Origin of the sequence: Streptomyces sp. NPDC029674, from assembly GCF_044903205.1 — a bacterium.
Taxonomy (GTDB): Bacteria; Actinomycetota; Actinomycetes; order Streptomycetales; family Streptomycetaceae; genus Streptomyces.
The window spans coordinates 112,817-225,649 of the sequence record NZ_JBJDPY010000010.1; the positions used below are offsets into that span (position 1 = coordinate 112,817).

Here is a 112,833-nt window from a genome sequence, read left to right on the forward strand (position 1 = left end):
ATTTATATTTATTATAAAACAACACAAAACCCCCTCTCGTCCTTCTGAGTCTTCTCTTTAAAATAAAGGTCGGCGGGGGGGCGGCGCGCGCCCCCCCCCCCCCCCCCCCCCCCCCGCTTCTTGTTCACTACTTGGGCCAAGCCTTACAAGGCCACGCCGAGAAGCGCGTCGACCGCACGGGACACGACGCCGGGGGCGCCCTCGTCCGTACCGCCTTCGGCGCCCTGGCGGGCGGCCCACCGGTCGACCGCCGCGAGGGCGGACGGCGCGTCCAGGTCGTTCGCGAGGGCGTCCCGCATCTCCTCGACGAGCGCCTCGGCGGAAGGACCGTCGGGACGGGACACAGCCGCGCGCCAGCGGCCGAGCCGCTCGACGGCCTCTTCGAGGACGCCGTCCGTCCACTCCCAGTCCGCGCGGTAGTGGTGCGCGAGGAGGGCGAGGCGGATCGCGGCGGGGTCGACGCCGTCGCGGCGCAGCTGCGACACGAAGACGAGGTTGCCCTTGGACTTGGACATCTTCGCGCCGTCCAGGGCGACCATGCCGGCGTGGACGTACGCCTTGGCGAAGGGGTGCTCGCCGGTCAGGGCCTGCGCGTGGGAGGCGCCCATCTCGTGGTGCGGGAAGGCGAGGTCCGAGCCGCCGCCCTGTACGTCGAAGCCCATCCCCAGGTGGTCCAGGGCGATGGCCACGCACTCGATGTGCCAGCCGGGCCGGCCGCGGCCCAGCGAGCCGCCGTCCCAGCTCGGTTCTCCGTCGCGGGCCGCCATCCAGAGCATCGGGTCGAGCGGGTTCTTCTTGCCCGGCCGCTCCGGGTCGCCGCCGCGCTCGGCGGAGAGCAGTTTCATGGCGGCGGCGTCGAGCCCGGACACCTCCCCGAAGTGGGGGTCCGACTCGACGGAGAAGTAGACGTCGCCCTCCAGGTCGTAGGCGGCACCCATGTCCCGGAGACGTTCGACGAGCGGCACGATGCCGGGTATCGCCTCGACGGCTCCGATGTAGTGCTTCGGCGGCAGGAGGCGCAGCGCGGTCATGTCCTCGCGGAACAGGGCGGTCTCGCCCTCGGCGAGTTCGACCCAGTCCTTGCCGTCGCGGTTGGCGCGTTCCAGGAGCGGGTCGTCCACGTCGGTCACGTTCTGGACGTAGTGAACCTGCCGCTTGGTGTCGAGCCACACGCGCTGCACGAGGTCGAACGCGTTGTAGGTCGCCGCGTGACCCATGTGGGTGGCGTCGTACGGAGTGATGCCGCAGACGTAGATACGGGCGACGGGACCGGGGTCGAGGGTGACGAGTCCACCGGTCGCGGTGTCGTGGATCCGGAGGTCGCGGCCCTTGCCAGGAAGGGCGGGGACCTCAGAAGCGGGCCAGGCATGCATGCCCTGAGCCTAACCGGACGGGGCGTCCGTATACGAGTGGGGATCATCGGAACGGTGGCTGATCCTGCGCTCTTGCGCGATCGGCCGGTGTGTGCGGGGGTGCGGTGCGGGTGGTGCTCGTGGTGCGGATCAGACCGGTGGCCAGGGAATCGCCGGCCACTCGCCCGACGGTTCCGGGTGGCGTCCGGACTCCAGCAGGGCCGCGACCCGCGCGCGCAGCGCCTCGGTCTCCGCGGCGGTGATCAGCGCGCCGAGGCGCTCGGCGAGCGCGGCGCCCTCCTTGAGGCCGTCCCGCAGGGTCTGGAGGGCCTCGACCGCCTCATCGGTCAGGGGCTCCCCCGCCCACCCCCACAGCAGCGTCCGCAGCTTGTTCTCGGCGTGGAAGGTGACGCCGTGGTCGATGCCGTAGAGGCGGCCGTCGGCGGGCAGCAGGTGACCGCCCTTGCGGTCGCTGTTGTTGATCACCGCGTCGAGGACGGCGAGGCGGCGCAGGCGTACGTCGTCGGCGTGCACGAGGAGGGCCGTCCGCTCCTCGTCGACCTGTGCGAAGCCGACCGCTTTCCAGCCCTCGCCCGGTTCGTCGCCGTCGACCAGGGCGAGCAGTTCCGCGTCGCCCGAGGCCTCGATCCACAGCTGGCACATGCCCTCGCCGTGCGGTCCCGTGCGCAGGACCGTCGGCGGGACCAGGTCCCAGCCGGTGGCCCGCGACACCTCGTAGGCGGCCACCTCGCGCTGTGCGAGCGTGCCGTCGGGGAAGTCCCACAGGGGGCGCTCCCCGGCGACCGGCTTGTAGACGCAGGCGGCCTCGTGGCCCTCGTACGCGACCGTGCAGTAGAGCACCGCGTTCGAGGCCTCGCGGATCCGGCCGCGCACGGTCAGCTCGCCGTGGGTGAGGAGCGTGACGGGGTCGACGCTCACGCTCCCCGCCGGTATCCGTTCTGGCGCGGGCATACGTGTCCTTCCGGGTCGAGCGGGAGGCTGCACAGCGGGCACGGCGGGCGTCCGGCGTTCACGACTTCGAGGGCTCTCTTGGCGAAGGCGCGGGCCTGTGCGCCGGTGAGCCGGACGCGCAGCATCGGCGGGCCGTTCTCCTCGTCCTGCAGAAGCCTTTCCTCCGCGGCGGCGAGGTCGTCGTCGGAATCGGCGTCCAGCTCGACGAGCGCCTGCGCCTCGACGACCATGCGCTCCTCCTCGCCGTCCCAGGCGAGGGCCATCGTGCCGACCCGGAACTCCTCCTCCACGGGGGAGTCGAGCGGCGCGCTGTCGGCGACCTCGGTGGGTGCCACGGCGGGCACCGGGGCGTTGCCCCCGCTGCGGCGCACGACCTCGTCGAGGAGCTCCTCCATACGCTCGGCGAGCGCGGCGACCTGAGTCTTCTCCAGGGCGACGCTGGTCACCCTGACCCCGGCGGAGGCCTGGAGGAAGAAGGTACGCCGTCCGGGCAGCCCGACCGTTCCCGCGACGAAACGCTCCGGGGGGTCGTAGAGGAACACCTGACGGGACACGACCTGTCTCCATTGGATCGACTGCAAGAGGGCTGCTGGCTGCTTCAAGAGGGCTGTTTCAACCGCACGAGGGCTGCTTCAACCGCTTCACCCTACTGCGGGCGACGATCACGGTGCGCCCGCACCGCCCCCGACTGTCGCGTCGCCGCCCGGCGGCTCCTCGCGCGGCGCCAGCGAGGCGAAGTCACCGGTGTCCCCGAGGCGTACGAGGAAGGGGCGCAGCCGGGTGTAGCGGATGACGGTGACGGAACAGGGCTCTACGGAGATGCGCTGGAAGAGGTCGAGGTGGAGCCCGAGGGCTTCGGCGACGAGGGACTTGATGATGTCGCCGTGCGAGCACATCAGGTACACGGCGTCCTCGCCGTGTTCGCGCTCCACGCGCGCGTTCCACTCGCGGACCGCCTCGGCCGCCCGCGTCTGCATGGCCCGCATGGACTCTCCGCCGGGGAACGCGGCCGCGGAGGGATGCTGCTGGACGACCTCCATCAGCGGCTCGTCGGTGAGCTCGGCGAGCTTGCGGCCCGACCAGTCGCCGTAGTCGCACTCCCCGATGCGGTCCTCCGTGTGTGCCCGGAGGCCCGGCCGGGCGGCGAGGAGCGGCGCCACGGTCTCCTGGCAGCGCTGCAAAGGGCTGGTGACGATCTCGGCCAGCGGCAGGGCCGCGAGCCGCCCGGGCAGCGCGGCGGCCTGTGCGGCGCCCCGCTCGTCGAGGGCCACGCCGGGGGTCCACCCGGCGAGCAGACCGGCGGTGTTGGCGGTGGAGCGTCCGTGCCGGACGAGGATCAGCGTGGGCATGCGGTTCAGCCTATGCGTCGCCGGAGGTGCAACGGGTGGGGAGGCTGGGAACAATGCGCAGTGTGATTGTCGACTGCGCCATCTACCGCGAGGGCCGCCGGAGCGAAGGCCCCCAGGACTTCTCCGAGGCCCTGGGCGAGGCGCGGGCGACGGGTGACGCGTTCGTGTGGATCGGTCTTCACGAGCCGACGGCGAAGGAGTTCGACGAGGTCAGTCAGGAGTTCGGGCTGCATCCGCTGGCCGTGGAGGACGCCCTCAAGGCCCACCAGCGGCCCAAGCTCGAGGTCTACGACGACTCGCTGTTCATGGTCCTCAAGCCGGTCGTGTACGAGCCGGACAGCGACCGGGTCTCCTCCGGCGAGGTCATGATCTTCGTGGGCGACTCGTTCGTGGTGACCGTCCGGCACGGTGAGGGCGCGCCCCTGGGCGCCGTGCGGCACCGCCTGGAGGCCGACCCGGACGTGCTCAAGCACGGTCCGACGTCTGTCCTGTACTCGATCGCCGACGCCTCCGTGGACCACTATCTGGAGGTCGCCGACGAGCTGCAGGCCGATCTGGAGGTCCTGGAGGCGGAGGTCTTCTCTCCGGAGGGCGGCCGTTCGCGCCCCACCGCGTCGCGGATCTACACCTTCAAGCGGCAGATCCTGGAATTCCGCCGGGCCACCGGGCCCTTGGCGCTGCCCGTGGCGCGCCTCTCCGGAGCGGGCCCCTTCAGCCCCTCGGTGCCCTTCGTGGACGAGACGGCGCGGCCGTTCTTCCGTGACGTCAACGACCACCTGACGCGCGTCAATGAGTCCGTGGAGGGTCTGGACCGGCTGGTGTCGGACATCCTGTCCGCACATCTGGCGCAGATGAGCGTGCGGCAGAACGACGACATGCGCAAGATCTCGGCCTGGGCGGCCATGGCGGCGGTCCCCACGATGATCGCGGGCGTCTACGGCATGAACTTCGACCACATGCCGGAGCTGCACTGGTGGTGGACCTATCCGGCCGTGCTCCTGCTGATGGTGGTCCTGGAGGTCGTCCTGTACCGGATGTTCAAGCACCGCGGCTGGATGTAGCTCCCGGCGCCGGCGTCGGACGCAACCGGCGTGTGGCGCACCCGGCCTGTGGCACACCCGGCGCGCGGCGTACCCGCGTCAGGCGAACTCGGTGGCCGACGTCGCGGGCCCGCCCAGCGCGTCCCGCCGCCGGGGCGGCCGCAGGGAGACCATCCGCCGCCAGCCGCCCGCCCGCTCGTAGCCGTGCGCGGCGTGGATGCCCGCGGCGAGCAGCTGCCGCTTGGCAGGGGCCCAGCCGAGGATCCGCCCCATGCGCTCCATCACCGCGAGGCTCACGTCGCGGTGGATGCGGATCTCGGCGTGCGCGCACTCCCGCAGGGTGCGCTGGATGTCGCGGCCGTGCCCGGCGCGCGCGAACCGCAGCAACTCCTCGTGGCAGTACGCCAGGTGGTTGTCCTCGTCGCCGGAGATCATCCGCACCGCGCGGCCGATGTCCGGGTCGTCGGCGAAGTACCTGAGCAGCAGGCGCATCTGCTCGGACGCACGCTGCTCGGTGACCTTGCTGTGCGCGAGATACGTGACGATGTCCCGCACGGTGAGGGGCTCGTCGGCCTTCAGCCGGCTGTGCGCGAGGCCGATGCCGTGCTTCTCCAGGAGCATCGTGTAGTCGGTCTCGTGCGGGACGTCGACCGGCTGGAGGCCGCGCTTCTTCAGCAGGGCGTGGAAGATCCGGCCGTGCTTGTCCTCGTCGGCGCCGTGCCGGGCGATCTTGGGGGCGAGCGCGCGCTCGGTCTCCGGGACGAGTGCGGCGATGCGGCCGTTCTCCCAGCCGCCCTGGGCCTCGCCGCTGGCGGCGATGGAGCAGAAGAGCCGGAACGACTCGTCGTCGTCGAGGATCTCTCTGAAGACACTCCTGGCCGACAACATCACTGGCACCTCCATGCCCTGGGCGCGGACCTCCGCAAAGAAAGAGTCAAGTGCGAGGTTCCGCAAGGGGCAACAGCTGTACAGGTCGGCTCCGCCGAACGGAGGACGCCGGGGCCGCCACCAGGCCGTAACCACGGGCTCTGTGGCGCGTTGTTCCCCGTGACGGCCGTGGCGGGGAAGACCCCCCGAGCCCCCACCACGGCCGTGGACTTTCCCCCTCCCCTACGCGAGACCGGCGCGCTCCAGGGCCTCCGTGCCCGCCCGCAGCGCCGTGATCCGCTCCTCCAGGGTGAAGCCCGCGGGGGCCAGCGTCAGCGTGGTGACACCGGCGGCGGCGTAGGCCCGCATCCGGTCGGCGATCCGGTCCACGGAACCGAGCAGGGTCGTCGAGTCGATCAGCTCCTTCGGCACCGCGGCGGCCGCGCCGTCCTTGTCGCCCGCCAGGTACTTGTCCTGGATCTCGGCGGCCTCCTTCTCGTACCCCATGCGCTGCGCGAGCTGGTTGTAGAAGTTCTGCTTCCGGCTGCCCATGCCGCCGACGTACAGGGCGGTGTACGGCCGGAACATGTCGGCGAGGGTGTCGATCCGGGAGTCCTCGCCGACGGCGAGCGGCAGCATCGGGACGACGTCGAAGCCGTCCATCGTCCTGCCCGCCTTCTCGCGCCCGGCGCGCAGGTGCTTGATCGCCGTCTCCTCCAGGTGCTCGGCGGCCGTGAAGATCAGCAGCGCGCCGTCGGCGATCTCGCCGGTCTGCTCCAGGTTCTTGGGGCCGATCGCGGCGACGTACAGCGGGATGTGCTCGCGCTGCGGGTGCACGGTCAGCTTGATGGGCTTGCCGGGGCCGCCGGGCAGCGGCAGGGTCCAGTGCTCGCCCTCGTAGGAGAGGCGCTCGCGGGTCATGGCCTTGCGGACGATCTCGACGTACTCGCGCGTGCGGGCCAGCGGCTTGTCGAACTTCACGCCGTACCAGCCCTCGGAGACCTGCGGGCCCGAGACGCCGAGGCCGAGGCGGAAGCGGCCGCCGGAGAGCGAGTCGAGGGTCGCCGCCGTCATCGCGGTCATCGCCGGCTGCCGGGCGGGGATCTGGAAGATGGCGGACCCGATGTCGATGCGCTCGGTCTGCGCGGCCACCCAGGACAGCACCGTCGCGGCGTCCGAGCCGTACGCCTCCGCGGCCCAGCAGACCGCGTAGCCCAGCTTGTCGGCCTCCTTGGCGACGGCGAGGTTGTCCGCGTCCATCCCCGCGCCCCAGTAGCCGAGGTTGATCCCGAGCTGCATGACAGATCCCCTTACCGCAGTACTCGTGAGTAACGTCCCTGTGCCGGGGACTGTAAAGGGTGACCGGGTTCTCCACAATCATCGGCTTGTCCACAGGCCCGCCCGCCGCTGGGGCCCGGCCAGTAATCTCAGCGCCCATGGAGCAGAGGCATCTCGGCCGGACCGGCCTGCGCGTGTCCCGCATCGGACTCGGCACCCTCACCTGGGGTCACACCGAGGAGAACGACGCCGCCGAGCTGTTGAAGGTGTTCTGGGAAGCGGGCGGCACGCTCATCGACACGGCGGACGTGTACGGCGACGGGGCTGCCGAGTATCTGCTCGGTCGCCTGATCGAGCGGCTCGTGCCCCGGCGCGACCTGATCATCGCCACCAAGGCGGGCAGCGTGCCGGACCCCGAGCGGCGTTTCGACGGCTCGCGGGGCCACCTGCTCGCCGCGCTCGACGCCTCCCTCACCCGCCTCGGCACGGACTACGTGGACCTGTGGCAGGTGCACGCCTTCGACCCGGCGACCCCTCTGGAGGAGACGCTGCAGGCCCTCGACATAGCGGTCAGCAGCGGCCGGGTCCGCTATGCGGGGGTCTCCAACTTCTGCGGCTGGCAGCTCGCCAAGGCCGCCACGTGGCAGCTCGCGCCGCCCGGCACCCGCACCCGCCTGGCCAGTACGCAGATGGAGTACTCCCTGCTGCAGCGCGGCGTCGAGCGGGAGGTGCTGCCCGCGGCCGTCGACCTGGGAGTCGGCCTGCTGCCGTCCTCACCGCTCGGCCGGGGCGTGCTCACCGGGAAGTACCGGCACGCCACCCCTGCCGACTCGCGCGGCGGTTCCGACCAGATGGCGCCCTTCGTCGCGCCGTACCTCGACGACACGGCGGGCCGCATCGTCGACGCGGTCGCGACGGCCGCCGACGGGCTCGCGGCGACCCCGCTCCAGGTCGCCCTCGCGTGGGTGCGGGACCGCCCGGGAGTGACGGCCCCGATCGTCGGCGCGCGCAACGCGCAGCAGCTCACGGCCGCGTTGTCAGTGGAGACCCTTAGTCTTCCTGACGAGATCTGCCGGGCGCTCGACGACGTGTCGGCGCCGGTGCACCGCTATCCCGATCACGACTGGAGCACGCTGTGAGTACGGAACCCGCTGCCGCGGAGGACCCCGAGGCCGCTGCCGCGGAGCAGGCGGAGTCGCCCGGCGCGGACGCCGAGGCCGTGCCCGCCACCGAGGGCGACGCCGAGACCAAGAGCGCCGAGCTCTCCGAGGCGGAGGCCGAGATCGCCGCGCAGCGGGAGCTGCGGGAGCGGATCGAGCAGCGGAAGGCGTCGAAGCAGGGGCCGATCGGGGCCGGGGCGAAGCTGAGCGGGACCGCCGCCGACCTGCTGGCCGCCGTGCGGGCCGTGGAGAGCGGCGAGAAGCCCGTCGCGAGCGCCTTCCGCGACCCGGAGCCCGCACCGCGCAGGCCCGCGCCGTCCGGCACGCCCGAGCCCGTGCGCCCGCAGCGGCCGGAGCCGTCGCGGGCGCCCGCGACGGAGACCGTCGAGGCCGTCGCCGCCGTGCTCGCCGAGGGAGGCGCGCCGGCCGCCCTCGGCGCGCCGACGGCCGCCGCGCTCGGTGAGGGAGCCGAGGAACAGCTGCGCGCGGACCCCTGGCAGTTGCTGCGGGTCACCGGCGTGCGGCCCGAGCAGGCCGACGGGTTCGCCAGGGCGCTGCTCGGCCCGGAGTGCGGGCCGGACGACGAGCGCAGGGGCCGCGCGATCACCGTATGGCTCCTGGAGCAGGCCGCCGTCGCCGGGCACACGGCGCTCGACGCGGCGGCGCTGACCGCCGCGCTCGGGCAGCGCGCGGTGCCGGATCCGGACGCGGCCGTGCAGAGTGCGCTCGCCGAGGGCGACGCCCTGGTCTTCCAGGACGCGCTCGAAGGGACCGAGGTGCCGGTCCAGCGCTCGGACGACGCGGGAGCGCGGGACGGCGAAGGGGACGAGGAGGACGAGGAAGGCGCGGCCGAGGAGCCGGCGCGCCCGGTCCGCGTCCTGATCGGTCTGGAGCGGTACGCACTCGCGGAGGAGAGCCTCGCCGACGGTCTCGCCCGAGTGATCAACTCCCTGCCCAAGGAGGACGGCGCGGGCCCCGGCGACACCGACTGGGAGGCCGCCGCCGCACAGGCGTCGGGATCCGCCGCCGAGCTGATCCGGGCCGTCGCCGGGCACGGCCTCGTGCTGCACTCCGGCGGCGAGGAGGCCCGCTCCGAGCCCGCCGCGCTGGTCGCCGCCGCCACCGCTCTCGGCCTCCGGGTGTGCGCCGCAGCTCACAGCGCCGACGGACGCCGCCGCTTCGCGCGGGCGACCGGCTCGGAGGAGACCGCGGTGACCGTGGCGGGGCTGCTCTCCGGGGACCAGGGACCCGGGCGCGACGCGGACGGCGCGCTCGCGCTCGACCTCCTGGTCCTCCTGGACGCACCGCAGCTGGACGTGGAGAGCGCGGCGATGCTCGTCGAGTCGCTGCCGGACGGCGCCCGCCTGGTGCTCAGCGGCGACCCCGGAGTCCTGTGGTCGGCGGGCCCGGGACGGGTCTTCGCCGACCTCCTCGCCGCGCGCTGCTGCCCGCAGGTCGTCTCCCGCACCCCCGACCCGGGGCCCATCGGGGAGCTGACGTCCGGCATCGGCATCGGCGAGCTGAACCAGGTCGAGGCGCCCGGCAAGGAGGTCGTCCTCGTCCCGGTGCGCGACGCCGCCGAGGCGATCCACCGCACCGTGCAGCTCGTCGCGGACTCGGTGCCGAGGGCGATCGGGGTGCCCGCGGAGCAGACGCAGGTCATCACGCCGGGACACGGCGGCGCGGCGGGCACCCGCGTGCTCAACGCGGCGCTGAAGGAACGGCTGAATCCGGGCCCCGGCCGGTTCGGCGGCTTCGACCCCGACGACCGGGTGGCGCACGTCCCCGCGGCGGGCCGCACGACGCTCGGCCGGGTGGTGCGGGCCGACGCAGAAGGGCTGCACCTGGAGTGCGACGGCGCCCCCGTCGTCGTACCCAAGGAGCGGGTGGAGCGTGAGGTGCGGCACGCGTGGGCGCTCACCGCGCACCAGGCGACGGGGCAGCGCTGGCCCGCGGTGGTCGTGGTGCTGCCGGGCGACGCGGCGCAGGTGCTGACCCGCCCCTGGGTCTACACCGCGTTCAGCCGCGGTGAGCGGCATCTGTCGGTCGTGCAGGGCGTGGAGCAGGCGCTGCCGCGCGCGGTGGCGGAGCGCCTCTGGAAGGACCGTACGACGCGCCTGCAGACGCTGCTGCGTCCGCAGGTGCCCGCGGCGACGGCCTGAGCCTGCCGCTCGCGCGACACGTGCGCTCGCCGCCCGGGGGGGGGAGCGGCGAGCGCAGGAGCGATTCGTCACACGGTCACGTCAGCGACCGGCCCTTTCGTCGACATCCCCCTCGACGTCGCCCTCGACCTCGTCATCCGCGTCGTCCGCGTCGTCTACGTCGTCGATCTCGTCCACGTCGTCGATGGGCGTCGGCACATCGGGGTCGATGTCGACGTCCGCGTCGTCCAGTTCGTCGTCGAAGACCACGCTGACGTCGAAGCGGCACACCACCCGGTGCGGGTCGGCGTGGTCGAAGGGTGCGTCGAGCCACTCCCCCGGCTCGGCGGCGGTGTCCACCGCGGTGACCCAGAGCGTCGAGTCGCCCTCTTCCAGGCCGAACTCCTTGTGCCGGGAGGAGATCTCGTCCGGTTCGAACTCCCCGAAGAGGACGCCGAGGGCGCTGTGCACGGTGTCGGCGGATCCGGCGCCGCCCGCGCCCCCCGCGTCGAGATCGGCGACCCGCTGGGCCTGGGCCAGCAGCCGCTGCGGCTCCGCCACGGTGTAGTCACGGCGGATCAGCACGCTCAGCGCGTTCGCCTCCTCCGGTCCCTGGTAGGGCGGCAGCGCGTCGTCCGTGCCGGGGATCTCGAAGGGCGTGACCTCGTCGTAGCGGTCGTAGAGGAGTTCGTCGTACTCCTCCGCCGCCGCGGCGAGTTCGTTGAACGCTTCGTAGACGGCCGGATCGTCCTCGCCCGACCTGCGTTCGACCGCGGCCAGGTGGCGGTCGAGCGCGGTCTTGACCGCCTCGGCGGCGGCACGTACCTCGGCAGCGGTGGGCTGCGCAGCATCAGACATAGTGCAGACGCTATCCGTACCGGGCCGGTGCCCGCACAATAGATGCGATGCCGGAATACGAATTTGTCGACGTGTACGTACCGCGCGGGGTCACCCGCAAGGAAGCCACACGTCTGCTGACTGACCATGCAGAGTACGGACACTGGGAGTTGGACCGCCTGAGTCTGCACCCCGACGGGAGCCGCAGAGTGCGGCTGAAGCGGCGGATCATCCGCCAGGTGCGGGCCACCTGGTGACAGCCGCGCGCCCGGGGACACCGGCCCGCTGGACCGGGAAACGGAGCGGGCCCCGCGACGGCGGGGCCCGCTCCGTTCGGTGTGCTCGGACAGCGGGGTGGCTCAGGCGGACGCCCGGGCCCGCCGGTAGAGCACCGTGCCCGCGAGCAGCGCGCCCGCACCGATCGGCAGCGCGAGGCCGAGCGGCAGCTCACTGCCGGTCGAGGCGAGCCGCGAGATCCCCTCGGGCGGCGTGACGAGCTGCGCGTCCGGGTCGTTCGGGATGGCGTGGCCGTCGATCGGGTTGCCCGGGTCGTGCGGGGACTGGGAGCCGCCCGGGGCACCGGGATCGCCCGGCTTACCGGGGTCTCCGGGCTTGCCGGGGTCTCCGGGCTTACCCGGCTCACCGGGCTCCCCCGGGTTGCCGGGCTCACCCGGCTGTCCCGGTTCACCCGGCTGTCCCGGCTCGCCCGGCTGTCCCGGCTCTCCGGGCTCGGTCGGGGGCTTCCCGCCGCCCGGCGGGGTCACCGCGCCGCCGGACTGGTTGGCGCATTCGTTGCCCATGGCCGCGTTGCCGAGGCCGCCGATGGTGACGCTGTTCCCGCAGACGTTCACCGGAGCGTTGATGGGCAACTGCACGTTGTTGCCGGAGCCGACGCCGGGCGAGCCGCCCGCGTGACCGTCGGCCTTGGCGCCGCCGGACGGCTTGTGCGAACCGCCGCCCTTGCCGGAGGTGTTGGCGCAGCTGTTTCCTGCCGCCGGATTGAGAACGCCGATCACGTTGACGGTGTTTCCGCACACGTTGACCGGAGCGTCGACGGGCAGCTGGACGTTGTTGCCCGCCAGCACGCCGGGCGAACCCGAGCTGCTCCCGTTCGCGCCCGAGTCCGCGTGTGCGTAATTGCCGCCGGCGGCGAGCACGCCGGTCGCGGCCGCCACGGTGATCAGGCCTTTGCGCGTGACCTGTCGCATACCTGTTCCCTGCCTTTTGCCTTACGGAGTACGTCAGGACCCGCTGGCCCTGACGTGGAATACCGGTCGGCCCCGGAGCGCATGGCACGCACTCCGGGGCCGACGAGCTCAGACCCTCAAGGGGTGAGGCACAGCAGCGTCACTTGTTGACACAGACGTTGCCGAAGGTGGGGTTCAGCAGCCCGATCACGGAGACCGTGTTGCCGCAGGCGTTCACCGGCACGTGCACGGGCACCTGGATAACGTTGCCCGACGCCACACCGGGGGAGTTGACAGCGGCGCCCTGGGCACCGGCGTCGGCGGTGGCGATACCCGCGCCGGCGAGCACGAGACCACCAGTGGCAGCCACAGCAGCGACGATCTTCTTGATCATTATTCCTCCTTGTTGGCAATGCAGTCCCAGCCGCGGACTGCATCACCTGTAACGAGGAGGCCCCGCCATGGCTACGAGCCTATGGTCCCATTCACTCTTTTCAGTCAAGTACGCACGCGCTGACGATTGTTGATCGGATCGGTCAGGAAGCCTCGATGAAGCGGTCGAGCACCCGTACGCCGAACTTCAGGCCGTCGACCGGCACTCGCTCGTCGACGCCGTGGAACATGCCCGCGAAGTCCAGCTCCGGCGGCAGCTTCAGCGGCGCGAAGCCGAAGCCGCGGATGCCGAGGTCGTCGAAGGACTTCGCGTCCGTGCCGGCCGAGAGCATGTACGGCACGGCGCGGGCGATCGGGTCCTCGGCCCGCAGGGCGGTCTGCATGGCGTCGACGAGAGCGCCGTCGAAGGTGGTCTCCAGAGCCTTGTCGGCGTGGACGTCCTGGCGCTTGACGTTCGGCCCGAGGATCCGGTCCAGATCGGCGAGGAACTCCTCCTCGTACCCCGGCAGGTAGCGCCCGTCGACGTGCGCGGTGGCCTGCCCCGGGATGACGTTCACCTTGTAGCCGGCGCCGAGCTGCGTCGGGTTGGCGGTGTTCTGCAGGGAGGCGCCGATGAGCTTGGCGATGCCGCCGAGCTTGGCGAGCGTCTCGTCCATGTTCTCCGGGTCGAGCTCGGTGCCGAGGGCGTCGCCGAGCTCGTCGAGGAAGTGCCGCAGGGTCTTGGTGACCCGGACCGGGAACTTGTGCCGGCCGAGGCGCCCGACGGCCTCGGAGAGCTCGGTGATCGCGTTGTCCTTGTGGATCATCGAACCGTGACCGGCGGTGCCGTCCACGGTCAGCTTCATCCAGTGCATGCCCTTCTGGGCCGTCTCGACGAGGTAGAGCCGCAGGTTCTCGTTGACGGTGAAGGAGAAGCCACCGACCTCGCTGATCGCCTCCGTGCACCCCTCGAACAGGTCCGGATGGTTGTCGACGAGGTGCCGCGCGCCGTACGTGCCGCCCGCCTCCTCGTCCGCGAGGAACGCCAGGACGATGTCGCGCGGGGGCTTGCGGCCCGTGCGCATCCGCTCGCGTACGACCGCGAGGGTCATCGCGTCCATGTCCTTCATGTCGACCGCGCCCCGGCCCCACACGCAGCCGTCCGCGATCTCCCCGGAGAAGGGGTGGTGCGTCCAGTCCGCGGCGTTGGCCGGCACGACGTCCGTGTGGCCGTGGATGAGGAGCGCGGGCCGCGACGGGTCCTCGCCCTCGATCCTGGCGACCGTGGAGGCCCTGCCGGGGTGGGACTCGAAGATCTTCGGTTCGAGACCGACCTCGGCGAGCTTCTCCGCGACGTACTCCGCGGCCTTGCGCTCCCCCGGGCCCGAGTGGTCGCCGTAGTTGCTCGTATCGATCTGGATCAGTTCGCGACAGAGGTCGACGACCTCGTCCTCACCGGTGACGGCCTTGTCCGTGCTGGACCCGCTCACGCTGGCTCCTCCCGCATTCGCTGCTGGTGGTCCCCCTCATCCTCCCTCTCCGGGGCTCCGCGCCCAAGGCCGGGCGGGTGTCGTCACGCGCCGTTCACGGCGGGCCAGGGGGTGATCGAGGACCCCTGGAGGCCTGGTAATGTTCTCTCTGTCGCCGCGGGGAACACCCCGCGAAGACAACACCCGGTCCGGGTGGCGGAATGGCAGACGCGCTAGCTTGAGGTGCTAGTGCCCTTTATCGGGCGTGGGGGTTCAAGTCCCCCCTCGGACACCAGCGAAAACCCCAGTTGATCTGGGGTTTTTCTGTTTTTGCAGGATCTTGGTCCGTCGGATCTTGCTCTGTAGGATCTCGGAATGAGTGACGAGCCGCTTCACCTCACGGTCCTGGGCTGCTCGACGCCCTATCCGAGTGCGGACAACCCGTGCTCCGGCTATCTCGTGTCGAGCGGGGACACCCATATATGGGTGGACGCGGGCAGTGGGACGCTCGGCCCGCTCCAGCGGCACGTGCGGCTGGACGAGCTCGACGCGATCTGGATCTCGCATCTGCACGCCGATCACAGCGCGGACCTGCTGACCGCGTACTACGGCGCCCTGTACGCGGACATTCGCCTCCCCGCGCCGATCCCTCTCTACGGCCCGCCCGGGATCGCCGACCGGCTGGCCCACTTCCTCACCAACACCGCGGCCCGCAGCCCGGTCGAATCGGCCTTCGCCATCACCGAGCTGCACGACGGGCACCGGGCGGACATCGGCCCGCTCCGGCTGACCACCCGGGCGGTGTCGCACGGGATCCCCGCCTTCGCCGTACGCATCGAGGCGGCGGGCAGCTCCCTGGCGTACTCCGGGGACACGGCACCGTGCCCGAGCCTCACGGAACTGGCCCGGGGATGCGACGTGCTGTTGTGCGAAGCGGACAGCGCACAGGCGCCGGCCGAGGGCGACCGGGTGCACCACACGCCCGAGGACGCGGGTGACACAGCCCGCACGGCCGGGGCCGGCCGGCTGATCGTCACACACGTCGGCCGCTCGCTCACGCCTCAGCAGGCGGTGGGGCGTGCCTCGACGCGGTTCGACGGTCCCGTGGACTACGCCAGGCCTGGCGCCACCTTCACGGTTTGAGACGTCCCAGCACCTCAAGGCCGCCCCCGCTGCTCGTGGACGAGGCGGCCCACCAAGGCTCCGCCGTAGACGACGAAGCCCACTCCCACCAGCCAGGACTGCAGGATCAGTACGGTGCCGAAGGGGCCGTACGTCACCGCGCTCGACGCGATCAGTGGGGAGAAGACGAACTGGGAGAAGACGCGGAGGCCCAGCAGTCCCAAGGCGGTCGCGGCGGCTCCGGGGGCCAGGGCCCGCCAGCGGATGCGGCCGCAGAGGAGGAGTCGTTGCGACCACCAGAAGAAGAGGAACACGCCTGTGGTGTCGCCCACCGTGACCAGGGCTGTTTCGAGGGCGGACGATTCCGCCGGCGAGGGTGTGGTGACGAAGAGCAGCAGGACGGCGACGAGCACGGCCAGCCAGACGACGTGTCGCCACATGGTGTGCCAGCGCGCCGGGGGCAGGGCCCACACGCGTTCGTAGCCGGTCTGTACGGCTGATCCGAACGTCACGCCGAACGCGGCCAGTGCGGCGAGACCGAGTGCCGTGGTCCGCTGCAGCGCCCGCCCCGGTACGCCGAATAGTTGTTCGATCTCGCCCTCCGGTACCTCGGACACCCCGAGGCCCTGCACCAGCCATCGGGCGAAGCCCTCTCCGCTGCCGAGGTCGGCCGCCGCGACGACGACGAGGAGGGGCACGAGGGTGAGGAAGCTGAGCGCCGCGAAGCCCATGGCGCGGTGCATCAGCTCCATCTCGCGCCCGCGGTTCCAGGCGAGTCCGATGAGGGAGGTCGGCAAGCGGTGCGGCGGGCGCAGGGGCCGGCGTCCGGGGCGCGCGGGACCGCCGTCGTCCGGCGTATCGGGTGCTGGGGGCATGTCGGCTCGCATACCCGTAATCGCTGCGGTGCCAGTCAGGCGTACCGCCGAACGGGCAACGGGTCGGGGTGTCCTCCTGCGGACCCCCGCCAGCGCCGGGAAGACGTGCGCGCCGTGGCTCATGCCGAGTCGGCCGCGTCCCGCCAGTAGGCGTGGTTGCGGCGGGCGGTCCGCGTGTCGTCGTGTCGTTCGCCCAGTGTGGAGCCGTAGCTCTCGGCGAGCTCCGCGAAAGCGGCTGCCGCGCGCTGTGGGTGGCCGCTTGTGCCGAGCCAGTGTGCGTGCTGCCAGCGGCAGCTGAGTGAGCGCGTGTCTGCGGGGCCCAGCGCCCCCGAGGCGTCTACGGACAACTCGGCGAACAGGGCGGCGGCGGATGCGGCGTCGCCGCCGATGCCGGTCCAGCGGGCTTGTTCGTGGCGTGCCTGGAGCGTGTCCGGGTGGGTCGGCCCGCGCTCGACGGCCAGCCGCTCGACGAGCCGCGCGTACCCCTGGGCGGCTTCGGCCGCGTGGCCGCTCTCGCCCTCGGCGTGCGCCAGGGCCTGGAGCGCGAGGAGGGTGAACGCGTGGTGTCCGCCGAGTACGTGGTCGCACTGCCGGGCCAGTCCTTGCAGGGCGGTCAGAGCGCCCACGAGGTCGCCGGCCTCGCCCAACTCCACGGCTCGGCGCAGGTGTTCGGGCACCTCTGCGGCGGTCAGCCGGCGGAACGCGGCGTTCGCGGCCAGGGCCAGCTGGTCGCTCGTGCCCGTGCCGCACCGCTGGGGCCTCGGCTCGCCCTTCGCGCCGAGGACGCGGGAGGTGTGCCGGTAGAGCGCCTCCAGCGTGAGCAGTTCGCGTTCCGCGGCGGAGCCGTCGCGGAGGAACTTGATCAGTTCGCCCGTGAACATCGTGTGCCGGTCGCCCAGCGGGGCGCGGGCCGGGGCGTTCGCGGGGGCCGAGGCGAGGACGAAGGTGCCGGCGATCTCCAGCTGGCCGAAGTAGAGCGACGCGGTGTCCCCCATGGCTTCGATGGCCCGGCCGGAGAAGCAGCAGTCGAGCAGCAGCACCCGGTTTCTGGCCGGCGCTGACGCCATCGTGTCGCGGATCAGGTCGAACCTCAGGCTCGACCAGCGCAGCAGTTCGGTCTTGCTGCCGGTGAGCAGGAGGTGGAGCAGGCCGCGGTCGTCGAGTGCGCCGTGCCCCGCGAAGTAGACGAGGAACATGTCCTCCACCTCGCTCGCCGCGCGGTTGAGCGCCTCGCCCACCAGCTGGGGGTCTCTGACGTCCCGCAGAACCGTGCAACGCGCGGTGGGCAGCGCGCAGTTGGCGGAGTTGGTGAGCAGGGCCCTGAGGTCGTCGAGGTTGTTCCGCACCGCGGGGAGCGGGGGCAGTTCGGCGTCGTCGTAGCTGCCGCATCCGATGAGTACCGCATGCGAGTTGGAGCCGCTGGCCAGCCGCACGTCGTCTCCCTCTTGCCGTACCGCACCGCTGCCCAAATGATAGCGACGCAACTCATTTGAGGAGTGGCGCTCTTACCGCTGTCCGAGGTTTCGGGCATGCTGGCCAATCCGAAGTCGGCTGCGACGGGTGGGGGTTGGCATGGGACGCTCGGACACGATGGACAACGCTGACGAGTTAGGGCGCGAGGGGGGCTCCCGCCAGGCTTCCGCCGTCTGTACGGCGTTCCAGAACCTGGTGGCCGACGCCGCCCTCGCAGTGGCGCCGGACGACTTCGCCTCGGCGGTCCGGCTGCTCGACTCGGTCAGAACCAGCGGCAACTGTCTCTACGCGATCGGCAACGGCGGGAGCGCGGCCACGGCGAGCCACCTGGCGTGCGATCTCGCCATGACGTCAGGCCCGCACGCCGCGGGGCTGCGGACGAACGCGCTCACCGGCAACACACCGCTGCTCACCGCCCTTGCCAACGACATCGGGTACGACCGGGTCTTCTCCGAGCAGCTCGCACGGCTGCTCACGCCCGGCGACGTCGTGGTGGCCATCAGCGTCAGCGGCAACTCCCCCAACATCCTCGAGGGCCTCAAGACGGCGCGGGCGCGCGGCGTGCGCACGGTGGGGCTGCTCGGCGGTTCCGGGGGCAGCGCCGCCGCGCTGGTCGACGTGCCGCTGCTGGTCGACAGCGAGGTGTACGGGGTGGTGGAGACGGTGCATCTGGGTCTTGCGCATTCGCTGGCGCTCGCCCTGGGCACGGGGCGGGGCCATCCGCGGGACATCCTGGATCCGTCGCTCGACGGAATCCAGGGCTGACGGTGGTCCGTGGGCCCGCGCGGGCGCCCCGGGAGCGGCCGGCCGATGTGGTCCTCGTGTCCGACCGGGGTCCCGTGACGTTCCGGTCGACGCCGTCCGGGCCCGTACCGGAGCGGCGGGCGGGCAGCGTGACGTCGCTGCTCGACAGGGCGGCGCGGGCCCTGCGCGAGGAGGTCTGCTGGCTGGCTCCGTCGACGAGCGACGAGGACCGGCGGGCGGTGCGGGAGGGCCGGTTCGGCGTCGCCGAGCTCGGGCTGGGTTACGGGTTCCAGCCGGTGCCCTGCCGGGCCGCGGACTACCGGCGGTACTACGAGGACGCGGGCGTGCGGGGGCTCTGGTACGCGTTGCACGATCTGTGGGAGGACCTTCCGCACGATCCCGGTCTTGCCGCCGTCGGGCCCGGGGTGTTCCGTGACGGCGCGGCCCTGCGGTCGTACCAGAAGGTGAACCGGGCCGTCGCCGCGGCGGCCGCGGCCCGCTGCCATCCCCGTACCCTCGTCTGCTTCCAGGACTACCAGTTCGTCACCGCGCCCGGTTTCCTCCGTGCGCGGCTGCCCACGCAGCCGGTGGGTTTCTTCATGCACGCGGCGTTCGCGGCCCCGGCCGCTCTCGCGGTGCTGCCCCGGGTGGTCCGGGGGCTGCTCCTGCGCGGCATGCTCGCGGCGGACGTCCTCGGCTTCCAGAGCGAGCGGTGGGCGGATTCGTTCCTCCGCCTCAGCGAGGAGTCCGGTTACGAGGTCGACCGCCCGGCCGGGATCGTCCGGCACGCCGGCCGCCGGACGCTGGTCCGCCGCTATCCGGCGCCGCCCGACCAGGAGTACCTGTCCGGCGTGTTCGGCTCGCGGGACGCCGACCGGTGGTCCGCCACCTTCCGCCGGCTGCGGCAGGGGGTGCGGCTGCTGGTGCGCGTGGACCGGCTGGATCCGGCGAAGAACGTCCTGCGGGGCTTCGAGGCGTTCGCGCTCCTCCTCGCCGGGCATCCGGAGCTGCGGGAGCGGGTCAGGTTCGTGGCCTGCCTGACGCCGTCGCGGCCCGGGGTGCCCGAGTACGCGTGGTACGCGGCCCGGGTCCGGGACACCGTCGCCGGCATCCAGCGGGCCCACCCCGGGGTCCTGACCGTCTACTGGGACGAGGACCGGGTGCGGGCCATGGCGGCACTGCGGGAGTACGACGTCCTGCTCGTCAACTCCGTGCACGACGGGATGAACCTGGTCGCCCAGGAAGGGGTCCTGGTGAACCGCCGGGACGGCGCGCTCATCCTGTCGGCCAGAACCGGCAGCGCGGAGCGGCTCGCCGCCGGGGCCCTCCTCATCCACGACCCCCGCGACGTCCGCGAGACCACCGCCGCCCTGCGCCAGGCCCTCACCATGCCCCCCACCGAGCGAACGACGAGAACACGCCGCATGCGCACCCCGCTCCTGACGACCTCGCCGGAGGCGTGGCTGCGGTCCCAGCTCACGGACCTCGCGGCGGTGCGCGAGGGACGGGAGCGGTAGTGGCGGGGGGGGAGAGTGCGGTGGCTCTGGGCTGCCGGTCGCGGGCGGCTTACGTCGTCGTTCGGTCGACCAGGTTGCGGAGGGCCTCGTTGACCGTCTCCGTGCGGGGGTCGCCCAGGCGTTCCAGGTCCTCCAGGGCGAGGGTGTAGTAGACGGCGGCTTCCTTGAGGCGGCCCAGCGTGGCCATGGTCGCGCCCAGGTTGAGTGCGGTCGTCGCGGCTCCCGGCTCGTCGCCGAAGGACTGTCTGATGCGCAGTGCCTCGTCGAAGGCCGCGATGGCCTCGTCGTCGCGGCCGGTCGTGCGGTAGGCCTCGCCGAGGTGGTTGAGCGATGTGCCCTGGCCGAAGAGGTCCTTGATCTCGCGCTGGATGCCCAGAGCGCGGAGCCAGCAGCTGATCGCCTCCTCGATGTGGCCGAGGTCGCGGTGGGCGGTGCCGAGGCTGTTGAGGTCGATGCCTTCGTTCCAGCGGTCCTTGATCTCCCGGTGGATGGCCAGCGCCTCGGTGGAGCAGCGGATCGAGTCCTCTATGCGGTTCATGCGCCGCAGGGCGCCCGCGAGGTTGTTGAGGGAGGTGCCCTCGCCATACTTGTCGCCGATCCGGCGGCGGATGGAGAGGGCCTGCTGCCAGACCTCGACGGCCTTCTCGAACTCCTGCGTGCCGCGGTAGGCGTTGCCGAGGCTGTTCAGCGTCCAGGCCTCTCCCCTGCGGCAGCCGGAGCGCCGCGCCCCGCGCAGGCCCAGCTCGTGGGTGACGATCCAGTCGCTCAGGAGCTTGCGGACGTTGAAGAAGCTCCACAGGACGACGGGCAGCTGCCAGGCGATCGCGTCCTGCTCGCACTGCACCGCCTGCCTGACCAGCGCGATCAGATGCGTGCGCTCGGTGTCGCACCACGCCAGCGCCTCCGCGCCGTCGGCGAAGCGGAGCGGTTCGCACCGGTCGGGCCGTTCGTCGAGCTCGATCCGGCGCCGATGCGGCATCAGCTGCCGGTTCGCCGCGTCCGCCGTGTGCAGGTACCAGAGCAGGCAGCGCCTGATGGACTCCCGCCGGGACTCCGCGGACTCCTCCTCGTACGCCCGCTCGGCCGCGTAGTCGTGGATGAGGTCGTGGAAGCGGAACCGGTCGGGCGCGACCTGTTCGAGCAGGTGGCAGTCGATCAGGCCGCGCAGGTAGAGGTTGGTGCGCATCCTGGAGTCGCCGGTCGCGGCCGCGGCGGCGAGCAGGCTGAACTCGCCCGTGGGGTGCAGTCCGAGGATCCGGAAGCAGCGCGCGCTGCCCGCGCCAAGCGCGCGGTACGACCAGGAGAAGGCCACCCGCACCTCGCGCTGTTCGTCGCCGGTGTCCTCGACGGGCGCGGCGAAGGTGTCGAGCCGGTGGCGCTCGTCGCCGAGGCCCTCCAGGAGGTCGGCGATGGGCCACTGCGGATACGCCGCGACGCGTTCGCCGACGATGCTGAGGGCCAGCGGCAGATGCCCGCAGCCGGCCGCGAGTTCCTCGACCGCTCCGCGCTCCTGGAGCACGCGGTCGCCGCCGACGATCCCGGTAAGGAGTTCGACGGACTCCCGCTCGCTCAGGGTGTCGAGGCGGATGCTGCGCGCGCCGTAGCTCCCGACCAGCCCCTGGAGGCGGTTGCGGCTGGTCACGATGACCACGCAGGTGGAGCTGCCCGGCAGCAGGGGGAACACCTGTGCCGTGTTGCGGGCGTTGTCCAGGAGGACCAGCATCCGCCGCTCGTGCAGCAGCGTGCGGAACATGGCGGCGCGCGGTTCGAGTTCCTGCGGCACCTTGGGCGAGGGCACGTCGAGCGCGTGCAGGAAGTCGGCCAGGACCTCCGCGGGTTCGAGCGGGTTGCCCGGGCCGTGGCCCCGGAGGTTGACGTACAGCTGGCCGTCCGGGAACGCGCCGCGCGAGCGGTGCGCCCAGTGCACCATCAGCGCGGTCTTCCCCACGCCGGGTGCTCCCCCGACGGAGGAGATCACAGCGGTGTCCGGCCCCTCCTTCTGGGGTTCCGCGACGAGCAGGTCCAGCTCGGCGAGTTCGCTCTCGCGGCCGACGAACCCCGGCCGGTCCAGCGGCAGTTGGTGCGGGATCGGGAGCGGTGGCCGGTCCGCCGTGCCCGCCGCGGACGACTGGAACCGCAGCAGGCGCTCGATGATCCTGCGGCCCAGCTCCGGGTCGTCCGTGACGGCCCGGGACAGCTCGTCTACCGAACCCACCGAGCCGACCGAACCGACCGAACCGGCCGAACCGGCCGTGGGAAGCGGGGAAAGCGAACCGGCCGACGGGCGGTTCCGGCCCCGCAGCGCGTCGATCCGTTCGTCCAGCAGCCTCCGGAGCCCCTCCCAGCTGGTCTGCGACCCGGTCGCGGGAGCGTCGCGCGTGGGCGCGCCCGCGGCTGGTCCATGGATTCCCCCTGCTGACACGGATCCACCCCCGTGGGTCAAGGCAAGTTGGGCGGATTATACGTCTTGCACACGGATGCGAGACGTGTCCCGGACGGTCGGCTTGGGTATTCTCGCGGCGTCCGGTTCTCCTTGAGGAGGGTGCGTGACGAACGCATCAGCAGATGCTCTGGTCCTTTTCGGCGCGACCGGAGATCTGGCGCGCCGGAAATTGTGGCCCGCTCTCTACCGCTTGTCGCTGTCGGAACAGTGCGTGCCCTTGGTCGTCGCTGTCGGACTGCCCGGGCTCGGCCGGGCCGGTTTCGATAAATTCGTGTCCACTGCCGTGCACGACATGTGCGGCCCGCCGGACGACACGGTCATGCGCAGGCTGCTCGCCAGGGCGTGCTTCGTCGAGGGGGACGCGACGCGGCACGGCACGCTGGAGGAGGTGGTCCGGGCGCTGCGCGCCACGGCCCGTCCCGTCTACTTCCTCGGCGTGCCGCCGCCGCGGACCACCGCGACGATCGCGGCGATGGGAGCCGTACGCCTCCCGCCGGGCGCCGTACTCGTGGAGAAGCCCTTCGGCCGTGATCTCGATTCCGCCCGGCTGCTCAACGCGTCGCTGCTCAAGGTGTTCCCCGCCGATTCCGTGCTGAGAATCGATCACTATCTCGGCAAGGAAGCGGTCGAGAATCTGCTGGCTTTTCGTTTCTGCAATCCCTTCCTCGAATCGGTCTGGGACCGGAGAAGCATTTCCCGGGTGCAGATCACGCACTGCGAGGTCAGGGGTGTGGACAGCCGCGGATCGCTGTACGAGGAGATCGGGGCGGTCCGCGACGTGGTGCAGAGCCATCTGCTCCAACTCGTCGGAATAGTGGCGATGGAGCGCCCGGCCGACGGCACCGCGGAGGCCTTCCGCGAGCGGATCGCGGACGCGCTCGCCCGGGTGCGTCCGGTGGCCGCCGGGCACCTCGTGCGGGGGCAGTACGCGGGCTACCGGGCGGAGCCGGGGGTGGCCGCCGACTCGACGGTGGAGACGTTCGCGGCGCTGCGGCTCGACCTCGACGCCGAGCGCTGGCGGGGCGTGCCGTTCCTGCTGCGCTCCGGCAAGGGGCTCGCCGCCACGGCGATCGAGGTGGTCGTCGACTTCGTACCGTCCGAGCACCGTCTCTGGTTCGCCCGGCAGGAGTCGCGGCCGGCCCGCGTCCGCTTCCGGCTCGGCGCCCACGGCGGGGCGGTGCTGACCCTCAACGCCCGCGGCCCGGGGGCGGATCCCGGCCCGGTGCCGGTCGATCTCGGCCTCGACCTGCGGGACGTGCCGGCCCCGCACGCCTCCGGCGACTCGTGGGAGGCGTACACGCATCTGCTCTCGGACGCTCTTCAGGGCAGGACGGGGCGGTTCGTGTCCATGCGCACCGTGGAGGAGTCGTGGCGCGTGGTGGCGCCGGCCCTGGATCTGCGGGACGCCCCGCTGAGTTACCCGCGGGGCTCGTGGGGGCCACGGGAGTCGGCCGCGCTCCTCGGGGAGGGGGGCTGGTGCGAGCCCATCCCGTGACCGCCCGCGTCCCGGACCGCCAAGCGGTAAGCACCTCGTACACCCACCAGCGGGTCGAGGGCGAGCCGCACCGGGATCTCCGCCAGCAGGTCGTGGTGGCAGGCGCCCGGACTGACGAAGCGGTCCAGGAACTCCGTCCCGGAGCACAGGAGTTCCGCCACCCCGGGCGCCTGAAGCACCCCGCTCGTCAGGGTGACGACACCGCCGGCGGGCAGGCACACCAGGACCACGCCGCGCAGGTACTGGCCGAAGACGGCGGCGAACAGCCTGACGACCTCGACGCCGCAGGGGTCACCGGCGAGCGCCGCCGAGGTGAGCACCGGCGCGACGGCCGCCCCGGTACGGCGCGCCCCCGACACCCGCTCGTCGAGCGCGGGACCGGGCGGCGTGACGCGGGATACGTAGTCGTACATCCGGTCGAAGCCGCGGAGCCCGCCGATGGATTCCTCGACGGTGACGACCCCGCCCAACTCCTGCTGGAGGCAGGACAGGTACCCCGCCTCGAACTCGTTCACCGGCTGCCAGGTGACGTGTCCCGACTCGGACGTGTGAACCACGCCGTGCTCGTCCAGCAGGGCGCTGCCGACGCCGCTGCCCACGGAGACGGCGAGGAGTTCACCGGCGCGGGCGGCCGGATCGTGGCGGGTGAGCGGCCGCACCTCGTCGGGTCCGAGGTCGGCCATGCCGTGCGCGGTGGCCGTCATGTCGTTCACGACGCGCACCCGGACACCGTGCCGGTCCGCGAAGTCCGCGCTGTCGAACGGCGGCCAGTCGGGGAGGTTCGTCAGCTGCACGGTGCCGTGCGCCGGGACGCGGCCCGCGACCGCGAGGACCAGGTGCGCCGGCCGCAGCTCCGCCTGGCGCAGACAGGCGAGCAGCAGCTCCTCCAGCGACGGGTGGTCGGCGGTCCGCACCTTCAGCTCCACGTGTTCCGGATCTTCGGTCCATCCGCCGCGCAGCCGGGAATGGGTGCCCCCCACGTCGAACGCGGCCACCGCTGTACGCACTGCATCACCACTTCGGGTCGGGCCGGGCCAATTGACGTACGGCCAGACCGGGTTGTCGTGGGGCACAGTATGACGAGACGTCCATGCGCGGGCGCGGACGCGGGAACGGATTTCGGTGATGCGGTGATGCGGTGATGCGGTGATGTCGGTACAGATCGAGGTGACGGGCGGCCCTGCGGGATCCGGTACGACGCTGATCCGGGACCTGCACGCCTGGCTGCAGCGGGAGGACGGGCTACGGGGACGGGTCCGGCTGCGGAGCGAGCCTCCCGGGCCCGGGCAGATGGGCGCCATGACGGAGCTGATCCTCACCACGGTCAGCAGCGGCACGGTCGCCGCGCTGGTCGCGTCCGCGCAGCTCTGGGTCAAGCAGCGCCGCGCCGACCTCTCCATCGTCGTCCGGCACCCCGACGGCAGGGAGGTGGAGATCGACGCGCAGCAGATCTCGGGGGCCGAGGAATTCATCCGAACGGTACTGCGCGACTCGGAGCCGGGCGCGGATTCGGGGCCGGGCCCAGGTCCGGACTCGGACCCGGGCCCCTGACCCTCAGGACGATCCGGTCAGCCCGTCAGCCCGTCAGCCCCTTCAAGGCGACGTTCAGCTTCAGGACGTTGACGCGCGGCTCGCCGATGAAGCCGAGGGTCCGCCCGTCGGTGTGTTCGTCGACCAGTTTCCGGACCTGCCCGACGGCCAGGTGGTTCCTCGCCGCCACGCGGTGGACCTGGAGGTCGGCGTAGGCCGGGGAGATGTGCGGGTCGAGGCCGGAGCCGGAGGAGGTGACGGCCTCGGCCGGGACGTCCTCGGGCTTCACCTTGTGGTCGGCGGTGGAGTTGTCCTTGATGACGGCCGCCTTGGCGTCCTTCACCTGCCGGATCAGCTCCTTGTTGTCGCCGGAGAGGTTGGTGGCGCCGGACAGGAGCAGCTTGTACTGGGTGTTGACGGTGTTCTCGCCCAGGCCGTTGGAGGGGCGCGGCTGGAACCACTTGAGGTCCGGCGACGCCGTCTCCTGGCCCTTCTTCAGCGGCAGGTCGTAGCGCTGGCCGATGAGTTCGGAGCCGACGACCTTGCCGTCCGCCTCGATCTCGGAGCCGTTGGCCTTGTCGTGGAAGAGGACCTGGGCGACGCCGGTCACCGCGAGCGGGTAGAGGACGCCGCAGATCACGGTGAGGACGAGCAGGGCGCGCAGTCCCGCGCCGAGCAGCCGGGCGGTGTTTCCTACGGAGTTGTTCATGGCCGAGTCACCCAATGCCGGGGATGAGGGAGATGAGTACGTCGATGATCTTGATGCCGATGAACGGGGCGATAAGTCCGCCCAGGCCGTAGACGCCGAGGTTGCGGCGCAGCATCCGGTCCGCGCTCATCGGCCGGTACCGCACGCCCTTCAGGGCCAGCGGCACCAGCGCGACGATGATCAGCGCGTTGAAGACGACCGCGGAGAGGATCGCGGACTCCGGCGACGACAGGTTCATGATGTTGAGCTTGTCGAGGCTCGGGTAGGCCACCGCGAACATGGCCGGGATGATCGCGAAGTACTTCGCGACGTCGTTGGCGATCGAGAAGGTCGTCAACGCGCCCCGGGTGATGAGGAGTTGCTTGCCGATCTCGACGATCTCGATGAGCTTGGTCGGGTTGGAGTCCAGGTCCACCATGTTCCCGGCCTCCTTGGCGGCCGAGGTGCCGGTGTTCATGGCCACGCCGACATCGGCCTGGGCGAGGGCGGGCGCGTCGTTCGTACCGTCGCCCGTCATCGCGACCAGCTTGCCGCCGGCCTGCTCGCGCTTGATCAGCGCCATCTTGTCCTCGGGCGTGGCTTCGGCGAGGAAGTCGTCCACGCCCGCCTCGTCCGCGATGGCCTTGGCGGTCAGCGGGTTGTCGCCGGTGATCATGACGGTCTTGATGCCCATGCGGCGCAGTTCGTCGAAGCGCTCGCGCATGCCCTCCTTGACGACGTCCTTGAGGTGGATCACCCCGAGGACCCGGGCGCCGTCAGCGTCTTCCAGAGCCACCAGCAGCGGCGTGCCACCAGCCTGTGAAATGCGGTCGTTGAGTTCCTGTGCATCCTCGGTGACCTCGCCACCACGTTCCTTCACCCAGGCGATGACCGACCCGGTCGCGCCCTTGCGGACCTTGCGCCCGTCGACGTCCACGCCCGACATGCGGGTCTGCGCGGTGAACGGCACCCACTCGGCGCCGGTCAGCTCGCCCTGGTGCCGCTCGCGCAGGCCGTACTTCTCCTTGGCGAGTACGACGATGGAGCGGCCCTCGGGCGTCTCGTCGGCCAGCGAGGAGAGCTGGGCGGCGTCGGCGACCTCGGCCTCGGTGGTGCCGCGCACCGGCACGAACTCGGCGGCCTGCCGGTTGCCGAGGGTGATGGTGCCGGTCTTGTCGAGCAGCAGCGTCGAGACGTCACCGGCGGCCTCGACCGCCCGGCCCGACATGGCGAGGACGTTGCGCTGGACCAGGCGGTCCATGCCCGCGATGCCGATCGCGGAGAGCAGCGCGCCGATGGTCGTCGGGATGAGGCAGACGAGGAGTGCCGTCAGGACGATCATCGAGGTCTGGTCGTCGGCCCCCGCGTAGATCGCGAAGGGCTTGAGCGAGACGACGGCCAGCAGGAAGACGATGGTGAGGGACGCCAGGAGGATGTTCAGGGCGATCTCGTTGGGCGTCTTCTGGCGGGCCGCGCCCTCGACGAGGTTGATCATGCGGTCGATGAACGTCTCGCCGGGCTTCGTCGTGATCTTGATGACGACGCGGTCGGAGAGGACCTTCGTACCGCCCGTGACGGCGGACCTGTCACCGCCGGACTCGCGGATGACGGGGGCCGACTCGCCGGTGATCGCGGACTCGTCGACGGAGGCCACGCCCTCGACGACGTCACCGTCGCCGGGGATGATGTCGCCCGCCTCGCAGACGACGAGGTCGCCGATGCGCAGGTCGGTCCCGGGCACCGGCTCCTCGACGTCGCCGGTCAGGCGGCGCGCCACGGTGTCGGTCTTGGCCTTGCGCAGGGTGTCGGCCTGCGCCTTGCCGCGGCCCTCGGCGACGGCCTCCGCGAGGTTGGCGAAGACCGTGGTCAGCCAGAGCCAGGCGGTGATCGCCCAGCCGAACCAGTCCCCCGGGTCCTTGACCGCGAGCGCGGTGGTGACCACCGAGCCGATCAGGACCACGAACATGACGGGCGACTTGACCATGACGCGCGGGTGCAGTTTGCGGAAGGCGTCCGGCAGCGACTTGAGCAGCTGGGCCGGGTCGAAGAGGCCCGCGCCGACCTTGCCGGTGTCGGCGGCGTCGGCGGGCTTGTGGCCGGTGGGGACGTCGTGGTGGGGGGCGCGTTCCGCGGTGGCGACCGGCCCCGCGTCCCGGTCGTCCCTGTCGTGCTGTGTGGTGTGAGTGTTCATGACGCCAGCCCCTCGGCAAGCGGTCCCAGCGCGAGCGCGGGGAAGAAGGTGAGACCGGTGATGATCATGATGGTGCCGACAAGGAGGCCGGTGAAGAGCGGCTTCTCGGTACGCAGGGTGCCCGCGGTCGCCGGGACCGGCTGCTGCTGGGCGAGCGAACCCGCGAGCGCGAGGACGAACACCATCGGCAGGAAACGGCCGAGCAGCATCGCGATGCCGATCGTCGAGTTGAACCACTGCGTGTCGGCGCCCAGGCCCGCGAAGGCGGAGCCGTTGTTGTTGGCCCCGGACGTGTAGGCGTACAGGACCTCGGAGAAGCCGTGCGCACCGGAGTTCGTCATCGAGTCGGCCGGGGTGGGCAGGGCCATCGCGACGGCCGTGAAGCCGAGGACGAGGGCCGGGGTGACGAGGATGTAGCAGGCCGCCAGCTTGATCTCGCGGGTGCCGATCTTCTTGCCCAGGTACTCCGGGGTGCGTCCGACCATCAGGCCCGCGATGAAGACGGCGATCATCGCCATGATGAGCATGCCGTAGAGGCCCGATCCGGTGCCGCCCGGCGCGATCTCGCCGAGCTGCATGCCGAGCATCTGGATGCCGCCGCCGAAGCCGGTGAAGGAGGAGTGGAAGGAGTTCACGGCGCCGGTGGAGGTGAGCGTGGTGGCCACCGAGAAGATCGACGAGCCGGCGATCCCGAACCGGGTCTCCTTGCCCTCCATCGCCCCGCCGGCCAGGTCGTAGGCCGGGGCGCCGTGGTGGAACTCGGTCCACATCATCAGCGCGGTGAAGCCGATCCAGATGGTCGCCATCGTGGCGAGGATCGCGTAGCCCTGCCGGACCGAGCCGGCCATGCGGCCGAAGGTCCGGGTCAGCGAGAAGGGGATGACGAGGATCAGGAAGATCTCGAAGAGGTTGGACAGCCCGTTGGGGTTCTCGAAGGGGTGCGCGGAGTTGCCGTTGAAGTAGCCGCCGCCGTTCGTGCCCAGCTCCTTGATGACCTCCTGGGAGGCGACGGCGCCGCCGTTCCACTCCTGCTTTCCGCCCAGGAACTGGCCGACCTCGTGGATGCCGGAGAAGTTCTGGAGGGCGCCGCAGGCGACCAGGACGAGCGCGCCGATCACCGAGATCGGCAGCAGGATGCGGACGGTGCCGCGCACCAGGTCGGCCCAGAAGTTGCCGAGCTCACCGGTGCGGGAGCGCGCGAAGCCACGGACGAGTGCGACCGCGACCGCGATCCCCACCGCCGCCGAGACGAAGTTCTGCACCGCCAGGCCGCCGGTCTGCACGACGTGGCCCATGGCCTGTTCGCCGGAGTACGACTGCCAGTTGGTGTTCGCCACGAACGAGGCCGCGGTGTTGAACGCCTGGTCCGGGTCGATGGACTTGAAGCCGAGCGAGCCGGGCAGCGAGCCCTGGAGCCGCTGCAGCAGGTAGAGGAAGAGGACACCGGCCGCGGAGAAGGCGAGGACGCCGCGCAGGTACGCGGGCCAGCGCATCTCCGTGTCGGGATCGGCACCGATGGCCTTGTAGATCCACTTCTCGGCACGGAGGTGCTTCTTCGAGCCGTAGACGCGGGCCATGTAGTCACCGAGCGGGCGGTGTACCAGCGCGAGCGCCGCCATCAGCGCGAGCAGCTGGAGCACACCGGAAAGGACGGGGCTCATATCCGTACTCAGAACCTCTCCGGAAAGACGAGGGCGAGGACGAGATAGCCCAGGAGGGCGACGGCCACGACGAGGCCGACGATGTTCTCGGCGGTCACAGCTTGGTCACCCCCTTGGCGACGAGGGCCACCAGCGCGAAGACCGCGATCGTGGTGACGACGAAGGCCAGGTCGGCCATCGTGAGCTCCTGAAGGACGTGGACGGTGCAATTACCTGCTCGGACGGTTAGAGGTAACCGCCCATTCCGCCGTCCACGGCCTTCGTTGACACCCTCCATACGGCGGTTTCAGCCGTCTTGACGGCTCTCATACGCGTGGCCCGTCGTCGCGTCCACGTGATCCGGGACCTCGTCGTGCCGGTCGCCGACCGTCAGGGTGCCGGTGGGCTCGAAGAGGAGGATGCGGGCGCCCCCGGGAGCGTACGGACGGTGTTCGGTGCCGCGCGGGACCGTGAAGACGGAGCCCTGCGGGAGCGTGACGCGGCGCTCCCCCGCCGGTTCGCGCAGGTCGATGTGGAGCTCGCCGCCGAGCACCAGGAAGAACTCGTCGGTGTGGTCGTGGACGTGCCAGACGTGCTCGCCCTCGACCTTGGCGACGCGTACGTCGTAGTCGTTGACGGAGGTGACGATGCGGGGGCTCCACAGGGCGTCGAAGGAGGCGAAGGCCTGGTCGAGGGCGATGGGTTCGGTGTTCGCAGCGGTGGGTTCGGTGTTCATGAGGTGATCTTGCGCCGTGGCATGCCACCGCCACGAGTGCTAGAAATCGCACATGCCGCAAGAATCCTCGCAGCCGGGTGCCGGACGGCCGCCGCACCGTGTCGTGGTCGTCGTCGACGAGGGCACCAACCCGTTCGAAGTGGGCGTCGCCACGGAGGTCTTCGGGCTGCCACGGCCCGAACTCGGCCTGGAAGGCGCCCTGTACGAGCTCGTGCTGTGCACCCCGAGGCCGGACGTCCGCATGAACCACGGGTTCTTCACCCTCAGCGGGGTGCCCGGACTCGACGCCGCGGAGACCGCGGACACGCTGATCATGCCGGGCCGGCCCGACACCACCGTGCCTCGCGCCCCGGACGTGCTCGCCGCGATCCGGCGGGCCCACGCGCGCGGCGCCCGGATCGTGAGCTTCTGCACCGGCGCCTTCGCGCTCGCCGAGTCCGGTGTCCTCGACGGCCGCCGGGCCTCCACCCACTGGCAGTGGGCCGGCTCCTTCCGTGAGCGGTTTCCGGCCGTCCAGCTCGAACCGGACGTGCTGTTCGTGGACGACGGCGACATCCTCACCGCGGCGGGCAGCGCGGCCGCCGTCGACCTGGCGCTGCACCTGGTGCGCAAGGACTTCGGCGCCGAGGTCGCCAACTCCGTGAGCAGGCGACTCGTCTTCGCGGCGCACCGGGACGGCGGGCAGCGGCAGTTCGTGGAACGGCCCGTTCCCGAGGTGCCCGACGAGTCCCTCGCGCCGGTGCTCGCCTGGGCTCAGGAGCGGCTCGGCGAACCCCTCACCGTGGCGGGTCTCGCGGCCCGCGCCGGAGTCAGCACCGCGACCCTGCACCGGCGCTTCCGGGCCCAGCTCGGCACCACTCCGCTGGCCTGGCTGACCGGCGAGCGCGTGGCGCTGGCCTGCCGACTCATCGAGCGGGGCGAGGAGCGCCTGGACGTGGTGGCGCACCGCAGCGGTCTGGGCACCCTGGCCAATCTGCGGGCCCGGATGCGCCGCGAGACAGGGCTCGGCCCGTCCGACTACCGGCGCAGGTTCGGGCCCGGCACACCCGCGGCGGCTGGCCGGATCCCGGCTGCCGCCACGGCCCGCACCCCGTGAAGACTGGCCTGTCCCACCCTCGCCACCCAGCAGAGGCGGACCGCCATGCCGAACGGAGCGCAGATCCTGATCAACGGCCTTGTGGACGCGGGTGTCCGCGCCTGCTTCGCCAACCCCGGCACCTCCGAGATGCACTTCGTGGCCGCGCTCGACGAGACGCCCGACCTGCGGCCCGTGCTGTGCCTCTTCGAGGGGGTGGCCACGGGCGCCGCCGACGGGTACGGGCGGATGACGGGCCGCCCCGCGTGCACGCTGCTGCACCTCGGGCCCGGCCTCGCGGGCGGCCTGCCCAACCTGCACAACGCGCGGCGGGCCGCGACACCCGTCGTCAACGTCGTCGGCGACCACGCCCTGCACCACAAGCGGCTCGACGCGCCCCTGGAGTCCGACATCGGGGCGCTGGCCCGCACCGTGTCGGCCTGGACGCGGCGCACGTACTACGCCACCGAGCTCGCCGGTGACGTCGCGGCCGCCGTCGCCGCGGCGACCGGGCCGCCCGGCGCCGTCGCGACGCTGGTCGTGCCCGCCGACGTGTCGTGGTCCGAGGCGGGCGAGCCGCCCGTCTCCGTGCCGCCCGTGCAGGCGCGGCACGGTCTCGTGTCCGTGGACGCCGTGACGGGCGCCGCCGAGGCGCTGCGGTCCGGTGACGGCGTCGCCCTGCTGCTCGGCGGGGCGGCCGTGCGCGGGGCCGGGCTGGCGGCCGCGGGGCGGATCGCCGCGGCGACGGGGGCGAAGCTGCTGTGCGAGACGTTCCCCGCCCGGCTGGAGCGGGGCGCGGGGCGGCCCGCCGTCGAGCGGCTCGCCTACTTCGCGTCGGGCGCGCAGGGGCAACTGGCGGGCGTACGGCACCTGGTGCTCGCCGGTGCCGCCTCGCCGGTGGCCTTCTTCGCCTATCCGGGGCAGAGCGGGGCGCTGGTGCCCGAGGGGTGCGCCGTGCACCGGCTCACGGCCGGCGCGGAGGACGTGACGGCGGCCCTCGAGGGGCTCGCCGAAGTGGTCGGGCCTGGCGCGCGCCGCGTACGGGAGGAGGCGGCCAGGCCGGCGCTGCCCAGCGGTGAGCTGACCGCCGAGTCGGCGGCCGCGGTGATCGGGGCGCTGCTGCCGGAGGGCGCCGTCGTGGTCGACGAGGCCAACACCTCGGGGCTCTGGCTGCCCGGCGCGACGGCCGGTGCCCCGCCGCACGACTGGCTGACGCTGACCGGCGGCGCGATGGGGCAGGGGCTGCCGCTCGCGGTGGGTGCGGGGGTGGCCTGTCCCGACCGGCCCGTGCTGGCGCTGGTCGGGGACGGCGCGTCGATGTACACGGTGCAGGCGCTGTGGACGCAGGCTCGGGAGGAGCAGAACGTCACGACGGTCGTCTTCGACAACCGGTCGTACGCGATCCTCAATCTGGAGCTGGGTGCGGTGGGAGCGGGCGCGGGCGGGGCGCGGGCCCGCCGGCTCCTCGACCTCTCCGGCCCGTCCCTGGACTTCACCGCGCTGGCGCGCGGGATGGGGGTCCCGGCGGGACGGGCCACGACGGCCGAGGAGTTCGCGGCGCTGCTCAAGCGGGGCCTGGCGGAGCCGGGGCCGTTCCTTATCGACTGTGTGGTGCCGCCGCTGGGCTGAAGCGCCTCAGTCGTCCCACAGTCCCTCATGGCTGCGGTGTGCGTCCGTGAGGCCGTCGGCGAAGAACTTGTCGTAGTACTCCGTCTCCACGTGGTGGACCTGGAGCCACACCCCCGGGACGTGGATCGCGTCCGTGTGCGCGGGGAAGCGGCGGTGGGTGCGCAGGATGTACTCGCAGATGTCCCGGGTGCAGTCGATCACTCGTTCCTCGTACTCACTGGCCTCGGCCAGGTACCGCTGCCCGTACTCCTCCTTGTAGATGCGGGCGAAGACCTCCTTGTCGCCGTAGGTGCCGCCGGGGCCGAACTTGGCGCGGATCACCGCGTCGACCGCCTCCGTCATCGTGCGGTGCGCGGGCGGGCACGCCGCCTCGATCAGGGGCTCGCCGTCGGGTGACGTGAGGCCGACCGGCTGGGAGCGGAGGCTGGCGTACTTGGGGAGCGGGACGTGCCAGCGCCACAGGTCGGGCAGGCGCCAGCGCGGGGTGACGAAGGTGAAGCCGAGCATTCTGCCGTAGGCGCGGGAGAACTTCGGGTCGCCGAGAGCGATTTGGGGGTTGATGGAGGCGTGGATCCAGGCGCCGAGGCCCATCGCCTCGGCGCTCAGCATCAGGTTCTGCAGGAGCAGGTCGGCCTCGATCTGGGTGCGCAGCGGGCCGAGCGCGCCGAGCGGCAGCTTGATGTCGCCGTTGAGGAAGCCGTTCTTGACCCACTTCTTGACGCCCGCCGGCTGGTAGAAGTTGCGGTCGTCGACCAGCGTGGGGCGGACGTCGTCCGGCTGCGTGAGCAGGTACATGAGGGCGTTGATGTACTGGTGGGAGAGGTCCACCACCGGGAACAGGACGGTCGTGCCCGGCAGGTTGGACAGGAAGCGGTTCGAGTCCAGGTAGGCCGGGAAGTCGCGGCGGTCCTCGGCGACGTCCAGGCGGTGGTCGAGGACGCGGACCTTCGCCTGCCGGGCCCGCGCCACCAGGCTCGTCGCGTCGAGGGGGGTGCTGGGGGCGGGCGGCAGTCTGCGCAGGAAGTACGTTCCCGAGTCGTTGATCAGGAAGAAGTGCGTGCCCTGCGCGTTGTCGGGGCTGCCCGCGGTGCGGCCCGCCATGGTCATGTTGGGCTTGGCCATGATGGGCTTGCCGTCGCGCGGGTCGTCGAAGGGGCGGTCCGGCATGGTGAGGCCGGTGCAGCCGGTCAGCGCGATGAGCACCGCCTCCTCCAGCTCGGAGAGGGGCCGCGGCTCGTGCGGCGACCGGTAGCTCATCGAGCCCGCGGGGACGGCGGCGCCGCGGCTCACCCGGTGGGTGCGGCGGCGCCAGACCGTCTCCAGGAAAGGCCGGGCGAACAGGTCCGCGAGGCCCGCGTGGCCGGGGTCGCCGCCCTCGGCCGCCCCGCCCTCAGCCGTCCGCACGCTCGCCCCTGTCGCTCATCGGCTGCACCTGCCGCCACGGCGCGAACGCGCTGGCCCCGCGCGGCAGCAGGCCCGCGAGCTCCGGGCAGTGCCGCAGCAGGACGGAGTTCATGCCGCCCTTCTGGACCCAGTCGATGCCGAGCGGCGTGTAGATCTCGGGGCGGAAGTCGACGGTCAGGAAGCGGTCGCTCTGCAGCCGCCGGGTGGCCATCAGGATGAAGATGCGGAACGCCGTGTCGCTGAAGCCGAAGCCGTGCGGCGGGTTCTCGGCGAACAGGCCGACCACGGTGTCGATCTCGTCGACGGAGTGGTAGACGTCCTTGAGGCGGGCGACGGTCTCGGGGTCCTGCGACAGGTCCTCGAAGCGGCGGATGCGCTGCTTGTGCAGGCCCTCGCGGAAGTCGTTGTAGCGGGGCACGCCGCGCCTGCGGGTGCGGACGAGGTCGACGACGGACAGGTCGATGATCTCGCCGTCGCGCTCGAAGTGCTGGAGCGCGCGCGGGAAGTTGTGCAGGGTGATGGCGCCCGGGTGGGAGATGCCGAAGGAGTACAGGGTGTCGGCGAGGCCCGTCTTGCGGATGGCGGCCTCGGCTGCGCCGCCCTGGATGTCGTGGAAGCTCAGGGTCTCCAGGCGCTGCCCGAAGTGGTGCTCGCGCATCTCGAAGTCGTCGGGGATCAGCGGGTGCATGCGGTAGACGGTGACGAAGTCCTCCGTCAGCGAGTACGGCGTTCCGTGGTGGTCCGGCAGCGTCTTGGGTATGCCCGTCAGCGAGTGCGACTCGAACAGCCACAGGCCGAGCTTGTTGAGCCAACTGCTCGGCGGACCCTCCCAGTTGGTGCGCAGGCCGATGTCGATGGCCTCGGTGGCGAGGATCGCCGGGGTCCACTCCACCGTGTGGATCTTGGCGATGAGGGCGGAGACGACGAGGCGCGCGGTGTGGTAGACGCTCTCCTGGCTCATCGACGGGTAGGCGTGCCGCAGCGCGTCGCAGACCGCGTTGTGCTCGCGGGCGAAGAGGGTGTGCATGGCGCTGAGCCCCATCCACCAGCTCTCGGCGAAGCCGGTCAGCGGCACACCGTTCGGGCCGAGGGGCAGGTGGCCCTCCTCCAGGCGGAGTTTGGCGCCGCCGTCGGGCTCGCGCAGGAACCTGGCGGTGTGTTCGTTCTCGCCGTACACCTCGGAGCCGTCCCACCAGTGCGAGGCGGTGTTGGCGAAGAGGATCGGCGGCCGGTCGCCGGGGAGCTCGATGGCTTCGTTGTCGGCGAAGCGCATCACGCGTTCGGCGGGCCCGCCCGGGGTGTTGTACCAGGTGGTGCCGGGCGGCAGCGGCACCTCGACGGACTTGCCGCCGGGCTTGTGGCGGCGGTGGTTGACCCAGTCGTGGACCTGGAACTGGATCCAGGCGGCGGCGAGGACGTTCAGCGAGGTCGCGGGCAGGAACGTGTCGCGGTGCAGCAGCTCACGGCTGACGGTGACCGGGTTCGGCACGTCGAAGAGATCGGGCCGGTAGACGGGCTCGAGGTTCCGGCCGAAGGCGGCGCCCACGGCTCCCATGCCGGGCTTGGAGAGGTCGTTGTACGTCCCGTCGTAGGAACGGGTGGTGCGCAGCCGCTCGTCGACCGGGGCGGGCACGGGCATCACCTTCGGCGGCGCCTCGTGCACGTCGGTGTCGATGAGGTTGAGGCGGCGCAGCGCCTTGCGGAGGAAGACGAGGTTGAGCAGGCTCACCTGCACCGGCAGCCTGTGCCACGGCACGGAGCGGTTCAGGAGCCGGAGGGCCGCGCCGACGGGCGCGCCGAGCACCTGGTTGCGCAGCGGTTCGCCGGTGACGAAACGCAGGCCGTGCCGGTGGGCGGCGCTCGCCTCGTACGCCGCCTTGCGGGCCCGGTTGAGGTTGCCGAGCGGGCGGAACTCCTCGGTGGTGAACCACGGGTTGAAGCCCATCACCTCCACACGGCCGCCCGCGGCGCGCGCCTCCGCGGTGTCGAGGTCCTGGCTCGGGATGGTGAGGGTGGCCACGGGCACGGCGGGGGCGACGGACTCGAGCCACTCCACCGAGCCGTCCTCGACGGGGGTGCGGCGTTCGTCGACGTACCGCTGCAGGCACAGTTCGAAGGTGATGTCCTGCCGGGCGAGCCGGGTCTCCAGCTCGCGGCGCAGGTACTGCGGGTCGCGGCGCCCGGGGTCGGACTTGGCGGCGCCGGCGGCGCCCGTGGGGCGCAGCAGGTAGCGGACCGGTCCTGCCTCGCCCCACAGGATGGCGCTGCGGCTCCAGTACGTCTCGCCGGCGAGGCTGTGCACGGTGTGCCGGGTGGCGGCCTGCACGTTGCGGCGCATCCGGGTGGCGGTGGCGAGGCCGACGGTGAGCGGGAGCTTGACGAAGAGCGCGGCGGCCTTCCGCAGCCGGGTCGTCGCGCCCGCCATGGCCTTGGCGAAGGCGACGAACTCGCGGGCGTCGCGGGCGTGCGAGACCGGGTGGTTGGTGGCGAGCAGGTCGTGGTGCTCCTCGGCGGAGACGGCCACGCGCACGGCGGCGCCCCGCAGGTCGGGGGCGCCGTCGGCCTGCCGGATGCCGCCCGCGTTGGAGAGCCGTACGGTTGCCGCGTACTCGGCGCCGGGCTGCGCGAAGCCGCTGCGCAGCGCGTCGGGCAGGTCGTCGTGGAAGCGCAGGCGGGCGTTCTCCACGCCGAGGGCGGCCTTCTCGTGCTGGACGCGTCCGATGTCCGCGGCCTTGGCCGCGCGCCGGTTCTTCTCCTGGACCTTCATCAGTTCCTTGGCCAGTCGCTCGAAGAGCCGTCGCTCCGCTTCCGGGCTGCCGCCCATGTAGCGCTCGTGACTCTGCTGGTGCTGTCCGGTGTCGGCCATCGGGCGCCTCTTCCTTCGCACGTTCCTTCGCACGGGGCAGGCAGACGCTACTGGCGGCACCGGTCGGCCGCAGCGAGGGTTCCCGCCTATGTGCGCGGTGGCCCGTGCGTGTCGAACTGGCGGGCGGGCCAGGGCGTTTGGGCCCGTGGGCGGGGTGCTTCCGGGTGCGGCGGGCGACGGTGGGTGTTCCGTTCACACCCCGTGTGCGTCTCCGTTCCCACCAGTCCCACGCGCGGACCGCACGCGATGGCCAAGTCCCGTCGGGTGCCGATCGCCGCGGCGCCGCCGAGTTGACGGTGTGCCGGGCCGGTGGTGTGCTCGCAACTCCGGTGCAGCTGCCGCTCGTTGTGGGGGAACGCCATGCGGGACGACTTCGCCAGAGGGCCGAGCTTCGCGGAGCTGCGCCCGTTCAAGGAGCCCACGGAGGGCGCGCCGGGGCACCCGGCCTTCCCCGTGCACCGGGACCTGGTGGACCTGCTGGCCGCGGACAAGGGACTGCCGGAGACCGAGGGGCCCGTCCCGCACACGATGGCGACGTGCGCCGCGTACGCGTACGCAGGTGCCGGGCGGGTCGGCGACCCGCGTACCGTCGCCATGATCATGTCCAGGCTCGGCCTGGAGGAGAACCGCTGCCGCGTCTTCGAGCAGCGGGTGGACGCCATGTACATCGCGTCGGCCGCGTATCTGATCCAGGACAAGGACCGGCGGGTGGTGATCCTCTGCTACCGCGGCACCCAGCCCGAGGACATCATCAGCATCCTCACCGACGCCGACGTGCGCCCCGAGACGCTCTCCGTCGACCTCGCGGGCGACCGCCACCAGGTCCACGCGGGCTTCTACCGCAACATGCGCGCCACCCGCCACCTGATCATGCAGGCCCTCGACCGGGCGGCGCGCGGCGAGTCCGTCGACCCGGAGGAGAAGGGCGTACGCGGCGACGGCATGGAGGCGCTGTACATCACCGGGCACAGCCTCGGCGGGGCGATGGCCGCGCTGATGGGCGTCGTCCTGGCCCACGAGCCGCGCTACCACACCATCGCCGAACGGCTGCGGGCCGTCTACACCTTCGGCCAGCCGCTGCTCGGCGGCCCCGAGTTCGCCGACGCCTGCACGCGGGCCACCGACCACCGGGGCGAGTACGTGCTGCGGGACCGGCTGCTGCGCTACATCTTCGACCGCGACGTGGTGCCCGCGCTGCCGCCGCGGCCCGTCGGACCGTACGCCCCCTTCGGCCGCGAGCTGCACTACCGCAGGCCGCGCGGGGTGGCGGAGGGGACGCTCGCCTTCGCGGCGGAGACGGCGATCGACGCGGTCTCGCTCCCCGGCGACCTGCTGCGCGGGCAGCTGCGCCGGATGGCGGGCCGCAGGGCGCGGGCCGCCGGGCGTTCACTGTCCGAGCTGGCGCGGGGGCCGCGGGCCGGCGGCTGGGCCGAGGTGAGCGACCCCGGCCTGCACTACCCGCAGATGGACAGTCTCGCGGGGCTCGCCGTGGTGGCGCCGCTGGCGTTCTTCGCGGCCCGCCTCGCGCTGACCCGGACGATCCCGTTCACGTATTCGTTCGAGGATCATGGGCCGGGGCATTACGTCAACGCGCTGACGCCACCGGGGGTGTTGAGCGAGTTCGGGGACGTGCTGTGAGGGGCGCCGCTCGGTGATGACAGTACGGCCTAGTCGATGAAGGTGCCGTCGACGTACACCCACGCCCCGTCGACGCGCTCGAACCGGCTCTTCTCGTGCAGGGAGTCCGGGCGGCCGCTGTCGGTGTAGCGGGCCCGGAAGGTGACCGTGCCGGTGCTGTGGAACGCCGTGCCCTCCGTGGTCTCCTCGATGTCCAGGCCCACCCAGCGCAGCGCCGGGTCGAACTCGACGCGCGGGGGCCTGGTGCGGGGGTGCCAGGTGCGGAGCAGGTAGCCCTCGTCCCGTACGGCGAAGGCGCTGTAGCGGGAGCGCATCAGCTCCTCGGGGGTGGCCGCGGCGGTCTCGCCGCGGTGCAGCCTGCCGCAGCACTTCTCGTACGGCAGCGGGTGCCCGCAGGGGCAGGGCGTGGCGGCGGGGCGCGGGGCGGCACGTCGGGACATGGTGCCCATTGTCGCCGACCGCCACCGGGACCGGCTCTCAGGGCGCGAGGATGTCCAGCTCCTCCAGGGCGCCGAGGGCGATCTCCCGCGTCAGGGCCTCCGCGCGGACCGCGTCGCCCTCCCTGACCGCCTCGGCGACCTGGACGTGCAGGGTGACGGCGGGCGGGTCGGGGTCCTCGAACATCACCTGGTGTGCGGTACGTCCCGTCAGGACCTCGGCGACGACGTCGCCGAGCCGGGCGAACATCTCGTTGCCGGACGCGTTGAGGATCACCCGGTGGAAGGCGACATCATGCTTGAGGTAGCCCTCCAGCTGGTGTCCGCGCGAGTGGGCGACCATCCCGAGGGCGCACTCGGTGAGCTCCGCGCACTGGGCGGCCGTGGCGTACCGCGCGGCGAGCCCCGCGGCGACCGGCTCGACCGCCGACCGCAGGACGGTCAGCGAGCGCAGCTGCCGGGGCCGGTCGGCACCGGCCAGACGCCACCGGATGACCTGCGGGTCGTAGACGTTCCACTGCTCGGTGGGCAGTACGGTCACGCCGACGCGGCGGCGGGACTCGACGAGGTGCATGGACTCCAGGACCCGGACCGCCTCCCGCATCACGGAGCGTGACACCTCGAAGCGCTGCCCCAGCTCGTCTGTGCGCAACACGCTGCCCGGCGGGTACTCGCCGGCGGTGATGGCGGGCCCGAGGCTTTCCAGTACGCGGGAGTGCAGCCCTCGGGCGTGTGCGGTCATGACGGAAGCCTACGAGGGCCGGCGCGTGAACAATAAGTCAGACTTTTATGTCACAGACTCTTGAATTCGTCTGACCTAATGAGTTTCAGTGACGTGAACAACCGACCGATGTCGATGAAGACAGCGAGGCAGTACGCGATGCAGGAACGGCGCACCCCCCACGTCGTCGTAGTCATGGGCGTGGCAGGGACCGGCAAGACCACGATCGGCCCCCTGCTCGCGGACCGGCTCGGCGTTCCCTACGCCGAGGGCGACGACTTCCACCCGGCGGAGAACATCTCGAAGATGTCCTCCGGCACGCCGCTCACCGACGACGACCGGTGGCCCTGGCTCGACGCCATCGGCGCCTGGGCGCACGGGCGGGCCGGCCTCGGCGGGGTCGTCAGCAGCTCGGCGCTGAAGCGGAGCTATCGGGACCGGCTCCGGGCGGCCGCTCCCGACGTCGTCTTCGTGCACCTCACCGGTGACCGGGCCCTCATCGAGGACCGGATGTCGCATCGGCAGGGGCACTTCATGCCTACGGCGTTGCTGGATTCGCAGTTCGCCACGTTGCAGCCTCTCGGGGCGGACGAGGCGGGTGTCGCCGTCGACGTCGCCGGAAGCCCTGAGGAGATCGCCGACCGGGCCTTCGAAGCCTTGCGAGGCCTCGACTAAGCACTTTGTCTGCGGGCCGCCCGTGGCTGGTCGCGCAGTTCCCCGCGCCCCTTACGGGGCACGTTCCCATCACGTCCAAGGAAGCCACCGTGACCCATCTCAGCGTCGAGATGTTGGCAGCGGAGTCCGTCGAGCCGATCACCTCGGCGGGCCATGCCCAGCTGGGGATCGCCGTCCTCGCGGGCATCGCCGTCATCGTCCTGCTCATCACCAAGTTCAAGCTGCACGCGTTCCTCGCGCTGACCGTCGGGTCGCTCGCGCTCGGCGCGTTCGCGGGCGCCCCGCTCGACAAGGCCATCACCAGCTTCACCGGCGGGCTCGGCTCGACCGTCGCGGGCGTCGGTGTGCTCATCGCGCTCGGCGCGATCCTCGGCAAGCTGCTCGCCGACTCCGGCGGCGCCGACCAGATCGTCGACACGATCCTCGCCAAGGCGGGCGGGCGCGCGATGCCCTGGGCGATGGTCCTCATCGCCTCGGTGATCGGTCTGCCGCTCTTCTTCGAGGTCGGCATCGTGCTGCTGATCCCGGTCGTCCTGATGGTCGCCAAGCGCGGCAACTACTCGCTGATGCGGATCGGCATCCCGGCGCTCGCCGGACTCTCCGTGATGCACGGACTCATCCCGCCGCACCCCGGCCCGCTCGTCGCGATCGACGCGGTCAAGGCCAACCTCGGCGTGACGCTCGCGCTCGGCGTCCTCGTCGCCATCCCGACGGTGATCATCGCGGGCCCGCTGTTCTCGAAGGTCGCGGCCCGCTGGGTGGACGTACCCGCCCCCGAGAAGATGATCCCGCAGCGTCCGTCGGAGGACCTGGACAAGCGTCCCGGCTTCGGCGTGACGGTGGCGACCGTGCTGCTGCCCGTCGTGCTGATGCTGGCCAAGGCGCTGGTGGACATCGTGGTCGACGACCCCGAGACCACCGTGCAGCGGGTCTTCGACGTCATCGGGTCGCCGCTGATCGCGCTGCTCGCGGCGGTCATCGTCGGCATGTTCACGCTGGGCCGGGCGGCCGGGTTCACCAAGGACCGGCTCTCCACGACCGTCGAGAAGTCGCTCGCCCCCATCGCGGGTGTGCTGATGATCGTGGGCGCGGGCGGCGGCTTCAAGCAGACGCTCATCGACGTCGGCGTGGGCCAGATGATCCTGGACTTCTCCAAGGACTGGTCGATCCCGGCGCTGCTCCTGGCCTGGCTGATCGCGGTGGCCATCCGCCTCGCGACGGGTTCCGCGACGGTCGCGACGATCTCCGCGGCGGGTCTGGTGGCGCCGCTCGCCGCCGACATGTCGACCTCGCACACGGCGCTGCTCGTGCTCGCGATCGGTGCGGGTTCGCTCTTCTTCTCGCACGTCAACGACGCGGGGTTCTGGCTGGTCAAGGAGTACTTCGGCCTGGACGTCGGCCAGACGATCAAGACGTGGTCCGTCATGGAGACGATCATCTCCGTGGTGGCGGGGGGCCTGGTGCTGCTCCTGTCGTTGATCATCTAGCGCGCCGTCTCCTGGGGCTCCGCCCCAGACCCCGCTCCTCAAACGCCGGAGGGGCTGACTCTGTCAGCCCCTCCGGCGTTTCTCACAGTTCCGTGCCCTCAGATGCTTTTTCAAGCTGGAACGCCTCGTTCCCGAGGCCGATCCGCGCATGCGCCCCCGGGTTCCGGGAGCGCAGAATCAGGCCGTAGAGCACGCCGATCACCGCCGCGGCGAAGATGATGCCGGGCAGCACCCAGCTGAGCGCGGAGCCCTCGCCCGCGCCGACGAGGACGTCGAAGTCCTTGACGGTGTAGCCGGCGATGACGAGCAGTCCGACCGTGGCGAGCGCGGACGCGGCGATGCGCCAGGCCTGGGCGCGTGCGGCGCCGCGGCGGGCGAAGAAGACGATGACGGCGACGGACGCCGTGGCCATCAGCAGGATCACGCCGAGCGCCCCGATGTTGCCGCCCCAGGTGAACAGGTGCAGTACGGGCGCCGTCGGGTCGCCCGCCTTGCCGTCGTCGGCGACGGCGAAGCCGATCACGACCACGACGGAGATCACGGTCTGGAGCAGCGAGCCGGTGCCGGGCGCGCCGGTGGCGGTGTTGGTGCGGCCGAACGCGGCGGGCAGCAGCCCCTCGCGGCCCATCGCGAACGCGTACCGCGCGACGACGTTGTGGAAGCTGAGGATCGCGGCGAACATGCCGGTCACGAAGAGGACGTGGAGCACGTCGGTGAAGGTGCCGCCGAGCCGGGACTCGGTGAGGCCGAAGAGCAGTCCGGCGCTCTGTTCCTGTGCCGCGGGGACGATGCCGGAGGGGCCGGCGGCGACGGTGAGCGCCCAGGAGCTCAGCGCGAAGAAGACGGCGACGAAGCCCACCGCGAAGAACATCACGCGGGCGACGACGACGTGCGGGCGGCTGGTCTCCTCGGCGTACACGGGGGCCTGCTCGAAGCCGGTGAAGGCCGCGATGCAGAAGCAGAGCGAGGTGGCGACGCCCGCGCCGGTGAGCGTGTCCGGGTTGAAGGCGTGCAGCGACAGGCCCTCCTTGGCCGGGTCGACGACGGCGGCGATGTCGAAGATGACGACGAGCGCCACCTCGATGAGGAGCAGGACGCCGAGCACGCGCGCGTTGAGGTCGATCTTCAGCCAGGCGAGGACGCCGACGAGAGCGACGGTGATCAGCGCGGGGATCCACCAGGCGACCTCGACGTCGAAGTACGTCTGGAGGAGCCCGGACACCTCGAAGCCGAGCAGTCCGTACAGGCCGGCCTGGAGGGCGCTGTAGGCGACGAGCGCGACCAGTGCGGCGCCCGCGCCGGCGGTGCCGCCGAGGCCGCGGGATATGTACGCGTAGAACGCGCCGGCGTTGTGGACGTGCCGGCTCATCTCGGCGTATCCGAGGCTGAAGAGGGCGAGGACGACGCCGAGGATGAGGAAGAGCAGCGGCTGTCCGACGATGCCCATCACGCCGTACGTGGTGGGCATGACGCCGGCGACGACCATCAGGGGGCCGGTCGCGGCGAGCACGGAGAGCAGCAGTCCTGCCGTGCCGAGCCGGCCCGCGCGCAGCGCCTGCTCCTGTCCCTTGTACGTGCTGATCCCGGTGTCACCCGTCGGTTCACTGGGGGATCTGGTGCCGCTCGGGCTTGAACTTCCCGTCGCCATGGCGCGGTTGTCCTTTCGGGGGTACTGATCGGGGGCGTGCTTTCAGCGGGCGTACTTCCGGAGGGTGTGCTGTCAGGCCGCGCCGAACGCGGCGGCCCGCGCGGCGGTGAACGCCGCGTACGGGTCGCGGTCCGGGTACGACCAGGGGGCCGGCGTCGCGTACCGTCCGATGCGGTGGAAGAGCGCGGCGGCTTCGGCCGCCCTGCCCTCGCAGGACTTCGCGTGGGCAAGGAAGTTGAGGTCGATGTGGTGGCGCGGGTGGCCCGGCTCGTCGGGCGTCTCCCACTCCAGCCACCAGTCGAAGGCGGCCTTCATGACGCCGCGGGCGCGCCGGCCGACCCAGTGGCCTGACGCGGCGGGGTCGGGCGGTTCCAGGCCTGCGGCGGCGAGGACGCGGTAGCGCTCGGCGTGGGCGACGACGGGCAGCACGGCCAGCGGTGAGTCGGCGGGCGCCTGTTCGGCGGCCCAGGCCGCGAAGTCGTACACCTCGTGCATCGGGTCCTGGCCCGCGCCGGGGCGCCGCTCGGCGAGCCGGGCGACCATCAGGTGGTGGGCGTGGTGGTGTTCGGGGTGGCGGTGCCGGATCTCGTCGAAGAGGCGTACGACGTCCTCCTCGTGGCCCAGTGAGCGTTCGAGGATGAGGAGCGCGAGGACGGGCGTCGGGTCGGCGGGGACGCGTGCGGCGGCGTCGCGGCAGCGGGCCCGCACCTTGTCCGAACGCTCCTTGCCGCGCAGCGCCTTGTGCACGGCGGCGAAGGCGAGGAGCACCTCGGCGTCGTGGCTCTCGGGCTCGGCGAGCTGCCAGTCGCGTGCCCACGCGGCGGTGGTCGGCTCCTGGCTGAGCACGTCGAAGCGGTGTCCCCTGCGGTCCCAGTCGTCGCCGGTGGCGGCGAGCAGCGCGCGGACCTCGGTCCAGCGGCCCTGCGCCAGTGCCGCACGGGCGGTGACGAGAGCGGCGTCGTCGAGTGCGGCGTCGAAGGCGTGCCCCGCGGTCTTCTTGCGGGAGCGGCCCAGTGGGGGTGGGGGTGGTGACACCGCGGGACGTCCTCCCCGGCGCGGCTTGCGAGCGGATGATCACGCACAGCAAAGCGGTAGGCACCGCTCCACGTCAAGGCCCGGTGGTGACCGGCTCTTCACCAACTCATTTCAAAATCCGCAGACTTCGCCCGCCACCAGTCAGTTCACCGCGCGGGCGGCGGCGCGGCCCGCCGTGCGGCCCGAGAAGAGGCAGCCGCCGAGGAAGGTGCCTTCGAGGGAGCGGTAGCCGTGCACTCCCCCGCCGCCGAATCCGGCGGCCTCCCCGGCCGCGTAGACGCCCGGCAGGGGCTCGCCGCCCTCGGTCAGGACGCGGGAGGAGAGGTCGGTCTCCAGGCCGCCGAGGGTCTTGCGGGTGAGGATGTTGAGGCGGACGGCGACGAGGGGTCCGGCCTTGGGGTCGAGGATGCGGTGCGGGGCGGCGGCGCGGATGAGGCGGTCGCCGAGGAACTTGCGGGCGCCGCGGATGGCCGTGATCTGGAGGTCCTTGGTGAAGGGGTTGGCGATCTCGCGGTCGCGGGCGGCGATGGTGCGGTGCAGGTCGTCCTCGTCGATGAGCGGCTCCTTGGTGAGCGCGTTCATGCCGCGCACGAGGGCGCCGAGGTCCTTCTCGACGACGAAGTCGACGCCGTGGTCCATGAACGCCTTGACGGGGCCCGGCACTTCGGACCGGGCCCGGTCGACGACGCCGCGCACCGACTTGCCGGTCAGGTCGGGGTTCTGCTCCGAGCCGCTAAGGGTGAACTCCTTGCCGATGACGCGCTGGTTGAGCACGAACCACGTGTAGTCGTAACCGGTCTTCATGATGTGGTCGAGGGTGCCGAGCGTGTCGAAGCCGGGGAAGAGCGGCACGGGAAGGCGCCGGCCGCGCGCGTCCAGCCACAGCGACGAGGGGCCCGGCAGGATGCGGATGCCGTGCCGCTCCCAGATGGGGTTCCAGTTCTCGATGCCCTCGGTGTAGTGCCACATGCGGTCGCGGTTGATGAGGCGCGCCCCGGCGTCCTCCGCGATGCCGAGCATCTTGCCGTCCACGTGCGCGGGGACGCCGGAGATCATCTTCTGGGGCGGGGTGCCGAGCCGCTCGGGCCAGTTGGCGCGTACGAGGTCGTGGTTGCCGCCGATGCCGCCGGAGGTGACGATCACCGCCTGGGCGCGGAGTTCGAAGCTCCCGGTCACCACCCGGCTGCTGGCCCTGCCCCGCTCGACGGCCGACGGCTCCAGGACCTCGCCGCTGACCGTGTCGACGCTGCCCGCGCTGCGCGAGAGCCCGGTGACGCGGTGCCGGCACTTGAGCTCGACGAGGCCGCGCGCCACCCCGTCGCGCACCCGCCGTACGAAGGGCGCGAGCAGTCCCGGGCCCGTGCCCCAGGTGATGTGGAAGCGCGGCACGGAATTTCCGTGGCCCTGTGCGTCGTAACCGCCGCGCTCGGCCCAGCCGACGACGGGGAAGAACCTGACGCCCTGCGCGTGCAGCCAGGGCCGCTTCTCACCGGCGGCGAAGTCGACGTACGCCTCGGCCCACTTGCGCGGCCAGTGGTCCTCCGGCCGGTCGAAGGCCGCCGTCCCCAGCCAGTCCTGGAGGGCGAGCGCGTGCGAGTCCTTGATCCGCATCCGCCGCTGCTCGGGCGAGTTCACGAAGAAGAGGCCGCCGAAGGACCAGTGCGCCTGGCCGCCGAGCGACCGCTCGGGTTCCTGGTCCAGGAGGATGACCCGGCGGCCCGCGTCGACGAGCTCCGCGGTCGCCGCCAGTCCGGCGAGCCCTGCCCCGATCACGATCACATCTGCGTCGTACGCCATAGAGGTCGTCCTCCTCGACAAGGTCCCGCGACGTTACTGGTGGGTCATGTCCCGCCCAGGTCGAATCCTCGGCAGCGGCGTGACGCCCGTCAACCGGGAGCGGACGGGAAACGCCGCTCGCTTTTAATAATGGCCAGCATTAACATGCGCTCATGGCAAGGACATCGGGCCCGGAGACCCGGGAGAAGCTCATCCGCGCCGGCGAGGAGGTCTTCGCCGCCCAGGGCGTGGACGGCGCCCAGCTGCGGGACATCGTCCGGCTCGCGGGCCAGAGCAACCCCTCCGCGGTGCAGTACCACTTCGGTTCCCGCGGCGGTCTCCTCGACGCCGTGATGGCCGCGCGCCAGCAGCGCACCGAACGGGTCCTCGCCGCCGAGCTGGAGCGCGCCGGGAGCGCCGCGGCGGACCTGCGCGGACTGCTGACCGCCCTGGTGAACACCGAGGCCGGCGAGTTGCGCACCGAGCGCGGACGGCGCTGTCTGCGCATCTCCGCCCAGCTCAGCCACGAGAGCGGGGTGCGCACCCGCACCCCGCACCCCACCATCGACGGCACCGTCTACTGGACGCTGATCGGGCGGCTGGAGGAGCACCTCGCCCCCGTCCTGCCGGAGCCGGTGCGCCTGGAGCGGATCGACCTCGCGCTCACCCTGATCGGCGCCGCCCTCGGCGACCGCGCCCGTCAGTACCTGGCCGGCACCACCCCCCTGACCGGCGAGGACGTCTTCCTCGCCGACCTCGTCGAGACCACCGCGGCGCTGCTGCGGGCGCCCCGACCCACCCTTGGAGAGAGCTCATGACCACGTACGACCTCACCGGCAGGACCGTTCTCATCACCGGCGCCGCCCGCGGGCTCGGCGCCGAGGCCGCCCGCCAGGCCGTCGCCGCCGGAGCCAACGTCGTCCTGACCGACGTGCTCGACGAGGAGGGCGAAGCCACCGCCGCCGAGCTCGGCGAGCGGGCCCGCTTCGCGCACCACGACGTGACGTCCGAGGAGGACTGGCAGCGCGTCACCGACCTCGCGGTCACCGAGTTCGGCGCGCTCCACGGCCTGGTGAACAACGCCGGCATATCCACCGGCCAGTTCCTGGAGTCCGAGTCCGTCGAGCACTTCCGCAAGGTCCTCGACATCAACCTCACCGGCGTGTTCATCGGCATGAAGACCGTCGTGCCCGCCATGAAGGAGGCCGGGGGCGGCTCCATTGTCAACATCTCCTCCGCGGCGGGCCTGATGGGCCTCGCCCTCACCGCCGGATACGGCGCGTCGAAGTGGGGCGTGCGCGGCCTCACCAAGATCGGCGCGGTGGAGCTCGGCACGGCCCGGATCCGCGTCAACTCCGTCCACCCCGGCATGACGTACACCCCGATGACCGCCCAGGTCGGCATCGAACAGGGCGAGGGCAAGTACCCCAACACCCCGATGGGCCGGGTCGGTGAGGCGCACGAGATCGCGGGCGCGATGGTCTTCCTGCTCTCCGACGCGGCGTCCTACGTGACCGGCGCCGAGCTGGCCGTCGACGGCGGCTGGACGGCCGGCCCCACCGTGAAGTACGTCATGGGGCAGTGAATACGCCGCCCGGTCTCCGGAACGGTGTGGGGTTGGATGGTGCCATGACGGAGAACAGCGCACCCGTGCCCGACCCCCGCGAAGAGATGATCACTATCGTCGACGAGAACGACGACGTGGTCGGTGCGGCCCCGCGCGGTGAGGCGTACGCGCGCGGCCTGCGCCACCGTTGCGCCTTCATCCTGGCGCGGGACGCGGAGGGCCACGTCTTCGTGCACCGCCGCACCCCCACCAAACTGGTCTTCCCCTCGCTGTACGACATGTTCGTGGGCGGCGTGGTCGGGGCGGGCGAGTCGTGCGACGACGCGGCGCTGCGCGAGGCGGAGGAGGAGCTCGGCGTCCAGGGGCTCCCGCGCCCCGCCCCGCTGTTCAAGTTCCTGTACGACGACGGCACCGGGAAGTCCTGGTGGTCGTACGTCTATGAAGTCCGCTGCGACCTGCCGGTGGACCCCCAGGCCGAAGAGGTCGCCTGGCACGCCTTCATCGCCGAGGACGAGCTGGAGCGGCGGCTCGACGCATGGGAGTGGGTGCCGGACGGGCTCGCCGCCTACCACCGCCTGCGGGCCTTTCGCGCGAGCTGATCACCGCGGCTTAGGGTGCGGCCGTGAGCAACTTCGTACAGAATCTGCGCCTGTGGTTCGCCCCGGAGCGCATCCGCGAGGAGGGCGACACCCCCGACTACCGCTTCTCGCTCGCCAACGAACGCACCTTCCTGGCCTGGCTGCGCACCGCGCTCGCGCTCATCGGGGGCGGCTTCGCCGTCGACCAGTTCCTGCCGGACCTACGGTGGGGCTGGCGGATCGGACTCGCGCTCGCGCTGCTCGCCGCGGGTGTCCTGTGCTCACTGCGCGCGGTGAACCACTGGGTGCGCTGCGAACGCGCCATGCGGCGCGGCGAGGACCTGCCGACCGGCCGCTTCCCGACCGTGCTGAGCCTGGCGGTCGCGGTGGTCGCGCTCGCCATGGTGGTGGTCGTCCTCTTCGGGTGGGAGGGGTGACGGCGCCCGGTGACGCTCAGCTCCGTGACCCCGGCCTGCAGCCGGAGCGCACCCGGCTCGCCTGGCGGCGCACCACCCTGTCGTGCACCGTCGCCGCGGTGCTCGCCGCCCGCGCGGTGCTGCACGAGGGGACCACGGCGGTGGGCGTGCTGGCCTGCGCGGTCTGTCTGCTGCTCTGGCTCGGTTTCCTCGTCGTGGCGCACCGCAGGATGGTCGCCCTGGCGTCGCACCAGCCACGGACGCTGGCGTTCCGGTCGGCGTGGGCGGCGGCCCTGTGCACGTTCGCGCTCGCGGTGTGCGCGGCGCTGATGCTCGTCTGAGGATCAGCCGAAGAGGGCCCTCAGTCCTCCCCGTCCACCGTCACCACGATCTTGCCGCGGGTGCGCCCCTCGGCGCTGCGCCGGTGCGCGTCGGCCGCCCGTTCCAGCGGGAACGTCTCGTCCACGTGGACGGTCACGACGTCCTGTTCCGCGAGCTCGGACAGGCGCTGGAGGTCGGCGGCGACGGGCCGTACGAAGCAGTAGTGGCCGCCCAGGCCGATCACCTCGCCGTCCGCGATGGACGCCAGCCGGCCGCCGGGCGCGAGGAGTTCCGCGGACGCCCTGAGCGTGTCGCCGCCGATCGTGTCGAAGGCCGCGTCGACCCCCTCCTCGGCGAGCGCGCGGACCCGTTCGACGAGCCCTTCCCCGTACGTGACCGGCTCGGCGCCGAGCTCCCGCAGGTAGTCGTGGTTGCGCTCGCTCGCGGTGCCGATGACGCGGGCGCCCGCGTGCCGGGCGAGCTGCACCGCGATCGAGCCGACGCCGCCGGCCGCCGCGTGCACGAGGACCACGTCCCCCTCGGTCACCGCCAGCGCCTGGTCGATGACCTGGTAGGCGGTGAGGCCCGCCAGCGGCAGGCCCGCGGCCTCCTCGAAGGTGAGATTGCGCGGCTTGCGGGCGAGGGTGCGGACGGGGGCCGCGACGTACTCGGCGAAGGTGCCGCGGGAGAGGAAGTCCTCGCGCACATAGCCGATGACCTCGTCGCCGACGGCGAACTCCGGTGCGGAGGCGCCGGGTTGGACGACGACACCGGAGACGTCCCAGCCCGGGATCACGGGGAAGACCGGTTCCAGGAGGCCGTCGAGGTGGCCCTCGCGGCACTTCCAGTCGACGGGGTTCACGGCGGCGGCACGCACCTTCACCAGGACGGAGTCGGGGCCGACCTTGGGGTCGCGCACCTCTCCGTACTCGAGGACTTCGGGCCCGCCGTAGCTGCGGTAGCTGATCGCCTTCATGGGGTCGCCTTTAGGGGTCGCCTTCGCGGAGGTCAGGGAAACATCGACAAGCCTGGCATAACGGCATTAATGGGGCATCAGAGGCTAGCCTGAGAGGGTCAACAGAGGGCGATCCCTCCCCCGGAAGTCACAGAAGGTGCGCGTCATGACCACGCTCCACCACGAACACCCCGTGCACGACCACATCCACGGTCCGGCCTGCGGCCACCCCGAGGTGCCGCACGGCGACCACGTCGACTACGCGCACGACGGCCATCTGCACCGGCGGCACACCGACCACTACGACGAGTGCGAGCCGGTGGGCCACGTGGCCCACCAGGGGCATGAGCACCGGCACGGGGACGGCTGCGGGCATGACTCCGTCCTGCACGGGGACCACGTGGACTATCTCCATGACGGTCATCGGCATGCCGAGCACGAGGGACACTGGGACGATCACTGAGTAGTCCGCCGGGGCCTGCGGGGCGCCTGCGGGCCGCAGGGGGCTGGTCGCGCAGTTCCCCGCGCCACTTATGGGGCGCGGTGACCTCTGGACGGCATACCGACTGGTCGGCATCATGGGGTGGCACGCCACCGCCACGCCGATCAGGAGCGAAGCATGAGCTCAGTCCATCCGCCGGGCCTCGACCTCGACCAGTTGCGCGGACACCTCGACCGCGAGCGGCCCGGCCTGGTCGGCGGGCCGCTCACCGCGCGGCTGATCGAGGGCGGCCGCTCCAACCTCACCTACGCCGTCACCGACGGCGCCTCCCGCTGGGTGGTCCGCCGGCCTCCGCTGGGCCACGTCCTCGCCACCGCGCACGACATGAAGCGCGAGTTCCGGGTGATCGAGGCGCTGCACCCCACGGATGTGCCGGTGCCCGCCCCCGTGCTGCTCTGCGAGGACGACACCGTCATCGGGTCGTCCTTCTACGTGATGGAGTTCGTCGACGGGACGCCGTACCGCACCGCAGAGGAGCTCGCGCCGCTCGGGCCCGAGCGCACCCGCGACGCGGTGCTCGGCCTCGTCGACACCCTCGTCGACCTGCACGCCGTGGACCCGGCGGCGGTCGGGCTCGCTGACTTCGGGCGGCCCGAAGGGTTCCTGGACCGGCAGCTGCGCCGCTGGGGCAAGCAGCTCGACGCCTCCCGCAACCGCGAGCTCGCCGGCATCGACGAGCTGCACGCCGCGCTCGGCCGCTCGCTGCCCGACTCCCCCGCGCCGGCCGTCATCCACGGCGACTACCGCCTGGACAACGTCCTGATCGGCGACGACGACCGGATCAGGGCCATCCTCGACTGGGAGATGTCGACGCTCGGGGACCCGCTCACCGACCTGGGCCTGCTCGCGATGTACAGCGCGAGACTGGAGGTGCCCGACTCCCCCGTCAGCACCACGGCGGGCGCGCCGGGCCACCCCGACCCGGCCGAGCTGATCGAGCGGTACGCCGCGCGCTCGGGGCGCGACGTGTCGGCCGTCTCCTGGTACACGGCGTTCGCGTGGTTCAAGCTCGCCGTGATCCTGGAGGGCATCCACTACCGCTACACGCTGGGCCAGACGGTCGGTGCGGGCTTCGACCGGATCGGCGAGCTGGTGCCCGTGTTCATCGAGCACGGCCTGACCACCCTCCAGGAAGGCTGACCCCCGTGGACTTCGCATTCGACGCCCGCACCGAAGAGCTGCGCGCCAGGCTGCTCGCCTTCATGGACGAGCACGTGTACCCGGCCGAGGCGGTCGCGGACGAGCAGCGCGCGGCGCTGGCCTCGCCCTGGGACACGCCCGCCGTGGTCGAGGAGCTGAAGGCGGCGGCCCGCAGGCAGGGCCTGTGGAACCTCTTCTTGCCCGACGCGGAACACGGCGCGGGCCTCACCAACCTCCAGTACGCGCCGCTCGCCGAGATCACCGGGCGCTCCCCGCAGTTGGCGCCCACCGCCCTGAACTGCGCGGCCCCGGACACCGGCAACATGGAGGTGCTCGCCCAGTTCGGCAGCGAGGAGCAGAAGAAGCGGTGGCTGGAGCCGCTGCTCGCCGGTGAGATCCGCTCGGCGTTCGCGATGACCGAGCCGGAGGTGGCCTCCTCGGACGCCACGAACATCACCACGCGCATCGAGCGCTCCGCCGACGGCTCCGAGTACGTCATCACCGGTCGCAAGTGGTACATATCCGGGGCGATGAACCCGGACTGCGAGATCTTCATCGTGATGGGCAAGACGGATCCTGACGGCGCCGACATCCGCCGCCAGCAGTCAATGGTGCTCGTCCCGCGCGACACGCCGGGCCTCGAAGTCCGGCGCGCCATGCGGGTGTACGGGTACGAGGACCACTACCACGGCGGCCACGCCGAGGTCGTCTTCGACCACGTCCGGGTCCCCGCGGCGAACCTGATCGGCGAGGAGGGCGGCGGCTTCGCCATCGCGCAGGCGCGGCTCGGGCCCGGCCGCATCCACCACTGCATGCGCCTGATCGGCATGGCCGAGCGGGCCATCGAGCTGATGTGCCGGCGGGCGGTGGCGCGCACGGCGTTCGGGAAGCCGCTCGCCCAGCAGGGCGTCGTACAGGAGTGGATCGCGGACGCGCGGGTCGCCGTGGAGCAGCTGCGGCTCCTCGTCCTCAAGACGGCCTGGCTGATGGACACCGTCGGCAACAAGGGCGCGCACACGGAGATCCAGTCCATCAAGATCGCGACCCCGCGCGCGGTGGTCGACATCCTGGACCGGGCGGTGCAGCTGCACGGCGCGGGCGGCGTCAGCCAGGACTTCCCGCTGGCCGAGCTGTGGGCGGCGGCGCGCACGCTGCGGCTGGCCGACGGGCCCGACGAGGTGCATCAGCGGTCGCTGGCGCGGCGTGAGTTGAAGAAATACCTCTGAGGCTCCGTACGCCCCGTACGCCCCGCGCGTACTCCCGCACAACCCCTCTGACGTCCCCCTCCCGGCGTACCATCGCATACGCCGGGAGGGCGACATGACCGATTCAGCACACGAGGCGCTCCAGCGCTTCGTCGTGGGGCAGTCCCGGGCGGTCACGGCGCTGAGCCGCCTCATCGACATGCACTTCTCGTGGTTCGACATGCCGGATCCTCAGCACCGGCCGCCGAACGCCCTCGTCATCGGCCCGACCGGCACGGGCAAGACGCACGCCATCAAGGTGGCCGCCGACGCCCTGCGGATTCCCTGCCTGGTGGTCGACTCCACGCGCCTGGTGAGCACGGGCAGTTCGACGACGCTCACCCTCGAGGACATCCTGCAGTCGCTCGTGAAGCGGGCCCGCCCGGTGTCCGGGGGCAGCGCCCCGGAGGACGTCGCGGCGCGCGGGATCGTCTTCCTCGACGAGTTCGACAAGCTGCGCTACACCAAGGCCACCGACGACACGGCGGCGGTGCAGCGGCGGCTGCTGCAGTTCATCGAGGGCGACAGCCTCGACCTGGCGCCCGGCGAGTACGACACCCCGCGCGATCTGGACACGCAGGGAATCCTGTTCATCGCGGCCGGCGCGTTCAGCAACATCCAGAGCGTCAAGCACAAGCGCGGGGGAACCGTCTGGGGGGATCTCATCAGACCCGAGGACGTGCACCGGTACGGCTTCCTGGAGGAGCTCGCCGCCCGCCTGCCGATCATCATCCGGTTCGACGAGCTCGCCACGGAGGACCTGCGCGAGATCCTCGGGCGGGACGAGGTGTCGCCGCTGACGTTCTACCGCGAGTACTTCGGCCGGCACGGGTTCCGGCTGGACATCGCGCCCGAGGCGCAGACCGAGATCGCCAAGGCCGCCGCCGAGTCGAGGCTCGGCGCGCGCGGCCTGCACCAGGAGCTGTTCCCCGTCCTCAACGACCTGGCGAACCAGCTGATCCCCGCGGGATCCCCCGCGCGCGGCGCCCCACCGCACACGCGCTTCGAGGTGACGTCGACGATCCACCGCCAGTTGAAGAGCGGCAGCTTCGAGCTGCGGCCCGAGCACCTCACCCCCATCGACCGGCCTGTGACGGAGCCCGATCTGTGAACGACGAACTCGAACGCGCCCTGCGTGACCGCAACTACGCGGGCGTCCATCTCAACCAGGTGACGTGGGACGACTTCTGCACGGAGTTCACCGAGTTCGTGGGGAACATCCGGGGGTTCACCTTCGAGGCCGTCCTCTCCGGGGTGGGCCGGTGGGCGAACCTCATCGACGCGAGCCGCGTGGCGCTGCGGCTGCACGGCGCCATCGAGGAGGCGCTCATCGAGGCGCGGTTCGCCAACATCCCGAACCTGGAGACGAACATCAGCGACGAGCGGCTGAACTTCCAGTTCCGGGACCCCGACTACGCCTTCGACCTGGACCTGCACGGTGACGGACGGATCCAGATCAGCCGCCCCGGGTCGACCCTGCGCACCTTCCACCGCTGGTACACGCACTTCATGCCCACCGTGCCCGGCATCCTCATCAAGGCCATCGCCGCCTTCGACGCGGAGCTCCACCGGACCCTGGAGGGCAACGACGGCGGGACGGTGTCGGTGGACGAGATCGAGCCGCGCGTGAAGCTGCTCACCGCCTCCTTCGCCTTCGACGTGGTCTGCCACAACTTCCGCCCGCACCGCGAGCGGCAGCGGCAGGTCCGCAATCTCGACGTCATGCTGAAGAACATCGCGATCCGGCTGCCGGGCGCCGACGGCCGGATCGACCGGGGCGCCGACGGTGCCCCGCACCACCGCGACTTCGGCAGCTACGGCCGCATGGACTACCGGGTGAGCCGCACGCACCCGTTCCACGAGGGCATCATCCAGCAGCTGCAGGTCATGGCGCCCTCGGCGTCGGACTGGAGCGGACTGTTCTTCCAACTCGCGTACAGCGGCGCGGATTTCGGGTCCAACGCGCACGGGGAGCGGGTCCGCATCGACACGCAGCACTTCCTCCAGCCCGCCGCCGGAGCCGACGCCTACATCTCCTTCTTCCGCGACATCGGGCTCAGGGGGTTCGTCCACTCCGTCACCGAGGGGTACGACTTCGACACCACGTCCGGGAGCCTCGCTTGACGGACATCCTGCGCACGGCCCGGGACGCGGAGCATCCGCACCGCGTCGCGATGGGCCTCGCCGACGGCGCCGTCCAGCGCTGCGAGGTCCTCCAGCCGCTCATCGTCTTCGGCCCGCAGCGCAGCGGCAAGACCACGAGCGTCGTCATCCCCGCGGTCCTGGAGTGGGCCGGGCCGTGCCTCGTCACCTCGGTGCGGTTCGACGTGGTCGCCGCCACCCTCGAACACCGCAGCGCGCTCGGCGAGGTGTTCATCTTCGACCCGGCCGGGCTCACCGAGTCCATCGGGCAGCGGTTCGCGGCGCACTGCGTGGGGTGGAGCCCGCTGGACTCGATCGTGGTCTGGGACGACGCGGTGCGCCAGGCGGAGGCGCTCTCCACCGGCACCGACTTCAAGGACGTCACCAGCGGTGACTTCTGGTCCAGCCAGGCGCGGCTGCTGCTCACCCCGCTGCTGTTCGCCGCGGCGCGCACCGGCGGCACCATGGGCGACGTACTGGAATGGCTGGGTCTCAGCGCCGCGGAACTGGTCGACGTCCTGGTGGAGCGGCGGCGGCCGCTGAAGAGCGAACCGGAGTCCAGCGGCTGGCGGCGCTGTCTCGGCCGGCTGATCAACTACGAGAACTTCGACAGCACCACCTACAGCTCCATCTGCGCCACGGCCGCCACGACCCTGGAGGCCTTCGCCTTCGAGGGTGTCGACCGGCGCTGCGCCCAGACCAGGCGGCTGTCGCTGCAGACGCTGCTCGACGGGGGCCGCCACACGCTGTTCCTGTGCGCACCGCCGCACCAGCAGCGGCAGTTCATGCCGTTGTTCACCGCCCTGGCCCGGCAGGTCGTCAGCGAGACCATCGACCGCAACGGCGTGCCGGACGCGGAGGACGGCCAGGGCGTCGTCGAGATCCCGCTCATGCTCTGCCTCGACGAGGCGGGGAACATCGCCCGGCTCGACGACCTGGACACGTTCGCGACGACGGCGGCCGGCAGCGGCATCCAGCTGATCTCCGTCTTCCACGACATGAGCCAGCTGTACGCGGCCTACGGCGAGAACCGCGGCGCCCTCATCGTCAACAACCACCGTGGCAAGCTGTTCCTGCCCGGCAACAGCGACACCCGCACCGGCGTCTTCCTCCACGAGCAGCTGGCGACGTCGGACGTGCGCCGCCACAAGCGCCGCGGCTGGGACCGCTCCGACCTGCGCGAGATGCCGGCCAAGTCCGCGCTCTGCCTGTACGGCGGGCTCCAGCCCGAGCTGCTCGAACTGCGGCGCTGGAAGGACGATCCGGCGCTGCGCGGCCTCGTCGACGCGGCACGCGCCGCCTACCGCATGCCCGCGGCGGCAGCGCCGCCCCCGCCGCCGCCCGCGCGGCCGCCCGAGCCGGAGTCCGCCGCCAGCCGTGCGGAGCTGCTGCAGCTGCGGGACTTCGTCATCGACATCATCGAGCGGCACGACCTGGACAGCTCGGTCATCCCGTGCTGGTACGCGCACCGCGGCGTCATCGACGAGCTGCTGGCCCTCAAGAGGGCCAAGGAGACCATCCCGGGTGTCGAGTGGTACTCCTGGCTGGACGCTTCGGCGCAGCGCATCGCGCTCCTGTTGCGCCGCTGCCGGGCGGGCCATGTGCCGGCGGCCGCGCACCGGGCCCGCGAGGAGCGGCGCGGCGAGATCGACCGGGTGATCGCGGCGCTGCCCGCGCCCGTACCGCCACCGCCACCGCCACCGCCGGCTCAGGCGCCCGGGGCCGCCGTCAGCCCCGGGTAGTCCCGGCGGCGCTTGGCGACGGAGCCACGGACGACGTCCAGTTCGCGCAGGGTCAGCCGGGAGGCCTCCCCGACGTCGAAGACGGTGATCTCACGCGTCCAGGTGTGGGTGTCCAGGACGTCGCCGCCGAGGTCCTCGGCGAGGACCTCGACGGTGTGCCGCCAGCGCCCCCGCTCCGACTGCCAGTCGCCCACCGCGCGCTCGTGCTCGTGGTGGAAGACGTGCTCGGCGGAGGGCGATACCCGCACGTCCTCGGTGCCGGAGGTGCCGGACGGCGTGCGCGGGTAGCGCACCACGACGGGTTCCGTCCCCCAGTTCCTGACGACCCAGCGGGTCGCCAGGCGGACGGCCAGGCCGGGCGGTCCTTCCGGGACGGACGTGCCGGGCCGGATCGCGGTGGCACGGCCGTTGCTGACCAGGCACGCCGTCCAGGTGTCGAAGGTGACGCTCACGCGGGGCGCGGACTGGTCGAGGCGGGCGCGGACCGCCTCGCGGTAGGTGTCCAGGGCGTTGCCGTACTCCCTGCGCCACGCCTCGTGCTGGGCGCTCGCCTCGTGGCGCAGCTGGGCGAGCTGGTCCTGGCCCGCCTTGAAGACCGCCCAGGTGAAGATGACGAAGGCGACGTTCGCGCCGGCCACCACGGCGTTCACCAGGTTGCCGCCGAGGTTGCTGTCGCTCAGCGGCACCACGAGCCCGATGAGCAGCACCAGCGCGGCGCCGCCGAGTACGGCGGCCCAGCGGGTGACGGCCCGCTGCCACGCGTCGGGCTGTGGTGGACCGCCGGGGCGGGCAGGGTCAGGGGGGTGTGCGCTCATGGCGGCATCGTGGCCGCCCGGGGGTGGCCACGACAACATCGCCGGCTCGCGCTACGGCCGCAGCGCCCTCAGCAGCAGGTCCGCCAGGTGGTCGGCGACCTGCTGCGGGGTGAGCGGGCCCTGTGGCCGGTACCAGGTGGAGAGGTGGTGGACCGAGCCGAAGTGGTAGTCCACGACCAGGTCCGCCGGGGTCGCCGTGGCGAAGACGCCGGACTCCTGGCCTTCCTCGATCAGGGCCCGGAAGCGCTCGTGGTAGCGCCGCCGCTCGGCCCTGACCTGCTTGTTCTTCTCCGGGCTGAGGCTGTGCATGGAGCGGAAGAAGATCGACGCGTCGTCGAGGTTGTCGATGGTGGTGACCACGACGTCCGCGGCGGCGGCGCGGACCCGCTCGGTGACCGGGGCGTCCGCGTCGGCGATGGCGTCGAGCCGCTCCTGCTGGACGCGGAGCAGCCGGGCGTAGACCTCGTGCAGGAGGTCGTCCTTGGATCCGAAGTAGTGGTAGAGCGCGCCCTTGGTGACCCCTGCCGCCTCGACGATCTCCTGCACCGACGTGCGGTCGTAGCCCTGGTCGGCGAAGAGCCGGGTGGCGGCGGCGAGGAGCCGTTGCGGGACGGGCGTGCCGTCACCGTCCGTCGTTCTGGCCACTGCCGCCACCTGCCTTTCGCGTCACTTGCTGTGCTGTGCCCGGGAACGCAGTTCCCGTCGGAGGATCTTCCCACTTGTCGTCTTCGGCAGCTCCGTCAGGATCTCGACCTCGCGCGGGTACTTGTACGCGGCCAGCCGCTCCTTGCAGTAGGCGGTGAGCTCGTCGGGTGCCGTGCCGCTGCCGGGGCGGAGGCTGACGTACGCCTTCACGGTCTCTCCCCGGTAGCTGTCGGGGATGCCGACGACGGCGGCCTCGCGCACGGCGGGGTGGGTGTAGAGGACGTCCTCGACCTCGCGCGGCCACACCTTGAAGCCGGACGCGTTGATCATGTCCTTCTTGCGGTCGACGACGTAGAGCCAGCCCGCCGGGTCCATGAACCCGATGTCGCCGGTGTGCAGTTCGCCGGCGGGGAAGGTCTCGGCGGTGGCGTCGGGCCGCCGCCAGTAGCCGGGCACCACCTGCGGCCCGCTGACGACGATCTCGCCCTGCTCGCCGAACGGCACCTCGTGGCCGAGGTCGTCCAGGATGCGTACGACGGTCTCGGGTCCCGGGACGCCGACGGCCAGGGTTCCGGAGACCGGGTCGACGGGGGCCTCCTGGCCCGGGGGCACGGAGGCGCAGGGCGCGGTGCACTCGGTGAGGCCGTAGCCGTTGTGGAGGTAGGGGCCGAAGGAGGCGCGGAACTTCTCCACGAGGGCCGGGGGCAGCGGCGCGCCGCCCGAGGAGATCATCGCGAAGGAGTCGAAGTGGGCGCGGGTCACCGACGGGTGGGCGGCGAGCGCCATGAAGGCCGTGGAGGGGCCGACGGTGTAGGCGGGGCGGTGCTCGGCGAAGGCGTCGAGGACCACGCCCGCCTCGAAGCGGTAGGCGAGCGCGAGGGTGCCCGCGTTGGCGATGCACGCGGCGACCTGCGCGACCATGCCGGTGATGTGGAAGAGCGGCGCCATCGCGAAGTAGCAGGCGCCTTCCGGTATGCCGGAGCCGGTGCGCTGGCGTTCGGCGTTGTAGGTGATGTTGCCGTGCGTGTTCATGGCGCCCTTGGGGGTGCCGCTGGTGCCCGAGGTGTAGCTGATCAGCGCGGTGTCGGAGGGGCCGACGGCCCGGTCGGCGGGGGCCGGGAGTCCGCGGCGCGCGACGGTCACGAGGTCGTCGGCGTCGGCTGCGGTCGGCAGGCGCTCGAAGTCGAGGACGCGGGTGTCGTTGCGGGTCTGGAGGTCGAGCTGGCAGGCGGTGAGGACGACGCTCACCGGCGAGCCCGCCGCCGTGTCGCGCAGATACGTCTCCCAGGCGCGGTCGGAGCAGATCAGCGCGGTCACGTCGGCGTCCGCGAGGACGTGCTGGACCTCCGCCGACCGGTACATGGGGTTGACGGGGACGACCGTGGCGCCCGCCTTCCAGGCGCCGAGGAGCGCGAGCACGAAGTGCGGGGTGTTCTGCAGGAGGATCGCGACGCGGTCGCCGCGGGCGACACCGCGTGCGGCGAGGTGCCCGGCGACGGAGTCGCTGAGGGCGTCGGTCTCGCGGTAGCTCAGGCGTCCGTCGAAGTAGGCGAGGGCGGTGTGTTCGGGGGCCCGGGCGACGGCCGCGCGGAAGGCGTCGGGCACGGACGCGGCGGGGTGCACGGGGGCGCGCTGGGCGTCGTTGAGCCGGGCGAGCCAGGGCTTGGCCGCGTACAGGGAGCCGGCGGGGGTGGGGTGGTTCACCGTGCGGTCGCCTCCCACTTCTGCTGGAGGTGGTTCATTCCCTTCAGCCATCTGTCCGGGGTCTCGGCGCGCGCCTGGTAGAAGGCGGCGACCTCGGGGTGCGGCAGGATCAGGAAGCGGTCCTCCGCCATGCCGGTGAAGAGGGCGGTGGCGACGTCGTCCGGTTCGATGGCGGTGGGCGTCAGGACGAGGTCGCCCGCGCTGCCGGTGGCGGCGAGCATGTCGGTGCGGACGCCCTGCGGGCAGATGGCGTGGACCTGGATTCCGCGGTGGCGGTAGGTGAGCGAGAGCCATTCGGCGAAGGCGTACGCGCCGTGCTTGGTGACGCTGTAGGGCGCGGCGCCGATCATGGTGAGCAGGCCGGCCGCGGAGACCGTGGAGACGAAGCGGCCGCTGCCGCGCTCCAGCCAGTCGGGCAGCAGCGCGTGGGCGGCCCGTACGTGCGCCATCACGTTGACGTCCCAGGCCGCGGCCCAGACCTCCTCGGGCGCGGCCTCGCTGCCGCCGGAGCCGAGTCCGGCGTTGGCGCAGTACACGTCGACCGTGCCGCCGAGCGCCTCGCGGGCCTGCGGCACGATCGCGGAGGCGTCGCCCGGTACGGCGATGCCGCCCACCTCGTCGGCGACGGCCTTCGCCTTGGCGCCGTCCAGGTCGTTGACGACGACGCGCGCTCCCTCGGCGGCGAACCGACGGGCGAGTGCGGCTCCGATGCCACCGCCTCCGCCCGTGACGACGACGCCCTTGTCCTGGAAGGTTTCCACGATCGTTCTCCTTCGGCCCGCGGCTCGGCTTCGCTGGCAGACTAACCAGTCGGTATGTCGTGGCGAAAGGGGGGCGGCCGAGGTCACGGGTGCGGCAGGCTCAGCCTCGTACGCTCGCGTGCAGGACGGTCGCGAGCTCGTGGGGCTGCGAGAACATCGGCCAGTGGCCGGTGTCCATCTCGACGAGACGCCAGTGCTCGCTCTTGAGCAGCTCGGCCACGTCGTCCGCCGGCTCGGCGCCGTCCAGCAGGCACTTGACGTACGTCGCCGGGAGCTGGTCGAGCGGCCGCGCCAGGACGGCGGGCTCGGTCAGGGTGGCGCCGGGGTGCGGGGTCGCGCCGCTCGCGATGCGGGCGACCTGCTCGCTGTCGAGGTCCTGGCCGTCGAAGTCCGCGGCGTTCAGGACCCAGGAGCCGTCGCCCTCGGCGAGCAGGGCCTCGAACGCCGGCTGGCCCTGCCACCACATCGACGCGAACGACTCGCCGTCGACCGGCACGAGGGCGTCGACGAACACCACGCGGTTCAGCCGGTCGCCGATCCGCTCGGCCGCCTGGCCCACGGGGATGCCCGCGTAGCTGTGCCCGACGAGGACGACGTCACGCAGGCCGAGCCGTTCGACCTCGTCGACGATGTCCCGCACATGGGTCTCCTGCCCGGCCGGTACGTCCTGTCTGTCGGCGAGCCCCGAGAGCGTCAGGGGATGAGCGCCGTGCCCGGCGGCCCGCAACTCCCCCGCCACGTCCTCCCACACCCACGAGCCGAGCCACGCGCCTGCCACCAGGATGAAGTCCGTCATGGCGGAGAACGTACACGTCCTGGCGCCGGTGGGGCAGCCCCCATCAGCTATTGACTGCCCCCTACATCCACCACGAGAGTGCCGCTCGTGCACAGTGAAGCGACAGCGACAGAGAAGCAGCAGGTCCGGGCGGCGGACGAGGGCGGCGGTGCGGAGAGTCTGCGGCGGGTGGCCGTGGCCTCCTTCATCGGGACGGCCATCGAGTTCTACGACTTCTACATCTACGGCACGGCGGCCGCCCTCGTCCTGAACGAGGCGTTCTTCCCGACCCTCGATCCGGTCAACGCCACCCTCGCGTCGTTCTCCACGTACGCGGTGGCGTTCGCGGCGCGGCCCATCGGTTCGGTGATCTTCGGGCACTTCGGCGACCGGGTGGGACGCAAGTCCGTGCTCGTGGCCTCGCTGCTCCTGATGGGGCTCTCGACCGCCCTCGTCGGACTCCTGCCCGGCTACGGCACCTGGGGCATCTGGGCGCCGCTGCTGCTGATCCTGCTCCGCTTCCTCCAGGGCATCGGGCTCGGCGGCGAGTGGGGCGGCGCGGCGCTGCTCGCGGTGGAGCACGCGCCGAAGAAGAAGCGCGGAATGTACGCGGCCTTCCCGCAACTGGGTCCGTCCGTCGGGTTCTTCGCGGCGACCGGCGTCTTCTGGCTACTGTCGGCCGTGCTCTCCGACGACGCGTTCCGCTCGTGGGGCTGGCGGGTGCCGTTCCTGCTCTCGTTCCTGCTGGTCGCGGTCGGCCTCTTCGTACGGCTCAGGATCAGCGAGACGCCCGTCTTCGCGAAGGTCATGGAGGCGCAGGAGGCGAGCAAGGTGCCCGCGCTCGACGTGCTCCGCCGCCACCCGCGCGAACTGCTGCTCGGTGCGGGCGCAATGGTCGTCGCGTACGGCCTCTTCTACACCGCCACGACCTACTGCCTCTCCTACGCCACCGGCACCCTGCACATCTCGCGCGACACCATGCTCGGCCTCTCCCTGGTGGCCTGCCTCTTCCTCGCGGCCGGCACCTGGCTCGCCGCGACGCGCTCCGACGGCGCGGGGCGGCGCAGGCTGGTCCTCGCGGGCACGGGGCTCGCGGTGGTGTGGGGACTCGTGCTCTTCCCGCTCCTGGACACCGAGCAGCCGGTGCTCGTCGCCGTCGCGATCGGCGGCGCGCTGTTCTGCATGGGTGTGGTGTACGGGCCGATGGGCGCCTATCTGCCCGAGCTGTTCTCCACGAGCGTGCGCTACTCGGGCGCCTCGCTCGCGTACAACCTGGGCGGTGTACTCGGCGGCGCGGTCTCGCCGCTGGTCGCGACGCGGCTGCAGTCGGCGTTCGGTTCGTCCTCGGTGGGCTGGTACGTGAGCGCGATGGCGGTCGTGTCGCTGCTGTGCGTGCTCGCGCTGCCGGAGACGCGGGAGCGGGAACTCGCCTGAACCCCGTCCGGCCCGACCGGTCGTGCGCGCCATCTGGCCAGGTGGCCCGGGTGGCAGGACCATATCCGCGTGGAGCCCTACTGGGAATTGACCTTCGACGCCGACGGCGACGTCGACACCGCGCAGCGCGCGCAGCTGCTGTCCGGCGCGGAACGTGAACGCGTCACCGATCTCCTCGTCTTCGCGCACGGCTGGAACAACGAGCAGCGGGACGCCAGGAAGCTGTACCGGCGCTTCTTCGGCCCCTGTCAGGAGCTGGCCGGACCGGGGGTGCGCCTCGGCTACGTCGGGGTGCTGTGGCCCGCCATCCGCTTCCCCGACGAGACCATCCCCGACTTCGACCCCTCGGCCGGCGCCGTGGCCGCCACACCGCCGGGCGAGCCCGTGCTCGACCCGGCGACCCGGCAGGCGCTCGACCGCGCCTTCCCCGACCACACCGAGAACCTCGACCGGATCGCCGAGCTGCTCGCGGAGCGCTCCGAAGTGCCCTCGCGGGTCTACGAGTTCGGGCGCCACGTGCGGGAGCTGGTCTCCCTGCGCGAGACGCATCCGGCACGCCACTTCGGCCAGGACACCGGGGCGGGCGAGCCCGCCATGCTCACCGACGACGCGGTCCGGGTCTGCGAGATGTTCGCCGCCGCGCGCGCGGACACCGGGGAGCCGCTGCTCCTCGGCGAGCTGCGCGACCGGCTGTGGGACGGCGCGCACGAACTGCTGCGGCAGGGCACGTACTACGCCATGAAGCGGCGGGCGGGCGCGGTCGGCCAGCTGGGGCTCGGCCCCGCGATCGGCCTGCTCGCCGCCGACGTGCCGACGATCAGGGTGCACCTCATCGGGCACAGCTTCGGCGGCCGGCTCGTCTCGTACGCGCTGCGCGGGATGCCCGCGGACGTGCGCGCGGTGAAGTCGGTGACGCTTCTCCAAGGGGCGTTCTCGCACTACACGTTCGCCGAGCGGCTGCCGCACGACAGGTCGCGCGGCGGCGCGCTGCACGGCGTGCAGCAGCGCGTCGACGGCCCGCTGGTCTCCTGTTACTCGCGCCACGACGACGCGCTGGGCCGCCTCTACCCGCTGGCGTCGAAGCTGGCAGGCGACTCGTCGAGCTTCCTGAGCCTGTGGGAGCGGTGGGGCGCCATCGGCTACAACGGCATCCGTTCCGTGGCCGGCACCAAGCGCATCAAGCTGGGCGACGAGGTGCCGGCCAAGGGGTGTGTCAGCGTGGACGCGGCGTCGGTGGTGCGGCGCGGCGGTCCGCCCTCCGGCGCGCACAGCGACGTGTGCCACGAGGAGCTGGCACGCCTCGTGTTCGCCGCGGGGCGGATCGCGCTCGCCTGAGGGCGCCGGCTACCGGTGCCGGGGGAACTCGACGACCTGCTGGTACGTCGGGCGGTTCTGCCACTGGACCGGCTTGTGCGTGATGCCGCCGAGCGCCCGGTGGATGACCGAGTCCGCGCACCACTGGTCGCCGGCCTTGCAGGAGTCGTCGCCGGGGTAGACCTCGGTGGCGGGCTTGGCGGCGGCCTGCGCGAGGGTGGCGAGCAGGGTGTCACGGCAGGCGTCGAGTTCGCCGTCGCCGCAGTAGGCGTCGGCGAGCTCGCCCTTCACCGGTTCGCCGAGCACCTTGCGCAGGTCCTTGTCGGCGTAGCCCCACCAGCCGTACTGGAAGGCCGATCCCGCGTGCGCCCCGGTGGGTCCGTGGCCCGCGGACGGTGCCTCGTCGGTGGCGAGCTGTGAGGTGAGGGCGTCGTACAGGTCCTTGCCGAGGCCCGGCTTGAACTGGGCCTCGACGAGCAGCGGCCACCAGGCGTCCATGATGCGCACGGCGTCGGGGTGGGCGTACGTCTTGGACCCGGCCGATGTCTGGTTGCGTTGGGCGCCCGCCTTGCGCCAGGCCTCCAACTGCTCGATGGCCTTGGCCTGTTGCGGGTCGGTGACCGGCTCGCTGCGCAGCACCTTGAGCAGCTCCGGCAGCACCTGTTCGCCGCGCAGGTCGGTGACGGCCGCCTCCGACATGGCCCGGGTGAGGGAGGCGCGGGTGACGCCGCCCTCCTCGGTGAGTTTCCTGACCCGGCCGTCGAGGAGGTCGCCGCGGTGCACGGCGCTCATACCGAAGCCCGCCGTGCTGAAGTCCTTCGCCTGTTTGTTGTTCCAGGAGATGTAGTAGTCCTGGTTGACGGACTGCGGGTGCTCGGCGGGCGGGGTCTGCGCCGAGGTGTTGTTCTCGGGGTCGAAGTCCCGCCATTCGTATGCCGGTTCGGCCTTGACGGGCAGGGCGGGGTCGACACTGTCCGCGCGCTCGGGGTTGGCGCCGCTGTTGTAGTACGCGATGTCGCGGGAGTCGGCGTAGAACCAGTTGAAGGCGTAGCTGATGTGCTGGGCCGCCTTCTTGAAGCTCGCGGCGTCCTTGACGTACGACGGGTCGTTGAACATCTGGAAGCCGATGATGGAGTCGGCCTCGTGGCGGTAGGTGGAGCGCAGCGAGACGTACGCGACGGGCTTGCCGTCGACGTTCGCGCGGTGCGTCACGACGCCGTACTTCGTGCGGAAGACCTGCATGCGGTAGGAGCCGGCGGCCGCGGAGTCGGCGAGGGTCGGCTTCCAGGCGTTCTTGCGCTCCAGCTTCTCCATGGGGGTGCAGGTGCCGCGGTGGAGGTAGCCGGCCGACTGCTTGGTGGGGGTGCCGCCGCCCGGTTCGCAGAGCTCCACGGCGTACGTGTCCGTGATGTCCTGTCCGGCGGAGGTGGCCGACCACGCGTAGTCCTGGCCGCGCCCCAGCTGGACGTACATGCCGACGCCCGCGAAGGAGACGCCGCGCGCGCTGATGCCGGGGCCCTGGAGCTCCTGCTGCATGAGGAGCTGGGGCGCGAAGTAGCCGGTCTGCGGGCCGAAGACGGCGACGGGGTTTCCGCTCGCGGTGTGCTTGCCGGAGACGAGCAGGGCGTTCGACATGCCCTTCTTCTGGCCGCCGGCCCGGAAGAGGTCCGAGGGCAGGACGCCCTTGTCGTACATGCCCTGGAGCGGCTTGAGCTTCTCGGGCGCCTTCACCGGGTCCTTGGCTGCGGTCTTCGCGCCGCCCTCGCGGTCGTACACGAGCTGCTCCCGCTCGACCGTGCCCGGGTCGGGCATCGCGGTGCCGCGCGCCTTCTCGGGCTTGCCCGCGTACGGGAAGCTCGTGCCGTCGTGGACGGTCTGCACGGCCTCGGGGTCGTTGCGGGCGCGGAAGGACTCCCAGACCTTCGTGCCCTTCTCGACGCCGTACTTCTCCTGGGCCTTGAGCAGGGAGAGGGCCGACTCGACCTCTCCGCCGCCGCCGTTGCCGAAGAGGCCGCCGACCACGGAGGCCAGCGCGATCATGTCGGTGATCTTGAAGGGCTCGATCTCGCCGGCGTTGGTGATCGCGTCGATCTTGCCGGTCAGGACGTACTCGCCGGGGAAGTAGCGGCCGTTCTTGGACTTCACGCGGTAGGCGTTGAGCCCGTCTATGTAGGCCTGCGCGTCCTCCATCGCCTGCCTGCCGCGCTCGCCCTGCGTCGACCTGATGTACTCGACCTGCTTCTCCAGGTCCTTCTCGGTGTACGGGGCCTGCGGCCAGAACTGCTGCTCCAGGCCCTGGTTGGCGAGCGCGCCGCCCGCGAACGACGTCAGCTGCCCGCGTCCGATGTGCCGGAAGAGGTCGATGAGCCAGAGCCGGTCCTGTCCGGCGGCGAAGCCCGCGCCGAACTCGGTGCCGTAGCGCGTGGTGCCCTTGATGTGCGGGATGCCGTACTTCTTGTCCCGGGTGATCGTCACGTCGTCGCGCGGCTTGGTGACGGAGGCGGCCTGGCCGTCCCGCACGCCGAAGGAGGCGTCGTTGAAGAACTCGGTGAGCCGGTCGTCGGTGAGCGAGGGGTAGCCGGAGGACAGCGCGTCGTAGGGCTTCAACTGGTCGTCGGCGTGCGCCGGCTGGGTGCCGAGGAGCCGGTGGGCGAGGATCTCGGCGAGCGTCGCGTTGCCGTTCGCGCCGGGCGGCAGGATGTCCGCGCACTGGCTGCCGCAGTGGTCGACGGTCTCCTCCTTCGGCGCCGGCTCCCGCGGGGCGGCCGCGGCGCCCGCCCGGGGCGCGAGCAGGGCGGCGCCGAGCGCGAGCACCGCCCCTGACGTGAGTGTTCTGAGCCTGACGGTGCGTCGTCGCATGGGTGCTCCTCCGGATCCTGCGGAAGACCGATGCGGCGGAGGCTACTGGCGGGTCGCCGAACCCGAAAGATGAACAAGCGTCGCCTTTTCCGAATCACCACAACGCGCCCCCCTTGTGCCGGCATCACCCCAGTTGAGGCGGGCAGGCGAAAACAGTCGCGCGAAGAGGGAGCCGAATCGCGTGTCGATACGTCTACTCGGCGACGTCGTTTCGGACTCGATCGACTCGGCTCGACATCGACGCCGGCGAATGCGGAACACGGGTACCAGTACGGAAGTACGTGTGACGGAGGTGCAGGGCGATGGCCGGATTCCGGAGTCTCGCGAGACAGGTACGCGATCCGAAGAGCGATCTGGCGCTGCGACGCTACTCGCTGCGCAAGTGCCTGGAGAGGTTCGCCCCCTACGGACACCGGGCGACCTGGGACCATCTGTGCGCCCGGGCGGGCTTCGGGCCCGAGGACAGGTCCCCCGACCCGGCGCGGCTGGTGGCCGCGCTGAACGAACTGGAGGCGGCGCGCGCGGTCTGGCTCGCCTACGAGGCGGGCTTCGCGGAACGCCGCCGCAAAGAGAAGCACGACGGGCTCAGGCGCCCCGGCAGCGTGGACGACTGGCACCGCTGCACGTGGGGCGGGTTCGGTGTCGCCTGGTGCGACGACCCCGACATCCATCCGCACGAGCCCCTCGCCGAGGTGCTGCGCCGCCTCATCGCGGCGCTGGAGCGGGAGCCCGGCACGTCCTGCCCCGTCTGCGCGGACACCGCCCTCGCCTGGAAGCACGGCCTGGCGCACGAGCCGTCCTCGGGAGCGGTCTGCACGGGCTGCGGCATCGTCGTGCCCGGCCCCGTCCTCACACCGGAGGCGGTCACACAGGCGCGGTCGAGGTCGCTGCGTCCCCTGGTGTCCGTCTGACCCGCCTCTCGGTGAACTCTGTACCGGCGCGGCCCGGCACGCACTGGGCCGCACCGGAAAGCTCGGGTCAGGGCGTCTTCACGTCCGTGTGGATGGCCAGCTTGAACTGGGCGTGGATCAGCGGCGTGCGGAGCTTCACGTCGCCCGCGCCCCGCGTGGAGATCTTCAGGCCGAGCGGCGTGTCCGGGTGCACGAACATCTGCCAGAGGTAGGTCCGGTACTGCCCGCCCCGGGTGGGCGCCGCGTCGGTCGTGGCGGTCGAGTCGTATCCGGTGGTCATGTTCAGCGGGTCGCGGACGTAGCGCGAGCGGTGCTCGGTGGCCTTGGTGTCGGCGGCCCAGAAGACCATCGCGGAGAGCATGCCCCAGCCGTCGTGGCTGGGCCATATCAGCCCTGAGCGGGCGTCCGGGAACTTCGAAGGCCCGGTGGCGCCCTTCGCGGGGTCGTGCATGCGCCACGGGTCGTAGGACTCGTCACCCGTGCCGTACGGGAAGCGCACCAAGTAGTAGCCGTCCGTGTCGTACTTGATGGACTGCTGGCCGTGCCGTGCGGCGTCCCACAGCAACGAGCAGATGGCGACGGACATGTGATCCCCCGATCCGTGTCGACGTGCTCCGTGTATTTCCTCGTACTTCCTGGCGCTTCTTTCTCCTTGCCCAGAACACACGTTGGCGCTCGCACGCGGATGCGGCCAGGCCTAGCACAGGGAAATTCCGGTGGTCACGTCGTTTTGCGGGGCGGCAGAGTGATCGTCGACGACGGACCACGCAAGCCCCCCGAGGAGAACGGCCCATGTCGACGCTGCGCGTCACCGCCGAAGTACTGACCATCCACGAGCATCCCGGCGCCGACGCCCTCGAACTGGCCCAGGTGGGCCTGTACCGCGCGGTCGTCGCCAAGGGCGCCTACCGCTCGGGCGAGAGCGCGGTGTACATACCCGAGCAGTCGGTGCTGCCCGCCGCGCTCATCGAGGAGCTGGGCCTCACCGGACGGCTGGCGGGCGGCAACCGGGACCGGGTCAAGGCGGTGCGGCTGCGCGGCGAGCTGTCGCAGGGCATCGTGTGCCGCCCGGCCGCGCTGGCGGACGTCGACCTGGCGCGGGCCGCGGCCGACGGCACGGACTTCGCGGAGCTGCTCGGCATCACCAAGTGGGTGCCGCCGATCCCGCCGACGATGAGCGGTGACGTGGAGTCGGTGCCCGACCTGCTGCCGTGGGTCGACATCGAGAACATCCAGCGCCACCCGGACATCTTCGCGCCCGGCGAGCCGGTCGTCCTGACCGAGAAGCTGCACGGCTCGGCCTGCCTGGTCACGTACGTCGCCGACACCGGCCGCGTCCACGTCTCGTCGAAGGGTTTCGGCGCCAAGTCCCTGGCCCTCCAGGAGGATCCGCGCAATCTGTACTGGCGGGCGGTCCACGGCCATGGCGTCGCGGCCGCGGCGGCCCGGCTCGCCGAGCGGCTCGGGGCGCGCCGGGTCGGGATCTTCGGCGAGGTGTACGGGGCGGGGGTGCAGGACCTGACGTACGGTGCGGACGGCCGGCGCGACACGCTCGGGTACGCCGCCTTCGACGTCAGCGCGGACATCGACGGGCGGGTGCGCTGGCTCGACCCGGCCGAACTGCTCGCCGGTGAACTGCCGCTCGTGCCGCGGCTGTACGAGGGCCCCTACGACGCCGATCGCGTCCTGGAGCTGGCGACGGGCCGCGAGACCGTGTCGGGGCGGGACCTGCATCTGCGCGAGGGCGTCGTGATCCGGCCGGCCGTGGAGCGGTACAGCCCCGTGACCGGCGGGCGGGCCATCGCGAAGGCGGTCAGCCCGGCGTACCTGACGCGCAAGGGCGGCACGGAGTACGAGTGACGGCGCCGCCCCGGCGGGGTGCTCACGCCTCCCGGGGCCCGCGGTCCACCAGCAGCCGGGAGCCGCTGTGCCGCTCGCCGAAGACGTCGTCGGGGTTGGACAGGACGCAAGTGTCCAGGGAGAGACAGCCGCAGCCGATGCAGTCCGTGAGGTGGTCGCGCAGCCGGCCCAGCTGTTTGATGCGCTTGTCCAGCTCCGAGCGCCAGCCCTCCGAGAGACGCGCCCAGTCCTCGCGGTTGGGCGTGCGCTCCTCGGGGAGCGAGTCGAGGGCCTCGCGGATCGTGGAGAGCGGGATGCCGACGCGCTGGGAGGCGCGGATGAAGGCGACGCGGCGCAGCGTGTCCCGGTGGTAGCGGCGCTGGTTGCCGGAGGTGCGGCGGCTGGTGATGAGGCCCTTGGACTCGTAGAAGTGCAGGGCGGACACGGCGATTCCGCTGCGGTCGGCGAGCTGGCCGACCGTGAGTTCGTGGACCTTCTCCGGTATCTGGGGCACCCCTCAAACCTACTGGCTGGTGCGTTGACAGGCGTCGGCACACACCCCATGCTGAGCAAGCGCTTAGTCTGCGTACGTTTTCCGCGTGCGCTTCTCGCATACGTCTAGGAGGCCAGGGACATGGCGGAGCCGAGGATCTTCACGTCGCCCGATGAGCTGAGCGCCGCGGTCGGCGAGCAGCTCGGGTACAGCGACTGGCTGGAGATCGACCAGAAGCGGATCGACCTCTTCGCCGACGCCACGGGCGATCACCAGTGGATCCACGTGGACCCGGAGAAGGCGGCGCAGGGCCCCTTCAAGACGACGATCGCGCACGGCTATCTGACGCTGTCGCTGCTGCCGAGCCTGGTGCCGCAGACCATGCGGGTCGAGGGCATGAAGATGGGCATCAACTACGGCACCGAGAAGGTCCGCTTCCCCTCCCCCGTGCCGGTCGGCTCGCGGCTGCGCGCGACCGCCGTGCTCACCGGCGTCACGCCGACGAAGGACGGCGGCGTGCAGGTGACGGCCAAGGTCACCGTGGAGCGCGAGGGCAGCGACAAGCCCGCCTGCGTGGCGGAGTCGGTGTCGCGCTACTACTTCTGAGGCCGCGGGTGCCGCGGGTTACTTCTGCGACTCCTGGGGACGGGCGCCCACCATCCGCAGTACGAGGTCGGCGTAGAGCGCGCCGACCTCGTCGGGCGTCCGGTGCCCCGCCACGTTGAACCAGCGGGCGACGTCGATGCAGAGCGAGAGCACGGCGAGCGTGGTGCCCGGCACGTCGGGGACGTCGAACTCCCCGGTGCGCACCCCGTCGTTGATGATGTCCCGCACGGCCGCGTCCGACTCGCGGCGCAGCGCGACGATCTTCGTGCGGTGCTCCTCACCGAGCGCGTCCAGCTCGTACTGGACGACGCGCGCGGTCATGTGGTGCGCGGCGTGCCAGCCGACGAAGGAGCGCACGGCCGCCGCGAGCCGCTCGGCGGGCCCGCCCTCGCCGTCCGCGGCGGTCCGCAGGATGGCCAGGGCCTTGTCGTGGCCGATGCGGCTGATGCGGTGGAGCAGCTCTTCCTTCGTCTTGTAGTGGATGTAGAGCGCGGCCGGGCTCATGCCGGCGCGGCCGGCGATGTCCCGGGTCGTCGTCGCGTGGTAGCCGCGCTCGGCGAAGGCCTCCACGGCGGCGATCAGCAGTCGCCTGGCCGCGTCGGGGCTGACCTCGCCCCACGGCTGCTCCTCGCCGCCGGTCTCCTCCGCCGCACTCATGTCCCACTCCTTCGCACCTGACCCGGTCTGCCGGGAGGGACACCATACCCCCCGACGGTGAGCGAGCGCTTAGCGTGAGGGGCGGGCCGTCAGGGCTTGGCGAACGGGTCGTGCTCGGCGAGCAGCCTGTCGACGCGGGCCTGGTCGACCCTGCTGACGATCTGGTCCACCTCCTGGCGGTCCCTGATCACCTTGGCGAGGGTGAACGCGGAGGTCGTCAGATAGAGCACGGCGATGGCGAGGAAGCCCCGCACCCAGGCGGAGGCGTCCAGGTAGCCGATGCCGACGGCGACGGCACCGAGGGAGATCGCGAAGGAGGCCACGGCCTGGCCGTAGAAGGCGTTGGTGGTCTGCTGTTTGACAGGCGGCTCGGTCATGCCGACAGCTTCGGCGAGGGACGGCGGGCCCGGTATCCGCTCACGTACTCAGGTCGGTACTCAGAAGGCCGAAACCCCCGTCAGCGCACGGCCTATGACGAGCTTCTGGATCTGGCTGGTGCCTTCGTAGAGGGTCATCACGCGGGCGTCGCGCAGCAGCTTGCCCGCCGGGTACTCGTCGATGTAGCCGTAGCCGCCGAAGACCTGGAGGGCGTTGTTGGCGGCGCGCACGGCGGCCTCGGAGGCGAACAGCTTGGCCTTGGAGGACTCCGTGGCGAAGGGCTGCCCCCGGTCGATGAGGTCGGCGACCCGCCAGGTCAGCAGGCGCGCCGCGTCCACGTCCACCGCGATGTCGCTGATCAGCTCCTGCACCAGCTGGTGGTGGGCGATGGTCTTACCGAACTGCTCGCGCTCGGTGGAGTACCGCACCGCGGCGTCGAGGGCGGCCTGCGCGATGCCCACACAGCCGGCCGCCACCGACATGCGCCCCTTGGCGAGGGCCGACATGGCGACGGAGAACCCCTTGCCCTCCGGCGCCAGCATGGCCGACGCGGGGACGCGCACGTCCTCCAGGACCAGTTCGGCGGTGGCCTGGCCGCGCAGGCCGAGCTTGCCGTGCAGGGTGCGGCGGGTCAGGCCGGGGGTGTCGGCCGGGACGAGGAAGGCGGAGACGCCCTTGTGCCCGGGGGTGTCGTTGGTGCGGGCGAAGAGGAGCACGACGTCGGCCCAGGTGCCGTTCGTGATGAACATCTTGGTGCCGTTGACGACGTACGAGTCGCCGTCGCGCACGGCCTTCGTCGTGAGGCTGCCCGCGTCGGAGCCGGTGCCCGGCTCGGTGAGTCCGAAGCACCCGACGTACTCGCCGGAGGTGAGCCCCGGCAGCCACTGCCGCTTCTGCTCCTCGCTGCCCCAGTGCGCGACGGTCTTGGCGACCAGGCCGAGCGAGACGGAGACGATGCCGCGCACGGAGGAGTCACCGCGGCCGAGCTCCTCGGTCACCAGGCAGTACGCGAGGTGGTCACCGCCCGAACCGCCGTACTCCTCGTCGATGGTGAGCCCCAGGAAGCCGACCTCGCCGAGCTTCTTCACGAGGGCCCGGTCGACGCTCTCGGCGCGGTCCCACTCGACGACGTGCGGGGTGATCTCGCGCGCGACGAAGTCCTTGGCCAGTTGCTGGACGGCGGCCTGCTCGTCGCTGAGCTCCAGGTTCATGGACACCTCTTCACGTCGGGTTACAGCGCGTCGCTCGGGATACGTCGAGATTTAAATTAGCACTGCTAGTTTGTTGCGGCAGCCCTACTATGTGCCGCATGGCCCGACCGCGCAAGCCCCTCCTCAGCCGAGAACGCATCGTCGACACGGCCCGCGCCCTCGTCGACACGGAGGGACTCGCGGCCGTCTCCACGCGCCGCCTCGCCGCCGAACTCGGCGTCAGCGGACCCTCGCTCTACAACCACTTCCGCACCAAGGATCAGATCCTGGAAGCGGTCGCGGACTCGGTGAGCGCGCAGGTCGACCTGTCGATGTTCGAGGCCTCCGACGGGCGCGGCTGGCGCACCGCGCTCCACGACTGGGCGGTCTCCTACCGGGCCGCCCTCACCCGGCACCCGAACATCGTGCCGGTGCTCGCGCGCGGCCCCGGGCGCCGTCCGGCCGGACTGCGGCTCGCGGACGCGGTGTTCGGGGCGATGGTCGACGCGGGCTGGCCGGCCGCGCAGGCCACGTCGATCGGCGCGCTGATGCGGTACTTCATCATGGGCTCCGCGCTCGGCTCGTTCGCCGGGGGCTTCGTGGACGACGAGACGGCGTACGACCCCGCCGACTACCCGCACCTGGGCCAGGCCCACCTGCTCGCCGAGCGCCAGCAGGTCATCGACGAGCGGGCCTTCGAGGCGGGCCTCCAGGCACTGCTCGACGGGCTCGCGCTCCAGTACGAACAGGTGGCGGCGCAGCACCTGTGACGCCCCCTCGGGGCACCTCACTCCGTGACGATGCGCTCCACCGCGGCCGCGACGAGCTCGTCGCGCTCGGCCTCCGAGAGGACGTCGGGCAGGGTGAGCTGTTCGACGATGAGCCAGTTGAAGGCCATGTACAGCAGCTTGACCGCCGTCGCGTCGCCCGGCAGCCCGGAGGCCTCGTGGTACGCGAGGTTGGCCTCCAGGTCGGCGCGGACGCGCTCGGTGAGGACGGCGCGCAGCTCGGGTCGCCGGGTGGCCTCCAGGCGCAGTTCGAGCAGCGCCAGATAGCCCGTACGGAAGCCGCTGACGCGCCCGACGACCTCGCGCATCAGCTTGGCGTACGTCTCCTTGTCGGGCTCGGCCGTACGCTGGCGCTCGACCTCCGCCTCGTCGGGCGTGAGGCGTTCGTAGACGCGGGCGCCCGCCTGGGTGAGCAGGTCGTCGCGGTTGCTGAAGTAGTTGGAGGCCGTGCCCGTGGGGACGGCGGCCTCGGTGTCCACGGCGCGGAAGGTCAGCCCGCGGGCACCCTCTCTGGCCAGCACCTCGATGGCGGCGTCGACCAGGGCCGCCCGTCGACCGTCATTCCTGCGCACCACTGACACCACTCCATTCGCAGTACTACGTCTCGACCACTACAGGGAGAGTAGTACACGGGGCGACCCACCGGGCAACAAGTCGGCCCACCGAGTAGATGTAATCTGCATCCGTCGTGAGCGGGACCGGACGTAACACGGGGGGTGGCCGTGGGGCACGCGATGGGGACGTTGGGCGGCGGGGGCTCGGCCGGCGGGAGGGGACGGGCGGCCGGACCGCCCGGCGTTCGCCTCGTCGCCGCCCGCCTGTTCGCCGCGCAGGTGCTGCGCGGGCAGGCGCAGGTCACCTTCCTGCCGAGCGCCGCCGCGGGCGCCGTCTTCTGCGTGGCACTGTTCGCGGCCGGCTGGGAGTACGGCCTCTACGGCCTGGCGGGCACCGCCGTGGGCACGGCCACCGCGCGGCTCCTCGGCGTGGACCGCGACCGCGTCTCGACGGGCCTCGAAGGGTTCAACGCCTGCCTGACGGCGCTGTGTTTCGCCGTCTTCCTCGGCGCGGAGCACGTGTCGACGGCGCTGCTCGCCGTCGCGGGCTGCGTGGTCGTCACCGTCGTGACCGCGGCGGTGGTCCGCACGCTCGGCGTCTGCGGCCTGCCGTCGCTCACCCTGCCGTACTGCCTGCTCGGCACGGTGGTGACCGTCGCGGCGCCCGGGTTCCGGCACGTCTGGCACCACGGGGAGGGCCCGGCCGCGTTCGCCCGGGCCGCGACGGGCTCCACGGCCCTCCACCCGGCCGACCTGGCCCGGGGCTTCTTCACCGGCTTCAGCCAGATCTTCTTCATGCCGCAGTGGTACGTGGGCGCCCTGCTGCTGCTCGGCCTGCTCGTCGCAGGACCGCGCACGGCAGCCGTGGCCTGCCTCGGCAACGCCACCGGAGTGGCGACCGGGTGGGCCCTGGGCGCCCCCGCCGCGCAGATCGCCGACGGCACGACCGGCTACAACGCGGTCCTCGTGGCCCTCGCCCTGTGCGGCGTCTTCCTCCCGGCACGGGCGGCGACGCTCACGTACGCGCTCGTGGGCGCCGCCACCGCGACGGTGCTCGGCCCGGCGGTGGCCGCGTTCTTCGCACCGTCCGGCGGACACGCCTTCACCTGGCCGTTCGTGCTGACCACGTTCGTGTTCCTCGCGGCGGCCAAGTCCTTTCCGGTGCTTGCCCGTTCGGGCGTTCCGCGGCCGGGGCGGGGCGATACCGTGACGCCATGAGTATCGCCTACGACGCACTGGCCGCCGCGGCGCTCGGCGGAGCCGGGGGACAGCTGGGGACCAATGCCGCCGCCGCGCTCTGGGACCGGCTCCGCGAGCGGTTCTCCCGGGATGCCGCGGTGGTGGCGGTGCTCGACGAACGGGACCCGACGGACCCCGGAGCGGTGCGCCGGCTGGGCGGGGCCCTGCGGGAGTCGGCCGCCGCCGACCCCGGCTTCCACCGCGAACTCGAGGCCCTGGCCGCCCGGTTCGGCCCGGTGACACCGCAGTTCAACACGGTCAGCCGCTCCCGGGGCCTGAACGCGCCGGGAGCGACGTTCACCGGTCCCGTCACCATGAACTTCGGTGACGAGCCGGAGACCGACGAGTGGGAGACCGACGAACCGGAGAACGCCGGGCCGTGAGCAACCACGTCGACGGCTCGTCCGGGCTCAACGCGCCCGGAGCCGTCTTCCACGGCGACGTCCACCTCCACCTCGGGCACGATGCCGCCCGCCCCGGGCCCCACACGCCCGGGACCGAACAGCTCCTCCTACGGGTCGTGCAGCGGGAGTTCCACGACGGGGCCTCGGTCCGGCTGCTCGACCCCTCCCTCGTGCGGGAGCACCGGAGCGTCGCGGACGTGTTCGTGGACCTCCTCGTGCTACTGCCGTCCGAGGAACAGGACGACTTCGGCACCGGGGGCGCCCCACAGCACTTCATGGAGCAGTACCTCGCCCTGGAGAAGCCGTCATTCCGTACCGTCCTGACCGGCGGGCCCGGGCAGGGCAAGACCACCGCCGTACAGATGCTCGCCCATGTGCACAGGGCCGAGCTGCTGCGGGCCTTCGATTGCGAACGGCTCTCCCCACGGACCCTCACGGAACTCGACCGGGTCGACGGGGGTCTGCGCAGGCTGGAGCTGACTCCGCCCTCCACCGCGAGACTCCCCCTCTGGGTAGAGGCCGACGCCTTCGCCGCGTACCTCGGCGGCGTCCCCGAGACGCGGCGCTCCCTCTGGCACTTCATCGGCCACCGCTACGAACGTCTGCTCAAGACCGACGTCTCCACCACGGAGGTCCGCGCCCTGGCCCGCGCGGTGCCCACCGTGCTGATCCTCGACGGCTACGACGAGGTGTCCCCGCGCCGGCGTGCCGCCGTCCTCGGCCACGTCAGGGACTTCGCGGACGACCTTCAGATGGACCGGGCCGACGCGTCGATCACCGTCACCTCCAGGCCGCAGGCGTACGGGAACGAACTGCGGCCGCACGGGTTCACGTCATGGTCCCTGACGGACCTCTCCCCGCAGGAGGCCGAACTGCACGCGGCCGTCCTGGCCGGACACGACGCCGACGGCGAGCGGCTCCTCGGGCTCTTCCGCGAGGCGGCCCGGCACGGCGATCTGCCGGACATCCTGAACACACCGCTGCATGTCGCGCTGGTGATGTCGATCCTGGCCGACTCGGGCGAACTCCCCTCCGGACGCCACCGGTTGTTCGGCCGCTACTACGACCACGTCTACGCCCGCGAGGAGGGGCGGGGCGGGGAACTCGGCGCCTTCCTCGAACAGCATCGCGGACTCGTCGACGAGCTGCACCGCCGGGCCGCCTTCCACATCATCGTGGCGGGCGAGGAACGGCACGACGCGGGCGGCATCCGCACCGAGGACTTCGCCGCGCTCGCCCGGTCCGTGGTGCGGGACATGCGGGACACCGGCGGCCCCGCGGAAGACGACGAGGCGGTGCTGGTCGAGCGGCTCCTCCGGTTCGCCGGGGAACGCCTGGTCCTGATCGTCGGCGTGGACTCCGACAGCGTGGGCTTCCAGATCAAGTCCCTCGTGGAGTTCCTGGCCGCCGCCCATCTCGCGGGGACGGACGACGAGCGGCTGGTGCGCGAGCGGTTCCGCGCGGCCGCCGCGCGCGAGCCCTGGCGCAACGTGGCCAGGTTCATGGCCGCCGCGGCCTTCGAACCGGACCGTCTCGGCGAGCGGGACCTGCGCGACTCGGTGGTGACCGCGCTGGCCGAGCTGGACGAGGCGGAGTTCTGCGGGACCCGCTCGCTGGAGCTGCGCGGGGCCGAGTTGGCCATCGACCTGCTGTCGGACCTGCCGGAGCTGGAGGAGCGGTACCTGCACCACCTGCTGCCGGGCGCGGACGTCATCGCCGACCTCGGCCGTCGCGCCGACCGGCTCGTCGGCGCGACGGCCGATCTCTTCAGCGGTGCCCGGCTCGAGGATCTCCTCGGCCGCATGACTTCGAGCCCACCGGCCCAGCACATCCACTTCGCCCTCTGGCGCTTTCTCAACCTGCTGGCGGAGGCCGGAAACGAGGCCGCCTCGACGGCAGCACGCGCACACCTGGACACGGCCACTCCTGAGCTGCTCCCCAAGCTCCTGCTCGATACAGCGATCCCCGAAGTCGTCGGGCCGGAGCAGCTCGGTGACCTTCTGTGCCGCGCGGATCCGCACGCGGTGCGCGTGGACGCGTTCGTACGGAGGGTCGAGGGGCTGTCCGCCTGGGCCTGGGCGGCCTGGCAGGTGATGCACTCCGGGCCGCCCAGGCGCGAGCTGCGCACTTTGCAGCTCGAAGACTTCTGGCCGCTGTCCGGACCGGTGGCACTGAGAACTTCGCGCTGGCTGGAGCCGTTGGCCACGCCGCCGGAGGGTTGTCATCCGAACTGGACCGCCTGGTGCGAGGGGGCACGCGCGGCGGTCAGCCCCTCCGTCGGCGCACTCGATGCGCTCACCGACAAGCAGTCCGACTTCTCGGACTTCTCGGCGCCGCGCGTGCTGCCGTGGCCGGTACGGGAATGGCTGATCGGCGTGCGCACTCCCCCGGCACCGCTGGACGCCCGGGCCTGGCATGCCGCGGAGGAACGCTGGCTCGCGGACGGCGTGCGTCTGCACGACGTGGCCACCTACCTGCGCGAGGGTGCACTTGGCCCCCACGTGGCGTCGAGCGGCTTCCCGTTCGCCACGACGCACTGGAGCATGCCGGGCGCGGCCGATCCCCGCGTCTCCTCGCTGGCCGCCGAGGTCTGGGACCTTTGGACCAGGCACCGTACGGGTCCTCGCGCGGCACGAGTCGCCGTCGCGGAACGACTGTTGCTGCCGTTCTTCGACTACGGTCTGCGGCACGGCGTGCCGACGGCGTCGGCCCGACAAGTGCGCGAGGCGATCGGTACGCTCCCGCACAGCCCCCACATCAGCTACGAGACCGCGTTGCTGGTGCTCTCGGACTGCCCCGACGACGCGGAGTTCGCCGCCCTGGCGCGGCGGCTCTCCCCTCCCAGGTGGTCCGTGCGCGCCGGGGAACGGGGTCAGGGGTCGGCCCACGACGTCATCGTGCGAGCCCACCGACTGCTGGACACGGGCCCGTTCCGGGAACTGTGCGCGGCCATCGCCATGCTCACCGACCAGCCGGAGACCTGGGATGCCCTGGTCGCCCACTGGCTCGCGCCCGGGGACTCCGGGCACGAGGACTGGCCCCTCGTGCAACTGTTGCGGGTCGACGGGCCGCCGCCCACCGACCGTGACATCGCCCTGGCCGTGAAGGCGACGCGCAAGCTGGACCTCTACGAGCTCGCCGAGAACATCCCCTACTGGTCGGATGAGTTGCGGGCCCGTGTCCGGGACCAGATCCAACTCCAGGAGGGGATGCGGTGGGCGAGGTACCCCAACAGGACTCCGTGGGCCGACGGGGGGACGGTGGACCCGCTTCCGCTCGCCCTCCTGAAGCTGAAGCTCTGACCTCACACCCTCAGAACACGACCAGCGCCCGTCCCCCCTTGCCCGCCATCATGTTCTCGAAGGCCGCCGGGATGCCGTCGAGCCCGATTCGGTCGGTCACCAGAACTCCCAGGTCCAGGCGTCCCGCCCTGACGTGTTCCGCGAGGACCGGCAGGTCGGCCGACGGGTCCGAGTTGCCGTAGACGCAGCCGGAGAGGGTCCTGCCCCAGTGGAAGAGTTCCAGGGCGTTGAAGGTGACCTGCTGGTCCTTGCCGCCGATGCCGACCACCGTCGTGCGGCCGCCGCGGCGCGTCGACTCCCAGGCCGTGCGGATCGTCAGCGCGCGGCCCACGCACTCCACGGCGACGTCGGCGCCGTGGCCGCCGGTGAGTTTGCGGATGTCGCGGGCCGTCGTCTCGGAGGCGACCACGTAGTCGGTGGCGCCGGCCGAGCGTGCCAGGGCCTCCTTCTCCGGGGAGACGTCGACCGCGATGATCTGGCCTGCGCCCGCGATCCTGGCCGACTGGAGCGTGGCGAGGCCCACGCCGCCGACGCCGAAGACCACGACCCTCTCGCCCTCGCGGACCCGCGCCGAGTGGTGCACGGCGCCGTAGCCGGTCAGGACGGCGCAGCCGAGCAGGGCCGCGTCGGTGAGCGGGACGCCGTCCGGCACGGGCAGGACGCAGTTGGCCGCGACCACCGTCTCCTCGGCGAACGCGGCGACGTTCAGGCCGGGGTGCAGGTCCGTGCCGTCGGGCCGCTTGGCGTAGACGTCGGCCGCGCCCGCGAGGGCGTTCCCGCAGAGCCACACCTCGCCGATCGAGCAGGCGTGGCAACTGCCGCAGGACGGCGCCCAGTTCAGGACGACGCCGTCGCCGGGGGCGATGTGCGTGACGCCCTCGCCGACCGAGACCACGGTGCCCGCCCCCTCGTGGCCGAGGACCGCCGGCACCGGCACCCGCATCGTGCCGTTGGTCAGGGACAGGTCGGAGTGGCAGACCCCGGCGGCCGCGAGGCGCACCCGGACCTGGCCGGGGCCGGGCTCCGGCAGGTCGATCTCGGCGATCTCCAGCGGGGAGCCGACGGCGGGGAGGATGGCGGCGCGAACCACGTTCACGTACTCCTTAGGAAGGTCTCGAACTCGGCCGTGCGGTCAGAACTGCAGGGACTTCGTCTGGAGGTACTCCGTCAGGCCGTGCGCGCCCAGCTCGCGGCCGACGCCCGACTGCTTGTAACCGCCGAAGGGCGCGAGGGGGTTGAAGCTGCCGCCGTTGATGTCGACCTGGCCGGTGTCCATGCGGCGGGCGAACGCGACCGCCTCCGCGTCGTCGGCCGCCCACACCGCGCCCGCGAGCCCGTACACCGTGCCGTTGGCGATGCGCAGGGCGTCGTCCTCGTCCTCGTAGCGGAGGAGGGAGAGCACCGGGCCGAAGATCTCCTCCTGGGCGATGGTCATGTCGGGGGTGACGTCGGCGAAGACGGTGGGCTGGACGAAGTAGCCCTTGTCCTTGGGGGATTCGGGGCCGCCGGCCACGATCCGGGCGCCCTCCTCGACGCCCTTCTCGATGTAGCCGCGCACGCGGGCCTGCTGCTTGGCGTTGACGACGGGGCCGATGCGGTCGCCGTACTTGGCGGCGGCGGCCGCGGCCAGCTCCACCGCCTCGTCGTACCGGTCCGTGTGCACCAGCATGCGGGTCCAGGCGCTGCACGTCTGGCCGGAGTTGGACATCACGTTGGCGACGCCGACGTTGACGGCCTTGGCGAGGTCGGCGCTGGGCAGGATGACGTTGGCGGACTTGCCGCCGAGCTCCAGGGCGACGCGCTTGACGGCCGCGCCCGCGGTGGCGCCGATCTGCTTGCCGACCGCCGTCGAGCCGGTGAACGAGACGAGATCGACGCCCTCGTGCTCGGCGAGCGCCTGGCCCGCGACCGGGCCGAGGCCGGTGACCAGGTTGAAGACGCCCGCGGGCACGCCCGCCTCGTCCACCGCCTCCGCGAAGAGCTGCGCGGTGAGCGGGGTGTCCTCGGCGGGCTTGAGCACGACCGTGCAGCCCGCGGCGAGCGCGGGGGCCACCTTGTTGACGATCTGGTGGAGGGGGTAGTTCCAGGGCGTGATCGCGCCGACGACGCCGACCGGCTCCAGGTAGACGGTGGAGTTGCCGACCCGCTCCTCGAAGGGGTGCGCCGCGGCCAGTTCGGCGTACGAGCCGGAGACCAGGATCGGCACCCCGGCGTGCACGGCCTGCGAGAACGGCAGCGGGGCGCCCAGCTCGGCGGTGACGGTCTCGGCGACCTCGTCCTTGCGGGCGACGAGGCGGTCGCGGAGGGCGCCGATCAGGGCGGCGCGCTCGGCGGGCGGGGTGGCGGCCCAGCCGGGCAGGGCGGCGCGGGCGGCGCGGACCGCGGCGTCGACGTCCTCCGCGGTGCCGGCGGGGACCTGGCCGACGGGCTGTTCGTCGGCCGGGTTCAGGACCGTGATGGTGTCGGTGCCCGCAGCCGGGCGCCAGGCGCCGTCGATGTACATCCCGTCGTGGGCCTTCATCGCATTCCTCCAGGTAGTCGTCCGCGCTACAAACTAGCGCTGATAGTTTTCTGACACCAGGGGCGCAGGCCCCCCGTACGTTTCGTCCCGGAGGCCTGATCCTGTCCGTCCGGTGGCAGGGCTCTGGGTCCTAGGCGGGATCCAGTGGGCCGAGCAGCCATACGCCGGTGGAAGCGGGCCCCTCGTCGAAGTAGAACTCCCGGATCGCCTGGAGCATGTCGTCCCGGCCGATCAGCCCGTCGGCGTCCCGGTCGAGGCGGCCGAAGACCTCGCGGGCGTCCGGTTCGGGCAGCCCCATGAGGGCGCCGGACCAGCGGACCTGCTCGTCCCGGGTCAGTTTCCCGTCGCCGTCCTGGTCCGCGATGTCCATCAGCGCGTCGAGGAAGGGCACGTATCCGGCGTCGAAGGAAGCGGGCGTGACCAGCAGTCCGGCGGCGAACGCCGCCTGGTACTCGGCGAGGCTGATGCGTCCGTCGGCGTCGGTGTCCGCGGCCCGGGACAAGTGCTGCCACAGGCCGTCGCTCAACTCCCGCATGCGCTTGAGCGCGGGAGCGTCGGGCGCGAGGCGGAAGGCGTCGGCGAGGCGGTCGCAGGCCGACGCGAAGTCGGCGCGGTCGATGTAGCCGTCACCGTTGGTGTCGAAGGTGGCGAAACGGCGGGCGAGTTTGCGCTGCAGGAACGGCGAGATGTCCATGCCCGACACCATGCCTGCCGACGCGGCGCCTGAGAAGCCACTGCCGCCCCGCATCGCCCGGTAGTGGCCGGAAGCGCCCGACAGCACCCGGAAGCGCCTGGAAGCGTCTGGAAGCGCCCGATCCGAGGCGCCGAGCAGAACACGGTGACGCCGACCGGCCGCCTCGGTCCCGCCATGACCTCACACATCCGCCCGTCGGACGCCTGCCGGATGCCTGCCAGAACACGGCCCCGAGCTGTTTTCCGGACACACCCCATCCATTCGCCGCGTATTCGATTTCGAATACGTGACAGACGCATGACAAGGCGTCCGGACTCTTGATCTCCACCTCTCGAACAGCCACTCTGCTGATCGCGACGGGAGCGGCACGCACCGCTCCCTTCTGTGTGTGCGATCCCGCGCACACCCCCCACAGTCGCGTCGCCCTACCCCGGGCACGCCGCCAAGAGGAGGACTCCCTCGTAATGGCCATGCTTCGCAGCAAGAAGACTGTGATCGCCGCGGCGATCTCGACCGCCACCGCCGCCGCTGTCATCGGTACGGTCACCGCCCTCCCCGCCCAGGCCGCCCCCGCCGAGGGCACCGTGCTCGCCGCCGGCTCCGCCGACGCGATCAAGGGCAGCTACATCGTCACGCTGAAGAACGGGTCGGGCCTCAAGGCCGCCACGAGCCAGGGCAAGGACCTCATAGCCGAGTACGGCGGCTCGGTGCAGAAGACCTTCAAGTCCGCGCTCAACGGCTACTCCGCGAAGCTGACCGCGACGGAGGCGAGGAGACTCGCCGCCGACCCCGCCGTCGCCTCCGTCGAGCAGAACCAGAGACTCCACTCCACCGCGACGCAGACCAACGCCCCCTGGGGCCTGGACCGCATCGACCAGCCGAGGCTGCCGCTCTCCGGGTCGTACACCTACCCGGACACCGCGGGCTCCGGCGTCACCGCGTACGTGATCGACACCGGTGTGCGCATCTCGCACTCCGAGATCAGCGGCCGCGCGGTGAACGGCTACGACGCCGTGGACGGCGACACCACCGCCCAGGACGGCAACGGCCACGGCACGCACGTCGCCACGACCATCGCGGGCAAGACGTACGGCGTGGCCAAGAAGGCCAAGATCGTCGCCGTCCGCGTGCTCGACAACAACGGCTCCGGCACCACCGCCGGCGTCATCGCGGGCATCGACTGGGTGACCAGGAACCACGCCGCCGGTGCCCCGGCCGTGGCCAACATGTCGCTCGGCGGCGGCGCCTCCACCTCGCTGGACAACGCGGTGAAGAACTCCATCGCCGACGGCGTCAGCTACGCGGTCGCCGCGGGCAACGAGAGCACCAACGCCGCCAACTCCTCCCCCGCGCGCGTCCCGGCGGCCATCACGGTCGGCGCCACCGGCAGCAACGACGCGCGGGCGAGCTTCTCCAACTACGGCTCGGTCCTGGACATCTTCGCGCCGGGCGTCTCCATCAAGGCGGGCTGGCACACCGGCGACACGGCGACCAACACCATCTCCGGTACGTCGATGGCCACCCCGCACGTCGCGGGCGCGGCGGCGATCTACCTGGCGGGCCACACCTCGGCCACGCCGGCGCAGGTCGCCTCCGCCCTGGTGAACGGCGCCACGCCGAGCGTGGTGACCAGCCCGGGCACGGGTTCGCCGAACAAGCTGCTCAAGATCGTTCAGTAACTTTCCGGTCGGCACGGGTAGTTGTGCCCCGGGGGCTGCGCGCGCCCCCGGGGCGCTTCCGTGCGCCGGGACGCTTCCGTGCGCCGAGCCCCGCCGCAAGCAGCAGCAGTCCGCCCAGCATCACGAACGGCGCGGCCACGCCCGCCACCCCGGCGACCAGGCCCGCGGAGGCCGGGGCCGCGACCTGCCCGAGGCGGTTGCCGGTGAGGCGCAGCGCCAGCGCGGTCGAGCGCGCTCCGTCGGGCGCCGCCTGGACCACCGTCGTCATGGAGAGCGGCTGGCCGACCCCGAGGCAGAAGCCCAGCGCGGCGAGCATGAGGGCGAGCCCCCACACCGGCACGGGCAGCGCCACGCCCGCGCACAGCACGCCGCCGAGCAGACAGGTGCCGGTCAGGAGCACGGTCCTGCCGAGGGCGCGGATCAGCGGAGTCATCACCAGGCGGCACGCGATGGTCGCCGCGGCCCGCAGCGACAGCAGCAGGCCGACCGTGGCGGGCGCGATGCCCCGGTGCTCGCCGACCACCGGCAGGTAGGCCGTGAGGATGTCCGTCGCGGAGAGCACGGCGAGGCTGATGAAGATGCCCGCGGGCACGCCCCGGGTGCGCAGGATGCCGAGCACCGGCACGCGTTCGCCGCGCGCGGGGGCGGCCTCGGGGCGCTTGTGCTCGATGCGCCACAGCGAGGTGAGGGAGACCGCGCCGACCACCGCGGAGACGACGAGGGCGAAGGCGCTCGTGCGGCCCGTGTCGGCGCCGATCAGGGCGCCCGCGGCGATCGGCCCGATCAGCTGGCCGAGGGAGGCGCCGATGGTGAAGTGGCCGAAGTTGCGGTCCTGTTCGGCGGGTGCGGACTGCCGGGCGACGATCGACTGCGCGCCGATCACGAAGCAGAGGTGGCCGAGCCCCATCACGCCGCTCCAGGCGGCCATCGCCGCGAGCGAGCCCGCCGTACCGCTGAGGGCGCAGCCGCCGGAGATGAGGACGACGCCGACGGGCAGCAGCGGCGCGCACCGTCCGTGGTCCGTGCGGCGTCCGAGCGGCACGGCGGCGAAGAGCGGCAGCAGGGCGTAGACGCCCGCGATGACGCCGATGGCCCGCTCGTCGGCGCCCAGCGAAAGGGCCCGGTAGGAGACGGCGGGCCGCGCCATCGACACCGCCCCCTGCGCGAAGCTGAAGGCGATGACGAGACGGAGCAGCCAGCCCCTGCCACCGGGCCCGGACGGTACGGCAGGCATCAGATGATGCCGAAGAGGATTCCGGAGCCGAGCACGACCAGCGAGGTGAGCACGGCCCACTTGACGGTGAACTTGGTGTGGTCGCCGAACTCGACCTTGGCCATGCCGACGAGGACGTACACGGCGGGCACCAGCGGGCTCGACATGTGCAGGGCCTGTCCTGCGATGGAGGCGCGGGCGATCTCCAGGGTGCCGACGCCGTGCGCCTGGCCCGCCTCGGCGAGGACCGGCAGGACACCGAAGTAGAAGCCGTCGTTGGACATGAAGTAGGTGAGCGGGATGGAGAGCAGTCCGGTCACCAGGCCCATGTGCGGGCCCATGCCCTCCGGGATGGCGTCGACGAGCCAGTCGGCCATGTGGTCGACCATGCCGGTGCCGGTGAGGACGCCGGTGAAGACGGCGGCGGCGAAGACCATGCCGGTGACGTTGAGGACGTTCTCCGCGTGGGCGGCGATGCGGGCCTTCTGGTCCGGCATGTGCGGGAAGTTGACGGTGAGGGCGAGCGCGGCGCCGAGCAGGAAGAGGACCGGGATCGGCAGCCACTCCATGATCATGGCGGTGAGCAGCAGGACGGTGAGGGCCGCGTTGAACCAGTAGAGCTTGGGGCGCAGGGTGGGGCGGTTGGGGTCGAGCCCCTGGAAGCCGTCGTCGTCGGCGTCGTCTCCGGCGGCCGTGTCCGCCGCGTCCGTCTCGCCGCCAGTTCCGGAACCCGCTCCTCCACCGGTGGTCTTCTTCGTGAGCGAGGTCCGGCCGTCGCCGCCCGCGCCCACCAGGACCGTCTCGGTCGCCGTCTCCTTCTCCAGGACCTCGTCCAGGGAGAGCGTGCCGAGCCGCTTGCGCTCGCGCAGACCCAGTGCGTACGAGAGCAGGAACACGGCCACGAGCCCCATGGCGAGCGCCGGGATCATCGGCACGAAGATGTCGGCGGCGTCCACCTTCAGGGCGGTCGCGGCGCGGGCCGTGGGGCCGCCCCAGGGCAGCGTGTTCATGACGCCGTTGGCGGTGGCGGCGACGCCCGTCATCACGACGAGGCTCATCTTCAGGCGCTTGTACAGCGGGTACATCGCCGAGACCGTGATCATGAAGGTGGTCGAGCCGTCGCCGTCGAGGGAGACGATCGCGGCGAGCACGGCGGTGCCCACCACGATGCGCATCGGATCCGCCTTGCAGAAGCGGAGGATGCCCCGGACGATCGGGTCGAAGAGGCCGACGTCGATCATGACGCCGAAGTACACGATGGCGAACATGAGCATGGCCGCCGTGGGCGCCAGATTGCCGACGCCGTCGAGGACGTAGTCCCCGAGATGGGCTCCCTTTCCTACGAACACGCAGAAGAGCGCGGGGATCAGCACCAGCGCCGCGATCGGCGACATCTTCTTCATCATGATCAGCACCAGGAAGGTGGCGATCATGACGAATCCGAGGATTGTCAGCATGGGGGCTACCTAACGTTCACCATCGAACTCCCACCAGGTCTGGCGGTCCGGACGACGTTAGGACCCGCTATCCAGCGTTAACAAGATGTTGACGCGCGAGCAATAAGCGCAAAACTCCTGGTCACGGCGGGGTGTGTCACGGCGGGGTGTCGGACCGGGCTCAGTCCAGCGACCGCGCGAAGTACGCGTGCAGCAGGATCCGCGCCTCGTCGACGAGGGCCGGGTCGCCGGCCGGGTCGGCGCGGAACGCCAGCTGGAGGACCGCGTCGACCGCCTCGACGCCGACGAGCATCGTGCGGCGCAGGGCGGCGTCGAGCGGGCGCTCCAGGTGCCCGGCGAGCAGGGCCGCCACCCGCTCGGCGACCTGCGAGTTGGCGTCCGGCATCGCGTCCGGCGCCGAGGGGATGCCGAAGTCCACGAGGCCGAAGCCGGGGACGGTGCGCATCATCGTCAGGTACTCGTCGAAGGCGGCGTCGACGGCGCCGCGCCAGTCGCCGCGCCCGACGCCGGTCACGCGCGCGGCCACCCGCTCGGCGTACGCATCGAGGTTGCGGTGGGCGAGGGCGTCGGCGAGGGCCCGTTTGTTGCCGAAGAAGCGGTAGACCGAGCCGATCGGGACGCCGGCGCGCTGGGCCACGGCGCGGGTGGTGAGGCCTTCGTAACCGGTCTCGTCGAGGACGGCGGCGCAGGCGTCGAGGATCCGGGTCAGGCGCTCGGCGCTGCGCTCCTGCACGGGGACGCGGCGCATGGAGGCGGGGGCGCGGGGGGCTTCGGACGGCTCCGAGTGATCCTTCGGCGGGTTCGGGTGGCGCATCCCGGGAGAGTAGAGCACCGCTCACATTCCTGGCTTCCCCTTGCGGAAGGAAAACGTGAATCCTACGGTGTCCCATAGGAATCGTTGACGAGGGAGCTGTGATGCGCGGGGACCACGCAAGCAACGCCGACCGAGCGGACGCGGACACGGGGGGTGACGCCCGGAAGGCCGCCGAGGGGCTGGCCTACCTCTCCGGCTTCGGCAACGAACACAGCTCCGAGGCGGTGCCCGGCGCCCTGCCGCACGGCCGCAATTCGCCGCAGCGCGCGCCCCTCGGGCTCTACGCCGAACAGCTGAGCGGCTCCGCCTTCACCGAGCCCCGCGCCCACAACCGCCGCTCGTGGCTCTACCGCATCCGCCCCTCGGCGGCACACCCGCGGTTCACGCGCGCCGACAACGGCGCGGTCCGCACCGCCCCCTTCACCGAGTCGGTGCCCGACCCGAACCGGCTGCGCTGGAACCCGCTGCCGGAGCCCGCGCCCGGCACGGACTTCCTGGCGGGCCTGTGGACCCTGGGCGGCAACGGCGACGCGACGCAGCGCACCGGCATGGGCATCCACCTCTACCACGCCAACTCCTCCATGACGGACCGGGTGTTCAACGACGCGGACGGTGAGCTGCTGATCGTGCCGGAGAGCGGCGGGCTGCTCCTGCGCACCGAGTTCGGGCTGCTGCACGCCGAGCCCGGCGAGGTCGCGCTGATCCCGCGCGGCGTCCGCTTCCGCGTGGAGCTCCTCGACGCGACCGCGCGCGGGTACGTGTGCGAGAACTACGGCGCCCCCTTCCAGCTCCCCGACCTCGGCCCGATCGGCGCCAACGGCCTGGCGAACGCCCGGGACTTCCGGGCGCCGGTCGCCGCGTACGAGGACGTCGAGGGCCCGGTGGAGGTGGTGAACAAGTTCTGCGGCAACCTCTGGCGCGCGACGTACGACCACTCGCCGCTCGACGTGGTCGCCTGGCACGGCAACCACGTCCCGTACGTATACGACCTGCACCGCTTCAATGTGATCGGCTCGATCAGCTACGACCACCCGGACCCGTCGATCTTCACCGTGCTCACCTCGCCGTCCGACACCCCGGGACTCGCGGGCGTCGACTTCGTCGTGTTCGCGCCGCGCTGGCTGGTGGGCGAGGACACGTTCCGGCCGCCGTACTTCCATCGGAACGTGATGAGCGAGTACATGGGCCTCATCGAGGGGGCGTACGACGCCAAGGCGGAAGGCTTCGTGCCGGGCGGCGGCTCGCTGCACAACATGATGTCCGCGCACGGGCCCGACCGCGAGACCTTCGAGAAGGCGTCGGCCGCCGAGCTGAAGCCGCAGAAGATCGACGACGGCCTGGCGTTCATGTTCGAGACGCGCTGGCCGGTGACGGCGACGGAGCAGGCGGCGACCGCGTCCCACCTGCAGCGCGGTTACGACGACGTGTGGCAGGGTCTGGAGCGCCACTTCCGCAACTGACGCAACACCACGCTGATTCGGAGAGACCGTGACCGCTTTCGCCCCGGACTCGATCGTCCTGAATCGGAAACTGCCGCTCTGGTACCAGGTGTCGCAGTCCCTGCGCGCCTCGATACTGGGCCGCGCCCCGGACGCCCCGCTCCGGCTGCCCACCGAGGAGCAGCTGGCGGGGCACTACGGGGTGAGCGTGCTGACCATGCGGCAGGCGCTCAAGGAGCTGGAGGACGAGGGGCTCATCACCCGCCACCGGCGGCGCGGCACCTTCATCGAGCCGAGCGCGCGGCGCGGCACCCCCGTCCGCCTGCTCGGCTCGGTCGACGCGATCGTGGCCCAGCAGTCGGGCATGACCACCCGGCTCCTGGACCACGGCACCGCCCCGCTCCCCGCCGAACTGGCCGCGCACTTCCCGGACTCGGCCGAGGTGGCGACGTACCACCGGCTGCGCAGCGACGAGAAGACGGGCGAGCCCACCAACCACGCCCGCAACTACGTCCGCCCCGAACTGGCCGCCCGCATCGACCTCGACGACCTGGTGCGCTGGCCCATGACGAAGGTCCTGCGCGACGTGGTGGGCGTCCGCATCAGCCGCATCACCGACACCGTCGAGGCGACGCTCGCCGACCCGGAGACCGCGCGGCTCCTCGAAGTGCCGCTGCTCAGCCCGATCCTGCACTACACCGGCGTCACGTACGACGAGGAGGGCCGCACCCTGGACGTGGCCCGCATCCACTACCGCGGCGACCGCTTCTCCTTCTCGGTCACGCTCGACGCGACGTGACGGGGGCGGACGGACACGTCGTACGATGCCGGGCGTGACGCACGACGAAGCGCCGCTGCTCGCGGACCTCATGCCGTGGTCCGTCGCACCGCTCCGGCCGGGCCGCGGGTGGCCGATGGGACCGGACGCCGCATCCCTGAAGGCCCGTTGGGGCGCCCTCGTCCGCGCCGCGGGCCCGGACCGCGAGGCCCTGTTCCGCCCCACGCGCACCCGCACCCTGCACACGGCCGTGGCCCAGCTCCCCGGTCACTCCGGCGCGACGGGCCGCCTGGCCAAGGAGTCCGGCCCCTGCCCCGAGCCCGTACGCGTCTTGCACGGACCGTTCGACGAGCAGTGGCTGATCCCCGACCACCGCCTGCTCGACGTCGCCCGCCCCGAGCTGTGGCGGGTCGCGGGCGAGGGCCAGCTCTTCACCGTCGAGCAGGGTCACGTGCCCGGGGCGGCGGGTCCGGCCGTCCTCGCGTCCGCGGTCCTGCCCGACGGCCGCTCACCCGCCGGCCGGCCGGGCCGGATACGGCCGCTGTTCCGCCGCCCCGGCGGCCTGGAGCCCAACGTGGCGCCGGGACTGCTCGGCCATCTGTCGGAGCTGCTCAGCCAGGAGGTCACCGCGCGCGCCCTGCTCGCGTGGGTGCTCGCGGTCGGCACCGGTTCCGCGGCGGGGTGCAGGGTGCCGCTCACCCGCGACAGCGGGGCGTGGACGCGGGGCGTGGAGCTCGGGCAGCGGCTGCTCCGGCTGCAGCTGCGCGGCGACGGCGAGCGCCCGAAGCTTCCCGGCGGCCGCAGGCCGTACGTCCGGGCGCCGCTGCCCGCGCGGCCCGACACGCTGGCGTACGACGCGGAGGACGAGGTCCTGCGGGTCGGCGAGGAAGGCGTCATCTCGCCGGTGGCGAGGGAGGCCTGGGAGTACGAGGTGAGCGGGGTCCGCGTCGTCGAGCGCTGGTTCGCGCGGCGCACGGAGGCGGCGGAGCCGGGCACGCTGGAGGCGATCCGCCCCCCGGCCTGGCCCCAGCCGTGGACGTCCGAACTGCTCGAACTGATCACCGTCCTGACACTGCTCGCGGAACTGGCCCCGGAGCAGACACGGCTGACGTCCTCCCTCGGCCCCCCGCTCACGGCAACCGACCTGCGCACCGCGGACATCCTCCCCGCCCCCGACACCGCACGGCGCCCGGCATCCGTCCTGGACCACCGCGAAGAGGGCCCGGACGGCCAGTTCGCCCTGATCTAGCGGGTCGGCTCGCGCCCCGTAAGGGGCGCGGGGAACGGCGCGACCAGCCACAGCCGGCCCGCACGAGCAGCAGGCCCCCCGAAGCGCTCAGCGGAACTCGTAACGGAACGAGTCGAGCAGGCGCCGCAGCGCCCGCTCGAAGCTCTCGTCCGCGTCCCCGGGCGGCGGCGCCTGCGCCAGCATGTCCGCCAGCCGCGGATACGCCCCGCCCGCCACCTGCCGGACCAGGTAGGCCGTCCGGACCTCCTGCTCCTCCTCCGCCGACCACGGCAGACCCCTCGTGCGCTCGGCGATGGCGATCTCGTTGGCCACGGCGGTCATCGCCGTGCCGTTGACCATCGCGATGAGCTCCATCTTCGTGCCGTAGGGCGCGTCGAGGCCCGCCAGGACGCCGAGGCAGTGCTCCAGATACCGGAGGGCGTTCGGACTGGAGCCGTAGACCGTCGACATGACGTGCACCAGCCACGGATGACGCTGCAAAATCGCGCGGCTCTGCCGCCCGAGCGCGAGCATCTCCGCGTACCAGTCGCCGCCCACCGCCTCCTCGGACAGCTCGTACTCACCGCTGACCAGGTCGACCATCAGCTCGTACAGGTCCTCCTTGCGCGGCACGTAGTTGTACAGCGACATCGTGCCGCAGCCCAGCTCGCCCGCCACCCGCCGCATGGACACCGCGGCGATGCCGTCCGCGTCGGCGATGCGGACCGCCGCCTTCGCGATGTCGGCCCTGCTGTACGCGGGCTTGGGGCCGCGGCCCGCACGCTCGGGGCGCGCCCAGATCACTTCGGGAGTGGCCGCTCGGCCCGCCATTGATCATCACCTCGCCCCCCATGTTAGTTACGTACACCGTACGTAGTGCGGTACCGTGACGGCATGACTTCTACGTACGTTGTACTTAGTGAGGGTCTGGAGAAGCGCTACGGCTCCGGCGACTCGGCGGTCACCGCGCTGCGGGGCCTGGATCTCGCCATCGCCGAGGGCACGGTCTGCGGGCTGCTCGGCCCCAACGGCGCGGGCAAGACCACGGCGGTCCGGGTGCTCACCACCCTGCAGTCACCGGACGCCGGGACCGCGCGCGTCGCGGGGCACGACGTGGTGCGGGACCCGGCGGCGGTACGCCGGCACATCGGCGTCACCGGCCAGTACGCGTCGGTCGACGGCGATCTGACGGGGCGGGAGAACCTGCGGCTCTTCTCCCGCCTCCTGCGCGCCCCGCGCGCACGCGCCGACGAGCTCCTCGAACAGTTCGGGCTCACCGACGCGGCGGACCGCCCGGCCCGTACGTACTCCGGCGGCATGCGGCGCCGCCTCGACCTCGCCGCGAGCCTGATCACCCGGCCCGCCGTGCTCTTCCTCGACGAGCCCACCACCGGCCTCGACCCGCACAGCAGGAACGGCATCTGGGAGGCCGTGCGCAAGCTCGCCGGCGAGGGCACGACGGTGCTGCTCACCACCCAGTACCTGGAGGAGGCCGACCAGCTGGCCGACGACATCGTGCTGATCGACGGCGGCCGTGCGGCCCACCGCGGCACGCCCGCGGAGCTGAAGGCGCAGATCGGGAACTACGCGGAGGTGGTCGTCGCGGAGGACGCGGCGCTGCCCGCCGCGGCGGCGGTCCTCGACCGGCTGACGGGAGCGGAGCCGGTGCTCGACGCGGAGTCCCGCACCGCCGGAGTGGTCGCCCTCAGCCCCGCGCTCACGCTGCCGCGGCTCGTCCGCGAGCTGGACGCGGCCGGGGTTCCGGTCGTCGACGCGAGTCTGCGGCGGCCGTCGCTGGACGACGTCTTCCTGCGGCTCACCGCCTGACCCCCGCCTTCCTCACTCCCCCCCCGATCCCCGGAGGTCTCCCCCATGAGCGCCATCCTCTACGACGGCACGGCCATGCTGGGCCGGCATCTGCGGCGCGTCCGGCACGCGCCCGCGATCCTGGTCATGACCCAGACGATGCCGATCGTCTTTCTGCTCTTCTTCGGTTACGTCTTCGGCAGCGCCCTCGCGATGCCCGGCTCCGACTACCGGGCCTTCCTCGTGCCCGGCATGCTCGTCGCGACCGCCGCCAACGGCATCATGACCGGCATGTTCACCGCCGCCCAGGACACCCACAGGGGCGTGACGGACCGGCTGCGGACGCTGCCGATGAGCAGGGCCGCCGTGCCGCTCGGGCAGGCGCTCGCGGATCTGGTGACCACGGCGGCGGGGCTCGTGCCGCTGGCGCTCGTGGGGCTCGCGATGGGGTGGCGGATCGAGGGCGGGCCGTTCGCGGCGGCCGGCGCGTTCGGCCTGCTGATGCTCTTCCGGTTCGCGACCACCTGGATCGGGATCCTGCTGGGGCTCGCCTCGCGGAGCGAGGAGGCGGCGGGGCAGCTGGGCAGTGCGACGTTCATGCTGCCGCTGCTGTCGAACGCGTACATCCCCACCGACGGGCTGCCGTCCTGGCTGCGGTTCGTCGCCGAGTGGAATCCGATCAGCGCGGTGGCGACGGCGGTGCGCGACCTGTGCGGCAACGCGCCCGTCCCGACGGACGCGGCCTGGCCGGTCACCCACCCGGTGGCGGGGTCGGTCCTCTGGTCGCTGGCGCTGCTGGCGCTGTGCGTACCGCTCGCGGTCCGGCGGTACGCCCGCGGCGAGCGCTGACAGGGAAGCTGACAGCGAAAAGCGAAACGCACCGACCGGGGGAGTCCGGGCCATCGGCCCAGCGGTCGGTGCGGTACGACTGAATCTTCTGTGGCACGGGGTTGCCGGAGTGGACTGACGGGGTGAGCGGGGTGGCCGGAAAGACCCGCCGCGGAGCGGCGGTTCAGTCCCGGGGACCACCCGCGGTCAGCGTCCGCCGAACAGCGAGCGCCGCAACCGGCGCAGCGGCGCGAAGAGCGAGACTCGCCTCACTCGGGCACCCCTGCTGCTGCGGGCGTGCGCGTGGTCACGTGAGGTCAGCTCACGCATCAGCAGCGTCGCCTCGTGCGACTCGCGCTGCGGGACGGCGGGGCCGCCCAGCACCGAGAGATGGCGGTCGAGACGCGAACTGCTCGCGCTGCTGCCACAAGTGATCGCAGGGACACGCGCCCTGCTGCGCACCGTTATCTGTTCCATGTCACTCCCCACCCGTACGAGGGCACCCGGCCCAGGGCAGGTTAACCCTATCGCCCCATCCGGACACGCGTGTATCCCGGTCGCAGGATTCACCTACCCCGCAAGGAGGTTGACGATTACTCTCCGAATCCGACTGATTCCAGGGCGAGTTGGACATACTCCGCGCGCGGTGCCCCAGGGCGCTCCGGTGACGTGGGCCATCTCACGCGGGCCGAGAGGCTCCACGTGGAGGAAGTCGGACCAATCCGTACGCCGTCCCGCCCCGAATGGCCTGTGTCAGTCAGGTACATCAGGCGTGTAAGGACGGATGCGATGACAGCGATCACCAGAAGCAGGACGGGGCGCCGCGGCCTCGTCGCGCTGGTCTGCTGCGCACTCGCCACCGGGGGGCTCGCAGCCGCCGGGGTGAGTGTGCTGGAACCAGGGGCCGCACAGGCCTCCAGCCACCGGGAGGCCCCGCTGATCTCGGGGCAGCCGCAGTACGACAACACGGACGTGTACGCGTTCGTCAGCCCCGACAAGCCGGACACCACGACGCTCGTGGCGAACTGGATCCCCTTCGAGGAACCCGCCGGCGGCCCCAACTTCTACCTGTTCCCCGAGGACGCCCAGTACGACATACACATCGACAGCGACGGCGACGCCCAGGGCGATCTGCTCTACCGGTGGACGTTCGACACGAAGGTCAAGAACGGCAACACCTTCCTGTACAACACCGATCCGGTGACCAGCCTCGACGACCCCGACCTCAACATCACGCAGTCGTACGACATCGACCTGCTGAAGCTGAAGGACCAGAAGGTCGTCTCCACGAAGAAGATCGCCGACGATCTGCCGGTCGCTCCGTCGCGGGTGGGCAACGCCTCCATGCCCGACTACAAGAAGCTGCGCGACCAGGCCGTACGGAAGGTCGCGGGCGGCGGCACGTCGTACGTCGGACAGGCCGACGACCCCTTCTTCCTGGACCTCCAGGTGTTCGACCTGCTGTACGGCGGTGACCTCTCCCAGATCGGCAAGGACACCCTCAAGGGTTACAACGTGAACACGGTCGCGCTTCAGGTGCCGAGCGCCGAGATACGCCAGTCGGCGAAGCAGCCGACGGTGGGCGTCTGGTCGACGACCCAGCGCAAGAACGCCAAGGGTGACTGGACGCAGGTCTCGCGGCTCGGCAACCCGCTGGTCAACGAGGTCGTCGTGCCGATCCGCGACAAGGACAGGTTCAACGCGTCCTCGCCGTGGAACGACGCGGACTTCCTGCCGTACGTGCAGAAGCCCGAGCTGCCGAAGCTCCTGGAGAGGATCTACGGCATCAAGGCCCCTGCCGAGCCCAGGAAGGACCTGGTCTCCGTCTTCCTGACCGGCGTGAAGGACCTCAACCAGCCGCCCGGCGTGCGCCCTGCGGAGGCGTTGCGCCTCAACACCTCCGTCAAACCGTCCGCCGACCCGAAGCGGCTCGGCGTCCTCGACGGCGACAACGCGGGCTTCCCGAACGGGCGGCGGCTCACCGACGACGTCGTCGACATCGAGTTGCAGGCGGTCGCCGGTGAACTCGTGGGCGCCAAGAACGACCTGGGCGACGCGGTGAACGCCAACGACCGGGCGTTCGGCGGGACCTTCCCCTACCTGGCGCTGCCCACGTCCCCGACGCACGCGGCGGCGGCCAAGGGCGGCAGCGACGGCGACAACGCCTCGGCGCGCGACGCCCTCGTGGGCGGGGCCGTGCCCGCGGCCTCCGCGTCGTCCGGCGGAGCCGACGACACGGTGCTGATCGCCTCCGCGGCGGCCGGTGCCGCCGGGGTGCTCCTCACGGGGCTCGGGCTCGCCTGGTGGCGGGGCCGGAGGCACGGGGCCGTCTGAGGGCCCTCAGGAACGGGCGCGGTCCGCAGTGCATCCCCCTGCGGACCGCGCCTCCATTTCGCGCCTCCACTTCGCGCCCCGACTTCTCTCCTCGCCCCTCGCGGAAGGCTGGTCTCTTTCATGGCACGCACCTTCGTACGGAGCACCGTGGCCGGCGTCGCCCTCGCGCTCGCCCTCACCTCGGGTGCCGTGGTCCTCGGCGGCTCCGACGACGGGCCGGTGCGGACGGGCCCCGTCGCCGCCGGGCCCGGCGCACCGCTCGACGGCCTCCGCGGCGGGGACCTGGACCGTGGCGTGGACGCGCTCCGGTCCCGGCTCCGCGCACAGCCCACGGACTTCACGTCCTGGGCCACGCTCGGCACGGCCTACGTCGAGCAGGCCCGCACCCGCGGCGACCCGGCCCTGTACGGCGCGGCCGACCGCGCCCTCGGCCGTTCGCTTGAGCTGCGCCCCGGCAACGACGCGGCGCTCGCGGGGCGCGCCGCCGTCGCCGCCGCCCGGCACGACTTCCCCGGCGCCCTCCGGCACGCCGAGGCGGCGCTCGCCGAGAACCCCTACAGCGAGCGGGCGCTGGCCACCCGCGTCGACGCCCTCGTCGAACTCGGCCGCTACGACGCGGCGTCCCGCGCGGCCGACGAGGCGGACGCGCGGCGGCCCGGGGTACCGGTCTTCACGCGGTACGCGTACGTACGGGAGCTGCGCGGCGACGTACCGGCCGCGCGGCGCGTCCTGGAACGGGCGCTCGACGGGGCCACGGCGCCCGGCGACGTGGCGTACGTGACGACCGCGCTCGGCCAGCTCGCGTGGCGCCAGGGCGAGTACGGGACCGCGCTCCGGCACTGCGGTGCCGCGCTCCGCGCGGACGCCACGTACCTCCCCGCCCTGGAGTGCCGGGCCCGGGCGCGGGCGGCGCGCGGCGAGTACGCCCCGGCGATCGCCGCCCTGCGCGAGGTCGTGGACCGGCAACCGCTGCCGGGCCCCCTGCTCGCGCTCGGCGAGCTGTACGAGGCGCGTGGCGAACCGCGCCGGGCCGAGGACCAGTACCGTCTCGTGGCCGCATGGGCCGCGCTGGCCCGCGCCAACGGAGTCAACCCCGACCTGGACACGGCCCTCGCCTCCGCCGACCACGGCGACAAGGCGGCCGCGCTGCGGGCGGCACGGGCGGAGTGGACCCGCCGCCAGACGGTCCACACCGCCGACGCGCTCGGCTGGGCGCTGCACGTGAACGGCCGTGACGAGGAGGCGTTGCGCCACGCGCGGCGGGCCACGGGGCCCGGGTTCCGTGAGGCGTCCTTCCTGTACCACCGAGGCATGATCGAGCGCGCCGTGGGCGACACGGCGTCCGCCCGCCGCTCACTGAAGGCAGCGCTCCGCCTGAACCCCGGCTTCTCGCCGGTGGGTTCGCGGGAGGCACGGGAGGCGTTGCGGGCGTTGGGGGGTGGGGGGTCGTGAGGGGGGCGCGCCGGGCCCGATGGCCATGGCTCGGGGCCCCTACCTGCGCCGCTCGTCGCGGGGCAAACGGGTGGGTGGGTGGGAATCATCCGCCGCGAAGCGGCGGGCCAGTGGCTCCTACAGGGCGACGGACCGCGCCGTCGCACACACGGTGGAGGCGGCCGCTCCTGGGCGCCGTCGCACTCGGCGCCGTCCTCGTCCTGGCCGCCCCCGGCGGGACCGCCCACGCCCACCCCCTGGGCAACTTCACCGTCAGCCGTTACGACGGACTCGTCGCCGAGCCGGGCCGGCTGAGGATCGACCACGTGGAGGACCTCGCCGAGATCCCGGCCGCCCAGGCCGCCCCCCGTATCCGCGAGGCGGGACGCGCGGCCTGGGCCCGGCAGCGCTGCCGGGACGCCGCGGACGACGCCCGCGTCACCGTAGGAGGACGCGGTGTCGAACTGAACGTGGGCGCCTCCCGGGCCCTGGTACGCCCGGGGCAGGCGGGGCTCGACACGCTCCGCGTGGAGTGCGCCCTCAGCGCTCCCCTCCCCCGCGCGGGCGACGTGACGGTCCGTTTCCGCGGCGGCGCGCAGGACCGTACCGGCTGGCGGGAGATCACCGCCCGGGGCGACCGGACGACCCTCACCCGGTCCGACGTACCGGAGACTTCCGCGTCGGAGCGGCTCACCCGGTATCCGGAGCGGCTGCTCTCCGCCCCGCCGGACACCGCGTCCGCGTCGCTGCGGATCGCGCCGGGCGGGCCCGCCCTCGCGGACGACCGGGCGGAAGGACCGGACCGGGAGGCCGGGGACGACCCCGAAGGGATCGCCGCCGTGCTGCCGCGCGGCGCCGACCGGTGGGCGCAGGCCCTGACCGGTCTCGTCGGCCGGCATCCGCTCACGCCGGCCTACGCGGCGCTCGCCCTCGGCACCGCCCTGCTCCTTGGCGCGCTGCACGCCCTCGCGCCGGGGCACGGCAAGACGCTGATGGCCGCCACGGCGGCAGCCCGCGGCCGGGCCTCCGCGCGTGATGTGCTGCCGCTCGCCGCGTCCGTGACGGTCACCCACACGCTGGGCGTGCTCGCCCTGGGCCTGCTGGTGAGCGGGGGATCCGCCGCGGGTCCGGCGGTGGTCGCCTGGCTCGGTGTGGCGAGTGGGGTGCTCGTCGCGGGCGCGGGCGTGCTGCTGGTCCGCAGGGCATGGCTGCGACGGCACCGGACCCACCACGAGCACGGCGACGATCACACGCATACGCACGATCACCCCCACAGCCACGGGCACCCCCACGGGCAAAGCCATTCGCCCGCCCCCGGAACCACCCTCCGCGGCGCCCTCTTCCTCGGCTTCGCCGGGGGCCTGGTGCCCAGTCCCTCCGCTGTCGTCGTGCTGGTCGGCGCCGCCGCGCTCGGCGATGCCTGGTTCGGGCTGCTGCTCGTGGTGGCGTACGGCGTGGGTCTCGCCGCCACGCTGACGGCCGCCGGGTTCCTCGTCGTCCGCGCGGGGTCACTCGTGGGGCGCCGCGTCGGGCCGGAGTGGGCGCGGCGCCGCGCCCGGCGGCTCCTGCCGCTCGGTTCGGCGTGCGTCGTCCTCGCTCTTGGGTGTGGATTGGTGTTCAAGGGGGCCGCAACAGCGCTCGGTTGAGCTAATTTTGTGGAGAATCGCACCGCTGCGGATGGGGGGCGCCCGTGAGCCGGCCAGAGCGCGTGATCGCCGGGCGGTACCGCCTTCTGGCGCCGTTGGGCGAGGGAGGCATGGGCACCGTGTGGCGGGCCCGTGACGAGGTGCTGGGCCGCGAGGTGGCCGTCAAGGAGGTCCGCGCGCCCGCCGGGCTCCCGGCGGGTGAGGTCGACCGGCTGTACGCGCGCCTCGAGCGCGAGGCGTGGGCCGCCGCCCGCATCCCGCACCGGAACGTGGTGACGGTCTACGACGTCGCGAGCGAGAGCGGCCGCCCCTGGATCGTCATGGAGCTGGTGCGCGGCCTCTCCCTGTCCGACGTGCTGGAGGGCGAGGGGGCGCTCACCCCGCAGCGGGCCGCCGGGATCGGCGCCGAGATCCTGGGCGCCCTGCGCGCCGCGCACGACGCAGGGGTCCTGCACCGCGACGTCAAGCCCGGCAACGTACTGATCGCGAACGACGGCCGGGTCGTCCTGACGGACTTCGGAATCGCCCTGGTCGAGGGGAGTTCGGCGCTGACGATGACCGGCGAGGTCGTGGGGTCGCCCGAATTCCTCGCGCCGGAGCGGGCGTTGGGGCAGCGGCCGGGTCCCGCGTCCGATCTGTGGTCGCTCGGTGTGCTGCTGTACGCCGCGGTGGAGGGCAGTTCGCCGTTCCGCCAGGACACGCCGCTGAGCACGCTGCGCGCGGTGGTGGACGAGCCGCTGCCGCCCGCCCGGAACGCCGGGCCGCTCCTGCCGGTCATCGAGGGGCTGCTGCGCAAGGATCCGGACGAACGGATGTCCGCCGCCGACGCCGAGCGCGATCTGCGCGTCGTGGCGTCGGGCGGCACTCCGCGCACCGGGACCGCGTTCCCCTACCTGCCGACGGCCACGGCCGAGCGGCCCCCGTCGGAGCCGACGCCGCCCGCTCCCCTGCCGGCCTCCCCGCCGTGGTCCGGCACGACCACCACGGACACCGCGACGGCCGGGCCCGACCGGTCGCGGCGTGCGGTGTTCGCCCTGGTCGCGGGGCTCGTCGTGCTGGCGCTCGCGCTGGGCGGGATCACGTACGCCCTGGTCAGCCGGGGCAACGGCGGCGACGGCGGGAGCGGCGGCAGCGAGGGGAGCGACAACAGCGGCGGGTCCACCGGCGGCGGCAGCAGCACGTCGGAGGGTTCGGACGGCGGGTCGGGCGGCTCCACGGACGGGAGCGGCGACGACGGCGGCTCCACGAACGGCGGCGACGGAGGCAGCGGAGACAACGGGGGGAACGGTGGGAACGGGGGCAGCGGCGGGAGCGGGGGCAGCGGCGGCAAGACCAGCCCGCCCGCCCAGACCGTGCAGGTGCACGTCACCGGCGCCCACACGCGGTACGAGGGCGTCTGCCCGCCGACGGCCGGTCAGGCCCCGTCCTTCACGGCGACGTTCACGGTGGGGCGCGTGCCCGCCACCGTCGAGTACCGCTGGGTGACGAAGTCCGGCGAGCCGGGCGACCCCGGCTGGAAGACGCTCTCCTTCCCTTCGGGGGGCGGCAAGTCGCGGCAGGTCAACCACGTGGAGCCCGCGTACGACCCGGGTGGCGGGACGTACGAGAACGCGATCAGCGTCCAGGTGCGCAAGCCGGTGGAGACGACGTCGAACTCGGTCGCGTACACGGTGACGTGCGAGCAGGAGACCCCGACGGGCGAGGCCTCCTACACGCCGAACGGGTACGCGCGGCCGGCGGGGGTCAGGCCGCCGCGGTGAACACCGGGAGGTAGCCACCGGACTGACCGGCGGCGGTGGGGTGGTAGGACTCGCCGATGTTCAGCCAGTTGACGCTGTGCAGCCAGGGGCTGCCGGAGCAGATCTCGTGCCCGGCGAAGGTGGAGGTGACGTCGCCGAAGGCGAAGCCGTGGTCGGCGGCGCGCTTCTCGGTGGCGGCGTTGAGGTAGTCCGCGGCGCCGTTGATGGCGGCGCGCTCGCGCTCGGAGAGGCCCGCCACGCAGGAGCCGCTGAGCTTGTAGAAGCGGGGGTAGCCGAGGACGACGACGCGGGCGGAGGGTGCCTTCGCGCTGATCGCGTCGTAGACCCTGTCGAGGTTTCCGGGGAGCGTGGAGTCGACGTACTTGCGCGCCTGGTCGATGCGCGCGATGCAGTTGCTCTCGGACTGCAGCACACAGGTCGTCATGACGTCGGCGAAGCCCGCGTCGTTGCCGCCGACGGAGATGGAGACGAGACCGGTGCCGGTGCCGAGCGGGCCCAGCTGGTTCGCCAGAACATCACCCGTACGAGCGCCCGAGCACGCCGTGAAGTTGAAGCTGGAGGGTGAGTGGGCGGCCGCCCACAGGGCGGGGTAGGCGCGCTTGCTGCGCTTGCAGTTGCCGCTCGCGCTGTCGTAGTTGCCGGCGCCGACGCCCGACGAGTAGGAGTCGCCGAGGGCCACATAGCCCGTGGCCGCGGCCTTCTGGCCGGTCGGCTGGTCTGCGTGGGCCGCTGCCGCGCCGGTGAGCGCGAAGGCGGCCGCAAGGAGGAGCGAGGACATGTATGCCGTGATCCGGGACAATTTCATGGAACCTCCCTTAGCAGGGTTTCTGCCTCGACCGTGGTAGCACGCACCCCCGGCCGCCGATAGTGTTCATGTCAATGAGTTCCTCAACAATTCCCTTGCCCGAACGGGAAGTTCAGCTTCGCCAGGAGGCCCTGGCGTAGAACATCTGCACACTGTCTCCGCATCTTGACGGGCCGTGAGGACTGCGCGACATTGAAGCCCGGCATCCGGCGCGTCGGGGGGCAAAGTCGCCCATGCAAACCATCGGGAACAAGGCACCGCCAACGGACACGGGGCAGCGCACCGGACGAGGTGCCCGCCAGGACCTGGTGCCGCTGCTCGCGGGAGCGGCCGTCGCCGTCGGCGGGGTCGGCGCGATGCTCGCGCTCGTCGACCTGGACTCACCGCTGCGCGGCCCGTTCACCCTCTTCTTCCTCATCGCCGCGCCCGGGGCCGCGATCGGCGCGGCGCTGCGCGCGCTCACCCCGTGGGGCCGGGCCGTGGTGTCCGTGTCCGGGTCCTTCGCGGTCAACCTGCTCGTCGCGCAGGGCATGCTGGCGCTGCACGTGTGGTCGGTGCGCGGCGGTGTCGCCGCGGTCACCGCCCTCAGCTCGCTCATCCTCCTGCTGACCGTGGCACGACGGCTGCCCGGCCGTCCGGCGAGAAGGTGGACCTCCTGACGTGAACATCACCGTGCACCGCCCTGGCGAACTCACCGCCGCCGACCGGGCGGCGTGGACCGCGCTGCAGTCCAAGGCGCACCTCCACGGCTCGACCGATCTCGCCAACCCCTTCCTCTCCCCCGAGTTCGCCCTCGCGATCGGGCACGAGCGGCGCGGGGTGCGGATCGCCGTCGCGCGCGAGGACGGCGAGCCCGCCGCGTTCCTCCCCTTCCAGAGATCGGCCACCGGCGTCGGCCGGGCCATCGGTCTCGGCATCTCCGACTGCCAGGGCCTGGTGCACCGGCCGGGCTTCGACTGGGACGCCCGGGAGCTGCTGCGGGCCTGCGGGCTCTCCCTGTGGGAATTCGATCACCTGGTGGCGGGCCAGGCGCCGTTCGAGGCACACGCATCCGGCACCTTCGCCTCCCCCGTCATCGATCTCGACCAGGGGTACGGCACCTACCTCGGCCATCTCCGCGAGCGCTCCCCGAAGTTCATCAAGGCGACGCTCGCCAAGGAGCGCAGACTGGGCCGCCACCACGGCCCCCTGCGGTACGTGCACGACGAGCGCGACCCCGCGGCCCTCGCCACGCTGATGGGCTGGAAGTCCGCGCAGTACCGCAGGACGGGCCGCAGCGACCGCTTCGCGCAGCCCTGGATCGTCCGGGTGGTGCGCCGGCTCTTCCACACCCGCGCCGACTCGTTCGCCGGGGTCCTCTCCGTCCTCTACGCCGCCGACGTGCCGGTCGCCGCGCACTTCGGGCTGCGCTCCGAGCGGATCCACACCTGCTGGTTCCCGGCGTACGACCCGGCGTACGCGAAGTACTCACCCGGCCTCGTCATGCATCTGCACATGGCCGAAGGGGCGGCCGCCGACGGGATCGCGCACATCGATCTCGGCCGCGGCCAGAAGGCCTACAAGGACTCCCTCAAGACACGGGAACTGGTCGTGTCCGAGGGGTGGGTGGCGCGCCGTCATCCAGTGGCGTTCGGACACCGGGCACGGCGTGCCCCGGTCAGGGCGCTGCGCAACACCGTGCAGTCACGACCGGAATTCTTCGAACCGGCCGACAAACTGCTCAAGATTGTCGGTCGAATTCGATCTAGGGGCGGAAATTAAGCCGATCCGAATGTGATCGCACAGATTTACTCAAATCATGAAAAACGTGGGACCACGCTCCAGGTCTTGCCATACAGTCTCAATCATCAATACCGTCGTACATCCACCCGCAACGGTCCATCACGCAATGCGATCTAGGGGAGGGCTCAAGATCGCGATGGTGCCGGTGCGGGGCGCGGTAGGGGGGTGCCGTGCTCGGCGACCGCTCGTCGACCGAGCCACGACCCGCGCAAACGCCAGCTCACTCGGCATGCACGGAGTGCTATTTCGTCATGCTCGAATGAGAACCCCCCTTTCGAACCGGATCAATTACCGGACCGCCCGGGGGCGGGCGGTCCACCGGACGAGAGGGATCACCGGACTCATGACTTCTTCTGTGCGCCCGGCAGCCGCCGGACACGTCCCGTTGGACGAGATCACCAGGAACTACCGCCGGATCTCCACACACTTGGCGATCACACCGCCGGTCAGTGTGGTGATTCCCGCCATGAACGAAGCGGAGAATCTTCCGTACGTCTTCAAGACACTTCCCGACTGGATCCACGAGGTCGTCCTCGTGGACGGGAATTCCACCGACGACACGGTGGCCGTCGCCCGCGAACTGTGGCCGGACGTGAAAGTCGTCCGCCAGCTCGGCAAGGGCAAGGGCGACGCCCTCATCACGGGCTTCGCCGCCTGCACGGGCGACATCATCGTGATGGTCGACGCCGACGGCTCCGCCGACGGCAACGAGATCGTCTCCTACGTCTCCGCCCTCGTCTCGGGCGCCGACTTCGCCAAGGGCTCCCGGTTCGCCAACGGCGGCGGCACGGACGACATGACGCCGATCCGCAAGCTCGGCAACCACGTCCTGTGCTCCGTCGTGAACACCAAGTTCGGCGCCCGCTACACCGACCTGTGCTACGGCTACAACGCCTTCTGGCGGCACTGCCTCGACAAGATCGAGCTCGACTGCACCGGCTTCGAGGTCGAGACCCTGATGAACATCCGGGTCGTCAAGGCCGGCCTCAAGGTCCAGGAGATCCCGAGCCACGAGTACCTGCGGATCCACGGCACCAGCAACCTCAGAGCCGTCCGGGACGGCCTCCGGGTGCTGAAGGTGATCCTCTCCGAGCGCTCCAGCCGCGGCAGGCGCGGCGCACGGCGCAAGGGCGGCCGGGGCCTGCCCCTCCGTGCCGGTCAGGGAGAGGTGTCTTGAACGCGGAGACCACCGTGGTCATCTGCGTGTACACCGAGGACCGCTGGGAGGACATCCTCGCGGCGGTCTCCTCGGTGCGCGCGCAGTCACTGACGGCCCTGGAAACCCTGCTCGTGGTCGACCACAACGTCTCGCTCCTGGCACGTCTCACCAAGGAGTACAAGGAGACCGAGGACGTGCGGGTGCTCGCGAACGCGGGCCCGCGCGGCCTCTCGGCGGGCCGCAACACCGGGATCGCCGCCTCCCGCGGCGACATCATCGCCTTCCTCGACGACGACGCCGTCGCCGAGCGGGACTGGCTGCGGCACTTCGCCGAGGCGTTCGAGGATCCGCGGGTCCTCGCCGTCGGCGGCCGCACGATGCCCGCCTGGGAGTCGGGCCGGCGGCCCCGCTGGTTCCCCGAGGAGTTCGACTGGGTGGTCGGCTGCACGTACAAGGGGCTGCCCCGGGGACGGGTGCGGGTGCGCAACGTCCTCGGTGGGAACGCCTCGTTCCGGCGCACCGCCTTCGACGCGGCGGGCGGCTTCGCCACGGGCATCGGGCGGGACGGCGACAAGCGGCCGCTGGGCTGCGAGGAGACCGAGTTCTGCATCCGCCTCAGCCGCGCGAGACCGGACGCCGTCCTGCTCATCGACGACCGCTCGGTGATCCACCACCGGGTGCCCGCCGTGCGGGAACGGTTCCGCTACTTCCGTACGAGGACGTACGCGGAAGGCCTCTCCAAGGCGCTCGTCTCCCGGAGTGTCGGCGCCGCCAAGGGACTCGAGTCCGAGCGGCGCTACACCACGCGCGTGCTGCCCGCCGGGGTCGCCCGCGGTCTGCGCGACGCGGCGCTCGGCCGCCCGGGCGGTGCGGGTCGTGCGGGGGCCATCGTGGCGGGAGTGCTCACCGCGGCAGGGGGGTACGTAATCGGGAGCGTCCGTGCGCGCAGGGGAGGCGCGACGTTCTCGGTGGTGGAGATCGCCGGGACGGCAGACACGGGCGGCGAGGGGGCTGCCGCATGAGCACGGGACCCGTGCCGATACTGATGTACCACTCCGTGGCGCGCGTGCCGAACGCCGCGACGCGCGAGCTGTCGGTCTCGCCCGACGCCTTCGAGCGCCAGATGAAGACGCTCGCGGAGCGCGGGTGCACGCCGCTCACGACCGCCCAGCTGGCCGCCGCCTGGCGCTCACCGGGCCGGTCGCTGCCCGAGCGGCCCGTCCTGATCACCTTCGACGACGGCTACGAGGGCGTGCACCGGTACGCGCTGCCGGTGCTCGCCGGGCACGGCTTCGCGTCGACCCTGTTCGTCTCCACCGGCTGGCTGCGCGGGAAGCACGACACCGGGGGCGCCCTGGACCGCATGCTCGACTGGGACCAGGTGCGCGAACTCGCCGCCGCCGGGGCCGAGATCGGCGGGCACAGCCACACACACCCCGAACTCGACCAGCTGGACGACGACGAGCTCCGGTTCGAACTCAGGCGCTGCCACGACATCCTCACCGAGGAGACGGGCACCCGGCCCGTGTCCTTCGCGTACCCGTACGGCTACTCCAGCCGCCGGGTCCGCGACCACGTGCGCGAGACGGGGTTCGGCCAGGCGCTCGCCGTCGGCAACCGCCTGGCGTCGCGGTGCCAGGGGCCGTACGCGCTGCGGCGCGTGACCGTGCGCCGCACCACCGGGGCGGAGGAGTTCGAGCGGCTCGTGTCGGGCTGCGGGATCGGCCGCGCCTTCGCCAAGGACCGCGTCCTGACCAAGGGGTACGCCGTGGTCCGCAGAGCCCGGCAGCTCCGCCGGAAGGCAATACGTTCCCGTGTCTGACACGACCACGGCCAAGGCCGGCGCCACCGGCTCCCCGAGCACCGGGGGCCGGACGCCGTCCGGCAAGTCCCGCAAGTCCGGCAAGTCCCGCGGGCTGCGCCTGCCGGGCCGCGGCGACGGGCCCAGCCCGCTGTTCCGCAACGCGTACGCGCTGATGCTCAACACCGGCATCTCCGGCGTGCTCGGCGTCGGCTTCTGGCTGGCCGCCGCCCGGTACTACTCGGAGTCGGCGGTCGGCCAGGGCTCGGCGGCGATCGCCGCGATGAAGCTCCTCGCGGGGCTCGCCGCGCTGACGCTGATGGGGGCCCTCGCACGGTTCATCCCCGTCGCGGGGCGCGCCACCGGCAAGCTCATCTTCCGTACGTACGCGGGCAGTTCCGCCGTGGTGGCGCTCGCCGCCGTGATCTTCCTGCTCACGCTGGACCTCTGGGGTCCCTCGTACCGCTTCCTGCACGGCCCCGTCCACGGCGTCGGCTTCATACTCGCCGTGGTGGCCTGGTCGATCCTGACGCTGCAGGACGGCGTCCTGACCGGGCTGCGCAGCGCGCTCTGGGTGCCGGTGGGCAACACCGCCTTCTCGGTCGCCAAGCTCGCGCTGCTCATCGCCATCGCCGCCGCGATCCCCACCGCCGGCGTCTTCGTCTCCTGGGTCGCCTCGATCCTCGTGTCGGTGATCCCGCTCGGCTGGCTGGTATTCCGGCGCCTGGTGCCGCGGCACACGAAGGCCACCGAGGGGAAGGCGCAGCCGCCGACGCTGCGCGAGATCGGCCGCTTCCTCGCCGGCGACTACACCGGCTCACTTTTCTCGCTCGCCGTGGTCTACCTCGTCCCGGTGATCGTGGCGTCGCAGGTCAGCTCGGTCGACAACGCGTACTTCTACATCACCACCACCATCGGCAGCACGGTCAATCTGCTGGCCATCAACATGGGCGCGTCGCTGACCGTGGAGGGCGCGCACGACCCGGCACTGCTCGCCGCCAACACCCGCTCGGCGCTCCGCCGGATGGGGATGATCATGCTGCCGGTCTGCGGGATCCTCTTCCTGGCCGCGCCGCTGATTCTGAGCATGTTCGGCCGGGGGTACGCGGACGCGGCCACTCCGCTGCTGCGCTGGTTCGCGGTGGGGGCGCTGCTGCGGGTCGTCATGGAGACGTACTTCGCGGTGCAGCGCGCGCAGAGCAGGACCACCGGGATCGCCTGGATGCAGGGGCTGTTGTGCGTTCTGGTGCTGGGCCTCACGCTGATCCTGCTGCCGCGGATGGGGCTGACCGGCGCGGGCATCGCGGAGGTCGTCAGCCTGACGGTGATCGTGGCCATCGCGGCGCCGAAGCTGTACCGCGTGGTGCGGGCGGCGCCCTCGGGGAAGGCCGTGGCGGCGCCCGACGGGGACCTGGCCGATCTGGGCACGCCGGACGCGCCCGCGGGGACCGCCAGGGCTTCGCAGACTTCGGAGGCTTCGGACAGGGGCAATACGCGCAAGGAGCGTCACGGGCCCGCGTGGGCGCTGCGCGAGTCGCTCGACTCGGATACCCTCCAGCTCGCCGTGCAGCTCGACTTCGAACACCAGGAGCGCAGGCCGGACGTGCGGCCCGGTCCTGGCACGCCCGCCGCGGGAACGCCCGCGGTGCGGAGCGAGGGGGACGACGTGGACCGCCGGCCGACCTGGGCGCTGAGATCCCCGGCCGGGCCGGGCACGACCCCCGTCACGGAGCCGGAACCGGAGCCCGAGCCCGCATCCGTACCTGTACCCGTATATGAGCCCGCGGAGCTGGCGGACGTCGTCGTCCCGGAGCCGCCGGAACCCGCCGACCCCGAAGAACCGGCTCCGCCGCCCCCCGCCCCCCGCCGCCACGTCCTCGTCATGGCGCTGCTCCTCGCCGCCGCGCTCGCACTGTACTGGCTGCCCGTCCTCGGCCTCGGCGAGCAGGACCTGGACGACATGGGCGGGCTCGGGCTGATCTCCGTGCTGCCGACGCCGACGCTGGTCGGCGCCGCCCTCCTGGTCGTCGTGTTCGCCGTCCTGCTCTGGATGGACCGGCCGGTCAAGAGCCTTCTCCTGCTCACCCTGCTCGCCACGGTGGTGTCGCTGCACGCGCTGCCCGCGGTCATCGAGGCCGAGCCGCGGTTCGCCACGGCCTGGCAGCACCTGGGCTTCATGGAGTACGTCGACCGGACCGGCACGGCGGTGCCCGATCTGGACGCGCGCTGGAGCTGGCCGGGGTTCTTCGCCGCCGCTACCTTCGTCGCGGAGGCGTGCGGCGTCTCGGACATGACCGAGGTGATCCGCTGGTGGCCGACGGTGATCCAAGTGCTCTACCTGGCCCCGATGTTCCTGCTCGTGCGCTCCGTGCGGGCGGCCTGGCGCGCCAAGTGGGCCGGGCTGTGGATCTTCGTCCTGAGCGGCTGGGTCGGCCAGGACTACTTCTCCCCGCAGGGCTTCACGTACCTCCTCTACATCGCCTTCGTCGCCGTGCTCCTGGTGTGGTTCCGGGCCCCCCGCGTGCTGTGGACCAAGCGGCGCCCGGGCGAGACCGAGGTGGAGCCGGCCGGCCGCACCGAGCGCGCGGTGCTGCTCCTGGTCCTGATCGGGCTCTTCGCGGCGACGGTCCCCGCGCACCAGCTCACGCCGTTCGTGATGCTCGGCGTGCTGACGGTGCTCGTCCTGGTCGGCCGCTCGGAGCTGCGCGGCCTGCCGATCCTCTTCGGGGTGCTCGTCCTCGTGTGGCTCGGGTTCCTCGCCGAGCCGTACTGGTCCGGCCACTTCGACGAGCTGTTCGGCGGGGTCGGCGGCGTCGGCGGCAATGTGTCGTCGTCGGTCTCCGGGCGCATCGAGGGCGGCAGTTCCACCCACCAACTGGTGCTGTACGTGCGCGTGGCGATGGCCGGCGGTGTCATGGCGTTCGCCTGCTGGGGCTGGTGGCGGCGGCGCTTCTGCAAGTACAGCGAACGCTCGCTCCTCGTCCTCACCTTCGTGCCGTTCCTCGGCTTCGGCATGCAGTCGTACGGCGGTGAGATGGCGCTGCGCGTCTTCATGTTCGCGCTGCCGGGGGCGGCGCTCCTCGCGGGCCTCGCCCTGTTCCCGCGCGCGGGCATCACGCCGAAGGAGCGCGACCGGGACCGGGTGAGCCTCGCGCCGCCGGCCGCGCTGCTGGCCGGGCTGGTCCTGATGGGCGGTTTCCTGGTGGCCCGCTGGGGCAACGAGCCCTTCGAGCGGGTCCGCCCGGGCGAGGTCGCGGCCATGGAGTACGTGTACGCGCACGACGAGCCGACGGCGCGGCTGCTCTGGATGAGCAACGACACGGTCAACAACGTGACGCCGTCGATCCCGTGGGGCTCCCGGGACATGGAGAAGGTGGAGTACATCCCGACGCTCGCGCCCGCCGATCCGGTCCTGGTGTCCGGCCTCGTGAAGGCCCTCAAGGACGAAGGCCCCAACTCGTACCTGATGATCAACCGCAGTCAGACGGCCTTCCTGCAGCTGGACGCCGGCTACTCGACGACGTGGGAGACGCGGCTCGTCCGCAACCTCGATGACCGCAAGGACCTCAAGAAGGTCTTCAGCAACGCCGACGCGACCCTGTACACGCTGAGCGAGCAGCCGGACGGCGCGGCGCCGGAGGCCGATCCTGGCCCGGCAGGGCCGAAGGTGACCTGGACGCCGTGGTCGGTGGTGGGCGGCCTTGCCGCCGTGGCGCTGGTGCTGCTTCTCGTGGGGCGCGAGCTGGTGCGGGTCGCCACGGCCCCGAGCGTGCGGCAGCAGCGCCGGCTGCAGGGCAGCTTCTGGTTCTCGCTGCCGCTGCTCGCGGTGCTGCTCGCCTCACTGATCCAGCGGTTCGTGACGATGGCGTGAGTAAAGGGGCGGGGGGGTGGCTCAGCGCTCGAGCCACTTCACCTCGTACGCCGCCATGTCGAGCCGTTGTCCGTCGACCTTCGCGCTGGTTTGCCGGTCGAGGGTGTTCACCACGAGGACCGCCTCGTCGTCGGCGAGGACGCGGACGTCGGACCGGTCGTCGGCGGCGACCGTCACCTTCTCGTACTTCGTGCCGGGGCCGAACTCCTCGCCGAACCGGGCGACGAGTCTCATCATCGGCAACTCGGTGCCGCCGTCCGGCAGTTGCGTGGACGTCCAGAGGCAGCCCGCGCACTTCTTCCCGCGCTTCTGCGGGTTCCAGTAGAAGCCGCTGGTGGCGCCGCCGCGGGCGATCGCCATCAGGCCCGAGGCGTGGACGGCCACGCGGTGCGTCTCGGACCAGTCGTCGCGGTTGTCCTGGCTGTCACCGGGCTCCACGTAGTACTCGGCCCACCACAAGGGCAGGTCCCCGACCTGCTCGCGCACCCACTCGCCGACGGCCGTGAACTTCTCGGTGGCCCCGAACTCGTCGGGCAGCATCTCGTCGTCGGCGGTGTAGCTGGCGCCGTCGACGACGACGAAGTCCGCGCCCCTCTTGTGCTTGTTCCAGTACGCGAAGGCGTCGAGAGGCCGCTGGTCGAGCCGGCCCCACTCCCCCTCCACCTCGGAGGCGTTCTCGGTCTGGCGGGGGTCGATGCTGTCCATGACCAGGTAGGGGCCGCCGACCATGATGTCCTTGTTGACCTTCTTGAGCTCGCGGTGGACGAGGTTGTAGAGCTCGGTGTAGCCCTCGTAGTCCCAGCGGGCCTCTTCGTCGTTCCAGAAGCCCTTGAACTCGTTCCAGACGACGAAGTGGCGTACGTCGGGATAGCGCTTGGCGACCGTCGCGGCGAGCCGCGCGTAGTCGTCGTAGTGCTCGGGCTCCGGGGCTGTCTCCAGAGCCTCCTGGCTCCAGTCGGTGTTCTCCGCGCCGGGCTCGCCGCCCTTCATCCAGTCCGGTGCGCAGCACAGCGTGACCACGGGCGTGCCCTTGCTCGCCCGGACGAAGTCCATCCGGCGGTCCATGTCGGAGAAGTCGTAACGGCCGTCGACCGGCTCCGGGTTGCCCGCGCCCCAGCCCATGATGTGCTGGATCTGCGGGATGGGCCGCCCCTGTCCCGCGAGTCCGGCGCGGACGCGCTCGACGGCTTCCTCCTCGCCCTCGTCCGCGCTGTACTGGGTGTGGGTGAAGCCCCAGCCGACCTCCGGCTCGGCGTCCTTGGGGACCGCGGGCGTGCCGTGCACCTTGTCGCCGTCCCGGGTGGTGCCCTCGGTGCTGCCACCGCCACCGGGAAGTGTGTTGACCAACGTGATCACCAGGGCCAGAACGGCCAGACCGACTCCGAGCAGTGCGGCGAGTCGCCACCGCCGTGCTTCCGAAAACCACCGATGACGTCCCATCAGCGACAAGCGTATCGGGGGTCATAGGCGGTAGGACAGGTTCCGCACCACAGCTCTTGACGGCGGTCACAGCGCTCGGAAGCACGAACGGCGCAAGTGGAGCGCCTGCGCAAATTGGGTGCGCGGGGGCAGGTACGTGCCGGATCATGTCGGCATGTCTGCGAATCCCCAGGACGCCCTGCCGATCCGGCTCAACGTCGACG

Annotated in this window: 100 protein-coding genes and 1 tRNA gene (1 of these 101 running past the window's edge); 52 read left to right on the forward strand and 49 right to left on the reverse strand. The window is 71.9% G+C overall.

The window, feature by feature from the left end:
• Positions 1–143: 143 nt before the first annotated feature.
• The 4 genes from mshC to ACI2L3_RS24295 all read right to left on the reverse strand — a co-directional run bounded on the left by mshC (position 144) and on the right by ACI2L3_RS24295 (position 3,673).
• On the reverse strand, positions 144–1,373 hold the full coding sequence (gene mshC / locus ACI2L3_RS24280; RefSeq protein WP_404754487.1) for a cysteine--1-D-myo-inosityl 2-amino-2-deoxy-alpha-D-glucopyranoside ligase: 1,230 nt from the start codon (positions 1,371–1,373) through the stop codon (positions 144–146).
• A gap of 129 nt (positions 1,374–1,502) precedes the next feature.
• Positions 1,503–2,324, reverse strand: coding sequence for an SCO1664 family protein (locus ACI2L3_RS24285; RefSeq protein ID WP_404754488.1), 822 nt, complete (start codon positions 2,322–2,324; stop codon positions 1,503–1,505).
• On the reverse strand, positions 2,288–2,878 hold the full coding sequence (locus ACI2L3_RS24290; RefSeq protein WP_404754489.1) for a DUF3090 domain-containing protein: 591 nt from the start codon (positions 2,876–2,878) through the stop codon (positions 2,288–2,290). Before ACI2L3_RS24290 ends, ACI2L3_RS24285 begins: the two co-directional genes overlap by 37 nt.
• A gap of 108 nt (positions 2,879–2,986) precedes the next feature.
• Positions 2,987–3,673 (reverse strand): histidine phosphatase family protein, encoded by a 687-nt coding sequence (locus tag ACI2L3_RS24295; RefSeq protein ID WP_404754490.1) that lies wholly within the window; start codon positions 3,671–3,673, stop codon positions 2,987–2,989.
• Positions 3,674–3,735: 62 nt separating this feature from the next.
• Between ACI2L3_RS24295 and corA the strand changes: the two genes are divergently transcribed.
• Entirely contained in the window at positions 3,736–4,734 is a 999-nt protein-coding gene (corA, locus tag ACI2L3_RS24300; protein ID WP_404754659.1) for a magnesium/cobalt transporter CorA, read from the forward strand.
• Positions 4,735–4,812: 78 nt separating this feature from the next.
• On the opposite strand, the gene ACI2L3_RS24305 is transcribed toward corA, so the two are convergent.
• Both ACI2L3_RS24305 and ACI2L3_RS24310 read right to left on the reverse strand, forming a co-directional pair.
• Complete coding sequence (locus tag ACI2L3_RS24305; RefSeq protein WP_404754491.1) at positions 4,813–5,601, reverse strand: ferritin-like domain-containing protein; 789 nt, start codon at positions 5,599–5,601, stop codon at positions 4,813–4,815.
• A 222-nt stretch (positions 5,602–5,823) separates the two neighbouring features.
• Positions 5,824–6,879, reverse strand: a complete 1,056-nt coding sequence (locus ACI2L3_RS24310; protein WP_404754492.1) for an LLM class F420-dependent oxidoreductase — start codon at positions 6,877–6,879, stop codon at positions 5,824–5,826.
• A 137-nt stretch (positions 6,880–7,016) separates the two neighbouring features.
• Between ACI2L3_RS24310 and ACI2L3_RS24315 the strand changes: the two genes are divergently transcribed.
• The gene (locus ACI2L3_RS24315; protein WP_404754493.1) at positions 7,017–7,997 is read left to right on the forward strand and encodes an aldo/keto reductase; all 981 of its coding nucleotides are present in this window, start codon (positions 7,017–7,019) and stop codon (positions 7,995–7,997) included.
• Positions 7,982–10,180, forward strand: coding sequence for a helix-hairpin-helix domain-containing protein (locus tag ACI2L3_RS24320; RefSeq protein WP_404754660.1), 2,199 nt, complete (start codon positions 7,982–7,984; stop codon positions 10,178–10,180). Before ACI2L3_RS24315 ends, ACI2L3_RS24320 begins: the two co-directional genes overlap by 16 nt.
• An 81-nt stretch (positions 10,181–10,261) precedes the next feature.
• Here ACI2L3_RS24320 and ACI2L3_RS24325 read toward each other — a convergent pair whose 3' ends face one another.
• Entirely contained in the window at positions 10,262–11,017 is a 756-nt protein-coding gene (locus ACI2L3_RS24325; protein WP_404754494.1) for a hypothetical protein, read from the reverse strand.
• A 47-nt stretch (positions 11,018–11,064) separates the two neighbouring features.
• Between ACI2L3_RS24325 and ACI2L3_RS24330 the strand changes: the two genes are divergently transcribed.
• Positions 11,065–11,253 (forward strand): DUF5703 family protein, encoded by a 189-nt coding sequence (locus ACI2L3_RS24330; protein WP_127911640.1) that lies wholly within the window; start codon positions 11,065–11,067, stop codon positions 11,251–11,253.
• 102 nt (positions 11,254–11,355) lie between these two features.
• On the opposite strand, the gene ACI2L3_RS24335 is transcribed toward ACI2L3_RS24330, so the two are convergent.
• The 3 genes from ACI2L3_RS24335 to ACI2L3_RS24345 all read right to left on the reverse strand — a co-directional run bounded on the left by ACI2L3_RS24335 (position 11,356) and on the right by ACI2L3_RS24345 (position 14,045).
• Positions 11,356–12,204 carry a chaplin family protein gene (locus tag ACI2L3_RS24335; protein ID WP_404754495.1) on the reverse strand — a complete coding sequence of 283 codons (849 nt, stop codon included), beginning with the start codon at positions 12,202–12,204 and terminating at the stop codon, positions 11,356–11,358.
• A gap of 139 nt (positions 12,205–12,343) precedes the next feature.
• Positions 12,344–12,577 carry a chaplin gene (locus ACI2L3_RS24340; protein ID WP_404754496.1) on the reverse strand — a complete coding sequence of 78 codons (234 nt, stop codon included), beginning with the start codon at positions 12,575–12,577 and terminating at the stop codon, positions 12,344–12,346.
• 142 nt (positions 12,578–12,719) lie between these two features.
• A complete protein-coding gene (locus ACI2L3_RS24345) occupies positions 12,720–14,045 on the reverse strand; it encodes a M20/M25/M40 family metallo-hydrolase (RefSeq protein WP_404754497.1) in 1,326 nt (441 codons plus the stop codon).
• Between the two features lie 186 nt (positions 14,046–14,231).
• Between ACI2L3_RS24345 and ACI2L3_RS24350 the strand changes: the two genes are divergently transcribed.
• Positions 14,232–14,319, forward strand: a tRNA-Leu gene (locus ACI2L3_RS24350).
• Between the two features lie 80 nt (positions 14,320–14,399).
• The gene (locus tag ACI2L3_RS24355) at positions 14,400–15,167 is read left to right on the forward strand and encodes an MBL fold metallo-hydrolase (RefSeq protein ID WP_404754498.1); all 768 of its coding nucleotides are present in this window, start codon (positions 14,400–14,402) and stop codon (positions 15,165–15,167) included.
• 14 nt (positions 15,168–15,181) lie between these two features.
• On the opposite strand, the gene ACI2L3_RS24360 is transcribed toward ACI2L3_RS24355, so the two are convergent.
• Together ACI2L3_RS24360 and ACI2L3_RS24365 are read right to left on the reverse strand one after the other, a co-directional pair.
• Positions 15,182–16,021 (reverse strand): YhjD/YihY/BrkB family envelope integrity protein, encoded by an 840-nt coding sequence (locus ACI2L3_RS24360; RefSeq protein WP_404754499.1) that lies wholly within the window; start codon positions 16,019–16,021, stop codon positions 15,182–15,184.
• Positions 16,022–16,140: 119 nt separating this feature from the next.
• The gene (locus ACI2L3_RS24365; protein WP_404754500.1) at positions 16,141–17,454 is read right to left on the reverse strand and encodes a caspase family protein; all 1,314 of its coding nucleotides are present in this window, start codon (positions 17,452–17,454) and stop codon (positions 16,141–16,143) included.
• A gap of 157 nt (positions 17,455–17,611) precedes the next feature.
• Here ACI2L3_RS24365 and ACI2L3_RS24370 point away from each other — a divergent pair, with 157 nt between their 5' ends.
• The gene (locus ACI2L3_RS24370; protein ID WP_404754501.1) at positions 17,612–18,259 is read left to right on the forward strand and encodes an SIS domain-containing protein; all 648 of its coding nucleotides are present in this window, start codon (positions 17,612–17,614) and stop codon (positions 18,257–18,259) included.
• A 56-nt stretch (positions 18,260–18,315) separates the two neighbouring features.
• On the forward strand, positions 18,316–19,755 hold the full coding sequence (locus ACI2L3_RS24375; protein ID WP_404754502.1) for a trehalose-6-phosphate synthase: 1,440 nt from the start codon (positions 18,316–18,318) through the stop codon (positions 19,753–19,755).
• Positions 19,756–19,804: 49 nt separating this feature from the next.
• On the opposite strand, the gene ACI2L3_RS24380 is transcribed toward ACI2L3_RS24375, so the two are convergent.
• Complete coding sequence (locus ACI2L3_RS24380) at positions 19,805–21,970, reverse strand: ATP-binding protein (RefSeq protein WP_404754503.1); 2,166 nt, start codon at positions 21,968–21,970, stop codon at positions 19,805–19,807.
• Positions 21,971–22,301: 331 nt separating this feature from the next.
• Between ACI2L3_RS24380 and ACI2L3_RS24385 the strand changes: the two genes are divergently transcribed.
• Positions 22,302–23,693 (forward strand): glucose-6-phosphate dehydrogenase, encoded by a 1,392-nt coding sequence (locus ACI2L3_RS24385; protein ID WP_404754504.1) that lies wholly within the window; start codon positions 22,302–22,304, stop codon positions 23,691–23,693.
• Here ACI2L3_RS24385 and ACI2L3_RS24390 read toward each other — a convergent pair.
• Positions 23,615–24,700: a glucokinase gene (locus tag ACI2L3_RS24390; protein WP_404754505.1), complete on the reverse strand. Its 1,086-nt coding sequence runs from the start codon at positions 24,698–24,700 to the stop codon at positions 23,615–23,617. The two genes, ACI2L3_RS24385 and ACI2L3_RS24390, sit on opposite strands and share 79 nt — an antisense overlap.
• Before the next feature lie 142 nt (positions 24,701–24,842).
• Here ACI2L3_RS24390 and ACI2L3_RS24395 point away from each other — a divergent pair, with 142 nt between their 5' ends.
• Positions 24,843–25,244 (forward strand): hypothetical protein, encoded by a 402-nt coding sequence (locus tag ACI2L3_RS24395; protein WP_404754506.1) that lies wholly within the window; start codon positions 24,843–24,845, stop codon positions 25,242–25,244.
• A gap of 25 nt (positions 25,245–25,269) precedes the next feature.
• Here the strand turns inward: ACI2L3_RS24395 and ACI2L3_RS24400 are convergent, their stop codons facing one another.
• The 5 genes from ACI2L3_RS24400 to ACI2L3_RS24420 all read right to left on the reverse strand — a co-directional run bounded on the left by ACI2L3_RS24400 (position 25,270) and on the right by ACI2L3_RS24420 (position 30,478).
• Positions 25,270–25,932, reverse strand: coding sequence for a potassium-transporting ATPase subunit C (locus tag ACI2L3_RS24400; RefSeq protein ID WP_404754507.1), 663 nt, complete (start codon positions 25,930–25,932; stop codon positions 25,270–25,272).
• A gap of 7 nt (positions 25,933–25,939) precedes the next feature.
• Positions 25,940–28,102, reverse strand: a complete 2,163-nt coding sequence (gene kdpB, locus ACI2L3_RS24405) for a potassium-transporting ATPase subunit KdpB (RefSeq protein WP_404754508.1) — start codon at positions 28,100–28,102, stop codon at positions 25,940–25,942.
• Positions 28,099–29,763: a potassium-transporting ATPase subunit KdpA gene (gene kdpA, locus ACI2L3_RS24410; protein WP_404754509.1), complete on the reverse strand. Its 1,665-nt coding sequence runs from the start codon at positions 29,761–29,763 to the stop codon at positions 28,099–28,101. Before kdpA ends, kdpB begins: the two co-directional genes overlap by 4 nt.
• Positions 29,764–29,771: 8 nt before the next feature.
• Positions 29,772–29,861: a K(+)-transporting ATPase subunit F gene (gene kdpF / locus ACI2L3_RS24415; protein WP_033264828.1), complete on the reverse strand. Its 90-nt coding sequence runs from the start codon at positions 29,859–29,861 to the stop codon at positions 29,772–29,774.
• A 188-nt stretch (positions 29,862–30,049) separates the two neighbouring features.
• A complete protein-coding gene (locus ACI2L3_RS24420) occupies positions 30,050–30,478 on the reverse strand; it encodes a cupin domain-containing protein (protein WP_404754510.1) in 429 nt (142 codons plus the stop codon).
• Positions 30,479–30,530: 52 nt separating this feature from the next.
• Here ACI2L3_RS24420 and ACI2L3_RS24425 point away from each other — a divergent pair, with 52 nt between their 5' ends.
• Together ACI2L3_RS24425 and ACI2L3_RS24430 are read left to right on the forward strand one after the other, a co-directional pair.
• Positions 30,531–31,574: a GlxA family transcriptional regulator gene (locus ACI2L3_RS24425; protein ID WP_404754511.1), complete on the forward strand. Its 1,044-nt coding sequence runs from the start codon at positions 30,531–30,533 to the stop codon at positions 31,572–31,574.
• Between the two features lie 45 nt (positions 31,575–31,619).
• On the forward strand, positions 31,620–33,182 hold the full coding sequence (locus tag ACI2L3_RS24430) for an acetolactate synthase large subunit (protein ID WP_404754512.1): 1,563 nt from the start codon (positions 31,620–31,622) through the stop codon (positions 33,180–33,182).
• 6 nt (positions 33,183–33,188) lie between these two features.
• Here the strand turns inward: ACI2L3_RS24430 and ACI2L3_RS24435 are convergent, their stop codons facing one another.
• On the reverse strand, positions 33,189–34,586 hold the full coding sequence (locus ACI2L3_RS24435; RefSeq protein WP_404754513.1) for a hypothetical protein: 1,398 nt from the start codon (positions 34,584–34,586) through the stop codon (positions 33,189–33,191).
• Complete coding sequence (locus ACI2L3_RS24440) at positions 34,573–37,452, reverse strand: peroxidase family protein (RefSeq protein WP_404754514.1); 2,880 nt, start codon at positions 37,450–37,452, stop codon at positions 34,573–34,575. The genes ACI2L3_RS24435 and ACI2L3_RS24440 overlap by 14 nt, the downstream gene beginning before the upstream one ends.
• Positions 37,453–37,812: 360 nt before the next feature.
• Here ACI2L3_RS24440 and ACI2L3_RS24445 point away from each other — a divergent pair, with 360 nt between their 5' ends.
• Positions 37,813–39,090, forward strand: a complete 1,278-nt coding sequence (locus tag ACI2L3_RS24445) for a lipase family protein (RefSeq protein WP_404754515.1) — start codon at positions 37,813–37,815, stop codon at positions 39,088–39,090.
• Positions 39,091–39,119: 29 nt separating this feature from the next.
• Here the strand turns inward: ACI2L3_RS24445 and ACI2L3_RS24450 are convergent, their stop codons facing one another.
• Both ACI2L3_RS24450 and ACI2L3_RS24455 read right to left on the reverse strand, forming a co-directional pair.
• Positions 39,120–39,539: a YchJ family protein gene (locus ACI2L3_RS24450; protein WP_404754516.1), complete on the reverse strand. Its 420-nt coding sequence runs from the start codon at positions 39,537–39,539 to the stop codon at positions 39,120–39,122.
• 28 nt (positions 39,540–39,567) lie between these two features.
• Complete coding sequence (locus ACI2L3_RS24455; protein WP_404754517.1) at positions 39,568–40,269, reverse strand: FadR/GntR family transcriptional regulator; 702 nt, start codon at positions 40,267–40,269, stop codon at positions 39,568–39,570.
• A 138-nt stretch (positions 40,270–40,407) separates the two neighbouring features.
• On the opposite strand from ACI2L3_RS24455, the gene ACI2L3_RS24460 reads away from it, so the two are divergent.
• Both ACI2L3_RS24460 and ACI2L3_RS24465 read left to right on the forward strand, forming a co-directional pair.
• Complete coding sequence (locus ACI2L3_RS24460; RefSeq protein WP_404754661.1) at positions 40,408–40,923, forward strand: gluconokinase; 516 nt, start codon at positions 40,408–40,410, stop codon at positions 40,921–40,923.
• Between the two features lie 89 nt (positions 40,924–41,012).
• Positions 41,013–42,410, forward strand: a complete 1,398-nt coding sequence (locus ACI2L3_RS24465; RefSeq protein WP_404754518.1) for a GntP family permease — start codon at positions 41,013–41,015, stop codon at positions 42,408–42,410.
• A gap of 82 nt (positions 42,411–42,492) precedes the next feature.
• On the opposite strand, the gene ACI2L3_RS24470 is transcribed toward ACI2L3_RS24465, so the two are convergent.
• The 3 genes from ACI2L3_RS24470 to ACI2L3_RS24480 form a co-directional block, all read right to left on the reverse strand.
• The gene (locus tag ACI2L3_RS24470; RefSeq protein WP_404754519.1) at positions 42,493–44,058 is read right to left on the reverse strand and encodes an APC family permease; all 1,566 of its coding nucleotides are present in this window, start codon (positions 44,056–44,058) and stop codon (positions 42,493–42,495) included.
• A gap of 72 nt (positions 44,059–44,130) precedes the next feature.
• Complete coding sequence (locus ACI2L3_RS24475) at positions 44,131–45,093, reverse strand: hypothetical protein (RefSeq protein WP_404754520.1); 963 nt, start codon at positions 45,091–45,093, stop codon at positions 44,131–44,133.
• Between the two features lie 141 nt (positions 45,094–45,234).
• A complete protein-coding gene (locus ACI2L3_RS24480; RefSeq protein ID WP_404754521.1) occupies positions 45,235–46,890 on the reverse strand; it encodes an FAD-binding dehydrogenase in 1,656 nt (551 codons plus the stop codon).
• 152 nt (positions 46,891–47,042) lie between these two features.
• On the opposite strand from ACI2L3_RS24480, the gene ACI2L3_RS24485 reads away from it, so the two are divergent.
• From ACI2L3_RS24485 to ACI2L3_RS24505, 5 genes are read left to right on the forward strand one after another with little or no spacing between them, the layout of a single operon-like run.
• Entirely contained in the window at positions 47,043–47,687 is a 645-nt protein-coding gene (locus tag ACI2L3_RS24485; RefSeq protein WP_404754522.1) for a TetR/AcrR family transcriptional regulator, read from the forward strand.
• Complete coding sequence (locus ACI2L3_RS24490) at positions 47,684–48,454, forward strand: glucose 1-dehydrogenase (RefSeq protein WP_404754523.1); 771 nt, start codon at positions 47,684–47,686, stop codon at positions 48,452–48,454. Before ACI2L3_RS24485 ends, ACI2L3_RS24490 begins: the two co-directional genes overlap by 4 nt.
• Before the next feature lie 44 nt (positions 48,455–48,498).
• Positions 48,499–49,035 carry an NUDIX hydrolase gene (locus ACI2L3_RS24495; RefSeq protein ID WP_404754524.1) on the forward strand — a complete coding sequence of 179 codons (537 nt, stop codon included), beginning with the start codon at positions 48,499–48,501 and terminating at the stop codon, positions 49,033–49,035.
• Positions 49,036–49,058: 23 nt separating this feature from the next.
• Positions 49,059–49,451 (forward strand): YidH family protein, encoded by a 393-nt coding sequence (locus tag ACI2L3_RS24500; protein WP_404754525.1) that lies wholly within the window; start codon positions 49,059–49,061, stop codon positions 49,449–49,451.
• Entirely contained in the window at positions 49,448–49,771 is a 324-nt protein-coding gene (locus ACI2L3_RS24505) for a DUF202 domain-containing protein (RefSeq protein ID WP_404754526.1), read from the forward strand. The genes ACI2L3_RS24500 and ACI2L3_RS24505 overlap by 4 nt, the downstream gene beginning before the upstream one ends.
• Positions 49,772–49,791: 20 nt before the next feature.
• Here ACI2L3_RS24505 and ACI2L3_RS24510 read toward each other — a convergent pair whose 3' ends face one another.
• Entirely contained in the window at positions 49,792–50,727 is a 936-nt protein-coding gene (locus tag ACI2L3_RS24510) for an NADP-dependent oxidoreductase (protein ID WP_404754527.1), read from the reverse strand.
• Between the two features lie 145 nt (positions 50,728–50,872).
• Between ACI2L3_RS24510 and ACI2L3_RS24515 the strand changes: the two genes are divergently transcribed.
• The 6 genes from ACI2L3_RS24515 (at position 50,873) to ACI2L3_RS24540 (ending at position 57,476) form a co-directional block, all read left to right on the forward strand.
• Positions 50,873–51,169 (forward strand): hypothetical protein, encoded by a 297-nt coding sequence (locus tag ACI2L3_RS24515; RefSeq protein ID WP_404754528.1) that lies wholly within the window; start codon positions 50,873–50,875, stop codon positions 51,167–51,169.
• Between the two features lie 156 nt (positions 51,170–51,325).
• A complete protein-coding gene (locus tag ACI2L3_RS24520; protein ID WP_404754529.1) occupies positions 51,326–52,348 on the forward strand; it encodes a phosphotransferase family protein in 1,023 nt (340 codons plus the stop codon).
• A 5-nt stretch (positions 52,349–52,353) separates the two neighbouring features.
• Entirely contained in the window at positions 52,354–53,574 is a 1,221-nt protein-coding gene (locus ACI2L3_RS24525) for an acyl-CoA dehydrogenase family protein (RefSeq protein WP_404754530.1), read from the forward strand.
• A gap of 94 nt (positions 53,575–53,668) precedes the next feature.
• Positions 53,669–54,703 carry an AAA family ATPase gene (locus ACI2L3_RS24530; protein ID WP_404754531.1) on the forward strand — a complete coding sequence of 345 codons (1,035 nt, stop codon included), beginning with the start codon at positions 53,669–53,671 and terminating at the stop codon, positions 54,701–54,703.
• The gene (locus ACI2L3_RS24535; RefSeq protein ID WP_404754532.1) at positions 54,700–55,716 is read left to right on the forward strand and encodes a hypothetical protein; all 1,017 of its coding nucleotides are present in this window, start codon (positions 54,700–54,702) and stop codon (positions 55,714–55,716) included. Before ACI2L3_RS24530 ends, ACI2L3_RS24535 begins: the two co-directional genes overlap by 4 nt.
• Positions 55,713–57,476, forward strand: coding sequence for a type IV secretory system conjugative DNA transfer family protein (locus ACI2L3_RS24540; RefSeq protein ID WP_404754533.1), 1,764 nt, complete (start codon positions 55,713–55,715; stop codon positions 57,474–57,476). The genes ACI2L3_RS24535 and ACI2L3_RS24540 overlap by 4 nt, the downstream gene beginning before the upstream one ends.
• Here the strand turns inward: ACI2L3_RS24540 and ACI2L3_RS24545 are convergent.
• From ACI2L3_RS24545 to ACI2L3_RS24565, 5 genes are all read right to left on the reverse strand, one after another.
• On the reverse strand, positions 57,443–58,291 hold the full coding sequence (locus tag ACI2L3_RS24545) for a hypothetical protein (RefSeq protein ID WP_404754534.1): 849 nt from the start codon (positions 58,289–58,291) through the stop codon (positions 57,443–57,445). The two genes, ACI2L3_RS24540 and ACI2L3_RS24545, sit on opposite strands and share 34 nt — an antisense overlap.
• Before the next feature lie 51 nt (positions 58,292–58,342).
• On the reverse strand, positions 58,343–58,936 hold the full coding sequence (locus ACI2L3_RS24550; protein WP_404754535.1) for a TetR/AcrR family transcriptional regulator: 594 nt from the start codon (positions 58,934–58,936) through the stop codon (positions 58,343–58,345).
• Positions 58,937–58,957: 21 nt separating this feature from the next.
• Positions 58,958–60,691, reverse strand: coding sequence for a class I adenylate-forming enzyme family protein (locus tag ACI2L3_RS24555; protein ID WP_404754536.1), 1,734 nt, complete (start codon positions 60,689–60,691; stop codon positions 58,958–58,960).
• Positions 60,637–61,404 (reverse strand): SDR family oxidoreductase, encoded by a 768-nt coding sequence (locus ACI2L3_RS24560; protein WP_404754662.1) that lies wholly within the window; start codon positions 61,402–61,404, stop codon positions 60,637–60,639. Before ACI2L3_RS24560 ends, ACI2L3_RS24555 begins: the two co-directional genes overlap by 55 nt.
• Positions 61,405–61,501: 97 nt before the next feature.
• Positions 61,502–62,197: an alpha/beta fold hydrolase gene (locus ACI2L3_RS24565; protein WP_404754537.1), complete on the reverse strand. Its 696-nt coding sequence runs from the start codon at positions 62,195–62,197 to the stop codon at positions 61,502–61,504.
• Between the two features lie 87 nt (positions 62,198–62,284).
• Here ACI2L3_RS24565 and ACI2L3_RS24570 point away from each other — a divergent pair, with 87 nt between their 5' ends.
• Both ACI2L3_RS24570 and ACI2L3_RS24575 read left to right on the forward strand, forming a co-directional pair.
• Complete coding sequence (locus tag ACI2L3_RS24570; protein ID WP_404754538.1) at positions 62,285–63,610, forward strand: MFS transporter; 1,326 nt, start codon at positions 62,285–62,287, stop codon at positions 63,608–63,610.
• 69 nt (positions 63,611–63,679) lie between these two features.
• Positions 63,680–64,945 (forward strand): serine-threonine protein kinase, encoded by a 1,266-nt coding sequence (locus tag ACI2L3_RS24575; RefSeq protein WP_404754539.1) that lies wholly within the window; start codon positions 63,680–63,682, stop codon positions 64,943–64,945.
• A 9-nt stretch (positions 64,946–64,954) separates the two neighbouring features.
• Here ACI2L3_RS24575 and ACI2L3_RS24580 read toward each other — a convergent pair whose 3' ends face one another.
• Positions 64,955–67,783, reverse strand: coding sequence for a penicillin acylase family protein (locus ACI2L3_RS24580; RefSeq protein WP_404754540.1), 2,829 nt, complete (start codon positions 67,781–67,783; stop codon positions 64,955–64,957).
• Positions 67,784–68,085: 302 nt separating this feature from the next.
• Between ACI2L3_RS24580 and ACI2L3_RS24585 the strand changes: the two genes are divergently transcribed.
• A complete protein-coding gene (locus ACI2L3_RS24585) occupies positions 68,086–68,694 on the forward strand; it encodes a hypothetical protein (RefSeq protein ID WP_404754541.1) in 609 nt (202 codons plus the stop codon).
• A gap of 67 nt (positions 68,695–68,761) precedes the next feature.
• Here ACI2L3_RS24585 and ACI2L3_RS24590 read toward each other — a convergent pair whose 3' ends face one another.
• Positions 68,762–69,280, reverse strand: coding sequence for a hypothetical protein (locus ACI2L3_RS24590; RefSeq protein ID WP_404754542.1), 519 nt, complete (start codon positions 69,278–69,280; stop codon positions 68,762–68,764).
• 206 nt (positions 69,281–69,486) lie between these two features.
• On the opposite strand from ACI2L3_RS24590, the gene ACI2L3_RS24595 reads away from it, so the two are divergent.
• On the forward strand, positions 69,487–70,554 hold the full coding sequence (locus ACI2L3_RS24595; RefSeq protein ID WP_404754543.1) for an RNA ligase (ATP): 1,068 nt from the start codon (positions 69,487–69,489) through the stop codon (positions 70,552–70,554).
• Positions 70,555–70,576: 22 nt separating this feature from the next.
• Here ACI2L3_RS24595 and soxR read toward each other — a convergent pair whose 3' ends face one another.
• Entirely contained in the window at positions 70,577–71,047 is a 471-nt protein-coding gene (gene soxR / locus ACI2L3_RS24600) for a redox-sensitive transcriptional activator SoxR (RefSeq protein WP_404754544.1), read from the reverse strand.
• A gap of 120 nt (positions 71,048–71,167) precedes the next feature.
• On the opposite strand from soxR, the gene ACI2L3_RS24605 reads away from it, so the two are divergent.
• Entirely contained in the window at positions 71,168–71,632 is a 465-nt protein-coding gene (locus ACI2L3_RS24605; RefSeq protein WP_404754545.1) for a MaoC family dehydratase, read from the forward strand.
• Positions 71,633–71,650: 18 nt separating this feature from the next.
• Here ACI2L3_RS24605 and ACI2L3_RS24610 read toward each other — a convergent pair whose 3' ends face one another.
• From ACI2L3_RS24610 to ACI2L3_RS24620, 3 genes are all read right to left on the reverse strand, one after another.
• Positions 71,651–72,289, reverse strand: a complete 639-nt coding sequence (locus tag ACI2L3_RS24610) for a TetR/AcrR family transcriptional regulator (protein WP_404754546.1) — start codon at positions 72,287–72,289, stop codon at positions 71,651–71,653.
• Positions 72,290–72,378: 89 nt separating this feature from the next.
• Positions 72,379–72,666, reverse strand: coding sequence for a YiaA/YiaB family inner membrane protein (locus ACI2L3_RS24615; RefSeq protein WP_404754547.1), 288 nt, complete (start codon positions 72,664–72,666; stop codon positions 72,379–72,381).
• Between the two features lie 60 nt (positions 72,667–72,726).
• Positions 72,727–73,878 carry an acyl-CoA dehydrogenase family protein gene (locus tag ACI2L3_RS24620; protein WP_404754548.1) on the reverse strand — a complete coding sequence of 384 codons (1,152 nt, stop codon included), beginning with the start codon at positions 73,876–73,878 and terminating at the stop codon, positions 72,727–72,729.
• Positions 73,879–73,976: 98 nt separating this feature from the next.
• Between ACI2L3_RS24620 and ACI2L3_RS24625 the strand changes: the two genes are divergently transcribed.
• On the forward strand, positions 73,977–74,627 hold the full coding sequence (locus ACI2L3_RS24625; RefSeq protein WP_404754549.1) for a TetR/AcrR family transcriptional regulator: 651 nt from the start codon (positions 73,977–73,979) through the stop codon (positions 74,625–74,627).
• Positions 74,628–74,644: 17 nt separating this feature from the next.
• On the opposite strand, the gene ACI2L3_RS24630 is transcribed toward ACI2L3_RS24625, so the two are convergent.
• Positions 74,645–75,220, reverse strand: a complete 576-nt coding sequence (locus ACI2L3_RS24630; RefSeq protein WP_404754550.1) for a TetR/AcrR family transcriptional regulator — start codon at positions 75,218–75,220, stop codon at positions 74,645–74,647.
• 159 nt (positions 75,221–75,379) lie between these two features.
• On the opposite strand from ACI2L3_RS24630, the gene ACI2L3_RS24635 reads away from it, so the two are divergent.
• From ACI2L3_RS24635 to ACI2L3_RS24645, 3 genes are read left to right on the forward strand one after another with little or no spacing between them, the layout of a single operon-like run.
• Positions 75,380–76,417 (forward strand): urea transporter, encoded by a 1,038-nt coding sequence (locus tag ACI2L3_RS24635; protein ID WP_404754551.1) that lies wholly within the window; start codon positions 75,380–75,382, stop codon positions 76,415–76,417.
• The gene (locus ACI2L3_RS24640) at positions 76,414–76,821 is read left to right on the forward strand and encodes a hypothetical protein (RefSeq protein ID WP_404754552.1); all 408 of its coding nucleotides are present in this window, start codon (positions 76,414–76,416) and stop codon (positions 76,819–76,821) included. The genes ACI2L3_RS24635 and ACI2L3_RS24640 overlap by 4 nt, the downstream gene beginning before the upstream one ends.
• On the forward strand, positions 76,818–80,144 hold the full coding sequence (locus ACI2L3_RS24645) for an NACHT domain-containing protein (RefSeq protein WP_404754553.1): 3,327 nt from the start codon (positions 76,818–76,820) through the stop codon (positions 80,142–80,144). The genes ACI2L3_RS24640 and ACI2L3_RS24645 overlap by 4 nt, the downstream gene beginning before the upstream one ends.
• Positions 80,145–80,154: 10 nt before the next feature.
• Here ACI2L3_RS24645 and ACI2L3_RS24650 read toward each other — a convergent pair whose 3' ends face one another.
• The 3 genes from ACI2L3_RS24650 to ACI2L3_RS24660 all read right to left on the reverse strand — a co-directional run bounded on the left by ACI2L3_RS24650 (position 80,155) and on the right by ACI2L3_RS24660 (position 83,359).
• The gene (locus ACI2L3_RS24650; protein WP_404754663.1) at positions 80,155–81,234 is read right to left on the reverse strand and encodes a Zn-dependent alcohol dehydrogenase; all 1,080 of its coding nucleotides are present in this window, start codon (positions 81,232–81,234) and stop codon (positions 80,155–80,157) included.
• A gap of 42 nt (positions 81,235–81,276) precedes the next feature.
• Positions 81,277–82,665, reverse strand: a complete 1,389-nt coding sequence (locus tag ACI2L3_RS24655; protein ID WP_404754554.1) for an aldehyde dehydrogenase family protein — start codon at positions 82,663–82,665, stop codon at positions 81,277–81,279.
• A 130-nt stretch (positions 82,666–82,795) separates the two neighbouring features.
• The gene (locus ACI2L3_RS24660; protein WP_404754555.1) at positions 82,796–83,359 is read right to left on the reverse strand and encodes an EF-hand domain-containing protein; all 564 of its coding nucleotides are present in this window, start codon (positions 83,357–83,359) and stop codon (positions 82,796–82,798) included.
• 464 nt (positions 83,360–83,823) lie between these two features.
• On the opposite strand from ACI2L3_RS24660, the gene ACI2L3_RS24665 reads away from it, so the two are divergent.
• Positions 83,824–85,038 carry a S8 family peptidase gene (locus tag ACI2L3_RS24665; protein WP_404754556.1) on the forward strand — a complete coding sequence of 405 codons (1,215 nt, stop codon included), beginning with the start codon at positions 83,824–83,826 and terminating at the stop codon, positions 85,036–85,038.
• Here the strand turns inward: ACI2L3_RS24665 and ACI2L3_RS24670 are convergent.
• From ACI2L3_RS24670 to ACI2L3_RS24680, 3 genes are all read right to left on the reverse strand, one after another.
• The gene (locus ACI2L3_RS24670) at positions 85,022–86,272 is read right to left on the reverse strand and encodes an MFS transporter (RefSeq protein WP_404754557.1); all 1,251 of its coding nucleotides are present in this window, start codon (positions 86,270–86,272) and stop codon (positions 85,022–85,024) included. The genes ACI2L3_RS24665 and ACI2L3_RS24670 overlap by 17 nt on opposite strands.
• Positions 86,272–87,708, reverse strand: a complete 1,437-nt coding sequence (locus tag ACI2L3_RS24675) for a CitMHS family transporter (protein ID WP_404754558.1) — start codon at positions 87,706–87,708, stop codon at positions 86,272–86,274. Before ACI2L3_RS24675 ends, ACI2L3_RS24670 begins: the two co-directional genes overlap by 1 nt.
• Positions 87,709–87,868: 160 nt before the next feature.
• On the reverse strand, positions 87,869–88,456 hold the full coding sequence (locus ACI2L3_RS24680) for a TetR/AcrR family transcriptional regulator (protein ID WP_404754664.1): 588 nt from the start codon (positions 88,454–88,456) through the stop codon (positions 87,869–87,871).
• Between the two features lie 167 nt (positions 88,457–88,623).
• Here ACI2L3_RS24680 and hmgA point away from each other — a divergent pair, with 167 nt between their 5' ends.
• From hmgA to ACI2L3_RS24695, 3 genes are read left to right on the forward strand one after another with little or no spacing between them, the layout of a single operon-like run.
• On the forward strand, positions 88,624–89,982 hold the full coding sequence (gene hmgA / locus ACI2L3_RS24685) for a homogentisate 1,2-dioxygenase (RefSeq protein WP_404754559.1): 1,359 nt from the start codon (positions 88,624–88,626) through the stop codon (positions 89,980–89,982).
• Positions 89,983–90,010: 28 nt separating this feature from the next.
• Positions 90,011–90,760, forward strand: coding sequence for a GntR family transcriptional regulator (locus tag ACI2L3_RS24690; protein ID WP_404754560.1), 750 nt, complete (start codon positions 90,011–90,013; stop codon positions 90,758–90,760).
• A gap of 25 nt (positions 90,761–90,785) precedes the next feature.
• On the forward strand, positions 90,786–91,988 hold the full coding sequence (locus ACI2L3_RS24695; RefSeq protein WP_404754561.1) for a type ISP restriction/modification enzyme: 1,203 nt from the start codon (positions 90,786–90,788) through the stop codon (positions 91,986–91,988).
• Between the two features lie 87 nt (positions 91,989–92,075).
• On the opposite strand, the gene ACI2L3_RS24700 is transcribed toward ACI2L3_RS24695, so the two are convergent.
• The gene (locus ACI2L3_RS24700; RefSeq protein WP_404754562.1) at positions 92,076–92,798 is read right to left on the reverse strand and encodes a TetR/AcrR family transcriptional regulator; all 723 of its coding nucleotides are present in this window, start codon (positions 92,796–92,798) and stop codon (positions 92,076–92,078) included.
• Between the two features lie 63 nt (positions 92,799–92,861).
• On the opposite strand from ACI2L3_RS24700, the gene ACI2L3_RS24705 reads away from it, so the two are divergent.
• Both ACI2L3_RS24705 and ACI2L3_RS24710 read left to right on the forward strand, forming a co-directional pair.
• On the forward strand, positions 92,862–93,794 hold the full coding sequence (locus ACI2L3_RS24705) for an ATP-binding cassette domain-containing protein (RefSeq protein ID WP_404754563.1): 933 nt from the start codon (positions 92,862–92,864) through the stop codon (positions 93,792–93,794).
• 45 nt (positions 93,795–93,839) lie between these two features.
• Positions 93,840–94,622 carry an ABC transporter permease gene (locus tag ACI2L3_RS24710; protein ID WP_404754564.1) on the forward strand — a complete coding sequence of 261 codons (783 nt, stop codon included), beginning with the start codon at positions 93,840–93,842 and terminating at the stop codon, positions 94,620–94,622.
• Positions 94,623–94,808: 186 nt separating this feature from the next.
• On the opposite strand, the gene ACI2L3_RS24715 is transcribed toward ACI2L3_RS24710, so the two are convergent.
• Positions 94,809–95,078: a hypothetical protein gene (locus ACI2L3_RS24715; RefSeq protein ID WP_404754565.1), complete on the reverse strand. Its 270-nt coding sequence runs from the start codon at positions 95,076–95,078 to the stop codon at positions 94,809–94,811.
• Between the two features lie 312 nt (positions 95,079–95,390).
• Here ACI2L3_RS24715 and ACI2L3_RS24720 point away from each other — a divergent pair, with 312 nt between their 5' ends.
• The 4 genes from ACI2L3_RS24720 to ACI2L3_RS24735 all read left to right on the forward strand — a co-directional run bounded on the left by ACI2L3_RS24720 (position 95,391) and on the right by ACI2L3_RS24735 (position 101,772).
• Complete coding sequence (locus ACI2L3_RS24720) at positions 95,391–96,935, forward strand: DUF4331 domain-containing protein (protein WP_404754566.1); 1,545 nt, start codon at positions 95,391–95,393, stop codon at positions 96,933–96,935.
• A 120-nt stretch (positions 96,936–97,055) separates the two neighbouring features.
• Complete coding sequence (locus ACI2L3_RS24725; RefSeq protein WP_404754567.1) at positions 97,056–98,387, forward strand: tetratricopeptide repeat protein; 1,332 nt, start codon at positions 97,056–97,058, stop codon at positions 98,385–98,387.
• Between the two features lie 110 nt (positions 98,388–98,497).
• Complete coding sequence (locus tag ACI2L3_RS24730) at positions 98,498–100,012, forward strand: nickel transporter (protein ID WP_404754568.1); 1,515 nt, start codon at positions 98,498–98,500, stop codon at positions 100,010–100,012.
• Between the two features lie 44 nt (positions 100,013–100,056).
• On the forward strand, positions 100,057–101,772 hold the full coding sequence (locus ACI2L3_RS24735) for a serine/threonine-protein kinase (RefSeq protein WP_404754569.1): 1,716 nt from the start codon (positions 100,057–100,059) through the stop codon (positions 101,770–101,772).
• Here the strand turns inward: ACI2L3_RS24735 and ACI2L3_RS24740 are convergent.
• A complete protein-coding gene (locus ACI2L3_RS24740) occupies positions 101,756–102,577 on the reverse strand; it encodes an SGNH/GDSL hydrolase family protein (RefSeq protein WP_404754570.1) in 822 nt (273 codons plus the stop codon). The genes ACI2L3_RS24735 and ACI2L3_RS24740 overlap by 17 nt on opposite strands.
• Positions 102,578–102,810: 233 nt before the next feature.
• Between ACI2L3_RS24740 and ACI2L3_RS24745 the strand changes: the two genes are divergently transcribed.
• From ACI2L3_RS24745 to ACI2L3_RS24770, 6 genes are all read left to right on the forward strand, one after another.
• The gene (locus ACI2L3_RS24745) at positions 102,811–103,236 is read left to right on the forward strand and encodes a hypothetical protein (protein ID WP_404754571.1); all 426 of its coding nucleotides are present in this window, start codon (positions 102,811–102,813) and stop codon (positions 103,234–103,236) included.
• A 1-nt stretch (position 103,237) separates the two neighbouring features.
• Entirely contained in the window at positions 103,238–104,338 is a 1,101-nt protein-coding gene (locus tag ACI2L3_RS24750) for a GNAT family N-acetyltransferase (protein WP_404754572.1), read from the forward strand.
• Between the two features lie 364 nt (positions 104,339–104,702).
• Positions 104,703–105,536 carry a glycosyltransferase family 2 protein gene (locus tag ACI2L3_RS24755; RefSeq protein WP_404754573.1) on the forward strand — a complete coding sequence of 278 codons (834 nt, stop codon included), beginning with the start codon at positions 104,703–104,705 and terminating at the stop codon, positions 105,534–105,536.
• The gene (locus ACI2L3_RS24760; RefSeq protein ID WP_404754574.1) at positions 105,533–106,540 is read left to right on the forward strand and encodes a glycosyltransferase family 2 protein; all 1,008 of its coding nucleotides are present in this window, start codon (positions 105,533–105,535) and stop codon (positions 106,538–106,540) included. The genes ACI2L3_RS24755 and ACI2L3_RS24760 overlap by 4 nt, the downstream gene beginning before the upstream one ends.
• On the forward strand, positions 106,537–107,340 hold the full coding sequence (locus ACI2L3_RS24765; protein ID WP_404754575.1) for a polysaccharide deacetylase family protein: 804 nt from the start codon (positions 106,537–106,539) through the stop codon (positions 107,338–107,340). The genes ACI2L3_RS24760 and ACI2L3_RS24765 overlap by 4 nt, the downstream gene beginning before the upstream one ends.
• Positions 107,333–111,190, forward strand: a complete 3,858-nt coding sequence (locus tag ACI2L3_RS24770; protein ID WP_404754576.1) for a lipopolysaccharide biosynthesis protein — start codon at positions 107,333–107,335, stop codon at positions 111,188–111,190. The genes ACI2L3_RS24765 and ACI2L3_RS24770 overlap by 8 nt, the downstream gene beginning before the upstream one ends.
• Before the next feature lie 21 nt (positions 111,191–111,211).
• Here the strand turns inward: ACI2L3_RS24770 and ACI2L3_RS24775 are convergent, their stop codons facing one another.
• Entirely contained in the window at positions 111,212–112,630 is a 1,419-nt protein-coding gene (locus ACI2L3_RS24775) for a xylan 1,4-beta-xylosidase (RefSeq protein WP_404754577.1), read from the reverse strand.
• A gap of 154 nt (positions 112,631–112,784) precedes the next feature.
• On the opposite strand from ACI2L3_RS24775, the gene ACI2L3_RS24780 reads away from it, so the two are divergent.
• Positions 112,785–112,833: the beginning of a DUF5925 domain-containing protein gene (locus tag ACI2L3_RS24780; RefSeq protein ID WP_404754578.1), read on the forward strand. The gene runs 1,046 nt beyond the window's last position; only the first 49 of its 1,095 coding nucleotides appear in the window; it begins with the start codon at positions 112,785–112,787; the stop codon falls past the right edge of the window.

What these genes read in the sequence shown, in the direction of transcription:
- ACI2L3_RS24420 (WP_404754510.1), bottom strand. Translation starts at nt 30,478, where the DNA reads ATGAACACCGAACCCACCGCTGCGAACACCGAACCCATCGCCCTCGAC.
- ACI2L3_RS24580 (WP_404754540.1), bottom strand. Translation starts at nt 67,783, where the DNA reads ATGCGACGACGCACCGTCAGGCTCAGAACACTCACGTCAGGGGCGGTG.
- ACI2L3_RS24355 (WP_404754498.1), top strand. Translation starts at nt 14,400, where the DNA reads ATGAGTGACGAGCCGCTTCACCTCACGGTCCTGGGCTGCTCGACGCCC.
- hmgA (WP_404754559.1), top strand. Translation starts at nt 88,624, where the DNA reads ATGCGCGGGGACCACGCAAGCAACGCCGACCGAGCGGACGCGGACACG.
- ACI2L3_RS24425 (WP_404754511.1), top strand. Translation starts at nt 30,531, where the DNA reads ATGCCGCAAGAATCCTCGCAGCCGGGTGCCGGACGGCCGCCGCACCGT.
- ACI2L3_RS24665 (WP_404754556.1), top strand. Translation starts at nt 83,824, where the DNA reads ATGGCCATGCTTCGCAGCAAGAAGACTGTGATCGCCGCGGCGATCTCG.
- ACI2L3_RS24740 (WP_404754570.1), bottom strand. Translation starts at nt 102,577, where the DNA reads ATGAAATTGTCCCGGATCACGGCATACATGTCCTCGCTCCTCCTTGCG.
- kdpA (WP_404754509.1), bottom strand. Translation starts at nt 29,763, where the DNA reads ATGAGCCCCGTCCTTTCCGGTGTGCTCCAGCTGCTCGCGCTGATGGCG.
- ACI2L3_RS24660 (WP_404754555.1), bottom strand. Translation starts at nt 83,359, where the DNA reads ATGGACATCTCGCCGTTCCTGCAGCGCAAACTCGCCCGCCGTTTCGCC.
- ACI2L3_RS24695 (WP_404754561.1), top strand. Translation starts at nt 90,786, where the DNA reads ATGCCGGGCGTGACGCACGACGAAGCGCCGCTGCTCGCGGACCTCATG.
- ACI2L3_RS24700 (WP_404754562.1), bottom strand. Translation starts at nt 92,798, where the DNA reads ATGGCGGGCCGAGCGGCCACTCCCGAAGTGATCTGGGCGCGCCCCGAG.
- ACI2L3_RS24445 (WP_404754515.1), top strand. Translation starts at nt 37,813, where the DNA reads ATGCGGGACGACTTCGCCAGAGGGCCGAGCTTCGCGGAGCTGCGCCCG.
- ACI2L3_RS24490 (WP_404754523.1), top strand. Translation starts at nt 47,684, where the DNA reads ATGACCACGTACGACCTCACCGGCAGGACCGTTCTCATCACCGGCGCC.
- ACI2L3_RS24565 (WP_404754537.1), bottom strand. Translation starts at nt 62,197, where the DNA reads ATGACGGACTTCATCCTGGTGGCAGGCGCGTGGCTCGGCTCGTGGGTG.
- ACI2L3_RS24640 (WP_404754552.1), top strand. Translation starts at nt 76,414, where the DNA reads ATGAGTATCGCCTACGACGCACTGGCCGCCGCGGCGCTCGGCGGAGCC.
- ACI2L3_RS24480 (WP_404754521.1), bottom strand. Translation starts at nt 46,890, where the DNA reads ATGGCGTACGACGCAGATGTGATCGTGATCGGGGCAGGGCTCGCCGGA.
- ACI2L3_RS24605 (WP_404754545.1), top strand. Translation starts at nt 71,168, where the DNA reads ATGGCGGAGCCGAGGATCTTCACGTCGCCCGATGAGCTGAGCGCCGCG.
- ACI2L3_RS24520 (WP_404754529.1), top strand. Translation starts at nt 51,326, where the DNA reads ATGAGCTCAGTCCATCCGCCGGGCCTCGACCTCGACCAGTTGCGCGGA.
- ACI2L3_RS24585 (WP_404754541.1), top strand. Translation starts at nt 68,086, where the DNA reads ATGGCCGGATTCCGGAGTCTCGCGAGACAGGTACGCGATCCGAAGAGC.
- ACI2L3_RS24720 (WP_404754566.1), top strand. Translation starts at nt 95,391, where the DNA reads ATGACAGCGATCACCAGAAGCAGGACGGGGCGCCGCGGCCTCGTCGCG.
- ACI2L3_RS24460 (WP_404754661.1), top strand. Translation starts at nt 40,408, where the DNA reads ATGCAGGAACGGCGCACCCCCCACGTCGTCGTAGTCATGGGCGTGGCA.
- ACI2L3_RS24400 (WP_404754507.1), bottom strand. Translation starts at nt 25,932, where the DNA reads ATGAACAACTCCGTAGGAAACACCGCCCGGCTGCTCGGCGCGGGACTG.
- ACI2L3_RS24710 (WP_404754564.1), top strand. Translation starts at nt 93,840, where the DNA reads ATGAGCGCCATCCTCTACGACGGCACGGCCATGCTGGGCCGGCATCTG.
- ACI2L3_RS24590 (WP_404754542.1), bottom strand. Translation starts at nt 69,280, where the DNA reads ATGTCCGTCGCCATCTGCTCGTTGCTGTGGGACGCCGCACGGCACGGC.
- ACI2L3_RS24325 (WP_404754494.1), bottom strand. Translation starts at nt 11,017, where the DNA reads ATGTCTGATGCTGCGCAGCCCACCGCTGCCGAGGTACGTGCCGCCGCC.
- ACI2L3_RS24765 (WP_404754575.1), top strand. Translation starts at nt 106,537, where the DNA reads ATGAGCACGGGACCCGTGCCGATACTGATGTACCACTCCGTGGCGCGC.
- ACI2L3_RS24360 (WP_404754499.1), bottom strand. Translation starts at nt 16,021, where the DNA reads ATGCCCCCAGCACCCGATACGCCGGACGACGGCGGTCCCGCGCGCCCC.
- ACI2L3_RS24555 (WP_404754536.1), bottom strand. Translation starts at nt 60,691, where the DNA reads ATGGCTGAAGGGAATGAACCACCTCCAGCAGAAGTGGGAGGCGACCGC.
- ACI2L3_RS24295 (WP_404754490.1), bottom strand. Translation starts at nt 3,673, where the DNA reads ATGCCCACGCTGATCCTCGTCCGGCACGGACGCTCCACCGCCAACACC.
- ACI2L3_RS24625 (WP_404754549.1), top strand. Translation starts at nt 73,977, where the DNA reads ATGGCCCGACCGCGCAAGCCCCTCCTCAGCCGAGAACGCATCGTCGAC.
- ACI2L3_RS24545 (WP_404754534.1), bottom strand. Translation starts at nt 58,291, where the DNA reads ATGAGCGCACACCCCCCTGACCCTGCCCGCCCCGGCGGTCCACCACAG.
- ACI2L3_RS24370 (WP_404754501.1), top strand. Translation starts at nt 17,612, where the DNA reads ATGGACAACGCTGACGAGTTAGGGCGCGAGGGGGGCTCCCGCCAGGCT.
- ACI2L3_RS24305 (WP_404754491.1), bottom strand. Translation starts at nt 5,601, where the DNA reads ATGTTGTCGGCCAGGAGTGTCTTCAGAGAGATCCTCGACGACGACGAG.
- ACI2L3_RS24395 (WP_404754506.1), top strand. Translation starts at nt 24,843, where the DNA reads ATGTCGGTACAGATCGAGGTGACGGGCGGCCCTGCGGGATCCGGTACG.
- ACI2L3_RS24610 (WP_404754546.1), bottom strand. Translation starts at nt 72,289, where the DNA reads ATGAGTGCGGCGGAGGAGACCGGCGGCGAGGAGCAGCCGTGGGGCGAG.
- ACI2L3_RS24510 (WP_404754527.1), bottom strand. Translation starts at nt 50,727, where the DNA reads ATGAAGGCGATCAGCTACCGCAGCTACGGCGGGCCCGAAGTCCTCGAG.
- ACI2L3_RS24725 (WP_404754567.1), top strand. Translation starts at nt 97,056, where the DNA reads ATGGCACGCACCTTCGTACGGAGCACCGTGGCCGGCGTCGCCCTCGCG.
- ACI2L3_RS24530 (WP_404754531.1), top strand. Translation starts at nt 53,669, where the DNA reads ATGACCGATTCAGCACACGAGGCGCTCCAGCGCTTCGTCGTGGGGCAG.
- ACI2L3_RS24470 (WP_404754519.1), bottom strand. Translation starts at nt 44,058, where the DNA reads ATGGCGACGGGAAGTTCAAGCCCGAGCGGCACCAGATCCCCCAGTGAA.
- ACI2L3_RS24670 (WP_404754557.1), bottom strand. Translation starts at nt 86,272, where the DNA reads ATGCCTGCCGTACCGTCCGGGCCCGGTGGCAGGGGCTGGCTGCTCCGT.
- ACI2L3_RS24335 (WP_404754495.1), bottom strand. Translation starts at nt 12,204, where the DNA reads ATGCGACAGGTCACGCGCAAAGGCCTGATCACCGTGGCGGCCGCGACC.
- ACI2L3_RS24430 (WP_404754512.1), top strand. Translation starts at nt 31,620, where the DNA reads ATGCCGAACGGAGCGCAGATCCTGATCAACGGCCTTGTGGACGCGGGT.
- ACI2L3_RS24595 (WP_404754543.1), top strand. Translation starts at nt 69,487, where the DNA reads ATGTCGACGCTGCGCGTCACCGCCGAAGTACTGACCATCCACGAGCAT.
- ACI2L3_RS24635 (WP_404754551.1), top strand. Translation starts at nt 75,380, where the DNA reads ATGGGGACGTTGGGCGGCGGGGGCTCGGCCGGCGGGAGGGGACGGGCG.
- ACI2L3_RS24680 (WP_404754664.1), bottom strand. Translation starts at nt 88,456, where the DNA reads ATGCGCCGCGTCCCCGTGCAGGAGCGCAGCGCCGAGCGCCTGACCCGG.
- ACI2L3_RS24440 (WP_404754514.1), bottom strand. Translation starts at nt 37,452, where the DNA reads ATGGCCGACACCGGACAGCACCAGCAGAGTCACGAGCGCTACATGGGC.
- ACI2L3_RS24705 (WP_404754563.1), top strand. Translation starts at nt 92,862, where the DNA reads ATGACTTCTACGTACGTTGTACTTAGTGAGGGTCTGGAGAAGCGCTAC.
- ACI2L3_RS24620 (WP_404754548.1), bottom strand. Translation starts at nt 73,878, where the DNA reads ATGAACCTGGAGCTCAGCGACGAGCAGGCCGCCGTCCAGCAACTGGCC.
- ACI2L3_RS24455 (WP_404754517.1), bottom strand. Translation starts at nt 40,269, where the DNA reads ATGACCGCACACGCCCGAGGGCTGCACTCCCGCGTACTGGAAAGCCTC.
- ACI2L3_RS24715 (WP_404754565.1), bottom strand. Translation starts at nt 95,078, where the DNA reads ATGGAACAGATAACGGTGCGCAGCAGGGCGCGTGTCCCTGCGATCACT.
- ACI2L3_RS24655 (WP_404754554.1), bottom strand. Translation starts at nt 82,665, where the DNA reads ATGAAGGCCCACGACGGGATGTACATCGACGGCGCCTGGCGCCCGGCT.
- ACI2L3_RS24755 (WP_404754573.1), top strand. Translation starts at nt 104,703, where the DNA reads ATGACTTCTTCTGTGCGCCCGGCAGCCGCCGGACACGTCCCGTTGGAC.
- ACI2L3_RS24310 (WP_404754492.1), bottom strand. Translation starts at nt 6,879, where the DNA reads ATGCAGCTCGGGATCAACCTCGGCTACTGGGGCGCGGGGATGGACGCG.
- ACI2L3_RS24330 (WP_127911640.1), top strand. Translation starts at nt 11,065, where the DNA reads ATGCCGGAATACGAATTTGTCGACGTGTACGTACCGCGCGGGGTCACC.
- ACI2L3_RS24615 (WP_404754547.1), bottom strand. Translation starts at nt 72,666, where the DNA reads ATGACCGAGCCGCCTGTCAAACAGCAGACCACCAACGCCTTCTACGGC.
- ACI2L3_RS24495 (WP_404754524.1), top strand. Translation starts at nt 48,499, where the DNA reads ATGACGGAGAACAGCGCACCCGTGCCCGACCCCCGCGAAGAGATGATC.
- ACI2L3_RS24485 (WP_404754522.1), top strand. Translation starts at nt 47,043, where the DNA reads ATGGCAAGGACATCGGGCCCGGAGACCCGGGAGAAGCTCATCCGCGCC.
- ACI2L3_RS24745 (WP_404754571.1), top strand. Translation starts at nt 102,811, where the DNA reads ATGCAAACCATCGGGAACAAGGCACCGCCAACGGACACGGGGCAGCGC.
- ACI2L3_RS24315 (WP_404754493.1), top strand. Translation starts at nt 7,017, where the DNA reads ATGGAGCAGAGGCATCTCGGCCGGACCGGCCTGCGCGTGTCCCGCATC.
- ACI2L3_RS24675 (WP_404754558.1), bottom strand. Translation starts at nt 87,708, where the DNA reads ATGCTGACAATCCTCGGATTCGTCATGATCGCCACCTTCCTGGTGCTG.
- ACI2L3_RS24775 (WP_404754577.1), bottom strand. Translation starts at nt 112,630, where the DNA reads ATGGGACGTCATCGGTGGTTTTCGGAAGCACGGCGGTGGCGACTCGCC.
- kdpB (WP_404754508.1), bottom strand. Translation starts at nt 28,102, where the DNA reads ATGAACACTCACACCACACAGCACGACAGGGACGACCGGGACGCGGGG.
- ACI2L3_RS24515 (WP_404754528.1), top strand. Translation starts at nt 50,873, where the DNA reads ATGACCACGCTCCACCACGAACACCCCGTGCACGACCACATCCACGGT.
- ACI2L3_RS24450 (WP_404754516.1), bottom strand. Translation starts at nt 39,539, where the DNA reads ATGGGCACCATGTCCCGACGTGCCGCCCCGCGCCCCGCCGCCACGCCC.
- ACI2L3_RS24285 (WP_404754488.1), bottom strand. Translation starts at nt 2,324, where the DNA reads ATGCCCGCGCCAGAACGGATACCGGCGGGGAGCGTGAGCGTCGACCCC.
- ACI2L3_RS24340 (WP_404754496.1), bottom strand. Translation starts at nt 12,577, where the DNA reads ATGATCAAGAAGATCGTCGCTGCTGTGGCTGCCACTGGTGGTCTCGTG.
- mshC (WP_404754487.1), bottom strand. Translation starts at nt 1,373, where the DNA reads ATGCATGCCTGGCCCGCTTCTGAGGTCCCCGCCCTTCCTGGCAAGGGC.